We start from the raw sequence: 115343 nt of genomic DNA, 5'->3' as shown, positions 1-115343 counted from the left end.
TTGCGCTTCATTTAATCTGCAAGAAGCATTAGAACATCGCAATAAATTTTCTAGTGCATTTTTCTGATTTAATTCTCACTCCATATAAATACAAAATATTTACCTATGAAACTTATACACGTAACATTAATGCTATTGATTATTTTGTGCGCTTGCAACAGTCCACAATCCTCGACTGAAAGTGGCTTTACAAACAAAGGAATAAAACTATATAGCGACAAACTCACACCTGAACTCATATGGCAGTTAGGCAGGGTCGGTAATGTTTCCTTATCACCAGATAAAGAAGAAGTGCTATATACGGTGGCCTATACCAATATAAAAGAAAACAAATCATATACAGACATTTACAAGATCACACTTAAATCTGGCAAAACAACACAACTAACAAATTCCGCAATAAATGAAACAAGTGTGAAATTCAGTCCGGATGGAAGTAAAATTAATTTTCTTTCATCTGAATCAGGATCGGTGCAGTTATGGGAGATGGATCTGAATGCATCTCATAAGAAACAGGTGACCAATATTAAGGGAGGGATCACTAACTATCTGTACTCTCCAGACATGAAACACCTGGCTTTCACAGCATCCGTTCCACTAGATAAAGACATTCATGATTTATATCCCGACCTTCCCTTGGCAGATGCGAGAATTGAAAACGACCTAATGTACCGTCATTGGGACAGTTGGGAAGATGGAGCTTATAGCCATATATTTATCGCAGCAACAGAAGAAGGCATGATAAGTAACAATTACATTGATATCATGAAAAACGAAAGATTTGACTCCCCTTTGAATCCCTTTGGCGGAATAGAACAAATCAACTGGTCAATAGATTCTAAAAAAATTGCCTATTCATGTAAAAAACTATCCGGTAAGGACTATGCCCTTTCCACCAATGCGGATATTTATTTATATAATATTGAAGACAATTCCACTACCAATCTAACCAAAGGAATGGTTGGTTATGATTTAAACCCCACCTTTTCACCCGATGGCAAATATATGGCATGGGAAAGCATGGAAAGAGACGGATACGAAGCAGATAAAAACCGTTTATTTCTACTGGACCTCCGTTCTGGAAAGAAAAAAGATTTGACACTTGATTTCGATCAAAATGTGGGCACTCTGAGCTGGTCTGAAGAAAGTGACAAAATTTGGTTTACCAGCAATCACGAGGGACCGTTCCAGATATATCAGGTGGATCTTTCTTCGGGTCTGATAAATCAAATTACAAAAGGCCGTCAGAATTACACCTCTGTCATGCCCATGCAGCATCAGGTCATCGCCACAAAAACCACCATGAACCACCCCACCGAAATATATTCCATCAACACACAAACAGGTGAGGAGCAAGAATTATCGTTTGTCAACAAAGAGGTGCTATCGCAACTAAAAATGGGTCAGGTAGAAAGTCGATGGATCGAGACCACCGACAAAAAGCAAATGCAAACCTGGATCATCTATCCTCCAGACTTTGATGCGAATAAAAAGTACCCCACCTTGCTATATTGTCAAGGAGGACCTCAAAGTACCATTAGTCAATTTTGGAGCTTACGATGGAATTTTCAATTAATGGCAGCACAAGGATATATTGTAGTTGCCCCTAACAGACATGGACTACCTGGATTTGGACAAGAATGGAATGAACAAATAAGCGGTGATTATGGCGGACAAAACATGAAAGACTACCTTACTGCCATTGATGTTATGGCCAAAGAACCTTATGTAGATCAAGATCGATTGGGAGCCATTGGTGCCAGCTATGGAGGTTTCTCTGTTTACTGGTTGGCCGGAAATCATAACAAACGTTTTAAAGCATTTGTGGCACATTGCGGAATATTCAACTTTGAACAAATGTACTCCACCACAGAAGAGATGTTTTTTGTAAACTTCGATATGAAAGGCCCTTATTGGGAAAAAGATAACAAAATAGCCCAAAACACCTATGCCAATTCACCCCATAAGTTTGTGGCTAATTGGGATACCCCTATCCTTGTTATCCATGGACAAAAAGATTTTAGAATACCATATACCCAAGGTATGGGCGCCTATAACACAGCCAAATTAAGAGATATTCCAGCTCGTTTTCTGTATTTTCCAGAAGAAAGTCATTGGGTGCTGTCGCCACAAAACGGTATTCTTTGGCACAGGGAGTTTTTTAGATGGCTCGACACGTACCTAAAGTAAAATAAACATTTTCTTTACTTTTCGGTTCACAATACATGCTTTCCACTAAAAATTACGAAGGCAGAAATAGACACTTTACAATGAATAAGAATATGCGTTTTTTAATCTTCTTTGGAATAATATTGGGAATTCATTTTTTGGTCAACTTTTATATATACAAAAGAGGCGTTCAGGGATTAGGGGCAATGCCCCAACTCCTTCCCTATTTACGAGGAATCATGTTATTCCTCACACTAGCCTATCCCGCTGGTCGTTTCTTAGAAAAAATATGGTATTCTCCCATTTCTTCCTTTATTCATTGGAGTGGCGCCTTTTGGTTTGCCGGAATGCTCTATTTTGTCTTAATTATTTTTACCCTGGACTTATTTAGATGGAGTAATATGTTGTTTCATTTTATGCCTGACAAGCTAAGCAGTAATTATACCCACATAAAACTCATCACCACCTATGTCGCAAGTGCCTTGGTGGTGGTGACTGTTTTACTGGGACATATAAACGCATGGACACCTAAAATTGTAAAAAAAACAATTCACATACACAAAGCGGGAGGTGAGCGAAAAACACTTAAGATCGTAGCTGCATCGGACATTCACTTAGGAACCATCATTGGCCCAAGAAAAACGGCTAAATTAGTAAACACCATCAATTCATTAAAGCCCGACATTATTTTGTTTGCAGGAGATGTGGTCGATGAAGATGTCAAACCTGTTATTGAGCAAAACTTAGGTAAAAACCTATTACACCTAAAAGCTCCATTGGGTGTATATGCTTCTACCGGAAACCATGAATATATTGGTGGAGCAGAAGAAGCCGTTCAATATCTTGAAAGTCATGGTATAAACATACTTCGAGATGAAACCGTCTTTTTAGATAGCTGCTTTTACCTGGTAGGTAGAGAGGATAAAGAAAAAACCTCATTCACCAGTGTACCCCGAAAAACCGTTCGCGAATTACTATCTCCTCTTGACAAGCAAAAACCAATCATATTACTTGATCATCAACCATTCCATCTGGAGTTGGCCCAAGAAGCCGGTGTAGACTTACAAATCAGCGGCCACACACATCATGGTCAATTATGGCCCTTAGGTTATATTACGCAAAAAATATTTGAAGTTAGCCGAGGTTATAAACAAAAGGGAAATACACATTTTTATGTAAGCACAGGTTATGGTACCTGGGGGCCTCCGGTACGCATAGGAAATAGACCTGAAATATTAGCCTTTACGTTGGAGTTCGAATAAGATATCCATCAGCTACTAATTCCTTGTTCTTACTTTAAATAAAAAAATCAGATATCGGCGAAACTACATTTTTATGACACCGTGCATGAATAAATATAGCATTTCTTTTGCTCTATTAGGTACGTCTATGCTTTTATAACGTTAATTTGTCTTAAAATTATCGTCACAATCTTCTTTTGAATTTGGAAGTATTACTTTTGTGCTCTCAAATACAAAACGCAACGCTGGTGCATTTAATGTTTCACATATCTTCTGCGTAAGAAAGCCTTTCGTACAGCTTTCTTCATCCTGCTAATTTCCGTATTGTAGTCAAGCGAGCACATCACTTATTCTGATTTTACAGGTAGTAGCAGTTGATAACTTTCAATTTTGCACTATTCTATTTTATAAACCTTTATTACGTCTATAATGAACAAGACATTTAGTCCTAAGTTTTTCACGTTGATTAAAACTGGACTCAACAAAAAACAGATCACATCAGATATTATGGCCGGCATCGTTGTCGGTATAGTAGCTTTGCCTTTAGCAATTGCCTTTGCGGTAGCCTCAGGTGTTTCACCGGAAAAAGGTTTAATAACAGCTGTTGTCGCCGGGTTTATCATTGCCATGTTAGGAGGTAGTCGCGTTCAGATCGGTGGACCTACCGGCGCATTTATTGTCATCGTATTTGGCATCCTTCAACAATACGGTATAAATGGATTGATGATATCCACCATTTTTGCCGGTATCCTGTTAATTATATTCGGATTACTCAAACTAGGCACCTTACTTAAATACATCCCCCAACCACTAATTGTAGGCTTTACCAGTGGTATTGCACTGGTAATATTTTCTACTCAAATTAAAGATGCATTAGGATTAAATGTTGAGCATGTACCTTCGGACTTTATCGAAAAATGGAGTGTTTTCTTTTCCAATATGCACAGCACTAATTTTTATGCTTTAGGTATTACTGTGGTCACCATTCTACTTTCTGTTTATTCCAGAAAAATAGTTTCTAAAGTACCTGGATCATTTATAGCCATCATTGTGATGACTGTTTTAGTACAGCTATTAGATCTACCTGTGACTACTATTGAGACCTTTTTTGGAGATATACCCAATAAAATATCCTTTGCCTTACCTTCGTTTCAAGTAGACGGACTTTCACAATATATTGAGCCAGCCATCACCATAGCACTATTAGGAGGTATTGAATCCTTACTGTCTGCTGTGGTTGCAGATGGTATGATTGGAGGAAAGCACCGTTCGAATACAGAATTAATCGCACAGGGCGTAGCCAACGTATTCACACCCTTCTTTGGTGGTATTCCAGCCACGGGCGCCATTGCCAGAACCGCTACCAACATAAAAAACGGAGGAAGAACACCCATTGCAGGAATCGTTCACGCCATTACACTTTTGGTCATTATGCTTTTCTTTGGAAAATGGGCGAAACTGATTCCTATGTCATGTTTGGCTGGTATTTTGATTGTCGTAGCCTATAACATGAGTGAATGGCGTTCCTTCGCATCCATCTTAAAAGCCTCTTGGTTCGACATCATCATATTGATTACCACTTTTTTACTTACAGTACTCGTGGATTTGACCGTTGCCATTGAGGTTGGCGTGGTATTATCAGCTATTTTGTTTATGAAACGAATGTCAGACATCGCAGAAAAAAAGATTGGTCATGGAGTAGATACTGATGTGATTGAAGACTATTCCGATATTCCTGATGGAGTTACTATTTACGAAATTAGCGGTCCTCTATTTTTTGGAACAGCCAAAACCTATACTCGTGTAATAGAGAGCATTGGGTTAAAACATAAAATACTCATTATTAGAATGAGACATGTGTCATTTGTTGATCAAACAGCTATCCACAATTTCAAGAGCACCATCAAGACTTTACAAAAGTCCAATGTATTAATCATACTTTCAGGTGTAAATGAAGATGTTAGCAAAACATTTACCAAAAGTGATATTATACGTAAAATTGGGGAAAATAATATATTTGAACGCTTTGAAGATGCCGTTCTTCATGCCAAAAACAAAATATCCTAAAGTGATGATCATAAAATACCTCAGTTTAGCGAAATTTTGATACTTTTACCCATCAATTTTAAAAACAATTATGTCGCAAAAAACAGATCAACAGTTTGAGCATGTAATTAATGTCTGCAAAGATATCTTTATCAAAAAGATGAAGGATTACGGCACAGCATGGCGCATTCTCCGCCCTTCTTCCATGACCGATCAGATTTTCATCAAGGCTCAACGCATCAGGAGCATTGAAACCAAAGGAGTTACCATGGTGGATGAAGGGGTACGTTCTGAGTTTATCGGTATTATTAATTATGCCGCAATGGCTATCATCCAACTAGAAAACGGTCCCAGTGACCAACCCGAGATGGACGACAATAAAGCCTTACAGCTATATTTGGATAATATTTACCGAGCCAAAAATCTCATGTCGGACAAAAATCATGATTATGATGAGGCATGGCGACATATGCGTATCAGCTCATTCACGGATTTGATATTAATGAAACTTCACCGTACCAAGCAGATTGAAGATAACCAAGGAAAAACAATTATCTCGGAAGGTATTGATGCAAATTATTTGGATATCATCAACTACGCCATATTTGCAATGATTCAACTTGACTTTCCAGAATCACAACCGCCAAAAGAATAAATTATGACTAGATCTTTATTTGTTGTTAGTAGAATTTTAGTAGGTATCACCTTTATATTCTCTGGATTTGTAAAAGCAGTTGACCCAACCGGAAGTGCTATCAAATTTGGAGACTACTTAAGCGCATTTGGAACAGAAAGTTTAATGGGACTGGTAATGCCTGCCGCATTTGTAGTTGCAGCACTTGAATTTTTAACAGGATTGCACCTTCTATTGGGAATTAGAATCAAGACATCTTCGATATTGGCATTGATTTTTATGACAATTTTTACACCACTAACCCTTTTTATTGCCATTAAAAATCCGGTGACCGATTGTGGTTGTTTTGGTGACGCCCTCAAGTTGAGTAATTGGGAGACATTCTTCAAAAATATCATACTGCTTCTTCCTACTCTATTTATATTTGTCAAGCGTAAACAATTCAATGAAGCTATTAAAAATTTAAATAAACTTATTATTACCCTATTTTTTACCGGAGCCATACTGGGTATCACCTACTATAGTCTGCAACATCTACCCATCATTGATTTCAGACCTTATAAAATTGGGAATAATATAAACGAAGGAATGCAAATTCCCGAAGGTGCCGAGCAGCCAGAGTACGAAACTACATTTATTTTGGAAAAAGATGGAAAACAAAAATCTTTTACAGCTGAAAATTATCCTTATACAGATACTACTTGGGTATTCGTTAGCAATGACACAAAAATAATTAAGGAAGGCTATGAGCCACCCATACATGATTTTGTGTTGAACGATTTGGAAGGTGTTGATCAAGCACAAAATATACTAAACAGTGAAGCTCCTGTTTTACTGGTTATTTCTTCACAAATCAATAAAGGCCATTGGCAAAACGGAATATTAGAAAATATAATTGAATTAAAACAAAAATTATATGAACAGGGGATTCATACTCATTTTTTAACGGCTTCCAGTGATGACCAAATTACCAAATTTGAATTTGATGGAGACGCTGGTTTTGACTATTTAAATGCGGATGAAACCATGTTAAAAACAGTGATTCGTTCTAACCCGGGGTTGGTACTGCTCCAAAAAGGTAATGTAATGGGAAAATGGCATTATAACGATCTCCCCGACCCTGCCTCTTTTAAGAATCCTATTTCATACAGCTTAGGACAGTTGATTCAGCAGCAAAACCTATTGCTACTGTTATGCTATGCTTTGGGTGGCTTGATATTTTTAATCCTATTCATGCAAAAAAAATAAATAATACATATAATTTCAATAACAAACATTTTTACGATGAGACAAAACATTGTTGCAGGTAACTGGAAAATGAACAAAACCCTTCAAGAGGGTGTAAAATTAGCAACTGAATTAAACGACATTTTAGCTTCAAAGAAAGCCAATTGTGGTGTTGTGGTAGGTGTACCTGCTACTCATATCACAGAGGTGGTTAAAGCAGTGGATACCGAAAAAATTGGTGTTGCTGCTCAAAACTGTGCAGACCACGAATCAGGTGCATACACAGGAGAGATTTCTGCTTCTATGGTAAAATCTACAGGTGCTGCTTATGTAATTCTTGGTCACTCAGAAAGAAGAGAGTATTATGGAGAAACCAATGAAACATTAAAAGTAAAAACAGATTTGGCCTTGGCCAACGGTTTGGCTCCTATTTTCTGTATTGGCGAAGTATTGGAAGAAAGAGAAGCAAACAAACAAAACGAAGTGGTAAAAAGCCAAATCGAAGAAGCTTTATTTCATCTTTCAGCTGAAGATTTTGCAAAAATAGTATTGGCATACGAACCTGTTTGGGCCATCGGAACTGGTAAGGTTGCTTCTCCTGAACAAGCGCAAGAAATTCACGCATATATTCGTTCTGTTGTAGCTGACAAATTCGGTGCTGAAGTAGCTGACAATACAACCATCCTTTATGGAGGAAGCTGTAAACCAAGTAACGCAAAAGAATTATTTGCCAAGCCTGATGTTGACGGCGGTTTGATCGGTGGTGCTTCACTGAAAGCTGAAGACTTTGCTGGCATTATTGATGCTTTTTAAGTCAATATATAGCATATAAAGAAAAAGGTTATTTCCAATACTGGAGGTAACCTTTTTCTTTATTCTACAGGCTTCTATTGCAGCTTTTTCTTACAAATAATTTTAATGGTCCTCATGATAACGGGTCAGTGCCAAAAGTTGGGTATAAATGTTGTTTATAGTTGTCATGCAAATATTGAAAATTATTGAATATGGTTATGGATAAATTGTCACCCTCTATATTTTACTTGAATTTGTTTTCAAGATTAGAAATTATCGACACGTCCTTTTTATTCGGGAAGGCTTGTTTTAAAAGGCTCTCATGATCAGGCTTCGCTAGTTTGTCATTGCCATAAAAATAGACACAACAATCACCAAACTCCAAACCAGTAACACCTATCTATGCTTTTAGACACCAAAGCCATGATTCCTTTAATCCGGGCGCTTGCATGCTTCCGTATAATTTTACACGCCCATAACAATGGTTCAATACCTTGCTACAAATCCTTTAATAGCACATTACTTTGAGCTTTCAATCGGAGTGCTTTAAATTCCTGCACCACCGCTTTAACCTTAGAAAGGCTTTCTGTTTCTTCGAAATGAAGGTTATCAGTACCATAAGTTTCCAGCATATCCAATACCGTAGATACCTTTAACTTATGAATATCCAATGCAGGTTGATAAGCAGTAACCGTTCCCGAGTCATTATTTACCTCTACCAACACTTCACATTTTACCAAAGTAAATAAAATTTCATTGATCAAACGGATAGGTATTTTTAACTCCTTCGACAATTCCAATGGAATCATAGGTTTTTCACCATTTTCAAAACGTTTAATAATATTGTAAGTGAGCAACAAAGCAATGACTCTCTTGTACTCCACACTCACGTTTTTTGTATCCGCCTCAAACTCAAAGCTACTTACATTTTGAACGGCAAAGGACACCTCTGCCCCAAACATCACAATTAACCAGCTTGCTTGCATCCAAAACAAGAATAAAGGTAAAGCAGCAAAACTACCATAAATCGCGTTGTACCTCGATACTCCAACCATGAAGTTGATAAAATAAAATTGCAGTATTTGGAACAATACCCCCGCAACAACTCCCCCCACCAGTGCAGAAAGAAAATTAACTTTTGTATTGGGCATAATCAAAATAAGCATGGTAAACACAATACAAATCAGTAAATAAGGTAAGATAGAAGACACCAACTTCCCCACATAACTTAAGGCGGCGTAATCATTAAATTTGGCTGAAACAAACACAACCATACTACTGCTGGACACCAAAAATAACAAGGCCACAATCATCAGCGAGATGTAATCGGTAAACTTACGTGCAAAATTACGAGATCGCTTCACTTCCCATATATCATTAAAACTTTGTTCAATATTACCCAACATTTGCATCACAGACCAAAACAATATCACCAAACCCACGCCAATAATTAAACCACTTTTGGTGCTCTTAATATACATTTCAGCCAGCTCTAAGATGTATTGTAAAACTTCTTGTTGGCCAGCCATTCTTTTGGCCAATTCATTTTCTAAAGTTTTATCAAATCCAAAACCAAGGGCAATACCATATAGCATAGCTACCATTGGTACCACCGACATCAAAGAATAAAATGTTAAAGCAGAAGCCTTTTGCTGGCACTTATCATAGATAAAACCTTTTACGGCCAAGTACAGGATTCTTAGAATATTTACGATGATTAAATGAGGTCGAGACAACTCTACCTTCTGAATCCTCCACATATCTTCCGTGAGGTATTTTATCATCTTCGAGAAGTACTCCTTCATATTATATCATGTAGCGTTAATAGGCCTTAAGCCGGAAATAAATGAATTTAAAGAAGAAAAAAATAGCAAGTCGATAAGCCGGGTTCTGTCGCTCCCAAAAGAGCGGTCTATCATTTGTCTACGATCATGATCACTCATGACCTTCAGCAACCTACCCCTCACGACTGCCGAAACACCAGAACGGGCCGCTCCGTATCTTACGAAATCGTGATATATTTGGTCTTGCAATCCTTGAGTTGCACGGCTATCTGTGTTACCACGGATACCGGTGAGCTCTTACCTCACCTTCTCACCCTTATCAAGCAAAGCCTGACGGTTATTTTCTGCTGCATTACTATACCCTCACGGATATCTTCCTGTTAGGAAGCAAGGTGCCCTTTATTGCCCGGACTTTCCTCCTCAATTACACGAAACATCCAAAGAACGATTCGGTCATTGCGGCGATAGACTGACTTGCTATTACTGCAAAAATAGTAAAAATATAACAGCTATGGTTTATTGAGGGCTTTATTTAGTGAGAAGACTTTGGCATATCTATTCTATTTGAAAGGGTAAATACGCATCCAACTCTGTCACAAAGGCTTTAGGATACCCTTTATCTTTGATAGCCTTTAACGCTTTTTCTGCATCCTCATAAGAGTAATCCCCAACAGTATAACGATAAATACGATCTTTCAAGTAAAACTCCTTAACATGATCAATACCTTTAAAATGGCTTAAATAAACAGGAAACCTAAAGGCACTCAACTGTATGGTATATCTTTTATTCGGATCCGGTACAAAGCCACGACGTTTAGCGCTAGTCCTTAAATTATATAAAGCCGTATTAACTACAAAAGCTTGTACATACCCCAGATCTTTATAGTATAACACTTCTTTCTTAGCCTCCTCATAATTTGGATAACTACCTACTGTATATCGTACAAAACCATCTACACATTTAAATTCTCGGGCCTGCTCAATATTTTTAAAAAAACCAGGTTCACCTGCAGGCAAACGTAAGGCAATAATTTGCACCGCAAAATCATCCTTTCCAGGAATAGATGAAACACTTACGATTTTTTTTGATGTCCGTAACGCCCCTAATTTATCTTTTTTTGATTGTGCATGTACCCCAGAAAGGCCAATAATCAATAAAAAGGATAAAATATATTTAGTCATGATCTCTTTCTTTATAAATTATTTTTTAACCTTCCAAACTACCACTTCAATTCTTTTATTCTTCTGTTGTTCTTCTTCGCTACAAAGAATACCTCTTTTGCACCTATTAACTATATACCGTTCTCCATAGCCTCTTGGAATGGTAGAGTCTTCATCCACACCTTTCGCTTGTAGCAAACCTTCAACCTTTTCACCCATTTTTTGGGTTTTCATAAGGTTATCCAATTTACTACCCCGTGCATCAGAATGTGTATTTAATTTCACAACTATTTGAGGATTGCTTTGTAAGTAAGTGGCCAATCTATCTAAGGTTTTCTTACTTTCTTCCAATAATTCGTTACCATTGTAATACAAAATCATTCCACTGATATCATCCAGCACATTATCATTAAAAACAGGCGTCATAGATATACCTTTATCGTTAATATCTTTGATTTCCATAATATTAACAATCATTCGTTTTGAATTATACTCCCCTTCCTTTGAAAATACTAATTCAAACTCCTGTCCTTCTTTTTTAAATTCATCAGGAATAAGGATATTGAAATTACCATTGGCATCCGAAACAGCGCTTGCAACCTTCTTACCTGTAACGTCATCAAGGATCTCCACCTTAACTCCAGCAGCCATCTCATTATTAAAAGTAGATTTAATTTTGGTAGCCAAAGCTGATGGAAATATCGAAAGATCCACAGGCGCTTCCTTGACTTCTGGTTCCGGTTCTATTTGAGGTTCCGGTTTAATTTCTGGTTCCGGTTTCACTTCGGGTAATGCTGTTATATCAATAACATCACCCACCTGAGGTTCTGTCACCTCTTCCTTAACAATAGGAGCTTCATGTTTCGGTGTTTCTTTTCCAAGTATTTCAACATAGAATATATCATCATTGGCGCCCCTTCTGTTACTCGATAAAAAACCGCGATTAGGATTATTGGGGTTGATTGTATAGGAAAAGTCATCTTTAGAAGAGTTAAAAGGCTGTAACAGGTTTTGAGGATTCGTCCATTTACCATCCTTATATTCGGCCTTATAAATGTCTAGACCTCCATACCCCATGTGTCCATCCGAAGAAAAATAAAACTCATTATCTTTACTGAAAGAAGGAAACTGCTCATCCCCAAAAGTATTAATGGCCGGGCCAATATTTCTCATTGCTCCATATTTACCACCACGAAGACGTTCCACTCTATAAATATCTTTACCTCCCTCGCCACCTTTTTTATTAGACACAAAATACAAAAACTTATCATCGGGAGAAACTGCAGGCATGGCACAATCATACTCATCACTATTAAACGGAAGTTCAACAGACTTACCCCAATCATCACCATCATGTTTAACTTCAAATATTTTTAGTCTGGTATCATTCTTAACCCTCACCGATAAAGTAAAATACATAATACTATAGTCCGAAGTAAAAGAGATAGCTCCAATATGGTATTGAAACTGCAATTTTTCGGATAACAAATGACCGTTCTGTATTTCATCATTTACCAAATCACTATAATACAGATCCAAAAAAACCTTACCTGTTTTATCTACTTTACTACTACCATTATCCTGAGGTGCAGATGAGTACACAACACCATCCTTATAATAGACAGTACCAAAAGACTGTCCTCCCGTATACACAGCAGAAGGGATAACCCGCACATTTTGATTCACCTGGTTATGTTCCAGAGCCCATTTACAAGATTCAATTAAATCATTAATCTCTTCCACATTGACACCCACAGCCTCCGACTTTGCTCTTTCATAAACAGCCAAAGCCATTTCGTAACCACCTACCGTTTTATGTAATGTTTTCGCATAGGTTAACAAGTCCTGTCCCTTCAGTTCATCTTCCACCTCATTAAAACTTACAAAGGCATTATCAATGTCATTCAACTGAAAATAACAGTTGGCTATTTTTGTAGTTACGGCCTTACTGATATTTTCTCCTTCCTCTTTCGCTTTATTATAAGACATTAACGCAAGATAATACTCTCCTTTTTTGTATAGTTTATCTCCTTTTGAAATATTTTTTCCTTGCGCATCTAATGTCTGCATACCAACCAACAGCACAAGTGAAAAAATTATATAACGGGCAACATTCTTCATGATAAAAGATATTAGTTGAGTGATCCGGACCTGAGTCTTTCTTTCTGTCCCTGTAAAGGAACGGGTTAACAGTAATAAATCATTATAATTTTTAAACGAACAAATAAAATCATCCGCAAATTTAAAGCATCTTTAGTCTATAATCAACTAAAAATACCTAATTGATCGCATTCCGGCTCTCCGGTTAAAGGTAAAGTCGAATTGTAGACTTATCTCATGAGATCCATATTTCGCATATGTATTCAAATTATTAAGCGCATAATCGAAGGAATAGCGCACCGTAAACTGACGATTAATAATATATTCAGACAAGAAAACCATTTCTGATACAGAACGGTACGATACCCCTAACCACAAAGTTTCCGCCAAAAGAACATTTGCCGAAACATCAAATTGCAAAGGAGCACCGTACACCTCACGAAACAACAGGGTAGGTTTAATTTTCACGTCGCTCCAATCAATAACATAGCCACCATACAAGTACATGTGCATATTCTTAAAATCTAGCGTATTTTTATATACATCACCTGCTTCATCAAAATTATTAGAAAACATTCGGGGCACAGAAAAACCCGCAAAATAATCTTCACCGTATAAATAGGTACCAAAGCCTACGTTAAGACCAATTTTAGATTCCTTCCCACTAAAAAGCGGATCACCATATTGCTCTGTAATCGCTTTATTCCCGTCATAGACATATGAACTTACCCCTAATTGCAGACCAAATGAAATAAATTTACGTCTATCCATCATTAACTTATAGGAAGCAGATGCAAAAGCATCAAAGTTATTTGTAAAACCGATAGCATCATTGGTTATACTTAATCCCACCCCCAAATTCGTATCTTCGATGGGACCATGTACATTTAATGATTGGTTCATAGGAGCACCTTCAACACCAACCCACTGGCTACGATGAATCAGCAAACCACTGATGACATCACGTGTACCATTATAAGCCGGGTTCAACAAGCCCTGATTGGCTATATAATGATTATATTGAACCATGTCTTGCCCGTGGACAAAACATGTCGTTATAACAAGCACCACGCTTATAATTATTCTTTTCAATTGCATATATATCATGGTCAGTTTAATTATTCAATAGTTCGCTTCAATAATATCCACATGCGTAACAATTACCTCCTAAGTTCTATATATCCACTATATTCCTTCGTTTGTGGATCATCTTCGTCAGGCATATTCACTTTCACAGTATATACATAGAAATATGTACCATTGGGCAAATCGCTTCCTATGGAAACCATATTAGATGTAGTAGACTTCCCATCCCACCATTCTCCATCTTCACCATATATATCACTTTTTGAGCGATATACCAAAGTACCCCATCTATTGAAAACTTCAAGAGATGATTTTGTTGCACTAAAGACTCCAACTTCCTCGATACCTGAAATCCTGAAATAATCGTTAATTCCATCTCCATTTGGAGAAAAAGCATTGGGTATTAAGAATGATTTATCTTCATTGATATCTTTATTTCCTACAAAAATATACACCCAAGCAGAATCTACTCTAGGTCTACTTTCCGGGAAGTTTATATTTTCAATAGTATATTGAACAGAATCCATCCCAAAGAAATCTGGTTTCTTAGTATATATTAAAATACCCGTGTTATTATCAATGGATGCTGTACCAGTATTAAGGCTTATTTCATTGGATCCATTTGATGTGAAACTAAACCTTAAGTTACCAGAGATTGTGCCTATTACGTTTCCATCAGTATCAGTAATATCGGTAGCTAATGTATCTATTATAGGATTCCACTTATCATTAACACTATAATCTAACCCAGGAACCAATACTACTCCGGTATTCGTTCCATTGAGATTCAAATAGTCATCTACTGCCTCAAGTGGACTTTGTTCTAATATTACTGTACCATTCATTTTAACACTACATCCTTCTGCACTTGTCGCTACAACACTATAGCTACCTTCATCTGATCTGGTTCCGAAATTAAGCATATTACCAGTTCCTGCAATATCCACAGCATCTGGCGTAATTACCGTCTCGTCTAGGAGCAGACTATAAACATCGGTATTTACTGAACTTGAAAGAATTAGTTCATCAGTATCAACAAGTCCATAACATAAGGTCGTACAATCCAATCCGTCTTCTAGCTCTAAATCAAACACTTCAGGATTCTCATTTATAGTGATTGTAAACATATCTGTACTCAGTGCCTCGCATCCTGTATCGCCATTGCGAGCAATGATATAATACTCGCCCTCTGTAATTTTATTAACAAAATCAATATCGCTTCCGTCCCCTTTTATATATAGACCAAGAGAGCTATCATCAGAACGCATAATAAAATATTCGACATCACTTTCTGTATTTTTAATACCTACGGTTACACCGTCTTCTCCCTCGCAAAAAGAATCTCCTGACAAGACATAGCTTGGATCATCCGGTGCATCTTTAAACTCAATCATAACAGAACCCATCGGATTATCACAACCACCACTTTCTGACATGGCGATGACTTCATATATTTCAATACCTGTTTGATTCACTTTCCAATAAATGGAACCTCTATCAGCATCCGTTATGGTATCAAGAATAGCACCTTCTGAATCTGATTCTAACCTATAACTAACACCAGGATCAAACCCATCCAATGAGATGGTAACTTCAGTATTTTCGCAAACAGTATAAACATCCGCCAAAACATTATAATTAGAAGGCTCTAACTCTTCTTCAAGCACAATAACCTCATTATTATTGGTTTGTGCCACACAAGCATCACCCTCTCTTAACTTCCAGATCGTATAACTTCCTGCTTTCAATAAATCAGGGAAAGGTAGAACTTGTGGAACAGAGGTATCGGTATTGGTACCATGCACTTGACTCACCACATTATTACTTTCATCTCTCACCTGATAAATAACATCCAGTTCATTATTCTCCAATTGTAGTTCGATACCACCACTACCTGAACAATATTTGTTAGTAGCCAATGGAACGATGGTTTGTTCAAGCGGTTCACTCTCTTCAACAACGGTAATGCTACCATTCATATTAGAGGTACATCCCTTGTCACTGATGGCTATAAAACTATAGGTGCCTTCAGTGTTTACAACATACTTCAAAGAATCACTATCGGATCTACCAGGAATAATGGTTTCAACACTAAGCACACCACCTCCATTGTCAAATTGTAATCGATACGTAAAATCCTCTTCTGATCCTACAAGCCCTAATAAAGCACCACCTCCACTAAGATCACAAGTTATACCCGAACCGAACATAGAATAAGCGAGTGGTAATGGATTTACATTCAACTGAACACGATTAGCCATTTCCATATCACAAAGACCATTGACAGCCATCACATAATATTCTCCTTCGTCAATTACCTCAGTAAAGCTAATCGTAGAACCAGTACCTGCGATAGTTTCCAATGCAGTTGCATCACCCGCTTTCCATAATTCATAATTAACACCTAGTTCTGTATCTTCTAATCCAAAAGCAACTCCCGGGTCACCATTACATATTTCACCTGAACCTGTTACTTTTTGTTTGGCAATGGCGCCAGGCACATTTACCGCAACTTCTGAAGAAGCGTATATGCTACAACCATTCTTAATAGCCTGAATTGAGTAAATTGCACCGGTATCCACTATTCTATCGAAACCTACATCCGTTCCGTCTGTTGAAACCACGGAAGATATATCGATTGCAGGATAATAATCGGTTCCTACTTTTTTTACTAATATATATTCCACTCCAACTTCAGGTCCTTCCACATATAAGGAGTCTCCATGATCACATCCTGTACCGGCGTCTGCTAATTTAAGCGCTACATCCACTGGCAAGGGATTTTCAGTGATAACAAATGGACCATTCTTCATCACGCTACTACAACCCGTAATCCCATCGGTTCTTCTGGCCATAATGTTATATTCACCAGAAGCAGTAATAGTAAATTCTAATTTACTGTTATTCCCTTTTTGTGCAACACCTGTATTACCCAAATTGTCTTCCCACCAATATTCTACATCGGCTTCAGAGTCTAAAATATAAATACTAGTAGATTCTCCTGCGCAATAGGTATCATTATCATTATAGGCATCAAAAACACTAGGCAAAGCATCAATAACTACTTCAATTGGATTATCCATAGAAATTGAACAACCTACTTGTGGAACTCTTGCCTCCACCGTATATGTTCCTTCGGTACTCAAGGGTCCACTAAATGTTAATGGCAAGGCTGGCGTCGAAGCACCTGTTAAGGTTTCCACTTCAAGTCCATCATGTAATAAAGTATACGCTATTCCGTCTTCTTGACCATCCACACTAATATATACGCCTGATTCTCCGGCACAATAATGACCACTTGTTGGATCCAACGCATTGTCAGTAATAATAGAAAAGCTTTGTGGCAGGTCTACAATAGATACATTAGCCTGACCATCCATAGGAAACTGACAACCGGAAGAAGAAGCTACTCTTACTGTATATGTACCTTCGGCAGTTACTGTACCAAAAGAAATGGCGGCCCCATCTGCTCCTGGAACCGAAATACCAGTATCAACCCCATCTAAAAATAATATATAACTAACAGAATTATCTAAAGATCCATCCAGTTGTAATTCCACACCTGAACCTCCCATACAGTAACGGCCATCAGTGGGGTCACTTGAATCAGCTGGATCCACTACTTCCAAATTAAAAGTCACATCTGAGCCATCGCTTTTAATTTCAAAAGCTCCATTCATCAATCGCGTACATCCTGAAACATTATCTTCTGCCTCAATGGTATATAAGCCAACTACATTGTTCCCTTTAAAAGAAATGGCAGCACCTGTTCCAATCATTTGGTCCTCTTCTATGCCGTTCACCAATAATCTATATATAAAATCTAATTGCGAACCTGACAGATCAATATCGTGTCCTGCACCACCGTTACATCCTGTAGCAGGACTAGCACTAGGTGATGATAATGAAAAAGCAGTAGGCAAAGGATGACTTGTGATGGTCACTCTATTGTTCATCGCCTCTCTTTCGGCAGGAACAGATGCATAATAAGCCTCTACCCTATACTCATCTGTACCAAGTACATCATCCCATTGAACAGCTACCGGGCTGATAGAGCTATACGTAATAGCAGAACCCTCCAGGCCATCATCTGATGTTCTAACTAACTCATAGGTAATACCATCTTGCGGATCATCAACATAAACACTAGAACCACCATCCCCAGCACAATAGTCGATACGATCATCAATTACCTTAACATCTTTCTTCTCAATACCATCTAAGACAGTCACTGTTGTATTTAGAGAGGTATAACAATCAAAACTATTATAAGCATCTATGCTTACTACATCACCATCAACCAGAAGATCAGTCTGATAGACATTGTTAGTACTTCTTGCTTGCACTACGGTACCATTTACAAAAAATGTATACTCGTCACCACCTGACGCTGTAAATGTAAGCATCGTTCCACTAATCACTGTGCTAGATGGACTTACATTCAAAATAGGTACCGGTAAAGGATGAACAGTAGTAATAATTTCGGAAGTGAGACTTCCACAAGAACTAGAGCTATAACTTACAAGTGCCGAAACTTTTTCGCCATCATTCAAAGATGTTGTAACATATTGATTATTAGCATCTGGCCCCTGTACCGAAACTCCATCTACAAACCATTCAAATACATCTCCACCACTGGCAGTAAAAATCACTTCATCTCCAGCACAAATAGTATTGTCAGCATCAGAACTGCTAATAGAAACTGTTGGTATCGGATTAACAGTCAACTTAATACCCGCATGAGAAGCAGTACAACCTGTCGCATTGGTAACAGTAACGGTTACATTATCATTATCATTATCAAGTATGGTAGATAATATATAAACATCATTCACATCAGGCCCTTGAACAGATACACCATCCACAAAAAACTCATACGAAACACCTCCTGTAGCCGTGAAAGTCACCTCTTCACCTGCACAGATACTTGTTTTATCAGCAATCAGACCAGCAACAGGAATACTAATATTAATATCCACTGGAGCACTGAGCACACTACAGTTATTTCCATCGAAAACTTCAGCTTCCACTGAAAAATCAGAGCTTGCAGAATGCGTAAATGTATTGGTACCTTGAACACCCTGAGCCACACCATCAATATAAAATTGATATTGGAAAGGTCCGGTACCTCCAGCTGTAGCAGTAAAAGTGACTACCTCATTTTGACAAACAGTCGTTTTATCGGCAACTAAGTCAGACGTAGGTAATGGATTCACTTGTATCTTAGTAGCAGTAGAAGTACCAAAACAAGATCCTGCATAAGCAACAACTGTAATTTCATCCCCATCATTTAAAGTATTAATTGACAACAGATTAGATGTCCCATCTTGCAAAGTATCTGTTCCATTACGCATAAAAACATATCTACTAAATGTACCTGGTGTGGCTAAAAAGTCAACAGTTTCTCCTGAACATATTGTAGAGCCGCCTGAGCTTGTAATACTCAAAGTCGGTATAGGATTACTAATTACTGTCATCTCGATGGCACCAGAGGTGTGAGTACAGCCATTAATCACATCATTTACAACCACATAAACCTTATCACCATCCTGTAAACTAGAGGTAGTAAATACATTGGTGGAATTATTTTGTTCTGAAGAGTCACTAGCTCCTCTAACCAAATGAAAATCGTACGTATATGATCCTGAACCATCTGAACCAGAAGCATTAAAACTCACTGTATCACGAGCACAAATAGTGGTCAAGCCAGGTGATGGAGCACTTACACTAATAGCAGATGAAAGATCATTCACAATTACATCTGTGGAAGCAGAACCAACACACCCATTACCATCCGTTACTTCAACTGTAAAAGTTCCAGCATCGGATAAAGTAACCGAATTAATAACAGGATCTTTAGAAACATTACTAAAACTGTTAGGTCCAGACCAGTTATAAGATACTGTACCACTGACACTAGCAGACAAAGTCACATCCTCTCCTACACAAACGGGTCCATCATTACTTGCTGTTACAACAGGCAAAGCACTAATGGAAACAGCTAGGGTAGTTTCGTCACTACTACATCCGGCATCATCTTCCACCGTAACACCATAAGATCCTGCATCACTAACCGCAGCAGGGTCAATTGTTAAAGTAGATGAATTTTCTCCGACTATAACACTTCCATCCTTAGTCCATATATAATTTACATAATTATTAGTCCCTCCTGACGCTGTAGCAGTCAATACTAATGTTGTATTCAAACAAACCGGACTATTATAAGCTAAACTAACCGTAGGTCGTTCATTGACTGCAACCGTAGTAAAAGCTGTTGCATCACTGGAACAACCATTATCGTCAGTTACTGTTACAAAATAATCACCTGCCTGAAGCGAAGTAGCACCAGTGATGATGGCATTCTGACTACCAGCGGTGTAACTATTAGGACCCGTCCAACTGTAAGAAGAATAAGATCCTGAACCGCCACTTGCAGCAGAAGTTAATGAAATATTAGATCCCTCACAAACAGGGGTATTACTTGAGGCTATGATGGTTGGATTAGCATTTACATCTACATCCGTCGTAACACTTGCCTCACAACTATTACCGTCAGTGACTGTTAAAGTATAAGTACCAGCATCAGCCAGGGTAATATTATTGATAACCGGATTTTGATCGGCACTACTGAAACTGTTTGGGCCTGTCCAAGCATAAGAGATTCCATTGGGACCTCCCGAAAGCTGAATTGTTCCTCCTTCACAGACAGGTCCATCATTACCGGCTGTTGGCACAGGTAAGGAATGAATAGTAACTGCAACGCTCTGCTCATCACTACTACAACCTGCATCATCTTCCACTATAACCCCGTAAGAACCCGCATCACTAATTGCTGCTGGGTCAATAGTTAAAACAGAGGCGTTTTCTCCTACGATGGGGCTTCCATCTTTGGTCCATATGTAATTTACATAATTACCAGTCCCTCCTGAGGCTGTAGCCGTGAGTTCCAATGTTGTATTCAAACAAACCGGACTATTATAAGCTAAACTAACCGTAGGTCTTTCATTAACAGACACCGTAGTAAAAACAGTTGCATCACTAGAACATCCATTATCGTCAGTTACTGTAACAAAATAATCACCTGCCTGAAGCGAGGTAGCACCAGTGATGATGGCATTCTGACTACTAGCGGTATAACTATTGGGACCCGTCCAACTATACGAAGAATAAGATCCTGAACCACCACTTGCTGCAGAAGTTAATGAAATATTAGATCCCTCACAAACAGGGCTATTACTTGAGACTGTGATGGTTGGATTAGCATTTACAACTACATCAGTTGTGACACTCGCCTCACAACTATTACCGTCAGTCACCGTTAAAGTATAAGTACCAGCATCGGCCAGGGTAATATTATTTACAATCGGATTTTGATCCGTACTACTGAAACTATTAGGGCCTGACCAAGCATAAGAAATACCATTAGGCCCTCCTGTAAGATTGATCGTCCCTCCTTCACAAACAGGACCATCATTACCGGCTGTTGGCACAGGTAAAGAATGAATCGTCACTATAACAGTCTGTTCGTCACTAATACAACCAGCAGCATCCTCCACTTTAACTCCGTAAGTAGCGGCATCAGAAGCCGTTGTACTACTGATGGTGAGCGTTGCTCCTGTTTCGCCGACTATCTCAACATTATTTTTTGTCCATATATAACTTGCATAAGATCCACTGCCACCAGAAGCACTCGCTGTCAAAACAAGATTTGTACCGTTACAAACCGGTGCATTGTAGCTTACCGAAACAGTAGGTCGTTCATTTACTATGACAGAAGTAAAGGTAGTTGCATCACTAGAACATCCATTATCATCAGTTACTGTAACAAAATAATCACCTGCCTGAAGCGAGGTAGCACCTGTGATGATGGCATTCTGACTACTAGCGGTGTAACTATTGGGACCCGTCCAACTATAGGAAGAATAAGATCCTGAACCACCACTTGCAGCAGAAGTTAATGAAATATTAGATCCCTCACAAACAGGACTATTACTTGAGGCTGTGATGGTTGGGTTGGTATTTACAACTACATCTGTTGTGACACTCGCCTCACAACTATTACCGTCAGTCACTGTTAAAGTATAAGTACCAGCATCGGCCAGGGTAATATTATTTACAACCGGATTTTGAACTGTACTGCTAAAACTGTTGGGACCTGTCCAGGCATAAGAAATACCATTAGGCCCTCCTGTAAGATTGATCGTCTCTCCTTCACAAACAGGACCATCATTACCCGCTGTTGGCACAGGTAAAGAATGAATCGTCACTGTAACAGTCTGTTCGTCACTAATACAACCAGCAGCATCCTCCACTTTAACTCCGTAAGTAGCGGCATCGGAAGCCGTTGTACTACTGATCGTGAGCGTTGCTCCAGTTTCTCCGACTATCTCAACACTATTTTTTGTCCATATATAACTCGCATAAGATCCACTGCCACCAGAAGCACTCGCTGTCAAAACAAGATTTGTACCGTTACAAACCGGCGCATTGTAGCTTACCAAAACTGTAGGTCGTTCATTGACTACAACCGTAGTAAAATCTGTAGCATCACTGGAACATCCGTTATCGTCAGTTACTGTAACAAAATAATCACCTGCCTGAAGCGAGGTGGCACCAGTAATGATGGCATTCTGACTACTGGCGGTATAACTATTGGGTCCCGACCAATTGTAAGAAGAATAAGATCCAGAGCCACCACTTGCAGCAGAAGTTAATGAAATATTAGATCCCTCACAAACAGGACTATTACTTGAAGCTGTGATAGTTGGGTTGGCATTTACAACTACATCTGTTGTGACACTCGCTTCACAACTATTACCGTCAGTCACCGTTAAAGTATAAGTACCAGCATCGGCCAGGGTAATATTATTTACAACCGGATTTTGAACTGTACTGCTAAAACTGTTGGGACCTGTCCAGGCATAAGAAATACCATTGGGACCTCCTGTAAGCTGAATAGTTCCTCCTTCACAAACTGGACCATCATTGCCAGCTGTTGGCACAGGTAAGGAATGAATCGTCACTGTAACAGTCTGTTCGTCACTAATACAACCAGCAGCATCCTCCACTTTAACTCCATAAGTGCCCGCATCGGAAGCTGTTGTACTACTGATCGTGAGCGTTGCTCCAGTTTCTCCGACTATCTCAACACTATTTTTTGTCCATATATAACTCGTATAAGTTCCACTGCCACCTGAAGGACTAGCTGTCAAAACAAGATTTGTACCGTTACAAACCGGTGCATTGTAGCTTACCAAAACTGTAGGTCGTTCATTGACTACAACCGTAGTAAAATCTGTAGCATCACTGGAACATCCGTTATCGTCAGTTACTGTAACAAAATAATCACCTGCCTGAAGCGAAGTAGCACCAGTGATGATGGCGTTCTGACTACTGGCAGTATAGCTATTAGGACCCGTCCAACTATAGGAAGAATAAGATCCTGAACCACCACTGGCAGCAGAAGTTAATGAAATATTAGAACCCTCACAAACCGGACTATTACCTGAAGCTGTGATAGTTGGATTTGTGTTGACCGTAATAGTTTCTGTATTTTTAGAACTACACCCTGTATTTCTATTAGTTGCCGTTACAGTATACGTTGTAGTAGAAATTGGAGTAACGGTCCAGGTCGAACCGCTATGCGTGTTTCCCGCTCCATCATCCCATATATAATCCACATCAGGATCCATATCCGTAGTAGCACTAAGAGTAGATGAATTCCCTAAACAAATTTCAGGATCAGAACTTGAAGAAGTGATAACAGGGTTATCATTAACAGTAACAAGTATATCCCCGTTCATTTTCTTATAACACGAATTATTTAAAGAGTTTACTGCTGCTACATAATAACTTGTACTAACACTTGGACTTACAGTAAACTCTATTTCACTAGCACTTCCATTTATTAAAAAGCCGATATCATTATCATCCGAATCCTTTAATTGATAGTCTATTCCTGACTCAGAATCCTCTAACTTTAAAACGACAGATTCCCCTGGACAAATAGAAGAATCGACAGTGGTTAAATCAAACAATGTAGGTGTTTGATAAACAAAAGTATAATCAGATCCAACCACAAGCGGAGTATATCCAGAATCATAGATATAATAATCAAAATATATTCTTTTTCCGAAATACTTAGATTCCACTCTATCAGTATGAAATTGCAGGACAGTAGAGCTACCACTACCAACAACATCCCCCCAATCGGGATGATATTCAGCGCCTCCAACCACTGTACGTATTTGCCAAGTAACTATAGCAGCATTTGCTGGCAAATTGTCTGGCGTAATATCAACCTGCCCGGTTTCCGAACAGTAGCTATCAGCAATACTCGGATTCGAACCTCCAGCTCCTTTTAAGGAAGGAAATCCCTTTTCAAAAGCATCTTGATAAAAATCACCTTGAGCTTTAGAGTAAGCTTGCAATTCTTCGGTTGTTTGTCCAAAAGAAACCGACGAAACACCTAGTAAATTTAATACTAAATAAATGAATAGTGTAAGGTTTATTTTTCTCATCCTATAATGATTAATGACTCCTGGGTTCAATAATAAAATTCAATACAAATCAGGAATTAACAGAACAACAAAACGCCACCATTGTCCCCCAAAGGTAACGTATACGGCAAAATCTTTCATCTTTCACCCTAAATGTTCAATAAATATATCAAATTCCAATAAATATCTACTTTCAATAGACATTTTGTTATTTATAAAAAAACTTGCCGTTCATTTAGAACAAATCAAGTCTCTGTTTTCTATATTAATGCAACATAAAAACAACCATTTACAAAACAAAGGTAGTTTTATCATTTTCTACGAACAAACTGCTTATTAGTTTCAATACCTGGGTATTCTATATTTTTTTTTGTCAACTACGCATATTCGATATGCTATCACCAAAAATCAATGTTTAAAACCAACCATAAACAATCACCCAGTTATAATGCTTACATTCTATTTATCAGTACCTACAAACACTACACTATAATTCAGCCAATAAATACTGAAAGAAACACAGGCCAAAAATCAACAAGCAAAGCCCTATCCTATCACCTGCTTAATAAGCTTTCCCACCTTCGGATTTTCTTCCATTGCAATTCGAGCAACTTTAATGTAACTACTTATCCAATGCTGCATTACTACCGTATCCTTTTTTACTTTATGATTGAGCATTCGCACTACTCCAGTAATTTTAACGCATTCCGATGAAAGTGCATTCAGTTGTTTCAAACGGACTTTAACATCCTCAATTTCTTTACAACTCACACCGAACCCTTCCAATGTTTTTATATATTTTCGATTTACCAATAAATTATCAACAAATACACTTACCTGCGTCATCCATTTTTCATAAGTCCTTGCTCGGGCACCGGTCAATAATAGCGCCCCTTGCGCCTCCACATCATCAGAAAAAGCAATTCTTGATAACTTTAAAAATTTCATATATTTTTTATGCACCTCATTTTGAACTCTCTTCTTCTCTGCAAACATTCGTTTTTTCACGAGACTCTGCTTGGCCACCTCACTATTCAAACGTTCCAGTCCTTCCGCTAATCTCTTGCCTTCTGCCAGTTTTCTGCTGTCATATCCATATCCCCCTACTACTTTACGAATATCATCCACATTTACACTCATCGATGTAATATCCTTCAGCTTATACAAATATTCCTGCTTAGTATGTTTAGTATAATGCATATAATAAATTAATTGTATTTGACTAATTAAATTCAAAGGTCAGGAAATTTTAAATCATTGAGCAAAATAAAATTAAAAAATTCATTTTAACAAATAAATTCAATATTAAATTTTAATGTAAGAATCTAATATTTGAATGTTGAATCATTTTTATATTTAGAAACCTTCAATTAAATCTTAGAAATCGTATTTAAAAAATATAGAAGTATTAATTAAATATAAGAGATATTCATTTAACAAATAGACAAAATATATGGATATGAGATACTATAATTTAAAATCAATAATCACCACTTAGAATATACTTGTAAAATATGAGTAGATATAAAAGAAATGATTCTTAAAAGGAGATTCAATTAAATAAATCAAAAGGATTATATTTGTTGCCATTTAGCAATAGCATATTAAAACAACTTTAAAATGTATCTTTTTTACGAGCCCGATTTTTCAAGCAATGGCAATTGTCTATCCCAAGATGAATCAAAACACTGCATTCGTGTATTACGCCACCAAGTAGGAGATTTAATTTCGGTGATGGACGGTAAAGGATCTTTATATTCTGCTAAAATTATAGACGCAAATCCCAAGAAATGCCTACTTAGCATAGAAAAAACAAAACACGAAGAGCGAAGACCTTATGCTATACACATGGCCGTAGCGCCCACAAAAAACATAGATCGTTTTGAGTGGTTTTTAGAAAAGGCAACAGAAATGGGTATTGAAGAGATTACACCACTTTTATGCGATCGTTCCGAAAGGAAGGTAATAAAACCAGAAAGATTAGAAAAAGTTATAATAGCAGCCTCCAAACAATCACGGAAGGCATACACACCTAAGTTGAATACACTTACTGGATTCAGTGAATTTATAAAAAAAATACCGGCCAGCAACAGCTATATAGCACATTGTGAGGAGCTGCCCAAAGAGCTGTTAAAAATAGCATACAAAGCTCATACAGATGCTATTATATTAATAGGGCCAGAAGGGGACTTTTCTACTCGAGAAATTAACATGGCCATGGAGCATCAAATAAGAACCATTAGTCTGGGAAAAGAACGATTAAGAACCGAAACAGCTGCCACCATCGGGTGTGCTACGATAAACATAATCAATCAATAAAATCAAATATAATCGGCCAAAGTTTGACGTGCCAAGAAATCTCGAAACTCACACGCCAATGCTGCGGCCAAATCTCCCATGATACATTTATCAAACGGACATCGTTCTTTATTTCCAGGACAACCTTGAACTTCAACCGGACCTTCAATGACCTCATACAACTCCAAAAGAGTAATATCCTTAGGGTCTTTTTTCATAACAAACCCACCACTTGGTCCCCTATTAGAGGCAACAAAATGTTCCTTTGCCAATCGTTGAAATACTTTGGCCACATGATGCCTAGAACTGTCAATCACTTCAGCAATCTGATTGACATTTAACTTATGGTCAGTTTTAGCAACTAGAACCATACCATGCAAGGCAATAGAAGCAGCTTCGGATAGTGTTATAATTTTGGACATTTGAGACTATATTAATGAATGCTAAAATACCAATTGGTTGTTTACTGCTGCAAATTAAACGATTTGGATTGGTAAATAAAAGTCTTCCACAGTAAATTGAACATAAAAAAACCCGCACTTATAAAGTGCAGGTCTATTATATCACAAAAACGAGTTGCTTATTTGCTTTCTTCAATCAATGTTTTAGTAGGCAAATCACAAACTTCGGTTGGTCCAAAATATTGAATAGGACCAGGATAAACATATTTTGTATTAATTGCCCAATCTTCACGATTATCGGCTAAAGCCTTAAATGGTGCACCATCTAAAAGAACCAATGCCTTTTGAATCACAGGTTTCATTGCTCCATGTCGGCGCTCCATGTTCATCATCATAGTTACAGGTACTCCCCCAGCAATCCACTCATCAGCAGAAGCCGTTAAATTACGAACCGAAGCCATATAACCCGTTTTACCTTCAGCGATCAGAACAGAAGCGGTATATCCCAATGAATAGCAATAATCGGCATCAAAATTAGAAGGTGAAGCACAACGTCCTTCATAACCGAAGAAATGACCTTGTGCAGAGAACTTACCTGCATAAAGACCTGCCTTCTTCATTTTTTTCAGTTTTGCCTTCACCATATCGATCAATAATTTTTCTGTTTCAATCATAGAAACCTGCACATTTCCATGTGGATCACGGTCTAACATTAACTGGTTAGCGAAAGTATTCGGAAGACTTTTGAAAACCTCAGCCATTTCAGGGCTTAATTTTGTTACTACAAACTCTCTCTTCTCTTTGTTTGATTCAAAAGCATTCACTTCCTCTTCATGATGTGCCAACAAGTCGTTCAATTCTGAAATCAATTTTTTCATGGCAGGAATAAATTCCACCAATCCTTCTGGAATCAAAACGGTTCCGAAATTTTCACCATTAGCAGCACGTTTAGCAACAATATTAGCAATATATTCCACCACTTGGTCAAGCGTCATATTGTTCGCTTCAACCTCTTCAGAAATGATGGTAACATTAGGCTGTGTTTGCAGTGCACATTCCAAGGCAATATGAGAAGCAGAACGTCCCATCAATTTAATAAAGTGCCAATATTTTTTTGCTGAATTAGCATCACGTTGAATATTACCGATCAACTCACTATATACTTTACAAGCCGTATCAAAACCAAATGATGTTTCAATCATTTCGTTTTTAAGGTCACCATCAATTGTTTTTGGACAACCAATAACTTGAACCCCTGCATTTTTTTGCTTATAATATTCTGCTAAAACGCAAGCATTGGTATTTGAATCATCACCACCAATAATAACCAAAGCATTAATTCCTAGCGCCTTACAATTCTCAAGTCCTTTATCAAATTGTGCCTCTTCTTCCAATTTAGTACGACCAGAACCAATGATATCGAAACCACCAGTATTACGATAATGATCAACAATATCATCGGTCAATTCCATATATTTATTATCAACCAATCCACCAGGACCGCCCAGGAAACCATAAACTTTATTGGCCGGGTTGAGTTTTTTCAAGCCATCATAAATACCTGAAATTACATTATGCCCTCCAGGAGCCTGTCCCCCAGATAAAATTAAACCAACGTTCATTACTTCGTTGTTTGCAGAAGAATCTCCTGCTTCGAAGCTTAATACCGGCATTCCATATGTATTAGGAAAAAGCTTTTGGATATCAGACTGATCAGCGACTGACTCAGTATTTTTTCCTTCTACAATTTTTACAGATCCTTTAAGTGCCTTTGGCAACTTTGGAGAGTAACTCTCGCGTGCGATTTGAAGTGGACTTTTAATCATCTTATTCAAATTAAAATATAGTTTTTAGAAAATAATCTTACATAATAACTTTTCAATCAATTAAGTATAAACTCATTGCAACCCAACCGATTTAAACGTGTGCAAAATTGTTCATATTTTTTCAGATTAAAAAAAAATACCACTTATTATTTACGATTTAACACTTATTTAGACTCTTACACTACCAAACGAACAACACCTTTCTTATTACCTAATAATCAGACACAAAAGACTTAATCTCATAATCTTATCCAACCATTCATATAAGCCATATGAGAAATCATGTTGTATAACTATATTAATCCTCCCATCTTTCGATATTCGGCAGGAGTAGTACCTATCAGACGCTTAAAAATTCTCGTATAATACTGTTGACTATTAAATCCGGCCTCTTCACTGATCTGTTTTTGTGTTTTTGATGTAGTGATCAGTAATTCTTGCGCTCGTTCAATACGTTTGCTGTTGATATAATCATTGGGAAGCATTCCTGTAATTCTTTTAAACTGCCGAGAAAAATGATCTTTAGAACAACAAGCAATCTCGGCCAACTCTTCCAACTTAATCTCACGATATAAATGAGTAGCAATATGCTGAAACACATTGGTCAACTTATATTGCGTTTTTAGGTTCACTTTTTCGTTTAACTTACCCTCAATAAAGCGAGAAAATAATTGTTTTAATATGCCAATTGTTTCCAGTTGAACACTATTAGAAGAAGTGCTCATATTATTGGTAGTCCAGTTTCGTTGTTCATAAACATTGGGGTCTGAATATTTCAAGGCCATATCAGGATTAATTTCTAATAATCGTTCAAAGAGCAAGTAATCAATATCAAGAGCCTTTACCTCACTTTTTATAGAAATACGATCAAATATTTTTATTCCATCAGACAATTGATGAGAAAAATGCAAATAATACTGCGAAATCGAATCAACACAGTGATAGCCACAAAGAGTATAGCTTGGCACCAAATACAAATAACCAGGTTTCAACTGGTGCATTTTATTTTTAGGTGTGATTACACCCTCTCCATCCTCAATCAGATAGATACGGGAGAATGGACTAACTATGTTTGAATAATTCCACTCGGTACCCACCGTAATTTTAGAAGCATTAAAAATATGAACCCTTATATCATCAATTAATCGAGGCGCTAACATATACAATTGCATTTTTTGATCCGACATCAAATATAAACCTTATTATCGGATTAGTACAAAAAGCCATCGGATAATTAAGCCATCAAAAAACAATATCAAGGTAATTTAGCTTCATCTAATTATAACGATTAAAACATACAATATGACATCAAAAGAAAGAGTTTTAGCAACCTTAAACAGAAAAGATGTGGATTATCCAGCCTCATGGCTTGGATTGCCTGTTCCTGCTGCCATTCCTAACCTCTATCGCTATTTCAAAGTAAACAGCATTCCGGAACTTAAAAGAAATATTAACGATGATATTTGGCCCATTGAGGTTCCATACAACAATGCGCCTTTTAATGATGTTGGCTGTGCATTGCAATTTGCTGAGCTTACAGAAGGAGGCACACAAGATGAAAGAACCCTGACTGCGCCCGGATTCTTTAGAGGTAAAACCGATCCTTCAGAAATAGATAGTTTCAACTGGCCCAATCCATCCGACTATTTGGATATTGAAAAAGCAAAACAATCTGTCGAAGAGGTATCTGATGAATATTTTAAGATGGGCATTATGTGGAGCGCACATTTTCAAGACACATGCTCTGCATTTGGCATGGAAGATGCCCTCACCACAATGATGATGTATCCAGACATGTTTCAAGCTGTTATTAACAGAATCACAGACTTCTATCTGGAATTGAATGGCCTTTTTTACGAAGCCACAAAAGGTAAGCTCGATGCGGTATTAATAGGCAACGATTTTGGCAGCCAAACCGCACTTATGGTAGATCCAGACATGTTACGTAGCTACGTTTTCCCAGGAACCAAAAAACTAATAGACCAAGCCAAAAGCTACGGATTAAAAGTAGTACACCACTCTTGCGGCTCTATTTTTCCAATTATACAAGACTTATACGACATGGGTGTGGATATCGTGCATCCTATTCAAGCCTTAGCCTCTGATATGAGTGCAGAGCACTTAAGCAAAGAATTTAAAAAAGGTGCCTTTTGCGGAGCTGTAGACGCACAAGAATTATTAGTCAATGGAACACCAGAAGATATTAAAAAACGTATTTTAGAGCTTAAAAAGCTATTTCCGACTGGCCTCATAATATCTCCCAGTCACGAAGCAATATTACCCGACATAGCACCAGAAAACATTGAAGCTTTGTTTCAAGCAGTCAAACAATAAGTTTACCAAAAATTATATACTATGATATCTACAAATCCCATTTTAGGCACAGGATTACATTCCATAGGCGGAATGTCTGCCGCCAGTTGTTACATGCCATTTGAAAAGGTAAAAAACTGGTCTTGGGGCGTTTTTTGGATCATACAATCTATTTTCGCCTGGTTAATCATGCCCTTACTCATCGGATATTTAACCGTACCTGATTTATATACAGTTATAATAAGCTCTCCTCCTGCCGCCCTATGGAGTGCATTTTTACTAGGTGCTGTCTATGGCTTTGGCGGTTTGTCATTTGGTTATGCCATCCGCAACATTGGTTATTCTCTAACTTACACAATCTCAATCGGCATTTCTGCAGTATTAGGAACCATTATACCGTTAATTATAAAAGGTGAACTAGTAGAACAATTTTCGAAAAACGGAGGTGGTATTGTATTATTAGGGATGACGGTCTCCATATTAGGGGTAGCTATGTGTGGAAGGGCAGGTTTTTTGAAAGAGCAAAACATATCCCAAAGCCAAAGTACATCGGCCTTTAACATGAAAAAGGGCCTATTGCTAACCATTATTGCAGGTGCCTTATCAGCTGTATGGGGACTTTCTCTGGAGCTTGGCCAACCTATCTCAGATATAGCTGCCCAACATGGTGCTGGACATTTTGAAGGTAATGCCAAACTTATTGTTTCAAGTTTAGGATGCTTATTGACTAATTTATGTTGGTTTATTAATTCCACCATAAAAGATGGTTCCATCAAAGCCCTTTTTAACATCAAAGAAATTGGAAAAGCAAGATATTCAAAAAACTTTATACTCTCCATCATGGCAGGTTCCATGTGGTATTTTCAATTTTTCTTTTATGGTTTAGGCCACGTTAGAATGGGAAATTTTCAGTTTGCCAGTTGGGTATTACATATGTCAATGCTTATATTTTTCAGTTATATCATTGGCGTTATCATGAAAGAATGGAAAGGTGTTAACAAAAAAACCTATACCTTACTGATTATTGCCCTATGTGTACTGGTAAGTTCATTTGTAATCATGACCTATGGCAGTTACATAGGAGAACTAAATAGTCAACATTAACAAAAATGTAATAACGGCTGTTATACATTCACCTAACAGCCGTTGTTCTTCTCTTCATCTGTGTTTATTCAAACACGATCCCTTTCAAAACCAATTCAGCAGTGGCTGGATTAGTAGCTAATGGTATATTGTGCACGTCGCAAATACGCATCAACATATTGATATCTGGTTCGTGCGGATGCTTATCTAACGGATCTCTGAAAAAGAAAACCCCTTTAACGATACCTTCTACAATTTGGGCGGCAATTTGAGCGTCACCCCCCAAGGGACCTGATTGAACCCGTTCCACCTTTAATCCGGCATTTTGGGCATGCTTACCTGTTGTACCCGTTGCTACTATTTCTATATTAGCACTATCCAATACACTTAAATTTTTATTTAAAAAAGAAACCATTTCGGCTTTTTTACCATCGTGGGCTATTACTGCTATTTTCATATGATTATAATTTGTTTTTCAGTTGCCATATGGAACTCGCCGGATAATCATCCCCCTGTGTGAGAGATTACTCTCATGGCTCGTTTCATATGATTATAATTAAATTTTCAAAGGTCATAGATACCAAATAAATGGTTTGGTTAAACAAGAAAAGGATTGTTCACCGAACAATCCTTTCTTATCAATTAAGTATTCTCATTTATTTTCTCATTCTCAAATAAATTGCCATCATAGATATTTCCGTAAATAAGGAATACTATTTATGACCTCATTACTGATAAGCGAAATACTAACTCTTTAACAGCTCTACGATTTTATTTTTAATTGTTTGAGCTGCACTATTTTTGGCGTCAAAACCAAGTGCCTTATCTGCAAGACCATCAGCTTGATCGAATTCAACTTTGGCCTTCTCTTTAATAGCATCCCATTGATCACGATTTCCTTCTGTTCTGGTATTCAAAATAGATATTCCTTTGGTGAAATATTCATTGGCTTGTTTCACATAATGCTTACCAAGCTCTTTTTTCATATAACCAATGTACTTACTATTAGGAAACTCTTCAACTCCCCCTAACAAAACTTTTTCCATCTCATCCATTTTACCCATTGATTTATAGGCCATCCCTGAATAAAACGTAGCTACATCTTCTTTATAACCTAACTCCTTGGCTTTTGCATAATACTTAAGAGACTTTTCATTATCCTTAATTTTCCTAGCACAGGTTGCTGTATTATATAACATCGCAGCATCCATATCTTCCGATTCGTCCCAAACCTTTATGGCTGCTTCAAAAGAAGCCAATGCTGTTTTATAGTCCTTGGCTTTTAATGCAGCATTACCTTCGTTTTTTAATTCGGCTGCACTTTTCTCCTCTTGCGCATAAACAGCTCCTAACATGGTGAATAACAACAGTGTTACCGATAAAATGTTCTTCATAATCTTTGTCTTTTATTGTTTTATATTACGTGTTTACGATTTATGATTTGTAAAAATAACTTTTTTTTTAAAAATCTTAACAATCGTGAAACAATTCGTACAAAAAAATACAATTTTCGTGCCTACTTTAAAAGAAAGGCTTTTAATTCCTTTAAATTTGCACTCAGGCGTGAACTCTGTGGCACACCTTTCATAAATGCCTGTAAACGTTCAGGAACGACAACTGCCCTACCTATGACGGTCTCAACCACCTCTGGAAATTTAGCCGGGTGAGCGGTTTCTAAGAAAACTCCCATTTCTCCGCTCTTTAGTTTGTTTTCTAGAGCCATGAATGCAGTTGCTCCATGCGGATCCATTACATACCTACAGCTATCATCCACACGCTTAATACCCACTCTAATTTCGTCATCGGTATAGGATAACCCCTCCACCCTAGCACTAACCAAGCTATGATCTGCATCATACAAATCCATAATACGCACAAAATTACTTGGATCACCCACGTCCATCGCATTAGCAATTGTCGATTTAGATGGAGCCGGCACATATTCTCCCGTCACTAAATATTTAGGCACAATATCATTTATATTGGTCGCTGCAATAAACTTTTTCACCGGCAGCCCCATTTCTCGTGCCACTAATCCAGCTGTTAAGTTCCCAAAATTTCCACTAGGAACACAAAATACGACATCCTCTTTGATACCCGCCTTTTTTAATTGGGCATAGGCATGATGATAATACACCGATTGAGGCAAAAGACGGGCCAGATTAATTGAATTAGCAGATGTCAGCACCAACTGATCATTAAGTTCTTGATCTAAAAATGCCTCTTTCACCATTCGCTGACAGTCATCAAACGTCCCATCCACTTCTATTGAAGTAATATTTTTACCTAAAGTAGTAAACTGCTTTTCTTGCACTTGACTAACCAGGCCTTTAGGGTACAGAACAAAAACATTTATCCCTGGTACCTCGAAAAATCCGTTGGCTACAGCACTTCCCGTATCACCAGAAGTAGCTACCAGTATATTTATTTCTTTCTCTTGGTCTTGAACAAAATAAGATAATATTCGAGCCATAAATCGGGCTCCAACATCTTTAAAAGCCAAAGTTGGTCCATGAAACAACTCCAAAGAGTAAATATTCTTACTTACAGGCACTGTTGGGATAGGAAAATTTAATGCATCCTCAACGATGGCTTTAAAAGTTTCTTCAGGTATATCCGGACAAAAGAAGGGCTTCAAGACCTCAAAACCGATCTCTGGCAAGCTTTTATTTTGAATATCGCCAAAAAATGAAGCATCCAAATGCGGAATCACCTCCGGCATAAATAGTCCTTTATCTGAAGCCAGTCCCCTTAATACAGCTTCCTTTAAACTTACCTTAACATCTGGTGAATTGGTACTATAAAATTGCATGTTTTTTATATCTTATTTGAGATGTACATCTCCATGGACAAATAGTATTTTATTTTAAAAGCAATTGCATAAATTCCGGACCATAAATAGTGCCATAAGCACCTTCTTTGGCGGCATCCTCATTATACTCCATCACTGCATCCGGCGCTTGTCCCGGCTTAACAATAAAAAATGGCACCGCATCTCTGGTATGAGTTTTCAAAGCACACGGCGTTGGATGGTCTGGTAATAGGGCAATAGTAACAGGTTCTTCTATTTTCTCGACCTCCTCAACAAGGTACTTCACCACTCTTTCATCCAAGTATTCGATGGTTTTTGTTTTTAGAACATGGTCCCCTTCATGGCCTGCTTCATCACTGGCTTCAATATGTAAAAATACGTATTGATTCTCTTTCAAGGCTTTTATAGCAGCTTCAGCTTTCCCTTCATAGTTGGTATCATACAAACCCGTTGAGCCTTTCACATGAACACCTTTTAAACCAGCATAAGCCCCCAATCCGTAGATCAAATCTACGGCAGAAATCACCACTCCAGATTCAATTCCATAAAGCTCTTTCATGGTTGGCATATCCGGTGTATTACCGGCAGACCATGGCCAAATCATATCGGCAGTACACTTTCCTGTTTCCCTTCTTTTTACATTAATAGGATGATCCTTTAGGAGTTCCTTAGATTTTTGCATTAAATCCACCACAATATCTATTGTTCCTTGTGCTTCGCCCACTTTTGCTGTTGGAAAAACATCCTTGATAGGTGTTCCTAGCGCATCATGTGGAGGAACACAGTTTATTTGATCACTGCCTCCCTTAACAACCATTAAATGACGATAACTCACACCTGGATAAAAATGCACAGTTTCAGAACCTAATTTTTCCTGAAGAAATTCCATAATCTCTTTGGCCTCTTCGGTAGATATATGACCGGATGAATGATTCAATATTTTTTCATCCTCCACAGAAATCAAGTTACATCGAAAAACCAAATCATCCAAAGATGTCTTGACACCCATCGACGCAGCCTCCAACACGCCTCTTCCCCGATAATATTTGGCAGCATCATAACCCATCACCATCATATTGGCAACTTCACTCCCGGGGTGCAATGAAGGCGGAACCGTATCTAATAGACCTGATACCCCTTTGGCACACAACATATCGATATGTGGCGTTTTAGCCGCCATTAATGGCGTTTTATTACCTAATTCCTTTAGGGGTTCATCAGAAGCCCCATCTGCTAATATTATCAAATACTTCATTTTAACCATTTTAAATCAGACAACAATAACTTTTATTTATTCACCACTTTAATTATGTCGGCAAACACTCCTGCTGCAGTTACTTCTGCTCCTGCACCATAACCTTTTATTTGCATTGGATGTTCTTTGTAATGATCAGAGTTAATCAATATAATATTGTTACTTCCTTCCAGTTCGAAAAAAGGATGTTTGTGATCAACTTCTATAAAACCTACCACCGCTTTTCCTTGTTCCAGTTTAGCGCCATATCTCAGTTTCTTACCTTGCTCTACCAATGATTTTCTATGCTCTTCAAAAACGGTATCATACTTTTTTATTTCCTGCATAAATACATCCAAAGAGCCTCCATCCATATAATTTTTCGGAACAAATGGTGTCACCTCAATATCGCTCATCTCCAAAGCATAACCTGACTCTCTGGCCAAAATAAGAATTTTACGTGCCACATCGGTACCACTCAGATCGATTCTAGGATCGGGCTCACTATATCCTAAATCTTTGGCATCCTGAATAACTTTAGACAAAGGATTATTTTCATCAACGGTATTCACTATATAATTAAGCGTTCCTGATAAAACGGCCTCCAACTTCAGTATTTTATCACCACTCATCACCAGATCCCTCAATGGAGCAATTATAGGCAAGCCTGCTCCTACATTGGTTTCAAACAAGAATTTAACACCTTTGTTCAGCGCGGTTGACTTTAATTTCTGATACAAATCATATTGAGAAGAACTAGCAATTTTATTCGCAGTCACCACTGACACATTAGAATCTAACACATCCTGATAAATGGAGGCAATTGTTTCGTTGGCAGTACAGTCCACCATTACACTATTGGCCAGGTTATAATCTACGATACGATTTTTAAAATCTTGTAAATTAGCGGTCTCTCCCAGTTCCATCAAATCGTTCAATACATTTTTTACGTCCAGTCCCTGAGGATTCAACAACATTTTACGGCTATTGGTAATTCCTGCAATTCGAATATTAAGCTTATTATCATTTATTAATTTTTCTGCTTGCGCGTTAATTTTTTCAATCAACATTTTCCCCACCGTTCCGGTACCAACCAAAAACAGATTAATCCTTGAAAATTCAGACAGAAAGAAAGCTTCATGTACCGTATTCAGTCCTTTTTTAAGATCCTTTTCTTTTACTACAAAAGAAATATTTAACTCAGAAGCGCCCTGGGCAATGGCAAAAATATTGATTCCATTTTTCCCCATACTTTCAAACAAGGTACCAGAAACACCTGTAGTTCGCTTCATATTCTCACCCACAATGGCAATAATAGCCATATTCATTTCCACAGAGATATTATTGATTTGGTTCAATACTATTTCCGCAGCAAACTCATCCTTCACTAAATCAATCGCCATATCAGCGGTTTGAGAATCAATAACCACACTAATCGAATTCTCAGAAGAAGCCTGTGAAATTAGTATAACATTAATATTCTTTTGTGCAAGCGATTTAAACAAACGCATGGCAATACCTGTAACACCGATCATTCCAAGACCTTGCACAGTAAGCAAGGATACATTTTTAATAGAAGAAATACCTTTAATCTTTTTCCCTTGCATGGGTTCCTTTTGATCATTGATCAAGGTACCTTTTGCTTCTGGATTAAAAGTATTTTTAATTAAAATCGGTATATTTTTTTTATAAACAGGCAAAATGGTAGGCGGAAAAATCACCTTCGCACCAAAGTGCGAGAGTTCCATGGCTTCGGAATAACTCAAACGATCAATACAATAGGCGCGACTAATAATTCTAGGATCAGCTGTCATAAAACCATTCACATCGGTCCATATTTCCAAAATAGAGGCATCATAGGTAGCTGCAATAATCGCCGCAGTATAATCAGAACCACCTCTGCCCAATGTAGTTACTTCCTGATTCTTATTACTAGCAATAAAACCCGAAAAAACAGCCACATTCCCCAACTCTTCCTGTATATTTTTCAAACGGGTTTCGGTGGTTTCAAAATCAACAGAATCCTTACCGAACACATTATCGGTGACAATGTAATGCTGCGATTCAAATAAGGTAGCCCCCTGTATCAGTTCCGATACAATAAAAGATGAAATCCTCTCCCCAAAACTAGCAATAATGGCCTTACTTTTGGTAGAAACTTCTTTCAACAAGAACACTCCTTTAATAATGGTACTCACTTCCTCAAAAAGCTGATCCACTTTATACTTAATAGTTTGGGCCTGATCTAAGGGAAAAAGCTCACTTATTATCTTGTAATGCTTTTCTTTTACCTCACTGGATATATCAAAACACTCCTGCTCTCCTTTCTCGGCAAGGTTGGCAGCTTTAATTAACTGATCTGTTATTCCACCAACTGCAGAAACCACTACTATGATTTGTTCCTGTTGAGATTCAACAATATTTTTAACTTTTAATATACTCTCCGAAGAACCTACGGACGTTCCCCCAAATTTTAAGACCTTCATATGATTTGAATATTGATTAACCATATTAAAAGATATGGCTTTATGTTTTATACTATTATAAAAGATGATTGCGATTGCTCAATGAACTATTTCTATGTTTACATTAGCATTCTATTAAAATGCTTTTAAAACAATTCCAGGTAGTATTTATACGAATAAACCTCCTGAAGGCAGAAGAATAATAACTAGACCCCCCAAGGGGTAATGGCTGAAGTAATATTAGAGGTAATATGGGTTAATTTATAAACCATAAGCTATAAATGCATTTTGCTTTTATTTTATAATGCAAAAATAGGGATTTATTTCAATCGACAAAATTAAAACATGACTTTTGCTATGATTTTAAGCTTTGATAACAAAAATGAATCATTTACTTACTACGGGCATACCTCATTCGTTTCTCTTTGATCCGCATCAGCCAACAAGAACTTCTATTTTTTTAGCAACACGATCATCTCATCTATTAAGCATCCCAACATATCAAACCGACTATCTAACAACATATAAGGCATTTCACATCCCTAAATTTTTGTTGCCTTTTCAAAGTTATACTTCGAGATATTTCTATAATGAGATGGAGATTCTTGAACAAAGTAATACAGACCACCCCAATTATGCTTCACTTTATAAAATATCTTTTGATACTTTCCATTTTTGATAATCACACGGGTAATAACTTTCCCCTTTAATTCATGAATTTCAATGGATTTCCCCTCAGGATAAGAATCTTGCAAGGGAGGAAAATCAAAAGGTCTTTCTTCTTTAACAATTGACTTTATAGACTTGGAAGGCACTTTTGTTGAAGTCGACAGAGCAGCTCCTTTTTGTTTAATCTCAACGCTCTTCTGATAACGAATGGCACTTTCCTCTCTTTCTTTTAATAGTGCAGCCCTTGAGCTTTTAGGTTTCGCAACAATATTCTTTTTCCAAGCTTCATATTGCGTTTTGATCTGCTTCATTTTCCGTTGAATAATCAGCTGATAATCCAGATCGTAAACAAAATCGTTATCCTCTTTTGAATATTTAATTTTTGCCACAGGACGCTTAAAAAAAGCGGTATCCACCTCTGGAAAAGTAGGAAATAATTCCACCAAAATTTCATATGGAAAGATATTACTCTTATCTACTTCCTCGGGCAACTGCGTACTAAAACTTATTATTTTACTAATATATCCCGGCTTAGAAAACCGAAATTGAAAAACACCATTCCAGGTGAGATATGTCACAAAATCACCATTCACATCCACAGGGACTCGTTTCTCAGTGCCCTCCTTACTAATAGATAGGTTCACTTTTACCGCCTTACCTTCCCTCACATAAACAGTTCCTCTAACGGGGTACAATTCTTGTCCCAGAATAGTTAAACATCCAAGTTTGAAAATTAAAAATGCAACAAAAATTGTTTTTCCCATATTAGGTAACAACATTATAGGTCGCCCTAAAATAGAAAATTATGAATGAAATACCAACAATGGTGTTGTTGAATGAAAAAGCATTTTTTTGGCAATAGATGGATTTAACAATCTTGAAATAAGACTTCGTTTAAATGTGGTAAAGGCCAAAATATCTATTTGATCAGATAAAACAAAACTCTCTACTCCCACCCAAAAGTCCTCATTCTCAATCAATCTAAAATCAAGCTCCTTACCTATTTTATTATGCTCAAAATGATCCACAAGTCCATCCATTTTCACTCTATTCACCGCAACCTTATCACTACCAGTTATATGTGCACATTTCACCACCACATCAAGTGCTTTTATGATAGTGGATAACTTTTGTATAGAACCAAAGTCACTTTCTCCAAATACCGAAAGATATCCAATGCTATTAATTTTATCCAGCCCTTCATATTTAAAACACTCCGGAACAGCTAAAACAGGAACCTTGGCTCCTTCAATTATTTCTGCAGTGACACTACCTATCAAGTCCACAGCCTTTTTATCAGCCCCTCTAGTTCCCATCACAATTAAAGATGGATTATAGTGCTCGCTAAAAGCAAGAATTTCGTGCTCGGCTATACCACGTCTTATTTCAGTACTCACATTAATAGAATGAATACCCTGATTAACAATACGTTTTTCAAGCTCTTCTTTCATAAGTCGCAATCTCTTTTCAGCCATTTCTTTCATCTCAAAACTGAGGTCATCAGAATTGACATCATACACATAGGCATCACTGAAAGGGAGTCCAGTATTCATAGGTGAGTAGTAGGCATTAAACAAGACGAGTTCTCCCCTACTTTTCGCCACCCAATCAAACGCAATATCTACTGCATTCTGAGAATACTCCGAAAAATCAACCGGAACCAATACTTTAATTCCTTCTGTGGCTTCAACCTTAACTTTATTGGTATCAAATTCAGACGCATGAATGGCGTCAAAAATAACAAGCGCTTTTTGAAAATCAACTTCTTTAATATTAACCTTTACACCCGTAGACACGGCTCCCTGAACCAAATTAATATTCTCCAGAAAGCATTCTACATCCACGTTGCCCAATAAGGTTTTAATAAGTTGTGCTTTTTCAAATGACAATGTCGCTAAGGTAATTATTTTATCTTCCATCGCTTGTTTTGTTTAGATTGTTCCCTGCGTGTTAAAGTAATAAATATTCTAAAAAATGACAACACATTTGATCACTTTTAATTCTAACCTGATCTATTCATAATTGGTCGTGATAGGCATCAAAAAAGCAATAAAAAAAATCCAAAGTAGCGGTATTTAAGTTTGCAGAAATAGCAAACTATAATGAAACAAGAAACGGACCATGCGAAATATTTATCACACGTTAGTATACTTAACTTCGGCGAGTTTTATATGTTTAAAAATTAGCGAAACCATACTAAGCCATGCTGAATTCAATCATCGCTGAAAGTCCAATTATTTGGGTTGTCCATGTCGGTTTCATAAGACAATAAATAGGTCGCGTACCATAATACAACCCAATTATTCCGGCCGCTTGTATTTATTCCAGAAACCTTCATTTTTATCGTCTCCATTATAATATTGTCGTCCAGTAATACGATTATCATAGGCTTCCACCTCCACAACTTTCAAATAAACAGCCGTTTCCTGTCCATTGCTTTCCTCCTGTAGATATTGCACCGAGTTTAAGGCCAGCTTACCATCCTTCCTTTTATAATGCGTTTCGACCTTATATTTCAATGGTGTTGCATTTTCCTTACTAACATAAAAACTATTTCCATGACGAGATGCACCTATCCGCGTTGCTTCAAAGCTATTTTTTAATACCTTATTATTTTCTTGCGTCACCCATATTTTCCCTTTATACGTTGTTAATTGTGGATCTCCAGCATTTTGAACATCTGGCTTTTGGCAATCATACGAAAGCACCCACACAGAATCACCATCCAGCGCCGTTTCTCCCTCCACATTTACCTCAAAATCGTTCATTGATTCCACCGATAGTATGTTACCAGGATTACGCACGATATCCCAGCTTATCAAATCATCCATAAAAGTAAGGCCCTCCTTTAATAAAGCTACTTTTCTATGTGGATTATTTTGTACGATACGGTAATGGATATTTTGGTAGGCCTCAGCAAATGACCGTTCACCATATCCTTTACTATCTGTCAACAATACGATGGCTTCATCCATGAATGATTTACCATTCATATTTGTTACGGTACGCATATAGCACCGATAAGTATATGGTTGTACGATATAATTATCAGTAATCAGATGGGCCGCAGTACGGATAATCCCGTACCCAATCTTAGACTTCGCCGCTACATTTATCTCCGATATACCATAATTTACCGGTGCCAACTGTATCATTAATCCATCCTTTTTCGACCATTCTCTAACCTGATATACTTTTGATTTATAGCCAACTGCAGAAATACTGATTTGTTTTTCCAGCAAAGCTTCCGATAATTTAATCTCAAAATTTCCATCCATATCTGAGGCTGTTCCCAAATAAGTACCCTCAATACCAATATTTGCAAATTCAACAGCAGCTCCCGTTTCTGCATTAATAACCGTACCTGTAACGGTAAAATTTTGCGCAGTTAAAACCTTACCAATAATAAACAATAAAATAAAAGACAGACTGTATTTCATTACATTTCTATTCATCACATATAATTTTAATGCTTAAAAGTAAGAATAATACCGATTTGTTGATGATGATGTCTTTAAATTTATGAAGGAAATGATTAAAAACTTTGCTATTTTTGGAATCATAAAAAAACAGGATACTTATGAGAACTGTATTATTACTTACTGTAAGCACCATACTATTAAACAGTTGTGTAGTTTCTAAAAAGAAATACGAAGCATGCTTAGCTGAAAAATCAAAGCTAAACGAAGAGTTAAGTGCGAGCCTTAGCGAGAATAAGACCTTACAATCCAGAATAAAAACCAACGTATCGGATTTTGAATTGATGAAAAGCGAGTTACACTTAAGTAATGCAGTGAAGTCGGACGAAATTAGTGACTTATTGGTTAAGGTAACACAACTCACTGACAGCAATAAAGCACTTGAAAATAAACTAGAGGAGACTGTTAAACTATATCAGTCGCAGAAGCAATCCACCCAAACCACAGTAGAAGAACTCAAGAGTTTACGTTCCGACAACATCAAACTCAAAAGAGATACTGCCAGCATTAAATATGCATTAAAACTATCCAAAGAGAGATTTTCCAAACTCGAATACGAACTTACCCTTCAAAAAGAAAAGTACAATGCAGTAAGCAGTAGCAACCGTCAATTAACCAAAGAGATGGAAGTAAACAAGCAAAAACTACTCTCTTTTGAACAGCAATTGGTTAAAAACAAGCAAAAGATGGAGATCATCTCCTCCTCTTTAATAGAACTAAGAAAGGAGATGTTATCAGCCAAATCAAATAATAAAATCATAGATCCCAACAAGAACAAGCACATTGACAAAATGGCCAAAGAACTAGGTCACTATTAAAATTATTATTAACATATAATACAACAAGACACAGGTTGGCAAGGACGGGCATTGAGTCAAACATAGGCAAACTATACATCATTAAAATAGCAAAATGGTTTATGCTGACCATGCCTATTTTGATGCTGTTTTATAAGGATATGGGATTCTCTGACAGAGAATCATTTCAACTAAAGGCTTTTTACTCCATAGCCATCGTTATTTTTGAAATTCCATCAGGATATGTAGCAGATGTTATCGGTCGAAGAAAGACCTTGATATTCGGATCGATACTGGGAACGCTAGGTTTTTTGGTTTATGCCACAACATCGGGATATTACTGGTTTCTCTTGGCTGAAGTGACCCTGGGTATAGGACAAAGTTTTGTTTCCGGAGCTGATTCAGCTATTATGTACGATTCCCTTAAAAGTGTAGGGCGAGAAAAAGAGTATGTAAAATACGAAGGACGGAACTTTACGGTAGGTAATTACTCAGAGGCCCTGGCAGGTATCATAGGTGGTTCTTTGGCAGCAATACATATACGATATCCCTTTATTTTTCAAACAGGCATTGCATTTATGGCCGTTCCTGCGTCCATCATGTTGATTGAACCCATCAGGAGTGGCATTAGAAAGAAGCCCGGAATAAAAGATATATGGAGCATCGTATGGTATGCCACAATAAAAAATGCCAAACTAAGGTATAATCTACTTTATTCAAGCATCCTAGGTACAGCAACGCTAACCATGGCTTGGATGTATCAATTATACCTCAACGACATCGGTTTTTCTGAATATGCCATCGGAGCCACCCACACTGTTCTCAACTTAATTGTAGGAACAACAACACTCTTTGCCTATAAAATTGAGGCAAGACTTAAACCCCAAATGACCATCTGGCTAACATCCATCATTATTACAGGTAGTTATATTCTTTCTGGATTTATGGAGTCAGCCTGGATCTTGATTATTCTGGGTATATTTTATTTTAGTAGAGGAATAGCCACGCCCGTTTTGAAAGATTATATCAATCGAATTACTGCTGACGATATGCGGGCTACCGTATTATCTATTCGAAGTCTGATCATCAGAGCTTTTTTTGCAATTATTGCGCCAGTGGTAGGCTTTTTATCCGACACCTATGACCGTTCTTTCTCATTAAAGGTCATCGGTATCGTATTTACAATATTAGTCGGATCCTCCATTTTTTTGTTTCTCCGATCGTTAGAATCAGAAAAACCAACCTAAATTTCCAATACTAAATTGTCATATGCCAGCTGTATTCCCGGGGGTAATAAGGGGTTTTCTTCTGCATATAGGCCCAATTGATGCGACATATGTGTCACCAAGCCCATTTCTGGCTTGGCCTTCTGCAACACCTCTACAGCTTCGCTTAAACAATAATGAGAAATATGAGGTTCCTTCCTAACCGCATTCAAGGCAATCACCTTTGAACCCTTAACTTTATTGAGTGATTCATCAGAAATATAATTAAAATCTGTCAAATAAGAAAAGTCACCAATACGAAAACCTAGCACAGGTAAATTCATATGCATACCCCGAATGGGAATAACATGAACACCATTTATTTGAAAGGGTTTTTCGTCAATGACATTCAAGTTAATCTTAGGAACACCAGGATAAGGTTTAGGATCAAAAGCATAAGAAAACTCAACTTTTAATGCAGACAATACTCTTTTTTCGGCAAAAACATTCACCGGACTTTGCGTCACCCAGTTAAAAGCTCTTACATCATCCAATCCTGCCGTATGGTCTTTATGCTCATGAGTAAACAGAATACCATCCAATTTACGAACATCATTCACCAACATCTGCTGCCTGAAGTCAGGACCCGAATCAATAACAATATGAGTTCCATTTACTTCAATCAAAACAGATGATCGCAGTCGTTTATCATGCAAATCTAATGATTTACAGACTGCACATTGACAAGCTATCACAGGCACCCCCTGCGAAGTTCCGGTACCAAGAAAAGTTATTTTCAAAACAATTGCATTAATTTACAGGATAAAAAACACAAGAACTGCCTTTTACCAATGGAGATAATTTATGAATTCAAAGATAGTAATTGACCGCCTCATTTTAAACATAAAACAGGTTAAAACATCCAAACAATAACACAATATCTCAGAAGTGAATGATAAATAAAACAGTAACAGCGACCAAGGAAAAAAAAGACATACATAAAATGTAATAAATATTAGCAAATATTTTCTTGACCATTTTGGGAGAGCATCCTCCAACAACAATAATATTTTGTAGAGGAAAAATTACTCAATAAATTTGTACAAAAGAATGCTTACTTTGCCACGGGCAGCAACTTTTTTTTTTTATGAAAGGGAAAAATAATATAGGTAATAAAAATAAATCACTATTCTGGTTCTCATTAGACAATGCGGCAAAGATATTTCCCGCCATTCGCACGCAAGAGCACACAACGGTTTTACGGTGCACTGCCGTTTTACACCACAGAATAGCTATCCGGTACCTACTGGAAGCTGTTTCACTGGCAGAGAAAAGATTTCCCTATTACCAAGTAAGTTTACACCATGGCATCTTTTGGTATTACCTTGAAGAAACAAAAAGGCCTTTCACCCTAGCTCCAGACACCGGACTTCCCTGTCAAGCATTTAATAAGCATGATACCAACGCTCATTTACTCCGAATCCTTGTTTACAAGAACCGGTTAAGTATAGAATGTTCACATATACTCACCGATGGATATGGTGCTTCTCAATTTTTGATTTGGATTCTTGACACTTATCACTCCTTAAAGCATTCAGATACCATAGATAAAACGAAACTAGGCCTCGATAAACAATTACTGGAAGCAGAAACAGAAGATGCCTATTCAAGATACTTTAAGGATAATATTCCTTTTGCCGCACGGCTGTCAAAATCATTTCACCTGCCCTACAAATTAAATAAGAAACCTAGGTTTGATGTATTGGTGGCGATACTCAATATGCAAGAAATAAAACACAAATCTGCACAAAAAGGAGTCAGCATCACCGAATATCTCATTGCTGTTCAACTGTTTGCTCTACAACAGATAGCCACCCATAAAAACACATCAAAGAAAAGAGTCATTCGAATTCAAGTACCAATCAATCTTCGGAATATATACCCTTCGAAGACGATGCGTAATTTTTCACTATTTGTAATGCCTGAAATTGACACTCGTTTGGGAATATATTCATTTGATGAAATCTTAAAGATAGTATATCACAAGATGAGATTAGAGACCGATGAAAAATTAATCAGTAAAATAATTTCACGCAATGTTGGAGGTGAAAAAAAAATGCTTGTCCGTGGTATCCCGCTGATATTAAAAAATTTGTTTCTACGTTATAAATATTATACCGAAGGTGCATATCAATATTGCAGCGTTATCAGTAACTTAGGTAAAATAAAGGTTCCGGACAAGCTAAAGGATAAAATTGACTATTTTGTTATCACGCCTCCTCCCCCCAACAAAAAACTAAAAATCAATTGCGGAGTAGCAGGTTTTCACGACAAATTGGTTCTTAGCTTTGGTAATATCACACGCTCTAAAGAACTAGAGCGATATTTTCTAAGTTTCCTGACTAAAGAAGGTATGCACGTTCAGATCAAAAAACTAAGTGATTTATGAAATATTGTACAAATTGCGGAGTAGAATTAGACCCAAGCATGGACAGTTGTCCTTTATGCCATGATCTAAGTAATAAAAAAAGCTCCTTGGCAGAATCCCAAGAAACCAATACATCATTCACCTCCTCTCATGGAAAAAAAGAAAAAGAGAACCAAGTAAAAACAACACCAGAAAAACAGCTAAATAGAAAGCTTTTTTGGGAATTAACGGTCATTGTTTTACTATCAGCTACCATTATCACATTTTTAATTGATTTATTAACCAGCCAACATATTTCATGGTCTAAGTATACTGCAATAATATGTTTTGTTTTGTTTATAAACAGCAGTTTATTAAGCTTTTTCCGACATCAATCCTTAACGCTAACCCTGGGTAGTTTTGCTTCCCTATCGTTCTTAATATTGGCCATAGATTATCTGGGAAATGCAACCGGGTGGAGCTTTAAAGCAGGTATTCCACTTCTTTTGTTACTATACCTGTTTTTTCTTTGCTCCATTTTATTCATCAAAAAACTCAAAGAAAAAGGAATCAATATTATTGCTCTTATACTATCTTTGGCCAGTATCATATGCATGGCAGTTGAAATTCTTTTGGATTATTATTCTGGCCAAAAAATCACCATGGGCTGGAGCATATACGTGATCTCTTCAGGCATTCCCATTTCTGGCATTTTATTGTTTGTACATTATCGCATGAAAAAAGGACGAGAACTCAAACGCTTGTTTCACCTATAGAATTAGAATGATAAAAACAGAAGTCAAAAACGATCACAACAATGCCGTATTGAATGCACACACAAACAAGAAAAGCAGAAACAATAGGCAACAAAATAAGACTTAATGATCCAATTGCTTTTGTCTAAATTCAGATGGCGTAAGATCGGTATGCTTGCGAAAATACTTAACAAAATTTGTAGGTTCATCATACCCCAATGCAAAGGTAATTTCTTTGATAGACTGATGACTGTGTACCAACAATCGTTTAGCTTCTAATATAACCCGCTCATCAATGATTTGCTTAGGCGTCTTATCCAACAAAGTTGTAGTAGCTTTATGTAACTGTTTATCAGAAATATTTAATGCCGCGGCATAATTTTTAACAGACCTGTCTTTTTTAAAATTTTGTTCCAGCAAGTCCTTAAAAAGAACAACACAATCCAGGTGAAAACTAGGTTTCTGCTCCTTAAATCCTTGCTTTCGCATTTCCCGCTCTGCCTGTAACAAAAACACGTACAACATATTATGCAGAATATAATATTGGGCAGCATCAGCACTGCGTTTGAATTCCTTCTCCATAAAATCAATACAAAGGTGCAACTCCGAAGGGTTCGAATTTAACTTAATGGTTACAATATCATACCAATCGCTAAACAAAATACTACTATGCAAAAACAACATATCATGGTTATTTTTACTAAAAAAACTATCCGTAAAAATAATTACTTTTCCTTGATAAGCACCTTTTTTATCAAACAGGTTCACACAATTATTCGGCACAAAAATAATCATATTATCCTCCAAGTCCACGGGCTTAAAATCTACATAATGAGTACCCTTTCCTTTTTCAATCCAAAGAATATGATAAAACTGAGCCCTATGCGGTACAGTCATCAATTCATTTTTAACACTCAGGATACTTGATAAATCCAAGATTTCAAATTCATGGTTCAAACCATCTTTAAACGGATATTTTTTTATGGCATCACTCATTTATCTAATATACATTTAATTGTCATATAAAACTCACCGTCATTATAACTATTGGTCAAGTGTTCACTTCGTCGATCTCACGATACATATGACATATTTTACCTAAGGCCCACAAAAGTATAAAATATAGGATCTCCCGAATCACAGCAGAAGAATATTTCAAATTTTTCTTTCCCATCAATACCCACCATCCTCTTCATTTTGTATACTTTTGCCAGAAACATAAAAACTCAAGATGGAATATACCAAAGTAAAATTTAAGATATCGCCTATTTCGGAGCTTGCCCAAGAAATACTCATGGCTGAGTTGGCACAATTTGCCTTTGACAGTTTTGAAGAAACAGAATACGGTTTAAATGCATATATCCCCACCCATCAATACCATCTAGAAGAAGTAAAGAGCATTCAATTATTGAACAACAAGGAATATAGCATCAGCTTTGATGCAGAAAACATACCCGATCAGAACTGGAATGAGACCTGGGAGAAAAATTATTTCAACCCCATTGTTATTGACAAGCGATGTGTGGTTAAAAGTCCTTTTCACACGAATGTACCTACATCTGAATATGAGATATTAATCGAACCTAAAATGGCCTTTGGCACAGGCCATCACGAAACTACTGGTTTAATGATAAAGCATATTTTAGAGATGGATATTGCGGGCAAATCTATTTTGGATATGGGATGCGGAACTGGGATACTCGGCATATTAGCAGCTCAGAAAAAAGCCAAAAAAGTTCTTGGTATTGACATCGAAGAATGGGCCTATAACAATGTAAGGGACAATATCAAAATGAACCATATTGATCAAATGGAAGTACAATGCGGCAACGCCTCATTATTAGACAAAGAAACATTTGATATCATAATGGCTAATATCAACCGCAACATACTATTAAACGATATCAGTAAATACGTAAAAGTATTGAACAAAGGTGGCATATTACTATTAAGCGGATTTTACCAAAGTGATATAGAAATCATAGAAAAAGAATGTAATGTTCATAACTTGGTAAAAAAATCAGTAAAGGAAGATAACCAATGGGTAGCCCTTGCGTATATAAAGGCTGATTAATCTTTTTTTAAGAAGATTTTGGAACATGGAATATCTATATTCCAACATACAAGACTTAAGCGATGAGAAGCACATTTACCTTATTTATTTGCATATTAATTACCCACATAGCTTTTAGCCAAAGCTCATCACAGACATTTAGTGATAACACAGAAGAGTTCGTCCCTAAAATGGAGGAACTCTTTAAAACCGTTTCCGACAAAAAGTATGCAAAGGCGTACTTGGAAGAATTATCCGTTTTCTGGGATTCACCCGAAACCGATGAAGAGCAGAAGAAATTGATCATTAACAACTGTAATGCATTGGCGAAAAAGAAAGCACGTCCTATACCCGATTACGAAGCATACCTAAATGCGGTTCGTGTGTATTTGAAAGCTGACATTTCTCAAAGTTCTTTTACAGCATGGAACAATGCAGTGGTTGATCTCATAAAAAAACCGCGCTTACACCTTCGCACCATCAATACATATTTAAAAACTACTTCTCAATTAGTAACAGACAGCATTATCTTCTCGACCCCTTCCAACAAATGGAAAACCGACAATACTAACTGGACGCTCTCATATACCAACAAAGAACTAATTGCTCGTTTTCCAGCTCTTAACCTAACTTGCCACTCCAAAAACGATAGCATACGAATATGGGATACCAAAGGAACATTTAACTACAGTACAAAAATTTGGAATGGAGACAAAGGCAAGGTAACTTGGGAACGATCAGGATTTAAAGCCGAACAAGTAAGTGCCACTTTTGGCTCCTACTCATTTCCATTTAAACAATCCTATTTCGATATAGACTCAGTACAATTTTACAATACCATCTATTTTGATCATCCATTAATAGGTAGCTTACGTCACAAGGTAATGGATATTAAATCAACGGCTAACTCTACCTATCCACAATTCACATCCGTTGAACAGCGATTTAAACTGGATAATATTCATCCAGACATTAATTATGAAGGTGGATTCTCGCAATTCGGATCTAAGTTTTTAGGATCAGGCACACATGACAACCCTGCCACAATTACCATATACCGTAATGACACTGTTTTTTTAACGGCTAAGTCTCTTTATTTTGCTTTGCGCAAAGACCAGATACTCAGCAGTGATACAGAAGTTAAAATTAGCCTACAAACAGATTATATCTATCACCCAGGGCTGATTTTTAAACTGATGGTAGATAAAAACGAATTACACCTGATTAGAAATGGAGAAGGACTTGCATTGAGTCCATATTTCAATACCTTCCATAACGTTAGTATGGACATCGAGTTACTAACATGGAAAATAGGTAGTGAAACCATGGATCTAAAGATGGTATCTGGTGCAGCTGAAAACCACGGTGAGTTTGAGTCCTTAAGTTATTTTAGAGAAGGTTTCTATAACAGCTTGCAAGGTATGGATGCCATACACCCCTTACAAGGTCTAAAGAACTGCTCTAAGATGCACCATGGTAGACCTTTCACCGCATCTGAATATGCACAGATGATGCACCTACCGGAAAATCAAATCCGCCAGCAGATCATACAATTATCCTTCTATGGTTTTATCGGCTACAATGTAAACACCGATATGATAGAACTACGCCAACGACTATATGATTATTTACAATTTCGATTAGGCAATAAAGATTACGATGTCATTCGGTTTGTTTCCCATACACCTGGTAATATAGCCAATGCACAAATAGATTTACTCAACTACGACATCAATGTCAACGGCGTTAAATCCATATCCATATCCGATAATCAAAATGTAATATTCTTCCCCAAGAATGAACATATCCTCTTAAAAAGAAATCGAAACTTTGTTTTTGATGGAGCCATTAATGCAGGCATGTTAAATTTATACGGTGATGGCTTTAAATTTGACTATGACGATTTTCAAATAGAAATGAAAAATCTGGATTCCGTAAGGATGAAAGTTGAAACAGGAGAACTGGATTATTTTGGACAACCGCAAATGACCTATGTTAAAAATGCCATCGAAAACTTATCCGGTAATCTAAAGATTGACGAACCCAATAACAAATCAGGAAAAGATTTTCATAGCGAATATCCCATTCTGAATAGTGCAACCGAATCATATGTATACTACGATAAACCTGAAATTCAGGACGGACAATATGACAGAGAGAAATTTTATTTTAAGCTTGATACTTTTACTTTAGATAGTATTAGTAAGTTGAGTGCAAAAAACTTTGACTTTACAGGAACTTTTGTTTCTAATATATTTCCCACATTCAAAGAACAATTGACCGTGAGAAATGACTACTCTCTGGGTTTTAAACGTAAAACTCCGGCCGACGGTTATGCAGTTTATGACGGCAAAGCGACCTTTATTGCAGACATTGACATGAGCAACAAGGGACTTAAAGGAAAAGGAACACTTCAATATTTAAGTGCTACCGCCCAATCCGAAAATTTAGTATTTCTACCCGAAAATGCCACAGGACAAGCCTATGATTTCACGGTTAAAAAAAGCGAAGAAGGCGTTGAATATCCCGATGTACATGGAAAATATAACCATATTAATTTCTTGCCCTATCAAGACCAATTAATATCAAAATCGCAAGAAGAATCTTTCACCATGTATAACAACGAGGCCTCACTGGATGGAGAGCTAACCGTTGCACCCGAAGGATCCACAGGTAAAGGAACCTTTTACATGGACAAAGCCAATATCGTATCCAAAGACATGACCTTTGGTGGTTATTCGATGATGGCAGATTCCTCTGACTTTAATCTGGCAAGCAACTCCGATATTGACGAAGCAGTATCATTTAACACCACCAACCTTATATCCAATATAGATTTTCAAAAAAGGCAAGGTAAGTTCAAATCAATATCAGGAGGCAATCCTGTTAATTTTACCGACAATAGATACATATCCTATATCAATGAATTTTCATGGGATATGGAAAACAATGACATTTATTTAGGAGCCAGCGGCTCAAAAGGAAACCGTTTTGTTTCCACCCACAAAAAACAAGATTCTCTAGACTTTATGGTACCACTGGCTAGATACGATGTGGAAAATAAAATTATATATGCCGAGGAAGTAAAAAACATTCAGGTAGCAGATGCCAATATAATACTCAACGACGGATTATTAACGATACGCGAAAATGCCGATATGGCTCCCATTGACAGTGCTTCCATTGTCTTAGCAAATGACACAAACTTCACACACACCATATATAACTCTCACCTCAAAGTAGGAGGTAAGTTTAATTATTCAGGTTACGGAGAATACGATTATTATAACGGAGATGGTAAGAAGTTCACGCTACAATTCAGTAATATTGAATTAAATGATGATTTAAAGACTACAGCAGAAGGTAACATACCAGAAGAAGACATATTTACCTTTGATAAGAATTTCACCTTTAAAGGTAAAACAAAACTAACATCAACCTCACCACACCTTAATTTCGATGGTGGTGTTCAGATGTTACATCAATGTGCCGGTGGCCCACAAACCTATACTTATTTTAAAGCGACCATTGATCCAGACAGTATCGTAATTCCAATAGGAGAAGAACCCGTTGATTTTGAAAGAAAAAAGATATATCGTGACTTTTACATCACCAAAGATTCCTCTCATATTTACGCTACTTTTCTAGCGAAGAGGAAAGATTACAGTGACATACCCATTATTACGGCGGGTGATTACCTATACTTTAATGAGCAGCAAAACGCTTTTGAGATTGCTCATTTAGATAAAATACAAAACCCGGACACCACTGGTGTTTTATTTAGATACTCTAACTCAAGTTGTCAATTATTGGCAGAAGGTCCTTTGAATATGGGGGTTGATCTAGATCAGGTGTCTCTAAGAAGTGCAGGTACCATTATTGACAATCCAAAAAATGATAAGATATCTCTTACTACCCTACTGGGTATAGATTTCTTTTTTAACGAAACGGCCACCCAACAGATGGTGACCCGGATAATGGCATCAACGGCACCGGAAAGCAAACAGTCGGACAGCGGATTTAAAAAACGCCTGGCCGAATTAGTTGGTAGTAAAGAGGCCGCGGAAATCACAAAGCTAAAAAAAGAAGGAAAACCAATCGCATCTTTAAACGAAGTAGTCAACAACATGTTTCTATTTGGAAACATAGACTTTGTATTTGATGGTGTATCACATGCTTATATTGCAGATGGCACGGCAGATTTAACAATGATTAAAAACAATGTTATTAACAAAAAAGTAAATGTAAAAGCTGAAATAGTAAAGAAAAGAAGCGGCAATTCCATCGATCTGTTTTTAAGTTTTGATAAAGACACGTGGTACTATTTTGCCTACAAAGCAAAAATGATGTATACACTTTCTTCTGATGAAGCATTTAACACAACAATAAGCACCCTAAAAAGTGATGAACGAAAAGCGAAGTCTGGTGGTTTTACATTTATCCAGTCACCAGCGAGCAGATTAAACCGTTTTATTAAGAAATTTGGTCTTAGTCCTATTAAAACAAGCGCTGCTGCTTCAGGTCAAAGTATCAGTATTGATGAAGGAGCAGCAGAAGAAAGGTCGAAAGAATAGCACTTTTGATTGTTAGCAAATAAGATAATATTTTCCCATACCTATCTTTTTAGCTACTTTTACGCCATTTATAACATGAAGAAAATGCGAAGAATAAAAACCATATTAATTGCCATACTGACATCATGGATATCCCTATCATCACAAGATAGATCAGCAAGCGATTTTACTTCATATTCGTTGGAGGTATTTCCATTACACAATATAACACAACTGGATGTTAGGGCAAAACATGCACAGGTTGATCTGGTCAACTGGGACAAAGACTCCATCAGTGTAGAGGCGAGTATTGAAATTTATTCAGACAAACCCAATCTAGCCAAAGAAATGATGAATGAAATCAAACTAAAAACCGTTGGATACAGCAATACTTTGCTTGTAAAGACCAGCTTGGTTAAAGATTTCAATCGAACAATCCCATATAAAATTAAATACACCATATTTTTTCCTAAAAAATTAGGACTTAGAATTGAAAACATGCATGGCCGGGTTAATCTGGAAGGAGTGCATGGAGGCGTATTTGCAAATATCTCATACTGTGATATTCAGTTTGGAAAAATATCAGCCGACACAAGTAAAAGTGTTAATCACATTAATTTACTGCACTGTAATGGTATCATTAAAAGTTTAGGTTCATCCGATATAGAAATTAATAATTCCACCATAGAAATCCAGGAAGCTGATCATATCAATGCCATCACTAAATACAGTTTATTAAAAATTGGTCGTATTAAAGATTATCAAGGAAGTTCTCAGGTAGATAATATAAAAATTAAAGCTGGTGATTTTGTGACTATCAACAGCAACAACAGTATTATAAACGTTCAGAATTTTACCCAGAAAGCTTTATTCGAAGGACATAAAGGTTCCTTAATGGTATCCCATTCCGGTGGAAGTTTTCGGGAGTTAACCATTAACAACGAGGAAACACCCACCACCGTAAAAATAGATAGTAACACAAGCTATCTTTTAAATGGAGAGGTGTTCAATGGAAAATTTACACATACACATAAAGACCAACTTAAGGTCGTTACCGATCTCAACAAGATAGGTTTTAGTGGTGTGGTGGGTAAAGATCCGAATACACAAAGAAAAGTCATCATTTTCAACAAAAATCAAAAAGTAGAGTTTAATTAATCAAAAACTGTGTGACATGTCAACAACTGCCGAAAAAATATTTCTTCTTCGAACTAAAATGCTTCATTTAGGTATTGATGCCTTTATAATTCCAGGTAGCGATCCACATATGAGCGAGTATACTGCTGCCCATTGGAAAAAAAGAGAGTTTATATCTGGTTTTACAGGCTCAGCAGGCACCGTAGTGGTTTTGGTTGAAGAAGCAGGCTTATGGACCGATAGCAGATATTATTTACAGGCCGAAGAAGAGCTAGCGGGCAGTGGCATCACTTTATTCAAAGCCTCAGAGCCGGATACTCCCGACTATGTAGATTGGATTGGAGAACGCCTGAACCCCGGAAGCAAGATTGCTTTTGAGGCAGAAGTATTCTCCATTGATGCAGCACGTAAACTCTCCAAAAAATATAAACATTATGGTATAACCTTAGATCCCAACCAAACACTATTGGATGATATATGGGAAGGAAGACCTCCCCTTCCTGAAAATACCATATTTGTCCATGAAACAAAATATGCCGGTTTAAGCCGAAAGGAAAAAGTGGAGAACATCCGAAAAAAAATGCGTCAACAAGATGCATCCCACTATATTATAACAGCCTTGGATGAGATTGCCTGGACACTAAATTTAAGAGGGAACGATGTACCTTATAATCCGGTCTTTCATGCCTACTTAATCATCTCACTGGATGCCGTATATTTATTTATTGACACCCACAAAATATCGGCTTCCATTGGCAAAGTGTTGGCAGAAGATGACATCACTGTACATCTATACACTGATATCTTTAAATGGATAAAGGATATGCCGGTGGAATCAGGTCTGTTATTTGACCCTAGAACAACCAATACAAAAATATACTCACTGGTACCCAAAGAAGTGATTAAAATTGAGAAAGCCAGTATTGTTCAGGATCTAAAAGGTGTTAAAAATCAAACAGAACAGGAAGGCTTCAGAAAGGCCATGATAAAAGATGGAGTAGCCATGGTGAAATTTTTGCATTGGCTTCAAAACAATGTTGCTAAAAAAACAGTCACTGAACTTTCTGCCGCCCATCAATTAAAAAAATTCAGGGCCGAAAATGAAAACTTTGTGGGGGAATCATTTGGTGCAATATCAGGCTTTGCTGCCCATGGAGCCATTGTTCATTACAGTGTTTCTCCAGAAACCGATGCCACACTGACTCCCGATAACTTTTACCTCATTGATTCCGGTGGTCAATATCACGAGGGCACAACAGATATTACCAGAACCATTCATTTGGGGACGCCAAGTGCGCAACAAAAATCAGATTATACCATGGTTTTAAAAGGCAATATAGCCTTGGACACCACCTCTTTCCCTCAAGGAACCAGGGGTGTACACCTAGATATATTAGCACGCAAACCACTATGGTCTAAAGGGTTAAATTATGGACATGGAACAGGACATGGGGTAGGCTGTTTTTTAAATGTACACGAAGGGCCTCAAAGTATTCGCCCCAATGACAATGGTGTCGCCTTTGAAAAAGGGATGGTTACGTCCAATGAACCCGGACTATACAGAACTGGTCAATACGGCATCCGCATTGAAAACCTCCTTTTAACCATAGAATCAAACCAATCAGAATTTGGAGAGTTTTTAAAATTCGAAACCTTAACCCTTTGTCCTATTGATCTAAAACCCATTGAACCTAGTTTGCTTACCCATGAAGAAAAAGAATGGTTAAATAACTATCACCAAAAAGTATACGATACCTTATCACCTTTTTTAAATGATGAACTAAAACAATGGCTTCAGGAACACACAAAAGAAATAAATTAGTTTGAGATCTATTTTTTATGTTATCAGTTTGTATTCCGGTATATAACTATGATGTCTGCCCATTGGTGCACCATTTAGTTCAACAAACAATAAATACGAACCATTTGGTGGAGATTATTGTTATGGACGATGCTTCTATACCGGAGTATATCAACATAAATACTAAAATAGAAAAATACAATAATGTTAGTTTTATTAAACTGCGCGACAATATTGGAAGATCTTGCATTAGAAATTTATTGGCTAGTAAAGCTACATACAACTATATTCTTTTTTTAGATGGAGATTCCTCCATAAAACCTGACTTTCTGGATCGTTACATAAAAGCCATTGAAACAGATACCTATGTAATCTGTGGTGGCACTATTTATACCGACACATGTCCTGATCCCCATAAAATGCTTCACTGGAAAGCAGGTAAATTCAGAGAAAGTCATTCTGTTGAACAAAGGATAAAAAACACATATCAAAATTTGACTTCCAATAATTTTGTTATCAAGAGAGATATATTTGAACATATATCTTTCGATGAAAAAATCAAAAAATACGGTCATGAAGATACCTTATTTGGTATAGACTTAGAACTAAAAAACATTCATATCAAACACATTGACAACCCCGTAATACACTTGGGTATAGATTTAAATAAAGATTACTTAAAAAAAACAGAACAGGCCATCGAAAATCTGGTACAACTATTGAGAGAACCAAAGTATAAAATAGTCTTGTCACAAAGAATCAAGCTTCTTAGATATTTTAATTGGATATATAAAACAAAAACCGATGGATTGATAATCTTTTTTTTTACTTTACTAAAGTCCGCTATAACTCGCAATTTACTGAGCGCAAAGCCGAGCTTGAAACTTTTTGATTTTTTTAAGATAGGCTACTTAGTAACTACTTATAAATGCACAGAAATTATTCAAAGAACAGAACTTTAAACAATATATTCATGAACACACGATCCATAACACACGTTTTTTTTATCTTGATACTATGTTGTTACACTTCCTTCAGTAAAGCTCAAGGATACAAAATTGATGTTTCTGTAAAAGGATGGCAAGATACCACACTGATACTAGGACATTATTTCAACAAAAAGATGTTGGTTAATGATACCATTTATATTGATAATAACGGGGCGGGCACGTTTACAGGAGAAGAAAAACTACCTGGTGGTGTTTATATCATATATATGCCCGATCAAACATATTTCGATATCATCGTAGATGATGAACAGCACTTTTCTATTACCGCAAACAAAGAAAACCCGGTTCAATCATTAGTGATACATGGTAATAAACAAGAAAAGGCATTTAATGACTACCAGAAATTTATATTTTCAAAACAAGAAAAGGCAAAGGAGATACAAGAAAAACTAAAAGACAAAGACCAATATACAAAAGAGCAGCAAGATACTTTCAAAAAGCAATTGTCGGAACTATCTACTGATGTTCAGTCATATTGGGACAAGATATTACATCTACACGAAGGAACTTTCTTGGCCTCATTTATCAAGGCCATGCGTGAAATTGAGGTTCCTGACTTCAAAGCACTTAACCAACCAGACTCTGTGATACAGGTGAAGAGATATCAATATTACAAACAACATTATTTTGACAATATCGATATGAATGACGATCGTTTGTTACGTACACCTTTTTTTACGGGCAAGCTGGAGAACTTCTTCTCTAAAACGATTCTACAATTGCCTGACAGTATCGTAAAAGAAGCAGTGAGAGTCATTGACATGGCCAAAGGAAACAAGGATATGGAAAAATATCTCATTCAGTTCACCTTTAACTATGCCAACGAAAGCAAACTAATGGGAATGGATGCCGCTATGGTTCAGTTGGGCGAAAAGTATTACCTTTCAGGGATAGCCGATTGGGTAGACCAAGAATTTATTGACAAACTGGAAGATAGAATTACAAAACTTAAACCCAACCTGATTGGCAATACAGCACCCGACTTAAAAATGGTATCTCCCAACAATCAATATTACCGTCTCAGCGAAGTGTACGCACCCATCACTATATTGATATTTTGGGAACCGGACTGTGGACACTGTAAAAAAGAAATTCCTAAACTAAAAGAGTTAGTCTGGGATAAATATCAAGATGTGGGTGTGAAAATATTTGCCGTATTCACGCAGCATGAAAAAGAAAAATGGACAGATTTCATTGCTGATCATCAACTGGAAGAATGGATAAATGTTTATGACCCATATCATCAAAGTAATTTCCGTAACTTATATGATATTTATAGCACACCAGCTATTTATATCTTAGATGAAAATAAAAAGATCATTGGAAAAAGAATTGGTGCTGAACAGGTTCCTGATTTCATTGACCATCAGCTAAAACTAAACAAACAAGCTGCCGCTAGTCTATAGAATTTATCCCAAACTTCAATGTTCAACACAAAAGCTTATTGCTTAGTACGTACACAGTCGTTACAGCATACAAAGCAATCTGTTCACCAATAAATTACACACAGAATCATTATATAAGAATGAGCAAAACATATATATATTACTTTACATCGGTGGCGTTTCTCATGGGATTGATGGCTTGTGAGAACAATACCAAAGAGATACCTAATTCTGAAATTTATATCAATATGCCTGAAGATGGTTATGAGGTGAAAGTTAATGATACCATTGATATATCACCCAAAATCACCTATGACATTAACACTACGTATTCTTGGGTACTCGATGGTAGTCTTATTAGTACAGAAAAAGATCTTCGCCTGATTCCAACAGAATTGAATAAATATGCTTATCTGTTTTCCATCAACAATAGCCGTGGAATTGCCAGCATAAACATTAGCGTTCAGTCTATGTACAAAACAGACTTTGAAGAAATAGTGCTTGAAGAAGACACCTTCTGGACCAATACCGAAAATTACACTTCATTTATATCCGATCAAATTCAATTTGAATCAACGGGAAACTACGAATCAGACGAATGGACTGGTTTTACTTACTCTAATCTTACTGGTAGCAATTCGGATAATGACTACGAAAAATACAGCAGTTACGACGATCCAGACGAATATGATTCTGACATTTTTGGAGTAATGTTACTGGATGCCTACCAGCATCCCATCACATTGACCACTAAAGATGGTGAAGATCATTTATTTAAAAGTATCTCCATTAATAACGCCTACTATGTAGTGGATGCTATCAGTAACGGCAACAATGGCTCCAAAAAATTCGGTGGCGAAACGGGTACTGATACAGATTGGTTAAAACTTACTATTACTGGAATTAACAAGAATGGAACCACCCGTGGAAACGTTGAGATTATGCTTGCGGACTATACTTCGGGTAGTAATCGCTACAATACCATTTTAAAAGAATGGACTGCCTACGATCTTCAGAATATAGGTAAGGTATCGCGACTGGAGTTTGTGCTCAGCTCTTCAGACAGCGAAGGCGGAAAAATAAATACCCCGCCTTTTGTCTGCTTTGATGAAGTTAAGATCATTGAATAAAATAAAGACCTTATTCAACAAGTATTTTTTTATTGAGCCACGCATCTTCCAATTGTATTTTTAGTATATAAACCCCTGCAGGTATATCATTTAAGGTCACTTCAATTTCTTCACCACTTTTATTAATAGGCTGGGTAAATAATACCCGGCCACCCATATCAATCACTTGAACATGATCAACAAATTGTTGATTACTATTTAAATAAATAGCATCTTTTACTCCAGGTAGGTGATATAGCACCAACTCTTTCTCTTCTGATAAAACCACCTGAGTATCACCGTAGACTACCGATTCTGCCAACACATCTAACCAAAGCGAATAATGCATGCTATTATCGTATACATCAGCGGCCTTTTCCCATCCGGTGCTACTATGATAAACCCACATTGTATTGTTTACTTTGCTATCAGCAACAGAAACATACAGTGCAAAAGAATCTATTGGTGAGCCTTCATAATTGATTTCATAACCTACAAAAAAGCTACCTGTCACCTCTACTGGATCATCTAACTCCAGATAAACTTCTTTATTTTTGGTGAGCGATCCGATACTAATATCCTCCTTTTTAGACAACAAGGTCTGTGGAGATTCACTACCTTGCCATACCATCACATCAACAGTTTGTCCAGAACCATATTTATAGTCACACGGCATCATATAAATTCCTTTTATAATGGCCGATTTAATGCCTGTAAATTTTTCAGCAAACATAGTGGCTTGCATTACATTATGTCCGGCCAGATAGCCATCAACTGTGACATCTGAGTCGATGGCATCATCTCCTGTTTCTACATTACTTATACGCACAAAAGGATTATCCGCATAAGGATCGAGCCCTTCCAAGCTTTGGGCACCTAAATTTTGGGGATCGAGCCACGACTTAAAATGTGCGTTCTCCTCTGTATTCTTATCCCAAGCCTTATAAAACTGGGTAAAATAATCATTTATTGGATTACCACAATAGGCCTGACCTCCGGACAGTGTTCCAACTAATAGGTTGTTGGCATCAAATATGGGGCAACCCGAAGACCCTCTCTCTGTGGCTCCGGTGGTCCATTCGCTCACTCTCCAGTGAAAATTATCCACCTGAGCATATGGGCTATTTGACAAAAAATTATAGGTTGATGCTTCCAACTCACCACTAAAGGTTGAAATTTTTTTAACATCACCTTGCGGATGATGAATAGAAACAAAAGGTGCCGAAGGCGACGAACTCAAAGTCCAGCCTGCATAATAAGGTCTATAATAAGCCGGTGGCCTCTCCTCCATTTTTAACAATGCAATATCCAAACTATCCACTAGCACTTTCGTCTCTCCTCCAGTAATACTCTGTGAGCTAGTGCCCAAAGTTTGCAAATTGGAACCATCGATAACAGCACAGTGAGGCGATTCATAATTAAAAAAGAGTAAGGTAGTACTTCCCGCAGCATCCTCTTTCATGCAATGAGCTGCTGTAATCATATAAGGTGTTCCATCATTATTGGTATTATTAATCATCGTTCCAGTACAATAATCAACACCTCCAACCAGCATACGAACCACAGAACGACGAATATCCAACTGATTATCTGCATCATAACAAGAAATATCTTCGTTGCAGCTGCCCGATTCACCGAAAATTCCATATTTTAAAGAGCCGAGATCATAGAAACCTAAAAAATCATGGTTAACTGCACCAATCAATAATTCTCCATGAAAAGGAACATCTTTTGGTTCCTGGTATTCCACTACAACTTCATCACCGCGCACCGGTGCAGTTGGTAAAACACCCGAGGTCATATTATTTTCAGACGTAAAAGCCCCAATCATGTCGGAATAGTCTGTATTATAAATAAACAATTTCCCTCCTTCTGGTAATCTATATCTATCAAATATTAGATTAATAGTAAATGCACCGGGGGAGCTAATCAATAAACGCCACACTTTGGTACCATCTTCCAAGGTAGTCCAGGTTCCTGAATTATCAGGCGTATAGTTTACAGTATACTGATGTGCAAAAGTCAAGGCTTGTCCTTTACTATATTGTTCCAGAGACTTAAGCTGTTGTTGACTGGCCGCAAAGTGAAGTTCTTTAGCACAAGATTCAAGATCCGGGCTAAGTTCATATTTATAAATAGGACTACCACCATAACTAACCTGCCCCTGGAGATCAAAAGCCAAGTTGAACAACAGAAACAACCATAGTCCCCATTTTATATTTCCTTTCTGATCCATAAAATTATTCTCTATTGCTTTTATATTTAACGATTAGCGTTAACATCTTCCTTATTATAAACATCAACATCTTGGCTATGACCATTCATCTGAAGTGTTGATTTAACCTTTGCAACACGTCTTAAACGTCCTGTTTTACCCAACTTATAATGAACCAAAGCCCATGCCATCAAAATACTAGTGCCCAAAATTATAAATAATAATAATCCTGTTTCAAAATCATTGATTAAAAAATCATCCGGTATAGCAAAATAAAGCAACACTGAAATCAATCCTCGGGGAGCAATAAACACTTGTGGCAAAAAATCTTTTTTAACGATGAATTTAAAAAGCAGCCATCTTGTTAAAAACATGATAGCTAAGAACGCCAGAGCCCCCACAACAACTTTTGTTTTAAATATACCAGCAACAGTAATGCTCAAACCAAAGACAAAAAAGAAAAAAGTACGCACCACAAATGCACTTTCTGCTGTCAATAATTTAAAATCGGCCAACACCTGCTTCACTTTATTCTCTCTCAAAAATTTTTTCATCACACCCGAAAAAAAGATATGCCTATTTTCAAGTATCAGACCAAAAACCAGAATAATCAATAGCGAAGACATATGAAACACTTTACCCACTGCATATAGTAAAAGTAATACGGAAATAAACAGAAATAGTTTAATTTGCGTATTTATTCTTTGGAAAAAGATAATCATCACATAAGATAATACAACCGAAAGAATAAATGATCCACCAATATTCGATATCACATTAAGCCCTATTTTAGTAACTTGATCGGTATATACATTATTGATGACAGTATAAAAGAGTATCAACCCAAAAATATCAGAGAGGGTACTTTCGTAAATCAAAAACTCTTTCTTTTCTTCCTCCAACTGACTTACACTGGGTATCACAATGGCACTGCTAATAATAGAGAGTGGGATGGCATAAATAAAGGCCGTCAGAAAATCCAGATTAGTAATAAGAAATTGTAAACCATAGGCAAAGGCAAAAACATTCACAAACAGCGACACCAAAGCGATAAGACCTGATTTCCATATCATTGGCCACCTTTCTTTGGAGAGTTTCAAATCCAATGCCCCTTCAAGTACGATAAGCATAAGCCCCACAATACCCAATATTTCAAGAGGAAAAATCCAATCCACATCATCCACACCGATATTAAAAAAACGCTTTGTAAAAAAACCCAATAATATCAATAATATCACACTAGGAATGGCAGTTTTCTCAGACAATAAGGTAAAAAAATAGGACAAAATAATGATTAAGGCAGCCCCAATAATTAAAAAATACGCAATGTTGTTTGTGTTAATTAAATGCTGTAATGCTAATATATTCATATTTTTATGTCGTAAAATTTAAACGCATTAAAAAAAAAGTTGCCAATGATAAACACAATGACAACTACTTTAAAACGTTATTTGTTATTATATTGTTTCAGTCTATTGGTAAACTTTACAATCTATCTGGTTTCGCAGTACCATTAAGGCGTTCTGCATCAAAGCAGTCATTTCATCTTCACCGGGATAAACTGCCACGGGAGCAATAAAGTCAACCATATCTCTAATATACTGAACAACAAACTTATCGTGCGCAATACCTCCTGTTAAAATAATACCATTAACCTTCCCTTTTAATACAGCAGCACAGCCACCAATGGCTTTGGCAATTTGGTAACTCATGGCACTTAAAACTAATTTAGCATTCTCATTACCAGCTTCAATCATTCTTTCCACCTCTGTAACCTGATTGGTACCAAGGTGGGCCACTAATCCTCCTTTACCATTAATCTTTTTTTTCATTTCTTCAAAAGAATAGGCACCACTAAAGCATTCTTTCACCAATGCACCAGCAGGCAAAGTTCCGGCTCTTTCAGGAGAAAAGGGGCCATATCCATCGATGGCATTATTCACATCAATTACTTTTCCCTGGCGATGTGTTCCGATAGACACTCCTCCTCCCATGTGCGCGACAATAAGATTCAACTCTTCATACACAAAGCCACGGGTATGTGCAAACAATCGTCCAACAGCCTTTTGGTTAAGCGCATGAAATATGGAATGACGAGGCATGTCCGGACAGCCAGTGATACGCGCCACGTCTTCCAACTCGTCCACAACCACAGGATCGGCAATATAAGCTTTAGCGCCAGGTAAGGATTTTGCAATATCATCGGCAATGAGTCCACCTAAATTACTAGCATGTTCTCCGAGCACTCCAATTCTCAAATCACGCTTCAGGTCTTCATTGACCACATAAACACCTGATTGTATAGGTTTGACCAACCCTCCGCGCCCCATTACACAATTGATTCGATCTATGTCAATATCAGCCTGTATCAATTCATTTAAAATCACCTCTTTCCTAAACTCGTATTGATCAGCAATGGTATCGAACACAGCCAAATCGTCATTTGAATGTTTAATGTTCTTTAAAAAAACAGATTTCTCATTATCGTAAACCGCAATTTTTGTAGATGTAGATCCCGGATTGATCACTAAGATTCTAAAGATTTCCATAGATTATTTTTCAATGATTAAGAATTATTTTCAGCCATCAGACAGGCCAAAGCTAAACAATAGTATTTAGATCTAAAACTATCACTTCGTGACATAACAACCACAGGGTGGGTTGTACCCTGAATGAGTCCGGCCAGTTCACCTCCTCCAAACAACATAATACTTTTATAAAAAGGATTGGAGGCTTCCAGCGACGGAAACAATAATATATCGGCCTCTCCCCCAATAGGTGTATCAACGCCTTTGGTTTTTACACTACCGGGATCACATGCCAGGTATACATCCAAAGGACCATCCATGATACAATCCTTTATCACACCATTTTCGGCCATTTTACACATTCTTTCATATTCCAATGAATTTGGAAAGTGAGAAGATACTTTCTCCGAAGCACCAATCAAGGCCACTTTGGGCTTTTTTATACCTAACTTATGGGCCATATCTATGGCATAATTGGCCATAGATACTTTTTGCTGCATTGTTGGAAACGGCAAAACAGCTGGGTCTGTAAGAAATAACAACTTATTGTAAGCGGGTAATTCGATGGCACAAACATAACTCAATACGCTATCTGGCCGCAACAATCCGTTCTCCTTATTTAACACGGCCTTTAAAAACAAGTCGGTATTGATCAGTCCTTTCATCACAATATCGGCCTCCCCCCTATTCACCATGGATACCGCCAGTTCTGAAGCTTTCTGATGACTATCACAATCTATTATATCATATACTTCTGCCTGTTTCAGAAATTCATGGGGTAATAATGGTAATATTTTGCTACGATTACCCATTAAAACAGGATGTATAAAGCCATCTTTAGTGGCTTGAATAACAGCATCGATGGTGCTCGTATCCTCTGCAATAACAACGGCCACTTTAAACTTACGTCGAAGCCCCATTACATATTGAGGAATTTGATCCAATTTATTTATTCGTTTTTCCATATGTTTAAATTTAATTTGTCATTGCTCACATGGATTTCGCCATCATCATCCTTTCCCTGTGTATATGAAATAATACCCATGGCTCGTTTCATAAGTCTAGCCTAACACAGCCAGTAGTATACTATTATATTTCGATTCTTCCGAATCGCTTCTGGAGGTTAATACAATGGGGGCTTCGGCACCCAAAATAACCGATGCTACTTTGGCTTTAGCAAAGAACACCAAAGTTTTATAAAGTACATTTCCTACCTCAATATCGGGCATTAACAACAAATCGGTATCACCGGCCACTGAGCTGTTGATATTCTTTTCTTTGGCACTTTCAAAACTCACTGCATTGTCAAAAGCCAAAGGGCCATCAATAATACAGTTTTTGATTTGGTCGCGCTGATTCATCTTGGACAACAAAGCTGCATCCATGGTGGCCTGCATACTTTCATTAACCATTTCAATGGCCCCCAGAACAGCTACCTTGGGTTTAACAATCCCCATTTTATTTAAATAAGCTACCGAATTATTTATAATAGCAATCTTATCCTTCAGGTTAGGAGCAATATTCATGGCCACATCCGTAATAGCCATTAATTTATGATAAGTATCCACTTCGAATAAGGCAAAATGAGAAAGCAAGGTACCTGTACGCAATCCCCATTCTTTATTAAGCACAGCCTTCAACAAGATAGGAGTGGCCACTTTCCCCTTCATTAAAATATCGGCTTTTTTTTCGTGCACCATCCTAACTGCTAATTCTACACACTTCTCATAGTCCGGTTCATCAACAAATGTTACACCATCAAAGCAATATCCTTTTTCGGCAATTATCTCACGTGTTAAAGCCTGGTCTCCTATCAATATTGGAACAATGATTCCTTCCTTAAAAGCTTTATAAACGGCATTAAGCGAATGTGCATCTTGCGAAACAGCCAGTACTAAAGTTTTAGTCACTTTATTTTTTTTAATGAGATGTTCCAGATCCGACAACTTTTTAAACATATCCTACCTTTTAAATAAATTTTTACCTTATAATATCTCGATTTGCTGATCCTAAAAATACGGTTGATAAAGCACTATAAAAATGACTTTTATAAGCAATAAAGGTGCAAATACCATTTCCAGTTGAAGCAGTACTGCACCTTTATTTACTTTTATTGCGAAATTTGAATCTATCTATTAGCTAATTCCTCAACAATTTGCCTTGTATCCTTAGCAATTACGAGTTCTTCATCGGTAGGCACTACCATGATTTTCACCTTGCTACTGTCTTTACTCACAACCGCTTCTTCGCCAAGGACTGTTTCATTTACTTTATCATCCATCTCAACGCCCATATATTCTAGTTCTGAACATATTTCCTGGCGAAGGTAAGTGGCATTTTCACCAATTCCACCTGTAAATAATATAACATCAACTCCCCCCATGGCGGCAGCATAAGCACCTACATACTTTTTAACCCTATAAGCGTACATGTCCATACCCAATATAGCCATTTTATCACCTTTAGCAGCTGCAGCCCTAATCTCACGCATATCAGAAGAAATACCTGTTACCCCCATCAGACCACTTTGCTTATTAAAGAGCACACTGGCGGATCTTGTACCTATCATTTCTTTATCCATGATATAGGTAGCTGCGCCGATATCCAGATCCCCGGCGCGCGTACCCATCATTAACCCTTCAATAGGAGTAAAACCCATGGAAGTATCCACAGACTCTCCATTTTTAACGGCCGAGATAGAAGCACCATTACCCAGGTGACATGAAATGACTTTGGCTTTAGCATAGTCTATACCTAATATCTCACATGCCCGCGCCGACACATACTTATGACTGGTTCCGTGGAAGCCATAACGTCTGATACCATATTTTTGATACAAAGAATAAGGTATAGCATACATATAGGCATGTTTAGGCATTGTTTGGTGAAATGCGGTATCAAAAACACCTACCTGAGGAACACTCGGTAACAAATGTTCGATAGCCGATATTCCACTTAGATTAGGTGGATTATGAAGCGGTGCCAAATCGATGCACTCATTCATTTTATCCACTACCTCGTTGGTGATAAACACACTTGAATTAAAGGTTTCCCCCCCATGTACCACACGGTGTCCTACTGCATCAATCTCTTCCAGATTTTTAATACAACCATGTTTTTCACTGGACAACAGACCCAAAATATAATCTATACCTGTTTGGTGATCCAAAATCTCACCTTCCAGTAGTACCTTTTCACCATTTTCTTTTTCATGTTTTAAAAAAGAACCTTTGAGTCCAATTTTCTCTACAGCTCCCTTGCCCAACACATGATGACTATTGTCATCCATGTTGAATAACTGATACTTAATGGAGGAACTACCACAATTTAAAACTAATATATTCATTGGTTATTTTCTTACTATTTAATAAACTGGCTTACTTATTCCAAAATAATATCACCATTTTCATTGTACTTATAAAAACCTTCTCCGGTTTGTTTTCCTAAACGTTTGGCACGTACCAATCTCTTAATCATTGGACTCGGCTTATACTTTGAATTTCCGAACTCTTCATATAAGTTATCCATCCATTTAGAAATTTTATTTAAACCAATGATATCAGCGGTTCTAAAAGGACCGAATCTCATACCTAGGCCCACATTCATTGTTTTATCAATATCAGGCAGACTAGCAATTCCCTCCATCAATACCTGACAAGCTTCATTTAACAAGGTAACATACAAGCGAACACTCACTAGACCGGCAGATTCCTCCACGGGAATAACATCTCGGTTAATTAACTTAACAAAAGTATATACTTTGTTATACACTTCTTCTGAAGTATATAAACCTTTGACCACCTCAATAATTTTAGCCTCAGGAGAAGCTACAAAAAAGTGTAAGCTAATACATCTGTCGGGCTTTTTCATTTCAGAAGCCAACTCTGTGATAATAATAGTGGTAGAATTAGTAGCTATGATCGTATCTTCACGCACGATCTCTTCCACCTTTCTAAAAACCTCTTTACGCTCCTCAATACTTCTGAAACTTATATTTGATTCAGAACGAATCGCTTCAATCACAAAATCACAGTCGGCCAAATCTTTATAATCCAAGGTGCCGTTAATACGACTCATAATAGCTTTTTTCTCACCAGCCGTCAGTCCCCAGTTCTCGATTCGGTTATCCAATTCTTTACCAATATTGGAAATAGCACGTTCAATATTTTCCTCAGACAGCTCTAGAAACACCACCTCCATACCGTGCCAACCAGCAATACGGGCAATACTTTGCCCTTCCTTACCACATCCAATAACACCAATTTTAGAAAAAAGTGTAGTCCCTTTTTTCTTATCTTTGCTTAACGCATAACCTTCAATAGGTTCTACTAAAATTTCAGCCATTTATATTGTTTTTGTTTTTACAGTTAAAATATGGACCGATTTGAGAATCCATTCACATACTACTTTTCAGATCAAACGTTACCTGCTGCTTGATTTGCAGTAATAGCCACCAAGTTAACAATATCACTTACAGAACATCCCCTGGACAAATCATTGATAGGAGCAGCCATTCCTTGCAATACAGGTCCTATAGCCTCTGCATGTGCCATTCGTTGCACCAATTTATAGCAAATATTACCCGTTTCCAAGTTAGGAAACACCAAGACATTGGCTTTTCCTGCGATCTCACTGTCTGGAGCTTTTTTAGCACCAATTGCCTCCACAATGGCTGCATCAGCTTGCAGTTCTCCATCTATCTTCAAATGAGGATCCATCTCTTTGGCCAGACGAGTAGCCTCAACCACTTTGTCAACCATCTCATGCTTTGCGCTTCCTTTGGTAGAAAAACTCAACATGGCCACACGCGGTTCCATACCCACAATAGACTTTGTTGTTCTTCCGGTAACCACGGCAATTTCAGCCAACTCACTGGCTGTTGGATTGGGATGCACGGCACCGTCAGCAAATACTAACATACCATTGTCGCCAAACTCATTATCTGGTAGAATCATAATAAAAGCACCAGAAACAACTTTGATACCAGGTAAGGTTTTTACAATCTGAAATGCAGGACGAAGTACATCTCCTGTTGAATTTTCTGCTCCTGCAACTTCTCCATCAGCATCTCCACTCTTAATCATCAAAGTAGATAGATACAAAGGATTTAACACCAATTTCTCAGCTTGCTCTTGGGTTAGACCTTTGCTTTTACGTAAATCCATCAATAATTGAGTATACTGCTCCTTCTTATCATGATTTTGAGGATCTATTATTTTAGCCTGCTGAATATGACTCAAATTAAATTTATCAGCTTCTTTAGCAATAGCATCCGGATTACCAATCAAAATAATATCAGCAAAACCTTCTTTAATAATTGTGTCAGCTGCTTTCAGCGTTCTTTCTTCTAGTCCCTCAGGTAGGACAATTCTTTTTTTGTTTTCTTTGGCCTTGGCCTTCAGTTTGTTAATGAACTCCATTTCAGGTATATTATATGATAAATTTATTAATTAAAATCATTTTTTAATTCGTACTCAATCACTTCATTAATTGGCACATACTATTATAGAATAACAATCAATGCGATATGACAACATCCGCAAAAAAAGGATGTTCACTTATTTACTTGAAATTCAGCTATAAATTTCTTAACTTATTATAAAAAATTTTAAAGATGGACCTGCAAGCTGTATTTTCAAGACTATTTGCCGATTATATATCGTTAAATCCTTCGGTCGGTAATATTCATTCACTGTTAAAAAGTGAAAATGAAGAAATTCGAAATGACCATATTGCATTCAGAACGTACAATTTACCAAAAATCAATATTGATGTGCTTGCCAAAGCTTTTGAAGTTAGAGGATACAAAGAAAAGGGAAATTATCGATTTAAAGAAAAAAAATTAACAGCAAAACACTATGAAAATGATAAAATTCCTCATGCACCCAAAATCTTTATCAGCCAATTGGAATGCAAAGCACTCAGCCAGACGGCGCAAAAACTCATTAACAAACACTATTTAAACCTATTACACCACCTATCCTTGAATGATGAACTCATATTTGCACACAACCCTGTGCCAAATCTTAGCTACAGAAATTTTGAACAATTACGGGCAGAATCAGAATACGCCGCCTGGTTATACGTGCACGGCTTTAGAGCCAATCACTTTACCGTATTGGTTAACCCTCTAAAAAGTTTCTCATCCCTGGAAATGTTGAATGATTTCTTAACAAAAAACGCCATTGAGCTAAACAGTGCAGGCGGAATTATTAAGGGCAGTAAAGAACAGTTTCTAAAACAATCAAGCACTTTAGCCGATAAAGTAATGATCGACTTTATTGAAGGTCGTTACGAAATACCGGCCTGTTATTACGAATTTGCCGAACGCTTCACGCTTCCAGATGGCCAACTGTTTCAAGGATTTATCACCGGCTCTGCTGACAAAATATTTGAAAGCACCCATTATCGAAAGTAAGTCAAATATACAAAAAAGAAAAACCAATTTAATTTTACAAATAAAATAAAAACCCTATCTTTGCGGCCGATTATATTAATCTGCATGTAATCTCTTATTGAACAGGTGGTTCACGTAATATTGCATGTATTTGTTAAATGCAATCATATTTTAAAAAAATGGATTTAATTAAAATTGCCGAAGACGCATTTAAAACTGAAACAAAAGAAAGACCTTCTTTTGGAGCAGGCGACACCATCTCTATATCTTATAAGATTAAAGAGGGAAATAAGGAACGTATCCAGATTTTCAAAGGTGTAGTTATTCAGATTAAAGGTGCAGGGTCAGCTAAAATGATGACTGTAAGAAAAATGTCAGGAAACCAAGGGGTTGAAAGAATTTTTCCTTTAAATTCACCTTTCATCGAGTCAATTGAAGTAAACCGTTATGGTAAAGTTCGCAGAAAACGTATTTACTACTTGCGTGGACTTACGGGTAAAAAAGCCAGAATTAAAGAAAGAAGAATGTAAGAAACTCTTCATAAATAAAAATCCCTCTTCAAAAATTGAAGAGGGATTTTTTATTTCTAAGAATAGGATAATTCTGTGTCGATAAAATCGATGCCACATCATAAAACATTAACCCTTATAGCTTCTCCTTCAAAAGAACAACCTGTTCATTCCGAAGACACTAAACACAGATGCCCTACTTCAAGAGGTTCTTATACATCTGATACTTCAGTGGATTTTCCATCTGCTTAAACACATCGGAAGGAATACATGCATTTTTTTGTACTGATTTCAGAACCTTATTTGTTTGAGTACCTGAGCCCTTAATTAAAGAAATCGCAAAAGAAGTAAGCACTTCTTCACTATCCCCTAATTCGTATTCATAATTATCATTCATTTCATAATCAGGAATCAACCCTACACTATAATCGATTGAATTATCCACATTTTCCGCTCTCATAACTATAGGCTGCATGGCCCAGCTATGCTTTTTTTCTTCATCATAAATAGTTATAGAACCATAATATTTTCCGTGTGATTGCTCCCCTATTTGAACAACATTCATATATGGAGACAAGCTATAAATAACCATTTCGCTGGCAGAAGCTGTTCCGCTGGTTGTTAAAACATACAAATTACTCAAATCTAAATTATTGCCATTGCTTTCGAAATAATCTTCAAACTGCTCGGTATAAGTATCGGGGTACATATTTTTTATAGCTTCATCTAAGGCCTCATTATAAGCTGTTCTTAAAAATAACTTACCCACGCAAGAGGCCGGACAAATCATACTAGCCATCAGTTTAGCTGATTCAACAGATCCACCCCCATTATATCGCAAATCTAAAATTAACTCAGAGACACCCGCATTCTTAAAATCAGAAAAAACAGCTTCTAAATGATCATCAAATTTACTAATAAAACTTGTATAAGCTAAATATCCAATCTTTACCCCATCCACATCAAACACCTCTGTTTGCAGCACCGGATTAATATTCAACTCTTCAGCTACCAAATTAACAGTAGGGTTTAAATCATAAACAATGCCATTCTCAATAGTTCCCAAACCAACATTTAGTTGTTCATCATAGAATAAATCCGCGTAATTATCTTCAGTAATCCACCCACCATTTATCGCCACTATCAAATCACCTCGTTTCAGACCAGCCTTATCAGCCGGCCCATCCGGTTCAACATATTCAACAAAAGCGACTACACGATCACTTCCCTCTTCCAAGTAATATCCTTGCAAAGAATACCCCATTTCCACCCTAACACCATCAAAATAATTATTTAATTCGTCTACATCATCAGTGATAAATGACCATTTATCAATTTTTTCATATAACAACTTATTAAAAAAGTCTTCACTATCACTTTGTGTATTAGGATCCAAAATAGGCATTTTAGTATTCCACAAGTAATAGTTATTCATATTGTCATATATAAAATTATTCACCAATAACAATTCCGGATCAATATCCGTATCGTTATCAGTATCTTCACAAGCCATCAGTAACAAGGAACCGAACACAAAAAAAGCGATAAGCCTCAAAAAATTAAAAATCCTCATAATATCAATAAATAATGAATTAAACTATATACAGAAAAGATCACAGATCATTTATAATAATCCGTATTTACACACTAACTCAGCAAGAGCACAAAAAAAGCCATCTCAAAAAAGACAGCCCTATATACAATGGTCAAAAAACCCACCTAATTTATTCATGAGATATTGCCGCGAACATCTAAAAGACAAAACGGCATTTTTTAGTTTTTAAAATAATTTACTATTAAAAAAAAGAAAAGTAGCATTACCTCATATCAAAACTGTTTCGGTTTGTAATAAATAATAAAGAGGGGGCTGACTAGTTAGTTAAAATGATATAAAAATACTATTTCCCCTTCAAAAGCAGGCTTTTTACTTCCTTCTATTTCCATAACCACGCCTATATTGGCCTTGGTAGTTCCTCTCAGATTTTTAACATCCACCACTTTAGCCACCAATCTCACTTTTGAGTCCACCAAAACAGCCTGATTAAACTTAAGACTTTCAATTCCATAGTTTACTTGCAATTTAATATTCTGCACCTCAACAATTTGCTCCCACAAAAAAGCCAATAGCGAAACCGTTAAATACCCATGTGCAATTGTATTGCCAAATGGAGATTCTTTCTTTGCTTTCTCTGGATCAGTATGAATCCATTGATGATCCATGGTTGCTTCTGCAAACAAGTTTATCTGCTCCTGTGTGATTATATGATAATCTGATTTTCCTATTTCTTGTCCTTTTAAAGCTTCCAGTTCTTCAAAGCTTTTAATAATCATTTGCGCCATATACAATTTATAATTTATTCTACAATTTCAGCCAAAGATAATCTTTTTATTAAAATAGCCACCCATACAAAAAAAGCATAATCAGCACAGACGAAGATCTGCCTTGATTATGCCTAGCACATACATTGATTTTTCAAATACCCATTTAATCACAACAAACACAGTGACAAAACAGGTAGCTACAAAATACTATTAACTCGAAGCCATTTGAACCAATTTAGAACTTACTTGGATTTTCTTTTGTTTGGCCAATTCCTGATTCAACTGAAAAGTTAATTTGCTATTAACTACCTTAAAATTTACCATGGCAAATTTAGGCATATAGTTTTGCTCTTCCGTGATTGTCATAACAGAATTGGCACCCAGCGCCTCCAACTCCTTTTTGGCTTTAAACAACTTTTCTCGCGAAACGAACACAATATGACAATCCTTCATCTCTTCTGCTGATTGCACCTCTACAACCGCTATGGTAGCCATACCAACATTTTTACCATTAATTGTTATGTTAAGTTCATCATATATGGCTTGGTTTGTCCCGAAAACACCTACTTTCATTGTTTTTATAGACTCCTGTCCAGGCCATTTTATATACCTCATAAAGTTAGCTATAAAAGAAGCCTCCACCTTTTGAATTCGCACCTGTGCGTCAACAAAATTAAAGACAAAGACAAAAGCCAGTAGTACCGATAAATTTTTAACCTTCATTTTTATAATCTATTTAAATTCTATTCATTTCAAAGATGAACCATTTCATCAGATAAGATTGATCGCTATTTTTTTAATATTACGAAGCTGAGACCAAATAGTTTACCATTTAACAAATTTTAATTTACGCTACCCTACAAGACCATATTACAAAACCATATTACAAAATAATAGTGAACCATTTCACACCATCATTAAATACCATAACTCATCAATTTTAGAAACACAGCTCACTCATAATACAAACATAAACAACTAGTAACAAAGACCACCTCACAACAATCAGTCCTGTCACATAAGACAAATAGCTCCACAAAAATGTTAAAAAACTAAACTAGTAGGGACTGGTAGGTATTATATGGTTTTTTTTTGTTATTATTGCAACAACATAAATAAAAATTAACAATTTCTACATCCCATTAACACATGTAGAATACGATAACGATGATAAAAACATTTTAAATTTTTAATAACACATTGAAATTATGGCACAAATAAGTTCATTAATCGAAAAAATAAACGGAGGAAACAATCCTTTTTTCAAAGAATTATATGGAACAGACGCTACTGTTCTTAAGGAGCAAAGCGAGCGTTATATCCAATACATGAATGAATTTAAAAGCATCTATGGCTCGGACGATGTAACCTTACTAAGTTCACCTGGACGAACTGAAGTAGGTGGAAATCACACCGACCATCAATTAGGTCGCGTTTTAGCAGGTGCAGTAAATCTTGACAACATAGCTATTGTTGCACCCAACGGCACAAATAAAGTACGTATAACTTCCATTGGCTTTGATCCTTTTGAAGTTGATTTAGATGAATTAGAGATTACAGAATTTCAAATCACACCAGCAAACCTTGTGAGAGCTATTGCAGCAGGCATCAAAGAACTTGGTTTAAAAATTGGAGGATTTGATGCAGTGATTCATGGATGTGTTCCCGAAGGTTCAGGCCTAAGCTCATCAGCATCCATTGAAGTATTGATTGGTGCAATTTTCAGTAACCTATTTAACGACGGTAAACTTGATCCTGTTGACAATGCCAAAATTGGACAAAAAGCAGAACATGCCTGTAAGAAATTTTGTGGTTTAATGGATCAGACTGCCTGTGCAGTAGGGGGATTTATCACAATTGATTTTAAAGACAAAGCAGATCCCAAAGTAAAAGCTTTAAATTTCGATTTTGCTAAGACAGGTTACTCATTGGTAATCACAAACACAGGAGGAAGTCATGGTGGTCTTGACGAAGAGTACAACGCGCTCCCAGGAGAAATGAAATCCGTTGCCAAGGAATTAGGCCAGGAAGTCCTTCGTCCATTAAGCATGGAAGATATTGTAAAAGGTATACCTACCATTAGAGAAAAAGTTGGAGACCGAGCTTTACTTCGCTCTATACACTTTCAGGGAGATAATGCCCGCGTAGTAGATCAGGTAAAAGCCCTTGAAGATGGTAAATTTGATGAATTTTTAGCCTTGGTAATTGAGTCTGGTTATAGCTCTTACATGTACAACCAAAATATTTTTGTGGGTGGCGAATCCAAATACCAAAATGTTGCATTAGCACTAGCTCTCAGCGACTTGGTGTTAAAAGGTAAAGGTGCGTGGCGCGTTCATGGAGGAGGCTTTGCCGGAACCATACAAGCCTTTGTTCCAAACGATTTATTAGACAATTACATTTCTACTTTAGAATCAGTATTCGGAAAAGGAAATTGCCACAAGTTATTTATCCGTTCCAAAGGTGCGGTAGCCGTAGAATTATAGTACAAACAAACAGAAAGCAGCTGAGAATATCACTCAGCTGCTTTTACATATATGTTAAACTAAAATAATTTAATTATCATGGGGAGTTCAAAAACGAATTATACAGTTCCATTTATTATCATGTCATTTTTACTATTCCTATTGGGATTTGTGACATGGATGAATGGTATTTTAGTTCCTTTTTTACAAAAACTATACGATCTAAAACCAGCAGTTGCTCAGTTAGTAAATGCGGCATTTTTTAGTGCCTATATAATATCCATTCCAGTTGGAGGGGTCGTAAAAAAATTAGGCTACAAAAAGAGTGTGATCATAGGTGCATTAATTACAGGTATTGGTAGCCTTTTATTTATTCCTGCGGTTACTACTGGTTTCGGCATGTTCTTATTTGCTCTTTTCGTAAGTGCCATTGGCATTGTTGTTCTACAGGTAGCAGCCAATCCATATGTGATTGCATTAGGTAGTCCTGAAACGTCATCGGCTCGTTTAACATTGGCCATGGCCGTTAATTCAGCGGCAGCCGTTCTTGCTCCTTTTGTTGGAACAGCACTGATCATGAGTAAGGTAAGTGGTGATCCTGTTGCCGATGCATTATTGGCCAGACCACCTTATTACGTTTTAGGAGGAATTGCCGTATTAACAGCAGTGCTTCTTATCTTCATGAAACTACCTGCCATTTCTGATGATGATGCACAAGAAGGTGGTGGCGAAGAAAGATCTGCATGGAGTTATACACACTTGGTACTGGGTTTTGTAGCAATAGGCATGTACATGGGATTGGAAGTAGGTGTAAATTCGTTTTTATATAGATATATGGAAACAAAGATAGGTCTGAGTGCCGAGGATATTAAATTTTGGATGATGGCCTATCCCTTTGGATTTGTTATTGGTCGTTTAGCCGGAGCCGCCATATTAAAGAAAAACTCACCCAACAAGGTACTGGCTATTTCATCAGCCTTAGGTGCTTTGATGATACTAATCACTGTTAGTACGGAAGGTTATGTTGCCTTAGGTTCAATTCTAGCCACTGGACTATTCCATTCTATCATGTGGTCTGTCATCTTCGACCTTTCATTAAAAGATGTAGTTCCAAGTGCTGCCAAATTAGGATCTGGCATCCTATGTACAGGCGTTGTTTTTGTAGGGCTATGGACGTATGTAATGGGAAGCATCGAAGCCATCTCAAATATATCAACCGCTTATATGGTACTTTGGGTTTTCTATGCGTTTATCATATACTTTGCCTTGGCAGGATCAAAAATCAGAAAAAAAGTAGCTTAATTTTTTCAGAGAGCCTATCTTTGGATAGGTTTTAAATTAAAAACAAAAAGATATGACAAAAGCTTCTGACGTTTTTACGCTAAAAAACGCTAATAATATTGAAGTTACCTTTATTGGAAGAGGTGGACAAGTGATTGGAATTAAAGTTCCTGATGCAAAAGGGCAAATAGCCGATGTGGTTATAGGCTACGAAAATGTGGATGCGGCCTTAGCAGGAGATGGTTATTTTGGTGCACTTTGTGGTCGATATGCGAACCGTATAGTGGAAGGTAAGTTTGAACTGGATGGAACCAAATACCAGTTGGATATTAATAACGAGCCTAACCATTTACACGGAGGTAACGATGGCTTTAACAATCGTGTGTGGGATGTGAAACCATATGCCGACAGCAAATATGCACAAGCATACAAATTATCTATTGTAAGTCCTGATGGTGATCAAAAATATCCTGGAGAATTAACAGTTAGTGTTATCTATGGTTTAACAGACGACAACGAATTCGTTATTGATTACACTGCAGAAACAACAAAGCCTACCATTATAAATCTTACCAGCCATGCTTACTTTAACTTAAAAGGAGCAGGAACAGGTACCATAGAGAACCATGTTCTTGAGTTAAATGCCGACAAATACACCCCTATTTCGGCTGAGTTGGGTACAGTAACTGGTGAGATTGCCGAGGTAAAAGGTACAGCCATGGACTTTGTAGATGCCAAGAAAATTGGTGAGGCTTGCAAAAGCGATGACCCACAAGTGAAGCTAGTGGATGGTATTGACCATAACTTTGTAATCAATAGTTACGACGGCCGTTTAAAACTTGCCGCCCGATTAACTGATTCGGAAAGCGGACGCGAAATGGAGGTATTCACAGATCAACCGGGCGTACAAATTTACACCGGAAGTCATTTCGATGGAACAGAAACAGGAAAGCTTGGCACTCCTATTGTAAAATGGGCAGGCGTGGCATTAGAAACACAAATCTTCCCTGATTCCCCCAACAAGGATCATTTTCCAAACGCTGTATTAAGACCAGGTGAAACATATAAACACACCTGCGTTTACAAATTCTCATAGAATATCCAGCTATATTTTACATACGAAAGGTCATCCTGTAAGTCAGGATGACCTTTTTTATTATAAAAAAAATTGAAAACACGCACTATCCTTGTTTATTTGAATTTTTTTTAACTTTTTTATCTCACTTTATAGAAAATTAGCATTTATCACTTGCATAATTTTCCTCTAGAATTAAATAAACTACTTAAAACTACAAAATGAACACTACTAAAAAAAGCAATCTTTTACCAATTGTAATGATGATATTACTATTTGGTATGATTTCATTTGTCACCAATTTGGCAGCTCCCATGGGAGTTGTTGTAAAGTCGCAGTTCGGTGCTTCCAATTTTCTGGGAATGTTAGGTAACTTCGCAAACTTCCTGGCCTATGCTTTTATGGGAATACCAGGAGGTAAACTGTTGGAAAAAGTCGGGTATAAAAAAACAGCCCTATTAGCTATTATCATTGGCTTTGTTGGCGTGGGCATCCAATTTTTCTCAGGAGTAGCTGAAAGTTTCTTTGTGTACCTATTGGGAGCTTTCGTGGCAGGTTTCTCCATGTGTTTATTAAACATTGTGGTAAATCCAATGCTTAACACTTTAGGTGGTGCTGGAAAAAAAGGCAATCAATTGATTCAAGTAGGTGCTACCTTCAACTCGCTTACCGGGACCCTTACCCCTATTCTTATTGGTATGTTGGTAGGTGTAGCAACAAAAGACACCGCCATTAAGGATGTTAACCCAGTATTGTTTATTGCAATGGGCGTATTTGCCTTGGTGGGTTTAGTTCTTTACTTTGTAAACATACCAGAACCTCACATTATTAAAGATGGAGAAGTCAAAGAAAAATCGGCTTACAGTGCATGGTCTTTCCGTCATTTTGTTCTGGGAGCTATTGGTATTGGGGTATATGTAGGTATAGAAGTTGGTGTTCCTGCCACCTTAAACTTATTTTTAGCAGATGCAAAAGCTGGTGGTTTGGATGCAACAACAGCCGGCTTTGTTACAGGAACCTACTGGTTACTAATGTTAGTTGGCCGTTTTATTGGCGCATCTATCGGAGGTAAGGTATCCAGCAAAAGCATGCTAATTGTAGCCTCTTCTGTAGGTATGATACTAGCTTTTATGGCCATTATCTCACCCACATCTACTACCGTCTCTATTCCATTATTCCAAAGCGGAACCAGTGGTATTTCTTTTGGCTTAGCGAATGTGCCCATTAATGCCATGTTTCTTGTATTAATAGGACTATGCACATCGGTTATGTGGGGTGGTATATTTAACCTTGCAGTGGAAGGCTTAGGTAGATTTACAGCCGCTGCTTCAGGAATTTTTATGACGATGGTAGTTGGTGGTGGAATTTTACCTTTAATTCAAAATGCAGTAGCTGATAATATGGGCTATATGGTATCTTACTGGGTACCATTTATTGGTTTAGCCTACATGCTCTATTATTCTTTGATAGGAAGCAAAAACGTGAACCAGGATATTCCCGTGGAATAAACATAGAAATTTATTATACTAAAAAGGCCATCCAAAGAATTTTGAGATGGCCTTTTTAGTGTTGTTTAAGCCAAATAACACCATAGATTTTCTGGTAGATTACTCGGTTCATGCATATTTTTTATGCTAATGTTATATTTTCGTTAATTCGCCCGAATCCACAAAACCACTCTCATTAATTATTATTTTTACCACATTATCAATTCTATAATATTTTGTTAAATACATCACCTCTATCGAGCGAAAACTTCAACATACAATGAAAAAGAAAGATGTCATTATAAACGGTGCTACGGAACTATTTGTTGCCAAGGGGTTTTCTGCTTCTACCAATGAACTAATTAGCCGCGTAGGCATTGCCAAAGGAACTCTTTATCATCACTTTAAAAGTAAAGATCAGTTAATCGTTGAGATATACAAAACCCTGATGTTTGAAATTGAGACCGAATGTGTTTCAGAAATGCTTGAAGAAGAAGATCCTTTAGCCTATACAAAGGATGTATTTGCAAAGATAGTAAGATGGTTTATCAAGAACCCAAGTAAATTCCACTACATCAACAGTTTCGAAGCCAGTCCTTACAGTTCAATACACGCCCTTTCACTGAGGGAAACATTGAATGGTCCTCAAAAAAACATTATGCAAAAAGTAAATATGGGCGTCATGAAAAACTATAGTACTGAGCTTATTACATTCTTTGATTTTGCATTTACGCGGTCCACCGCCAATTATTTCTTGTCACAACCGAATCCCATGGGAAAATTTCGTCAGGAATTTGATGAGGCCTTTGACTTATACTGGAACGGAGCTTCCAGATAACATTCTTAATACACCCCCCTCAAAACAATAGGGTGATATTTTTTTTAATAAAAAAAAACACTCCACCCCCATTTATACCCATCAACCAAACTGTCAATTTTACTGCATTTTTCCATTTTTACTTTTTTTAAGTTTTTTTTCATTTAATAATTAAATGCTGTATCCCCGTGATAACATTACGATAACGCATTCTTAATGATTATTAAACCGACTTGTCAGTCGGTTTTTATGATATTTGCGCCAGAATATTCATATATTTGAATAACATTAGCTAGTTTTTATTACAACCTAAATTCAATCATTTTCATCATGAAACACTTAATCGCGAAACTTTATGTGGTTGGTATACTACTAACCCTTCCATTATCAGCAATGGCACAGATGACCACATCTGGTATCAAGGGACGGATTTTCAGCAATGAAGAAAGCCTTCCTGGAGCAACTGTATTGATAACCCACGAACCAACAGGTGCCCAATACGCTACTATTACAAACGAGTTAGGTCTGTACCACCTCCCTAATCTTGCACCCGGAGGCCCGTACACCCTCACATCTTCTTTTATTGGCTACCATACCTTTGTAAAAAAAGAAATCTACTTAACATTAGGTCAGACTATGCAATTGCAGATTCCTCTGACTGCCTCTACCACCAGTCTTGATGAAGTTCAAGTAATAGCGGTAACAAGCGGCGTATTTGATGGCAATACAACAGGTTCCAAAACCACCGTATCTCAAGAACGTCTTAACACCATGCCCACCATCAGTCGTGGAGTAAGCGATTTTGCCCGCTTAACACCTCAAGCAAAAATCAACGAGAATGGTGGAATTGAAGTAGCAGGTCAAAGTAGTAAGTATAATTCATTTACGATTGATGGAGCCTTACAAAATGACGCCTTTGGATTAGCCAGTAGTGGCACCAATGGTGGACAGATAGGTATCAACCCAATGAGTATGGACATCATTGATCAGATGACCATATCCTTATCGCCCTATGATGTAACGCAAAGTGGTTTTGCAGGCGCAGGCATCAATGCCGTAACAAAAAGTGGTACAAACCGCTTTAAAGGTTCAGGCTACGGCTACTACCGCAATGAAAATTTGGCAGGAAAAACACCAACTGATAATTCTGAAATTGAACGGAAAAAATTAGATGAATTTACATCCAAAACCTACGGTGTGACTTTAGGTGGACCCATTATTAAAAACAAATTATTTTTCTTTGCCAACGCAGAGTTCCAACGTGACGAAACACCCAAACCATTTGACTTTAGTGATTATGCTAGTAACGCAAGCACTCCTGCTTCAAAAGCAGATGTGGATGCCTTAAGAAACAAAGTTAGCAATGACTATGGATACGATGCAGGAAGCTATGAAAACACCACAGAAACCCTGGATGCTGAAAAACTATTCTTTAAACTGGATTGGAATATCAATAATAATCATAAATTTTCCATTCGCCACCAATACTCTAATGGGGCTAGTATTTCTCCTTCAACATCCAGCTCAAATGCCATTAGATTTTCTAATTCCGGTATAGATTTTATCTCCACTACAAACTCAACCACCGCAGAATTAAACAGTGTATTCGGAAGTAAGTTTGCCAACCAAATGCGAGTAGTTTATACCAATGTTGATGACAACCGCGATCCTATGGGATCTAAATTTCCATACATCTATATACAGGATGAAAATATTTCCTTGGGTAGTGAGCAATATTCTACGGCTAACCGTCTAACGCAAAAGACTTTTACCTTTACCGACAACTTTAATATTTATGCAGGCCAGCATAATATTACCCTTGGTATGCACCACGAATACTATGATATGTTCAACGTTTTTATCCGTCAGAACTATGGATATTACCGCTATGACGACCTGAATACATTTATGACCGACCCTAACAATTACAACCGATACGACAGAAGTTTTTCGTTACTGGATAATGTAACAGGCGACGACACCGATGCTGCAGCAGAATTTAAAGTATTACAACTTGGTTTTTATGTACAAGACGATTGGCAAGTAAACGACCGATTTAAATTAACAGCAGGTATCAGAATGGATTTACCCTTGTATTTGGATGATCCCAATACGAATGATGATTTCAATAATAATGTCATTCCTTTTTTAGAAAATAATTACGATGTGGATTTTGAAGGAGCAAAAACCGGACAAATGCCAGATGCCACTCCTCTTATTTCACCCAGAGTAGGTTTTAACTGGGATATTCATGGTGACAAATCCATGCAACTGCGCGGTGGTGCCGGTCTATTTACTAGTCGCATTCCTTACGTATGGCCTGGTGGTGCCTATAACAACAACGGAACAACTGTTGGAGGTATGAGAGTATACGGAGGATATGATTTTGAATCTCAATGGGACAATCAGCATTCTTTGCCCATCGATGCTCCATCCGGTCAGATTGATATCTTTGCCAAAGACTTTAAAATGCCTCAGGTTTTCAGAGCCAATCTGGCCTATGACATTAAACTTCCTTATGGCATCAACGGTACCTTTGATTTCACCTATACCCAAAATGTGAACAATGTAACTTACCAGAACCTTTTGGTACAGGACAGTGGTGAAGAATTAACAGGAACGGGAGATAAGCGTATCATCTGGGAAGATATTTCTAATGAATTAGATAACGAAGCCAGTATTGCTGGTGACTATTCGGGAATCTACTTAGGCACCAACACCAGTGAGGGACATAGTTTAAACCTATCTACCATGTTCGATAAAAGTTGGCAAAATGGTCTTTTTACCAGCGTTGGATATAACTATGGTGTTGCAAAATCAATGAATGATGGACAATCATCACAAAACTCATCCCAATGGCGTGTACCCAATCAAAATGGACGTAACAACCTTGATTTAGGTTATTCGACTTATGACCTGGGGCATCGCATCATGGCCAATGTATCTTACAAATGGGAGTATAGCAATTTTGCCAATTCTACCATTTCATTGTTCTATAATGGACAATCAGGCGGCCGTTATTCTTATGGTTACAATAATGGTGTTGCTTCGTATGCAGGAGTTACAGGAGATAACACGGACGGATATGAATTAACCTTATTGTATGTTCCGAAAAACCAATCTGACATCAACTTGGTAGATGTAGAGATAACAGAGAATGAAGTTAAAAAAACCTATACTGCGGCTCAACAATGGGCTGATCTGAATGCCTTCATTAATAATGATGATTACCTAAGCGATCATAGAGGAGAAGTTGTAGAACGCAATGCTCAACGCATGCCTTTTGAGCATACGCTAGACCTTAAATTTATGCAAGAATTTAAATTCAAAGTTTCTGAAGATCGTGAAAACAAGCTTCAATTGACGCTTGACATCTTCAACTTTACAAATATGTTGAATAAAGATTGGGGAAGAATGCACTACGCTGTTGGAGACTATGGAACCTATCAACTATTAGAATTCCAAGGCTACGAAACAGGAACTAATAATCCTACTTATTCCTACATAAACAAAAGTGGTGACAAAACCTATGGTATTGATGATAGCGGATTACAAAGCTCGCGTTGGCAGGCACAAATTGGTATCCGATATATTTTTTAAGAATATCATGCTTTTATAGAATTAGATATCATATTTAACAAAGAGGACTCCCTTCATAGGGAGTCCTCTTATTGCATTAAAAACATTTATTACTCAATTTTATCACCTTACCGAGGTTTTCTACAACATTCATTATAATCAATTTCTCCCCCATGAAAAGTTATAAAACAGCGTTTATTTTAATTTGCTACTTACTCATATACTGGCCCATTCAATCGCAACAAAAGGATTCACATCAAGCACAGCCTTACGTCGTTGTGTTATCACTGGATGGTTTTCGTTGGGATTACACACAAGACATCGAAACACCAAACTTCGACCGAATGGCTCAAATAGGCACCAAGGCCATTTCTTTACAACCCTCTTTTCCCAGCAAAACCTTTCCTAACCATTACACCATAGCCACCGGATTATACCCAGGACATCACGGATTGGTCAACAATTCATTTTATGACAAAAAAATAGATATTACCTACAAAATATCCGACCGGAGCACAGTAGAAAATAAAGCTTTTTATGGCGGAGAACCCATATGGAATACCGCCGAAAAACAAGGAGTAAAGGCGGCCTGTTTTTATTGGGTAGGTTCAGAAGCACCCATTCAAGATATGCATCCATCTATTTGGAAAAAATATGACCATCACTTTCCTTGGGAAGCCAGAATAGACAGTGTTATTTCTTGGTTATCGCTACCAGCTCCACAACGCCCCATTTATTAATGTGGTACCTGCCAGAGCCTGACGGTGTGGGACACCAATACGGTCCCCAAAGCCAGGAGCTACATGATATGGTACAAAAATTAGATCATTTTTTAGGCACTTTCCTTGATCGACTAGAAAAGCTACCCCACTATCCCAATATTCATTTAATAGTAACTTCCGACCATGGCATGGGAGCAACCAGTTCTGACAGGTATGTGGATTTAAAACCATATATAAAGAAAAAGAATTTGGAATATATGATACCTGGCAATCCCGTTGTTTTCATACAACCTAAAAAAAACAAAGTCAACAAAATCTATAACAAACTAAAAGATATCGCACACATTCAGGTAACGAAGAACTTGGAAAGGCCCGAGCACTGGCATTACAATAACGTAGAAAGAGCAGCTGACCTGGTAGTTGTAGCCGATTCATCGTGGAGTATTGGGTGGGATACATTACCTACAGCCTGGCACGGAGGTACCCACGGTTATGATCCAATCAATTCAGATATGCATGCCATTTTTTATGCCATGGGACCTGCATTAAAAAAAGCCTATGTTCACCCCACCTTTGAAAATGTAGACATTTACAATTTGATTGCTCACTTGTTAAACATAAAACCGGCACCCAATGACGGCAACTTTGAAAGAGTAAAAGGAATGCTCCGGGAATAAGACAACGAACGCGGTACCTGGCCAAGCGAACAAGCTACCTAAAAGCAAATAATATCAAAGAAGAAACAAGGTCAATTTCACGAATTAAATATCTTTGCCCAAAAATTGATAAGAAAGATGGAATATATTGAGTTAGATATAAAACAATTGATTTATGAATTATTAAATGGCAAGATAGTACCCTATAGTGTAGAGCTAAACTGTGAATTACTGGATTCAGATTTACACAACCTATATGGAACCTATATATATCATAGCGACGAAGCAGATGGTACGGTGAATGTTGTGGCAGATTTTCATTGCAAATTAATAGAACACAACAAGCATCATTCAAAAAGTGACATTTATTCCAAAGGCAGATTCAAAGGTCGGTTTAACTTGGAGCACAAATGTTTCTTTGAAGGAGCATATGAAGTAAGCATCTAAAAACACCTTCGCGCCAGCAATAATAAGCTTGCTCCAAGGAAAACATACAAACACCCTAAAGTTTTGCTTCTTCCATAGTCTGCCAGGCTAAAGAAACTTTTTTTTGACAAATTCATCAAAGACTTCTTTATATTGCTTGCTTATGGGAATGCGTTCTTTACCAAAGATAATTCGATAACGTTCAATGGTGGTAATTTTTTCAAGATTCACAATAAAAGAGCGATGAACACGCATAAAGCGATCAGAAGGCAAGCGTTGTTCCACCGATTTCATTGTTGCATAAAACACAATGGGTGTTTGTTCCGTTTCGGTATAAAGTTTTACATAATCTTTCAATCCCTCCAGATAAAGAATATCTCCGTAATTTATTCGTTTTAACTGCGCATTGGCTTTCACAAATAAATAATCCTCATCGGACCTTAGCTGTTTGTCGGGCTGTTGCATGGCCAGATCTATCCAATTAAAATGCTTCTGTGCATGCTGGGTAGCATCCAAAAAAACCTCATAACTCACCGGTTTCAATAGATACCCTAATGCGTGAAGCCGAAAGCCCTCTACCGCATATTTTTCATATGCGGTGGTAAATATCACCTTACAATTTTCATCCAAAGTACGTGCAAAATCAACACCTGTAAAATCTGGCATCTGAATATCCAAATAGATTAACTGAACCGGATTGCTCTGCAAATATTCCATAGCATCTATAGGGTTATCAAACTGGCCTTTAAGTTCTAAAAAAGGTGTTCTATTAATATGCGACACAATCAACCCCAGGGCCAACGGCTCATCATCGATGGCAATACAGCTAATTTTTTTCATATACTCTAATTAATTACAAATTTTTAAGCCACTATTTCAGTGGAGCTATTAATATTTTTCTCTCTCGGGTCAAGACATATGTAATCTTGACTGTAAGGCGTTTTATTTTTTACAACGCTATAAATTGTTCTCAACATTTTATTTGACACATTATTCATAATTAAATAATGAGGTTTGCCCTCTAACTTTTTCTTTTCGTAATACAGCCTATATTCTTTATTGTGCTTGACAGCAGACTTAGCACCCATATAAAGGAGAGCCTTTAGTTTTCGATCTCCAAACGGGCTTATTTTTGCTTTGCCGACCATCTTTCCTGACGCATTGGGGAAAGGGCAAATCCCCACATATGAAGATGCCTTTCGAGCGGTGTCAATCACAAGAAAGTTCCCTGTTTTAATAATCAAATCCGTGGCTATAACAGGCCCTATTCCTTTTACGCTGACAACTAGTTCATAATTGTCGTTCAGTTCATTGTTTGCCGTTATTATAGCTTCTATTTCACTTTCTACTTCTTCTATCTCTTTGTTTAAATTGAATATAGCTTTATCTGCATATTTATGTGCACTTACGCTTTGTATGGGCACATTGGAACGACCGTGCTCTCCTGTTCTTAAAACCTTTCTTGCCTTCACTAATTGAGAACGCAGTGTATACAAACTTTTCAATTCAACTATCTCTTCTGAATCGTACTGCTTGTATTTTAACTTATCAAAGAATCGCTCTCCATATTCTCGTATTCTAGCGGCATCTATATCATCAGACTTTCCCTTTATCATACCTAGGCTATGCTTTATGGTATAACCCGGTATCAAGGCTATATCTATTCCTAACTGGTTGCATAAATAAACCAATAAGTCTCCATAGGAACCTGTATGCTCAACACACAATACGGCATCTTCTGATACGTTCTCTAAGAACTTTGATATGGCACTTAGTCTGTTCTTCACTTGTTTCTTCTTTTCTTTTCCATTCTTGTCAATAAAGTTTACATCAAACTTTTCCATTGATAAATCAATTCCATATACTTGCATAAACATTTTGTTTTATGCTCCGTATTGAGTGGCTAACATCGTGATAGTGGGTTCTGCCCTAAATACTCTCTGGCTTTTACTCAATAATCTGCTGTTCTTAATATGAAACTTAGATTCAATCTATCTGTTTAATAAAGTTAACGCAGCAGATGGAGCTTTTTAACCAATATAAGGGTATTATTTCTTATTCATTTCTAATAATATTTTACGTACCACAAACTAACGATATGTTTATAATTTGTTTCTCAGTTGTCATATGGAACTCGCCAACATTCATCATCCTTCAGTGCAAGAACAGCGCTTTCATGCTACTTTATCATGAGTAAAAACAGTCATATTCTCAAATAATTTCTTAACAAGCTTCCAATGGAACTATTAAACAAACGCTAAATACATTCTCATCCTCATCCATTTTTAAAACAGCCCTATCCCCATAAATCAAATGCAAACGTTTTTTTATATTAACAATACCCAGTCCACCACTCTTACTATCATCTACATTCTTTTTCGTAGGCACACTGTTATTACAAGTAAAAATAATCTGTTTATTCTCTTCCTTTAAACCTATTTCAATAAAAGACTTCTCACGATAACTTACACCATGCTTAAAGGCATTTTCAATAAATGGAATAAACAATAAGGGAGGAATATGCGTCTGCGGATGCTTATGCGTAATATTCACATCCAGTTGTACTTTTGAGCTTAAACGTTGCCTCATCAGATCGATATAGTTTTGAATAAACGCAAACTCTTTACTCAATGCAATGGTTTTAATATCCGATTCATATATTAGATAACGCATTAAAGCAGACAGTTTTTCAACAGAACGCTGAGCTTTATCTCCATCAATAGCTATAAGCGCATAAATATTATTCAAAGCATTGAAAAAAAAATGGGGACTTATTTGATTCTTCAAGAATGCCAGTTCCGTATCTTTATGTGCCTTTTCTTTTTCATGCTGCATTTTTTCGCTATGATTAAGCTGTTTAATAATGGCTATTCCGGTACTTGCGCTAAGCACCAAAACAAGTAAATAAAAATTATCAATAAGCTTGGGATGTATAGTGAAATTGGCCACTTTTCGAGCAGACTCCATTCTTTTTAAAGCCAGACGCTCTCTCACCCCCTCAAAATCCAGTATTTCATACCCCATTTGCACCAATATGATAGTAGCTATGGCAAATAAAAAAATAGTGACAAAAAAATACCACTTTCTCTTTAAAAAGTATAGTCGGGGCACTATTAAGAGGTAATTGGTATAAAAGGCCGCCATCATAAATATCATTTGATAATAATAGCCATATTTCCAAAAGACAAGGCGATTATCTGATTGGTCAAACACAAACAAAGGTATGGTCATGACAAACAAAATACCAAGTATATGCGGTAACCATGATCTGAATTTTGATATATGAATTTGCATGCGATAAAGATAAAATAATTTTAATTACTCATGACGCAAGGCCACTATTGGATCCAAAGCCGAAGCTTTACGCGCAGGATACCATCCAAAAAACACACCAATAAAGGAACATACCAAAAAAGATAATACCACCGAGTCAGAAGTAACCAATACGGGCCAATTCAAAATACTTTCTACTGCGTTGGAAGCCACATATCCCAGTATTACACCAATAATCCCCCCCAACACACTCAATAAGATAGCTTCCAATAAGAATTGCATCAATATATCCTTTCCTTTACCTCCTATGGCCAAACGCAAGCCTATTTCCCGAGTACGCTCTGTAACCGACACATACATAATATTCATAATCCCAATTCCTCCCACCACTAATGAGATAGCTGATATAGAGCCCAATAGAACCAACATCATTTCAGAAATAGAACCAAAATTACTAATCAATTCATCTTGCGTACGAATTTCAAAATCATTATCCTCTGCATCTTTCAGCTTATGCGATTCACGCAATAAGGTTTCTATCTCAGAACTTGCTTCATCAATTTGATTTTCATCCTTAGCCGATATCACAATATCACGCAAGTGGGTTTCACGGGTAATTCTTTTCATGATCGTCGAATAAGGAGCCAAAATCATATCGTCCTGATCCTGGCCGAATGTATTATTTCCTTTCTCCTTAAAAGTTCCAATTACTTTAAAGGGAATATTATCAAACCGAATACTCTCTCCAATGGGATCCACCCCCACACCAAAAACATTCTCCACCACCGTTTGCCCTAACACACATACCTTAGCAGCTGTCTTTATTTCCTGACTGTTATAAAACCGTCCTGTGCTAATCTCATATTTTTTTATCTGGGCATATTCTTCATTGCCACCACTTATCTCCGTTGGCCAATTATTTGATCCATATACTACCTGACCAGAACCTTTCATTCCTGGAGACACAGCCTCCAGGAGAGTACTATTTTTCTTCAAATAAGCCACATCCTTCTCTTTCAAGGTTTGTGACGATGTTCGTCCTTGCTGCACTCCACCTTTGTTTCTACTGGCCGGCATCACATTTATCAGGTTGGTTCCCATGGAAGCAATACTTGATTTAATACTTTCATTGGACCCTTGACCAATAGCCAACATGGTAATCACGGCTCCTACCCCAATGACAATACCCAACATAGTCAGAAAAGATCTCATTTTATTTCTCTTAATAGCTGCAATGGCTATTTTAAAAAGATTTACAAATTTCATCCGCTTAATTTTATTATTTAATGACCCAAACCATACCAACACATTAATTCTTCTAGTATATCAGAAGTTTTCTCAAGACTCATTCTCTCTCTTGACTTTCATACCAATACATTCAATAAAGTGAAACTCAAGAACAATCCCCATCTACTCTTGCCCACCAAGGACTATTCACTCCTACACTTGGTTCAATATATAATCATCATTTTTCAAGGCCTCAATGGCCTTTTGAGCACTCAGTGGATTCTCTGTTCTAAAATCCTTTATAAGACGCCCATCTCTAAACAATATATTCCTTTTTGTAAAAGCAGCAATATCCGGCTCATGTGTTACAAAGCCAATGGTGATACCCTTTTGATTCAACTCTTGAAACAAAGCCATAATTTCAAATGACGTACGAGTATCCAAGTTACCTGTAGCCTCATCGGCCAATATAATCACAGGGTCATTCACGATCGATCGTGCGATAGCCACCCGTTGTTGTTGGCCACCAGACATCTGATTAGACAAATGTTTCATTCTATCTTTCAGACCTACAGCCTCCAAGGCAGCCTCTGCCTTTTCCCTTCTTAACTTGCTATTAATTTGAGGGTTATACAACAGCGGCAGCTCCACATTTTCCAAAGCGGTTGTTCGGGGCAATAAGTTATAAGATTGAAAAACAAAGCCCAGCTTGGTACTCCTTATCTCTGCCAGTTGATTTCTTTTTAGGGTTTTTACATTGATCCCATCGAGCCAATAATCACCCTGTGAAGCCTTGTCGAGACACCCCAATATATTAAGCAAGGTAGATTTTCCCGATCCACTGGTTCCCATTATGGCCACAAACTCACCTTTGGTAATCAATAAGTCCACCCCTCTAAGCGCCTTAACAGTCTCATCTCCCACTTGATAATTCTTATGGAGATCTTTTATTTCTATGATTTTATTATCGCTCATGATTTACCTTTTTATGCGTTCGCAAAACTTAGTGTAAACTATCCTCTTAATTACAGTCCAGGAGAATGAGTATTTACAAACCGATTCTCCTTTCATACATTTCATACTACCTTGGAGGACGCCCACCTTTGCCCTGACGTGATGGTAGAAAAGGACTCGACGATTGCCCTTCACTACTATCCGCTTGAGCATTCTCTTGGGTTTCCTCTTCAACGCCTTCACGCATGGCAACAACAACCTTATCTCCCTCATTAAGGCCGGAGACAATCTCCACAGTGTTGCCATCATTAATACCTGTTTCTATATGAATGGGTTTAATCATATTACCATCTTTCACCCACACTGTTTTTTTCGAATCATCCTCTTGTTGCCCCATCCTAGAACCAGAATCTAACGTTTCCTTACCAGCTCTATTTCCTTGGCTCCCATTGGGTCTTTGACCACGACGTGCAGGACGCTGATCCTCAGGAAGTGACTTAAAGTAGGCCATCATCATTTCCCTCTCCGGTGTAAAACGCAATGCCTTACCGGTTACCAACAACACATCGTTGGCCTCTTCCACATAAGCCGTTATACTAGCCGTCATACCCGGCTTCAATTTTTTATCAGGGTTAGCCACAATAACGATCACTGTATAAGTTATTACATTGGATGATTCATTAGGTTGTAATCTGATTTCCGATATCTTTCCGGTAAAAGTGTCATCCGGAAAAGCATCCACAGTAAAATCAACATGTTGTCCTACCTTCACCATACCTATATCTGCCTCATCTACATCAGCCTCCACCTGCATTTCACTTAGGTCATTGGTAATCGTATATAACTCTGGCGTACTCATACTGGCAGCCACAGTTTGTCCTTCCTCCACAGCACGGTTTAACACCACACCATCTATAGGCGCATAAATATTAGCATAACCCAAATTACGTTTGGCTTTTTCTACGTTGGCTTTGGAGGAGCTTAAATTCGCCTCACTGGTTTTATAGTTATATACTGCCAAATCATAATCACTGTCCGACAACACACCCTTATCATACAAGATTTTCATTCTCTCTAGGTTACTTTTCTGATACTCATATTCAGCCTGTGACCTATTAAAATCTGCCACCGCATTCTCTAAGGACGACTTTAAGGTTGATTTATCCAGTTCTGCAATTAATTGTCCTTTTGTTACAATGGAGTTAAAATCTACATATAACTTTTCAATCACGCCTGACACTTGCGTCCCGACCACCACGGTGTTGGTTGCTTCCAAGGTTCCCGTAGCCGTAATCGAATTATTAATTGAACCACGCTCCACTGTAGCGGTCTCAAAAGCATAACCCGATTTGCCTTTTCCTACGAAGGAATAAATCAGCACGGCCGCTATCGCTATACAGGAGACCAATGCATAAATCATTATTTTTTTCCGTTTCATCTTCAATATATTTTAGTACCCTAATTAATCCAGTATTCTTATTTATTAAAACACATTCAATGCGCTAAAGATCACTTTGAATCAAAAGCTTCCTCTTATTACGCCAACTCCTGCAAACAACACAATATCACGCTTCAGGAAAGCACTCATTTTTTAATAATCCAGTTGTTCACTAGGAAGATATGGTAGATAGGCATTGTTAAAAAGCAATGGCCTTACCCATATAATATTCTATAATTTCTTTTTGCAAAACCATTTCGTACTTTGCCTTTGTTAGGTTATTTTCGGCTTCTATTAAATTATTTTTTGAAGTCAAATAATCCACAGAACTTAACATTCCCTGAGAAAACATCTCTTCGGCCAATTTAAAAGATTCTTGCTCAGCTAGATATTGTTCTTTATAGGACAAGTAAGCACTATTGGCAGTTTGTGCATCAGTACAAGCCTGTTCTATGGATTTACGCAAATCATTTTTTGTGTCCACCAGGTTAAAGCGATAATTATCTCGCGAAATAAAAGCTTGCTTTACTTTATTTTTCACTTCTTTACGTTGATATATAGGTATAGACAAAGACAATCCAATAGTAGGTGTCAACTGATTAGATAGTTGTTCATTGAAACCAAGATCAGATCCACTATAATAATTACTTTGCACACCCCCATTTAAAGATAGATAAGGAAGCGCATCTACCTTTGCCAGTTGAATATCCATTTCTGCGCTCTCCAAATCCAGCTCAGCTGTTTTAATACCCGGCTGTATTCCTAAAGCCACATTATACACAACAGCAGGATCTGTTTCCATACTCATTTTCACAAAGGATTGTTCATTGGGCACCATAATGTCAAATGAAGAACTCACTGGCATGTTCATTGTTTGCATTAAGGTAACCAACGCAATTCGTAATGTACTCTGTGAAGATACCAAAGCGGCCTTATCTGCAGAATGCTGCGATTTAATATTTAGATAATCCGCTGGTGACATAACCCCAGCCTCCCGTCTAATGGTAGCCTCTTCTAATTCCTTTGCTGTAGACTCCAACTGTGACTGGGTATTCTTCATCTGTTCCTTGGCTTGCAAAACAGTGATGTAGTTAGCTAGGATGTCCAGACTCAACAACTCCTTTTCGGTCTTCACTTCCGTTTCCGCTGCCGAAACATTCATCTTTCCCTGAAGTATCGCATTTCGTATTTTCGCTCCATTATATAATACAATATTAGAACTTAAAGAAACATTCATATTATTATTGGTTTCCCTGTTCCAGCCAGCAGTGCTACTGTCATAGGTATTATTGGAACTTACTGATTCATTGGCCGACAAGATCAAATTAGGACCACGTTCTGCCTTTCTTTGCTCCAATTGAGAATATTGACTGAGCACGTCATTTTCGGCCCTCCCAATCATGGTATTGTTTTCAAGTGCATAACTGATACAATCGTCCAGCGAAAATAGTTGTTCCTGCCCATGAACTGGTACCATAAATACTACAAATAAGATGGGCACGAATAATTTAAATATGTTATTCATTGTTGAAGCTTTAATGATTGATTTACACCACAAATCTTCAACAATTCTATACTTCAATCAATATAATTAGACCGTTGCATACATCTTTTAGAAGTTTGAATACTTTTACCCGACGAATGAAACATAGCATCATAGACAAAAGGTGACCTTTGATATTATAAAACCAGTACAATTACCCGCTTCATTCTTCATTTGAATATATATCTTTGTCCTATCAACAGACATGAAACACACCTGTAAATTTCATCATCCGATTATACACTTACGAATGGTGGCATATTGCATGAGGTCTCATGGTTCCATTGAAAACAAATTTAGACAGAGAATGAGGGAAATTGAATTATTGGCACCCGGTGGAGATGTAGATAGTATTAAAGCAGCGATTATTGCTGGAGCAGATGCTATTTATTGCGGTTTAGATAAATTTAACGCTCGCAACAGAGCTGCCAACATTAATTTTGATGAATTAAATGGTGTTATCAGGTTGGCACATTCACATCAATGCCAAATATTTTTAACACTTAACATCCTTATTCTGGAAAATGAAATTCCAGCCTTAGTACAACTACTCAATAAACTCTCTCATACAAATATAGATGGAATTATCGTTCAAGATTTGGGCTTACTCTATATCCTCTCCTCCTACTTCAAAACACTACGCATTCATGCATCCACGCAAATGACCACCCATAATGCAGGTCAACTTCAATTTTTGGCTCATATGGATGTAGAAAGGGCTAATTTATGCAGAGAGTTGAACCTGGCTGAAATTAAATATCTAAGCACCCAGGCAAAAAAACACAACATGCAAAGTGAAGTTTTCATACACGGTTCACAATGCGTTTCATTTTCAGGCATCTGTTATATGAGTTCAGTTATGAGCGGTCATTCAGGTAACAGAGGCAGATGCAGTCAACCTTGCAGAGACCGGTACGCAAGCACACAAACAGCAAGACAATATCCTTTAAACTTAAAGGACAATGCTGGCTATCATCAAATAGGTGCACTTTACAATGCCGGCGTAGACTCCCTCAAAATAGAAGGGCGAATGAAAAAGTACGATTATATTTATACTGTGGTCAAAACCTATAAAAAACAAATAGAGAATTGGCAAAAACACCAAGAACTACTTCATGAAAAAGAGATGCTGTACAAGGTTTTTAACCGCGATTTGTCCAACGGCTACCTCACAAATAAAATATCAAAAGAGATGTTCATTGATAATCCCAGAGACTATTCTATCCTACGCCTAAAGGATCAAACTGCCTTTAACAGCACGTTAACAAGGCAGCAAAATGAACTATATGATGAAAAAGAAAATATAAAGCAGCTTGTTAAAAACAAGATTCAAGCATATAGTATAGAAAAACAACCGGTGCGACTCCAAATATCCGGTGAAAGTGGATTACCCTTAAGAATATCCGTACAAACAACTGATCACTCCTTTGAAATACACTCAACTATTTTGCTTCACCATCAAGGTAACGAGCCACTAAACGAGCACATGCTTCTCAAACGTTTAAAAGCCATCAACAACAGTCTGTATTATATCTCAGAAATTAATTTGGATAAGCTTAAAGGAAGACTATATCTACCCTTTAAAGAATTAACTTCTCTCAAGGACCAAATTCTTTATTTACTCGGTGTCACAAAGAAAAATACAACATCAGTTCAGTTAGCACCCATCGATAGCATAAACCAAATTACAGCGCCATCTCTATCAGTTATCATATCTTCCCAGCAAGATGTTTCTCTTATTTCAGAGACCGACAGCCCACTTTATTTTAAGCTTCCCAGCATGCTAAGGCACCAACTACAAGCGTATATCGACATCTTTAAAGAAAAAAGCAATCTTATCCCTTGGTTTCCTACGGTATTAATGGAAGATGAATATACCACCGCCATTGAATTCATAAGAAAGGTACAGCCCAAAGTCATGGTCACTGACAACAGTGGCATAGCCTTTTTTGCCTATAGAAATGGCATCAAATGGATTGCAGGACCAGCCATGAATATTGTAAATTCCTATAGTCTGCAATGTGTAAAAGAAAAATTCAATGCCTCAGGTGCCTTCATCTCAAACGAATTAAGCCGTGTACAAATCAAAGGCATTCACAAACCAACTGATTTTAAACTCTACTACAGTATTTACCATCCCAATTTATTAATGACATCCCGACAATGTTTTACACAACAGACCATAGGATGTCCTAAAAAATTTGTAGATAGCTATTGCATTGATCAATGCGAAAAATATTCTACCATCACCCATTCCACCGGAGATACTTTTTTCATTGAAAAAACCAAAGGAAACTATCACCGTATCTATAGCCATCAACACTATCTGAACACAGAAATAGTGGATGATAAGCATCAAAAATTTGATTCATTTTTCATTGATTTAAGTAAGGTCAAAACAGATACAAAAATAAAATGCAGCAATATTGAGCTCATACAACACTTTACGCAAATTCTAAAGGGAGACAGTGAGGCGAAAAAATTATGTCATCATGATATTCACCCCACAACAAATAAACAATTTAAAAAAGGAATTTAATTACTATCATTTTCGTATATTATGATCCTACTTCGACATGTGTCAAATAACCATAAGAAAACACAAATAAAGAGAACCTATCAGTTGTTGGATCTAAAAAGAAAATGAAGATGAAAACCAAGCACAGTTCAACAAACATATATAATAAAAAGGGGCATCTAACTAAGAAATTTTATTTCAAGGAATTAGAAAAAGTTCAACTAGAATTGGTCAAACTTCAGGAATGGATAAAATTCAAGGGTCTTAAAGTTGTTATTATTTTTGAAGGCAGAGACGCAGCTGGCAAAGGAGGAACCATTAAGCGAATAACTCAACGTCTGAATCCTCGCATTTGCAAAGTGGTAGCATTACCAATGCCCACGGAGCGTGAAAAAACCCAATGGTACTTTCAACGCTATGTACAACATCTGCCTGCAGCTGGAGAAATGATTTTATTTGACAGAAGCTGGTATAACCGTGCCGGAGTAGAAAAGGTCATGAAATTTTGCAGCCATGAAGAATATGACGAATTTCTCAGGTCATGTCCCGAATTTGAACGTATGCTCATACGCTCTGGAATTATACTCATTAAATATTGGTTTTCGGTGAGTGATGAAGAACAAGAAAGCCGTTTTAAGGAACGTATTAATAAACCTTTAAAAAGGTGGAAGATAAGCCCCATGGACATGGCCTCACGTACCCATTGGGTTGATTATTCCATCGCAAAAGATAAAATGTTTCAATACACCGACACCAAACAAGCTCCCTGGTTCGTTGTGGAAGGAGACGACAAAAGAAAGGCCCGTTTAAACTGCATCTCCCACCTTTTATCATCAATACCGTATGAAAGTATTTCCTATAAAAAACTAGAACTACCACCCCTGCAAGATAAGGTTGGATATATGCGCCCACCCAAAGACGAACAAAGCTATGTTCCGGAATTTTATGACCATTCAGTAAAAAAGAAGTAATCCAATATGCCTGCATTATTTTTTCAAAAGCAGGCATAAGGATAGATACAGAAAGGTATATACCTCTCCATGAACCACATCTATTTATTTTGAATGCAATTCTCTAACTAAACGGACATAATTATAAAAGCGCTCCCCCCCTTCACCTGCCGGACCATTCTCATGTTTGGTATCAAATCTCACAGCACCTGCTCCATGAAAATCTAAACCATTTTTATTTACAGCACGCCCAAAGGAAACATACCAAGCATAATAATATGGTTTTCCCTTTTGAAACCTAGCTGAAGTACTTGACCAAAAATAAGGATAATCTTTATCTCCATTCTCATTGATAATTTCAGAGCAATGGAATACAGGATTAATGGCAGGTCTATCCAGCTTGGGATCTTTTGCTCCTGGCGCATAGTTATACTCCACTATTCCTTGCAATTCTTTTATGTTAGGTAATCGCCAATCCCTATAGCCCGCAAGATCTGAATTTTCGGCATAAGCTAAAGCATCTGGCCAGTTTAACCCCATTTCACTATCATTTTTTGACCACATTAATCCACTTGAAATATCCGTAATTGTACTATCTCCATTATCAACAAAGTTATTGAGTCCATAGACATCTCCACGAACTGCCCGTACATGTTTTAACATTGGATTTCCCTGAGGTCTTCCATTGGCAACCGGTGGTGGAGGTGTTCCATTGCGAGGTCCTTGCTCATTGGATGAAGATGTTCCTTTAAGACGCCCTGTCTCATTTGCTGGAGGAGGCGGAGTTCCTCCCGGCCGGTGTTTACCTTGTCTTCTATTACTGGGTGCAGCGGCTGGATATGCTTTAATGTGCCCGGTAGCAAAATTAACACCAAAAGCAGCATTAAATCCGCCTTCTTCTGTATGTCCTACGTATTTATTACTCGACCAATATTGCTCGCTTTTGTCAATATGAACATTATCAACCAATGAAAAATAATTCAAATCAATATAGGGCCAACCTGCATTAAAATCTGTAATTGAAAATAACTCTTTAGCGCTAGGCAATCTCCAGTCATCATAGCCACCAAGCTTCAAGTTTTCACAATAATCTTTGGCTCCTTGCCAATCAAACCCTTCCTCAGTAGGAATTTCTTGCCACATAAGATTGGAATTTAAATCAGAAACCGTTCCATCCCCATTTTTTCTATAAGACATTACTTGTCCCTTTAAATAATAGCCATCCTGCCCAAACAGAGCATCACCAGCTTTCACTCCATTCATTAATTCTCCATCAACTCCATAAGAAGATAACTGTCCTGTAGCTATTTGCACATAATTCGCAGCCTCTTTGTTTGTTATTATATCTTTCTTTTCTTTATGCTTCAAAAAGCTACATGCTGTCACAAAAAAAACACCTAAAAATAATAAGCCTATTTTCCCAAGTCTATCCATTGTCTTTATTTTCATCATAGTTTAATTTTATATAATGAAACAATGTAATCACTACTTTCACAACGGTAAAAAAAGATCTGCTGTTTGAATAATTTTAACTACAGGAGAAATAATTTCACCTACTAACAATACATATACACCAAAGATTTTGGAAATATTTAGTTATAAAACCGAAACTTCAAGCTGCAATCATTTTCACAATGCATTTATGGAGTTAAACGTACTTACGTGCCCATACGTACAAAATATTACCGATGAAAGTACAACAAAACATAGCCGTTCCGATAGGAATCAGATTATCAGTTCTGAAAAGAGCCATAATACTTCCAATGATAAAACTTAAGACAAATCTAGTAATACCTATGGTGGCATTGGCAGAGCCACTTACGTGAGGATTAATATTTAGTATCGCAGCTGTTCCGTTTCCAAATATTAAGCCCAGGCTTCCAACAAAAACAACGATACAGGCAAAGACCCATTCAAATGAAGGAGCAGACTGTCTCACCACAATAAACAAAGTTACTCCTGCCATCAGCTGGAGCAACATACCAATCCCTAACAAAAATCCAGGTTTCTTCTTTTTCAAGAGCATCGTATTCACCAAAGACAGCAAAATGTTCAGAACCACATTAGCTCCAAATAAGAATGGAAATGAAGCCGTTTCGACTCCGAAAAACTCTATATAAATAAAAGAAGCACCAGTAAGAAAAATGTACAAGCCAGCCATTGAAAAACTGATGGCAAATAACATGATGACAGATTGTTTATCAGAAAAAAATATTTTATATTTCTCAAACAACTGTTTCACTGAAACCTTCTTGGTTATCAAAGCTTTTTCACGAGACTCAGGGATGAGGATAAAGAAACTAATCCATAACAAAACAGAAAAAGCAAACATAAAATAAAAAACACCTTGCCAACCTTGATGCTCTATTAAAAAAGCACCGATAACAGGAGCAAACAAAGGAGCTAACATCATCATCATGCTAATGATAGTAACAAAACGGGCCACTTCTTTTCCAGTAAACCAGTCGCGGATAAACACATTGGAGGTCACAGTAGCAAAACCTCCCCCAAAAGCCTGCGTGAAACGCAAGATTAAGATCAATTCTATGTGGTCACAAAGAGGGATCAACAACGCAGAAATACCATAAATAGCCACCCCTAAAACGGCTATAGGTTTACGCCCAAAGGAGTCAGACAAGGGGCCTCCCAAAAAGTTACCTAGGGCAAACCCCAGAAAATATAAGGTAATGGTTAGTTCAATTACACTACCATGAACACCAAAGAATGTAGCCATCATAGGCATTGCTGCAAGATAGGAATCAATGGCAAAAGGAGATAGTGTGACCAAAGCAGCCAACATGACCGTTAACAACAATGGTTTTCTTTTATGAATATTCAGCATGTAAAAATAATGGTTATATATCTATATTAATTCTTGAAGGTGCAAAAATAACACTCTTTTTATTTTTGCTCTCCATTTACCTGTTTATAATGGAATTCGATATGATTGGAGGGATAAAAAAAGAACAAAGTAAATAAGTTTAAAAGATCGCGCAATATGTGATTTACAAGACGGCTAAAATAACCTCTAAATCCGGATTTACGCATGGAAAAAAGAACTGCAAAAGCCGTCAGTAAACCATAAAGTAATAAAGGCCATACACTTTTTAAACAGACTATTACTATCAACATAAACAGAAGCACAATCCATGTTGGATCGCTGGTCAGCACTCTTTTTAAAACATATATATTACACCAATGATCGCGATATAATATAGCACGCGGAAAAACATACGATCCATCTTTAAAAGACCGCCACATTCGTTTTTTATCTTTATAATCCACTGTATGATGATAAGCCATCAACTCTTTTTTCCGTAACAAAGGAATCCCCTTCTTTGCCAGTCGATATCCCAAATCTAGGTCCTGACCTTTTTTGTATTTATTTTTCATACCACCCACGGCCATCCAATGCATTCGTTTGATCGCAAACAAACCTCCGGTGGTAAATTGAATGGTATCCTTTTCTACATAGATCTTTCGATAGAAATCCTTTCTCAGAAATTCACCTTGATCATTATAATAATAATTCATAAAATTACCCGAAACAAACGCATACTTCAAGTGACCACATGCATCCAAAATAAGACTTAAGAAATGAGTACTAACTTCCATATCTCCATCTAAAAAGATAAGACTCTCGCCTTTAGACTCTTTAACTCCAATATTACGTGCAATTGCTGCATTGTAGTGATCGGTAATAACAAATGCTTTTACCGAAGGAAATTGCTGAACTATTTCTATACTATTATCAGTAGAGTTCGAATCCACATAAATAATCTCAGCATTCAACTGGCATTCTTTTATTGCTTTGAGTGTACTCTTTAAACATAGTTCCAAACGCCAACCTTCATTACGTCCAATGATAATAAAAGAAACCAGCGTGGCTAAAGTTTCGGAATCAGCTATACAATCTGTTTTCATAAATTTGCTATTAGTCGAGAAGGAATGATCACCATTTATGTGCTTAACCCGAAAAATTCATTATAAAATCTATTACAACTTAAATTACTGCCAATAAAGTCACTTGTTAATTCATATGAAAATATGAATTCTCATTGGTCATATGGAACTCATCACCTTCATCATTTACTTGTATGAGCATGACAAGTATCAAAATATTATATACTATTCACCTATATTTTATGAAGTATATTACGTTTTTTATAAAAAGCATAAACGGTTCTCAATAACTGCATAATAAAACCAATTAAAAACACTCGTTGAGGTGCATGCGACTTATAATACCTATACCACATTTTTAAACTCGTTTGCGAATATGGGTTAAAAAAAGATTTTAAAAAAGTAAAAACAGATTGCTTTACAAAGCTTTTACCACCACCTGTTTCTTCGATATACGAATGAACCACCACATCGTAACTAATAAAACACGGATAACCAGCCTTTTGAATCCTTAAGGCCAAATCATAATCAGAAGCATACTGCGGATATTGTTCGTTATATCCATTCACCTCATTAAAAATAGAAACCGGTATCAAGGTTCCCCTTCCGTTTAAACATTTGGTAGGGTGTAAGCCTGTCATATTTTCATGCAAAGGAGAAAAAGCCTTATGGTATTTTAGCTCCTTGGCTTTCCACCAGATAATATCTTTAATACCCGAAAAGAAAATATATGTTTGCTCTTTCTTTATCAAATTAAGCGATCCAATAACAGCTTTAGGATTTTGGTGATGCAATCTAACCAGCTTTTCGATGAGCAAAGCATTAAAATAAGTATCGTTGTTTAAAGTTATCAATAAATCGGCTCCATGTTCTATGGCAGCCTTACATCCTTGGTTCATGGATTTAGTCCACCACCAGTCTCCCGTTCCTTTAACGACCACTACTTCAGGAAAAAAGCGTTTCACTTCGTCCGAGGTACCATCCGATGAGCCATCATCCACTAGTACGACTCCTATATTTTGACAAGTTTGTTCCTGCAAGAGCTTCAAACATTGAAGCGTATAGGCCTTGCGATTAAAAACGGCTATTACAACAAATATCTTCATTTAATTATCAGGTATTATGGACTTCTTCATCCTTACAGTACAATACAGGTATTAAAGTCATCGCAATAAAAAAAACTTTGGTGAAATAAATTTGCGAAAAACCGATCAACAATATAATTATCAAGGCAAAAAAAGCCATCCGTCTATTCACATCGTAAACCCTGCACATACGATAGAAACCTAAGTAGATTAGGTAAAAATAAATCAAAAAGGCTATTGCCCCATACATAACCAGATGATTGGTTACACCATTATTACGGTGTATTGCACGGGCCTCTGTCTCACCATGAAAACGGGTTGACTGTGATCTACCCATACCTAGCACCGGATGCTGCATAAAGTCATTGATATCGATTTGGGCACTTTTAAAGCGAGTATTATAAGTGGCATCGCTATAACTCATTTTTCGCACCACTTTACTACCCAAAAAATCCACACTAAAAAATGCAATTATTCCAGTTATTACAACGATGGGTACCAAAACATAACGCCGTAATAGGTCACGATTCAAAACCAGATAAAAAGATATAAGGACCACCAGCACCAACAATCCAGAGGTTGAGAAAGTACTCAATACCCCTAGCATTAAAATTCTATTCTTTTTGTTATTCAGCTGTCCCGAAATAATAATATTGAACAATAAGGCTACCATTAAAAAACCAGAAAAAGCCCCAGGTTCCCAAAAAGGACCGGAATTTCTTTTAAGCCACTCCAATCCTTCCCCCTGCGCATTAAAGGTATAAAGAATTACACTGGGCCAGATTTTATAGTTTGTTTCTTTAATCAGCGGGTTACTAAACAATGGAGCTATGCTATTTTCAAAAAAATGTTCAATGGATCCCACATACGATAGTACATAAAAGAAAAGACTGGTCCAAACCGAGAAAACAAGTATATCTACATAATAGGTCATCATTTTTTTTCCTACAGCTTTAATGCTCAAATAAGCAAACAGCACCCGCACATGAAGACCCAAATAAGTTTGTATAGGAAACTCATAGAACTTAAGCATTTGTCCCACCTGGATACATAGGACAAAAACCACGTAATAAATAAAAAAACGATCCACATTTCTTTTTCTTCTAACAAATATAAAAGCAGGCAAAGCCAGCGAAACAATCAACATGGCAATATGAGCCTTATAAAAAAAAGGCACGCCCGAGAATGCAACCAGCAGGTAAACCAGCAAGTAATCTGTTATTTTTGTTACATTAAGCATATTTCATTTAAGCTAATCTTCAATGAATTTGAACTGCAGCTCCATATTAATTTCAATTAAATCAAAGGCATAAGCTTATCATCTGTTTAAAATAGATTCATACAATTGCGCATATTTTTTTGCAATATCATGAATGGAAAAATGATCCATGATATATTTTCGTGCATTGCTCGACAAATGACTATTTGTAGTAGTCTCAGCACAATATTTAATTCCTTCAGACAAATCCACCACATCCCTATACGCAGCCAAATAACCATTTGTTCGATGCTGTATCATATCGCTGTTACCACCCACTTGAAAAGCGACAACCGGAGTTGCACAAGCCATGCTTTCCATAATTAAATTAGACAAATTTTCCTGCAAAGAAGGTACTACCGTCACATCAACAGCCGACATATATTCAATCATACATTGGTCATCATTGATTTCTCCCAAAAAACGGGCCTTGAGTCCACCTATCCTATCATAACTACATTTTTCTCCTATCACCACCAACTCGTATTCATCGGCATTCAATAATGCCAGTGCTTCACTTATATAAGCATAGCCCTTTCTGGATTCAGACAGAACATCAACAGCTGCAAATAAAATAAGCTTTTTATCAAGTGGTAAATTTAATTTTTCTCTACAAAGCTGTTTATCTAAAGGAGTAAAATGATCCACATCAATTCCATTGGGCAATTGCACTGTTTGAGCTTTTCTACCTATCAAACTTTGTGCTGCGCAATCTCTCATCCAGCCACTTAGTCCCACTAAAGTAACATTTGGTATACTATACAAGACCTCCTGTTTTTGACATAAATGACGAAAACTCAAACCAAATTCCCCATCGTTATTTAATAACGGACAATTTCCACAACCTACAGTATACCTACCACACATGACATCATAGTGACAACCGCCGGTAAACCACCACATATCATGTAAAGAGATCACAATAGGAATTTTTATATTTTTCAGATGCAACAAATCCATATAGCCCCGATTGATCCAATGCAGATGAATAATATCTGGTTTTTCTTTTTTGATTCGTCGACGTATGGAGTGTGCAGGATGTCCTAATGAAAACATCTCTTTGTACCCACCCGCACTACTTTTGATGGCAATTTTTTCAAGATTAACATAAACCTTTGTCAACTTTTTCTTCCACTTTTCCCTATGAATATCAGTAACCGTTTCATCCAGTGTTCGTTTAGCACCCACCCACATTTTACTTTCAATACCACATTGTAGCAAACCTTTATGCAGGCGATAAGCTGCACGGCCGGCGCCAAAGAAGTCTTTTCCACACAGTTGAAGTACTTTCATGCGTTCAATTCTATTAATATTTCATATGATTATAATTTGTTTTTCAGTTGCCATATGGAACTCACCGTGATAATCATTCTCCTGTGTGAGAGATCACTCTCATGGCTCGTTTCATATGTTTATAATTTGTTTCTTAATGGTCATATGGAACTCGCCGTGATAATCATTCACCTGTGTGAGAGATCACTCTCATGGCTTGTTTCATCCGTTAAAAAAAGCGAAACCTCACTAACCGGTGCAAACTTTTATCATTCTCCTATGTGTCCAATTATTTACTTTGGTCATGCCAGGCTCATATAATCAATCAACTTATCCACATTATGTGCTAAATTAAATTGCATATTAAAATACGCGCTCCCCTTAAGCACCTGCTGACTCACATCCATACCAGCCATAATAGCCAACAAACATTCCTCCATCCTTACAAGATCCCCCTGAAAACAAAATCCCATATGCTCTCTACTAAAAACATGATCAGGATCCACATTCAGGCTCAATATCAAGGTACTAAAGAACCAGCTTTGAATAAAAGTATTAGGCATTCCTTCGTTCAAGCTCGTATTCACATACACACGAGCCCTGGCAAACCATTGATTCGCTTCTTGATAGCTTACGGATCCCAGCACACTTAAGTTATGAGGTGTATCCTCAGTTAAGAAGCTATCACAGGCCGATCCGAGCATCACAAAATTCCAATCACGATATATTTCAAATTTCTTTGCCAACTCCACAAACAAATGTGCTTGTTTTACCAGTGTATTATTACCTACCCATAAAATTACTTTTTCCTTGCTTTCATTTACCTCCTTCAATAAAGAAAAAGAATTTGGTATAATGATTCCCTTCCTATTAAAATCTGATTCATAGGCTTGCAGTTGAAATTGATTTTGACAAACCACCTTATCTACTCTTTTCTTAGCCCACTCTATCAACCTATCCAACAAAAAAAAGTCTGCTTTACGTATCCATTTTTTCAAGAAATTGGTATAGCTGTACTGCTTAAAATACATACTATACTTATTACGTTGTGCATCAGAATCACCTGCTAAGGCAAAAATCATATTTTTCCCTTTTTTCCTTGTATACCAATAAGTAGATGCTGTAAGAGCAAAATCTGTTCGCTGATAATAATAGAAAGAATTTGTTTTTTTCAATACCTTTAATACATCCCAAAACTCACATATACGTATACTCCTTTTCCTATAGTAATGATATTGAATTTTACGATTAAAAAATGAAGACTGCCTAATTTCTTTCTCATGTCCCAGTCCGGCACAAACTACTTCCACCGTCCATCCCCTATCTAAAAAAGCCTGCGTAAGGTAATGCACCTGTATTTCAGCTCCTCCAGTACTAAAAGTCACAAAGTTAGGAATCACAAAACAAATACGATTATTATCAAGACACATAGACCACTACTTTTAAAAAAAACAATTAAGCGTTATTGTATTTATTGTAGTAATCATACTTATATTTTTTCCCTTCAAGTTTACTACCATTTAGTACCAGTCCTATATTCTGAATTCCCTTTTGTCTGGTCTCCTGTAAAACAGAAACCAATACTTTCTCGCTAGTATATTTTTCTCTGACCACGAATATATTCACATCAGCATATTTCATCAACATAAAACCATCACTAAGTACTCCAATGGGGGGAGTATCAATAATGATATAGTCATAATTAGCCTTTAACACCTGGAACAAGTTAGCTGTCAATTCATTACCAATTAACTCCAAGGGATTAGGAGGAATCACCCCTGGTGCAATAAAATCAAGGTGAGGAATTTCGGTACCAATAATAATTTCATCGATTTCTTTATTTTTTAGATAATAAGAGGTAAGACCGCCTTTTTTATCATGAATAAAATCACTGAACTGTCCTGATTTTCGCAAGTCATAACCAACGATAACAGTTCTTTTACCCAAATTAGCGAGGGAAATACCGAGGTTATTGGCCACAAAACTCTTACCCTCACCGGCGATACACGAAGAAACCAAAATTGTTTTATGAGCTGCACCTTCCTTAAAAAAGGATAAGTTAGTTCGTATGGTTCGAAATGTTTCTGTAACAACAGATGTGGGATCATTATGCACAACCAGCTTACTACCTTTGACCTCACTCTTTAAAATAGACCCTAAAAATGGCAAATCCGAAAATTTATCCGTAAAAGCCTGTTCATTTTTTATTCTATCATCAATAACATCCATCAACACCAATACCATTGCGGGTAATACGAGTCCCAGAAAAAAGGCCAGGGCAAAATGAATTTTAGGATTGGGAAAAACCTTTTGGAGCATGCGTGCCGGCTCAACAATTAAATGTTCTGGCAAGTTTCCGGCCTTCGCTATTTGAGCCTCTGCCCGTTTTTGAAGCAAAAAGGTATATATGGCATCATTAATATTAAACTTACGCTGCATACCCACTAACTTTCGTTCAGTTTTAGGCAATGCTTTTACCTGCACTTCCAATTGATTAATCTGATCCTGGAATTTCGCCACCTCCCTTTTCAAAGACTCTTTGGAAAAAATAATATTATCCACAATACTATTTCGCAGGTTTTCAATTTTTATTTCCAGATTCTTAAAAAAAGGTCCCTTTTGTTGTTTCCTGGCTATCAAGTCATTTCTCTGATTTGACAATATCAGCAGGTCCCTGATAAATTCATTTAAAGTCACATTGGTCACTCCCATGGAAGATGGCACAACAATATTACTATAATCATCATCCTGCTGAAAATAGTCATCCAAATATTCATAATAATTATAAGCTCTTTCTGTTGTACTTTTTTGAATCTCCAATTGCTGCAATCGTTCCATCACACGCGTTGCTTTGGTAGTAATATCCATCACTTGATTAGAAGCTCTGAATTCTTCCAGGTTATTTTCGGCGAAACTCAAAGAATCAGAAATTTCCTCCAGCTGACTATTAATAAAAGCGATGGTGTTATAGGCCAAGTGATTTTTTCGTTCCAGATTTTTATTCAAATATATTTCGGTCAGGGTATGAATAAAATCAACCCCTTTAGCTGGCGAAGCGGATTTCAGAGCCAGCTGAACAACACTCACTTCAGGATTTACCGGATTCACTTTTAACTCATTTTGATAGCTACGCACCAGGTTTTCCACATCAAACAACTTAAAAGCATATACTTTGCCAGTAATGTGCTTTAAGTTCACATGTTCATTTAAATAAATTCTAAATTTATAATCCTCTCCTTCAATTACTTCCGATTGAAAAAACTCTTCTTTTACATCAATACTTTTTTCGGTCTCATATCCCACCCCAGAAGAATAATTTATAACACGGTAATTGTCTTTATTCGCAGACAAAATAAATTGACCGTCCTCTTTAAAAACCACCTCGAACTGGGTATCTATAATTTGTTGATGTGAGGAATCCACCATAACCACAAAGGGCGATTCCTTATAAATCTCTTTTTGCAAGAGATGATCATTTACGTAATAAGCCGTTTTTAAATTTAATTGCTTTATCGTTTGACGTATGATAGGAGATGATTTTAAAATTAACATCTCATTTTGATAGTTCTTTTTTTGATCAAACAAATTAAAGCTCTGGATAAACTCCATGGCCTTTTGACCTTCGAGTCCCACGTCCTCTTTGATATAAATACTGGAGGACACTAAATACTTAGGCGGCAACACCTTAATAGAAACAAAGGCTAACACAAAGCAAAACACCAATGAAACAGCAAACCAATACCAATTTCTCAGTAAATGCTTCAACACCTTATTCATATCAACATATGAATTATTATCAGTATTATTTTTTATACTCATTGTTTCACATAGTTAGCAACCAAAATAACGGTTGTAATTGAACTTAACACTACAGCCCAAGGGAAAGCAGCAAAACCCCAATGTCTTCTTTTTAGTGGTTCCACATAGATAACATCATCAGGTTGAACATATAAATCAGCTTCTCCTAACAAAGCTATGTCCGTTAAATTAAGTTTTTTTCGAATTACTTGATGGTTTGAATCTCTAACAATCACCACTTCCTTTCGGTTACCATATTCGGATATATCACCTGCGAGTCCCAAAGCTTGAAATATACTCAAATACTCGGCGGCATAAAAGTACCGTCCGGGTCGGTTAACACTGCCCAATACCGTAATACTTTTATTTACAAAGGTAATTTTAACAGAAGGGGTATTCAGATAATCACCCAGCTCTTTACGAATTTTTTCAGATGCTTCATCTACTGTTAAGCCTTCAACTTTCGTTTGCCCCACGATGGGTAACTTCACAGCTCCATCTTTATTCACCGTATAAGATACCATGGCCAAATCAAGTTCAGAACGTCCTCCTCCGTAACGATTGGGATCATTGTTCATAAAATTGATATTACCATCATCAAAACTCGAAACCTGAATATAGATTTGATCGAATACTTTTATCGTATTCTCTGATTTTACATTATCAAATGTTTTTTCAGCATTACTTATATCAATATCCTGCAAATAAATGACATCTTTCTGCGGAACACATCCGAAAAAAAATACGGTGATAAAAGAAAACAAAAGAAATTTTCGCATAAGTTAGTTTTTCATAAAAATGATTCCCTAAAATATTCAATCCATCTCAATATCTACCTGTTTTTTTTACAAAAAACCTATTTTTTATTACCAAAGGAAGAAAACGACTTCATAAGATAAATATATATCAAAAAAAGGGTATCTAAATAAATAGTTACCCTTTATAATTAATGCGGTATTATAGTACGATATTATGCCGTCTTAATTCTATAGCTAACATCAACTTTTCCTTTGGCGATGGCAGTCAATTTACTTTTTAACAATCTTTTTTTAAGAGAAGAAAGGTGGTCAACAAATAGTACTCCTTCCACATGGTCATATTCATGTTGAACTACTCTAGCTGCAAACCCGTCTAATTCTTCTTCCACCAATTCAAAGTTTTCGTTTTCGTATTCAATCTTAATTGAAGTAGGGCGTTTTACTTCTTCGCGTATACCTGGCAAGCTGAGGCACCCCTCAGATTCATTGCATTGATCATCTCCCGATTCTAAAATAATAGGATTGATCAAAACACGCTTAAACCCCTCCAACTCAGGAAAATCTTCTGCCATAGGAGTCGCATCAATGACGATTAATCGTATGCTTTTTCCTATCTGAGGTGCCGCCAAACCTATTCCATCTGTATGATACATGGTATCCCACATGTTATCAATCAGTTTCTCCAAACCTTCATAGTCTTCATCAATCTCATCAGCCACCTTTCTCAATACTGGGTGCCCGTAAACAGTTACTGGTAATATCATAAATTCAAATTTCCTTTTTGTTCCAAATACGATTGCAAAATAATAGTAGCACTTACCTTGTCCACCAAATTTTTATTTTGTCTTGCTTTTTTTTTCAGTCCTCCATCAATCATAGCCTGAAAAGCAATTTTTGAGGTATAACGTTCGTCCACCCACTCAACAGGTATATGGGGGAATTTGTTCTTTAAACGATTAAAAAAAGGTTTTATATACCGCATTGATTCGGAATCTTCACCCGAAGCCTGTCTGGGATATCCCAATACGATTTGCTCCACATCTTCTTTCTCAAAATATTTTTCCAAATATTCGATTAAAGTATGTGACGGAACGGTATCTAAACCATTGGCAATAATCTGAAATGGATCTGTTACCGCAAGTCCTGTTTTCTTTTTTCCGTAGTCAATAGCTATTATCCTACCCACATTGATTGCTTTAGAAAGCAAAAGTAGTTGTTTTTGGCAATACAACAAATTATCCAAATATCAATTATTTACGAAAGCACTGAATATCCTTTTTTTGTTGCACAATAAAGGAATTTCCTGGGAAGAAATAGATAGGCACCTTATCAATAACTTACGCAAAGATCTGATTAGAATTTATCAATAAAGCTTGGTTTAGATCAGGTATAATACTTCATACAAGACAACAAATCGGACACCTCCACCATGGCAATTCCAGAGGAGGTATCTGACATGGCATAAGGAAGGACTAGCTTATTATGATGGATCAAACCACCACAAGAATACATCACATTAGGCACATAACCTTCACGTTCGCTCTCTGTTGGTTTTAGCAGAGGTTCTTCCAGTCGTGCGATCACTTTGGTAGGATCATCCAAGTCGAGCAGTATGGCTCCAATAGAATATTGTCTAACTGGCCCCACTCCATGTGTAATCACCAGCCAGCCTTCTGACGTTTCCAAAGGGGAGCCACAATTTCCAACTTGAATAAACTCCCAAGGTTCAGCAGGTTCCTGTATAAGGCTATACTCATGCCAAAAATGCAAATGATCAGAAAACATAATATAATTATTCTCCCCATCCTGACGAGAAAGCATGGCATATTTCCCATTTATTTTACGTGGAAAAAGAGCCATACCTTTATTCTGAACGCCGCGTCCATTTAAGGTAATCATATTAAACTGTCGAAAATCCTTTGTTTCAATCAATTGAGAAAGAATAGAGTAGCGATCATAAGCTGTATAGGTTGCATAATAGGTCGATTCGCCATTGTCATCAAAAAATTTAACAAAGCGGGCATCTTCTATACCTCCACTTTCATTTTCCGACACAGGGAAGATCACCCTTTCCGACACCTTACTATTCTTACTAAAGCACAAGGTGTAATTGGAGTTAGCCAACCAATATAACATATTTATAGAATGGTCATTCACCTCAAAACCCGGATCCATAGAAATTACACCAATACTTACTTTAAGCTCCTGATAAGTAAATGAGTTAGGTATTAGTTCCAGAACCTTTTGGCTTGTGGCATCCCAAGCCTTCAATTCTTTCAATTTTAAAGCAAACAATCCTGCATCATAAACAGGATCATGCAAAATACTATGCGTTTCCACGAATTCACTAACCGGGTCAAACAATACGGAATCATTTTCGATGGTTCCGGTTCTGAAAACGATAGATGATATATGCCCCTCTCCAGTGGCTCTAAAACTAGTAATAAATCTGAGGTGCCCCTTAGGCATACCTTTCTGATTAGGATGCGGAATCATGGAAGGATTGAAAAGGGCGGCTGACTCGATGGAATATTCCATTGTAAAATAGGCCCCAATAATCTTCTTTTGGGTGATACTCAACTTAGAAACATCGGCCATATAATCAGCTACACGATCAAAATTCTCATAGAACTGGGCATCAATATTTTTATGCCGGTCAGAAAACTGAGCATGTATCTGTGACAAAAGTTCCGAAGCTCTGACCTCGTCAAGAGCCATCACTCTTTTTATAATATTATCGATACGCTGCACCTCTCCGGGAATGTGAGGTCGAGTAATCACACGTGAATCGTCTCTCACAATTCTGATTTTTTTTCTCTTGACAATTTCGTCAATCTTTTTATTTTGTTTCATGATTGTTAATAATGTACGGATTGCTCCGTTACAAATACAAAAAATTTATTTTATTGCAATATTTTATGATATACATCTATATAACCTTCCACCATCTTTGCTTGACTAAATTTTGCTTTAGCCCACTGATGGCAGTAGGCTCGATCTATTGATTTCACTGCATTCAGTGAATCCACTGCCTCCTGTATATCATTGACCAAAAAACCAGTTTTTCCCGATTGAATAAGTTCTGGCATAGACCCTCTATTAAACGCAACTACCGGTGTTCCACACATCATTGATTCAGCTACACTTAAACCAAAAGGCTCATCAAAATGAATGGGGTGTAACAAAGCATAAGCTTCTCCTATTAGGGTATCTCGACTATCTGGTCCTGAATTGCCCACATACACAACATCTTGATCGTTTATATAAGGTTTTATTTTCTCATCGAAATAAGCCTGATCTTGAATTAGGCCTGACAAAATAAGTTTTCGCTTGGCCATTTTCGAGATCATAATCGC

81 protein-coding genes, 1 other RNA gene and 1 pseudogene (1 of these 83 running past the window's edge) are annotated in these 115343 nt (G+C 37.1%); 32 read left to right on the top strand and 51 right to left on the bottom strand.

What is annotated here, in order from left to right; translation table 11 throughout:
- The first annotated feature begins 105 nt into the window (after positions 1–105).
- The 6 genes from CYTFE_RS0104930 (at position 106) to tpiA (ending at position 8130) form a co-directional block, all read left to right on the top strand.
- Positions 106–2190 (top strand): S9 family peptidase, encoded by a 2085-nt coding sequence (locus tag CYTFE_RS0104930; protein WP_027470912.1) that lies wholly within the window; start codon positions 106–108, stop codon positions 2188–2190.
- Between the two features lie 80 nt (positions 2191–2270).
- The gene (locus CYTFE_RS0104925; RefSeq protein ID WP_052343000.1) at positions 2271–3431 is read left to right on the top strand and encodes a metallophosphoesterase; all 1161 of its coding nucleotides are present in this window, start codon (positions 2271–2273) and stop codon (positions 3429–3431) included.
- Positions 3432–3839: 408 nt separating this feature from the next.
- Positions 3840–5477, top strand: coding sequence for a SulP family inorganic anion transporter (locus CYTFE_RS0104920; RefSeq protein WP_044262582.1), 1638 nt, complete (start codon positions 3840–3842; stop codon positions 5475–5477).
- Positions 5478–5547: 70 nt separating this feature from the next.
- Positions 5548–6111, top strand: a complete 564-nt coding sequence (locus tag CYTFE_RS0104915) for a DUF1599 domain-containing protein (protein WP_027470909.1) — start codon at positions 5548–5550, stop codon at positions 6109–6111.
- 3 nt (positions 6112–6114) lie between these two features.
- Positions 6115–7338, top strand: a complete 1224-nt coding sequence (locus tag CYTFE_RS30660) for a BT_3928 family protein (protein WP_027470908.1) — start codon at positions 6115–6117, stop codon at positions 7336–7338.
- A 36-nt stretch (positions 7339–7374) separates the two neighbouring features.
- Positions 7375–8130, top strand: coding sequence for a triose-phosphate isomerase (tpiA, locus tag CYTFE_RS30655; RefSeq protein WP_027470907.1), 756 nt, complete (start codon positions 7375–7377; stop codon positions 8128–8130).
- Positions 8131–8606: 476 nt separating this feature from the next.
- On the opposite strand, the gene CYTFE_RS0104900 is transcribed toward tpiA, so the two are convergent.
- The 7 genes from CYTFE_RS0104900 to CYTFE_RS0104870 form a co-directional block, all read right to left on the bottom strand.
- The gene (locus tag CYTFE_RS0104900) at positions 8607–9914 is read right to left on the bottom strand and encodes a YihY/virulence factor BrkB family protein (RefSeq protein WP_027470906.1); all 1308 of its coding nucleotides are present in this window, start codon (positions 9912–9914) and stop codon (positions 8607–8609) included.
- A 58-nt stretch (positions 9915–9972) separates the two neighbouring features.
- An RNA gene (gene rnpB / locus CYTFE_RS29205) (RNase P RNA component class A) lies at positions 9973–10374 on the bottom strand.
- A 74-nt stretch (positions 10375–10448) separates the two neighbouring features.
- On the bottom strand, positions 10449–11075 hold the full coding sequence (locus tag CYTFE_RS0104895; RefSeq protein ID WP_052342998.1) for an SPOR domain-containing protein: 627 nt from the start codon (positions 11073–11075) through the stop codon (positions 10449–10451).
- Between the two features lie 18 nt (positions 11076–11093).
- Entirely contained in the window at positions 11094–13175 is a 2082-nt protein-coding gene (locus tag CYTFE_RS0104890; RefSeq protein ID WP_027470904.1) for an OmpA family protein, read from the bottom strand.
- A 147-nt stretch (positions 13176–13322) separates the two neighbouring features.
- On the bottom strand, positions 13323–14252 hold the full coding sequence (locus tag CYTFE_RS0104885; RefSeq protein WP_044213839.1) for a PorP/SprF family type IX secretion system membrane protein: 930 nt from the start codon (positions 14250–14252) through the stop codon (positions 13323–13325).
- Between the two features lie 62 nt (positions 14253–14314).
- Entirely contained in the window at positions 14315–24760 is a 10446-nt protein-coding gene (locus tag CYTFE_RS25025) for a gliding motility-associated C-terminal domain-containing protein (RefSeq protein WP_044262580.1), read from the bottom strand.
- A 525-nt stretch (positions 24761–25285) separates the two neighbouring features.
- Positions 25286–25939, bottom strand: a complete 654-nt coding sequence (locus tag CYTFE_RS0104870; RefSeq protein WP_027470902.1) for a hypothetical protein — start codon at positions 25937–25939, stop codon at positions 25286–25288.
- A 420-nt stretch (positions 25940–26359) separates the two neighbouring features.
- Here CYTFE_RS0104870 and CYTFE_RS0104865 point away from each other — a divergent pair, with 420 nt between their 5' ends.
- Positions 26360–27058 (top strand): 16S rRNA (uracil(1498)-N(3))-methyltransferase, encoded by a 699-nt coding sequence (locus tag CYTFE_RS0104865; RefSeq protein WP_027470901.1) that lies wholly within the window; start codon positions 26360–26362, stop codon positions 27056–27058.
- A gap of 2 nt (positions 27059–27060) precedes the next feature.
- Here the strand turns inward: CYTFE_RS0104865 and CYTFE_RS0104860 are convergent, their stop codons facing one another.
- The 3 genes from CYTFE_RS0104860 to CYTFE_RS25020 form a co-directional block, all read right to left on the bottom strand.
- Positions 27061–27459, bottom strand: a complete 399-nt coding sequence (locus tag CYTFE_RS0104860) for an RrF2 family transcriptional regulator (protein ID WP_027470900.1) — start codon at positions 27457–27459, stop codon at positions 27061–27063.
- Positions 27460–27617: 158 nt separating this feature from the next.
- The gene (locus CYTFE_RS0104855) at positions 27618–29264 is read right to left on the bottom strand and encodes a diphosphate--fructose-6-phosphate 1-phosphotransferase (protein WP_027470899.1); all 1647 of its coding nucleotides are present in this window, start codon (positions 29262–29264) and stop codon (positions 27618–27620) included.
- Between the two features lie 293 nt (positions 29265–29557).
- A complete protein-coding gene (locus tag CYTFE_RS25020; protein ID WP_052342997.1) occupies positions 29558–30451 on the bottom strand; it encodes a helix-turn-helix transcriptional regulator in 894 nt (297 codons plus the stop codon).
- Positions 30452–30566: 115 nt separating this feature from the next.
- On the opposite strand from CYTFE_RS25020, the gene CYTFE_RS0104845 reads away from it, so the two are divergent.
- Both CYTFE_RS0104845 and CYTFE_RS0104840 read left to right on the top strand, forming a co-directional pair.
- Positions 30567–31598 carry a uroporphyrinogen decarboxylase family protein gene (locus tag CYTFE_RS0104845; RefSeq protein WP_027470898.1) on the top strand — a complete coding sequence of 344 codons (1032 nt, stop codon included), beginning with the start codon at positions 30567–30569 and terminating at the stop codon, positions 31596–31598.
- A gap of 21 nt (positions 31599–31619) precedes the next feature.
- A complete protein-coding gene (locus CYTFE_RS0104840; RefSeq protein WP_044213052.1) occupies positions 31620–32681 on the top strand; it encodes an L-rhamnose/proton symporter RhaT in 1062 nt (353 codons plus the stop codon).
- Between the two features lie 64 nt (positions 32682–32745).
- Here CYTFE_RS0104840 and CYTFE_RS0104835 read toward each other — a convergent pair whose 3' ends face one another.
- From CYTFE_RS0104835 to CYTFE_RS0104800, 8 genes are all read right to left on the bottom strand, one after another.
- Positions 32746–33117: a methylglyoxal synthase gene (locus CYTFE_RS0104835; protein WP_027470896.1), complete on the bottom strand. Its 372-nt coding sequence runs from the start codon at positions 33115–33117 to the stop codon at positions 32746–32748.
- A gap of 289 nt (positions 33118–33406) precedes the next feature.
- Positions 33407–34054, bottom strand: a complete 648-nt coding sequence (locus CYTFE_RS0104830) for a tetratricopeptide repeat protein (protein ID WP_027470895.1) — start codon at positions 34052–34054, stop codon at positions 33407–33409.
- 122 nt (positions 34055–34176) lie between these two features.
- Positions 34177–35472, bottom strand: a complete 1296-nt coding sequence (thrC, locus tag CYTFE_RS0104825; RefSeq protein ID WP_027470894.1) for a threonine synthase — start codon at positions 35470–35472, stop codon at positions 34177–34179.
- Between the two features lie 49 nt (positions 35473–35521).
- Positions 35522–36727 (bottom strand): cofactor-independent phosphoglycerate mutase, encoded by a 1206-nt coding sequence (locus tag CYTFE_RS0104820; RefSeq protein ID WP_027470893.1) that lies wholly within the window; start codon positions 36725–36727, stop codon positions 35522–35524.
- A gap of 32 nt (positions 36728–36759) precedes the next feature.
- A complete protein-coding gene (thrA, locus tag CYTFE_RS0104815; protein ID WP_027470892.1) occupies positions 36760–39192 on the bottom strand; it encodes a bifunctional aspartate kinase/homoserine dehydrogenase I in 2433 nt (810 codons plus the stop codon).
- Between the two features lie 521 nt (positions 39193–39713).
- Complete coding sequence (locus CYTFE_RS0104810) at positions 39714–40604, bottom strand: hypothetical protein (RefSeq protein WP_152541757.1); 891 nt, start codon at positions 40602–40604, stop codon at positions 39714–39716.
- 39 nt (positions 40605–40643) lie between these two features.
- Positions 40644–41759 carry a universal stress protein gene (locus CYTFE_RS0104805; RefSeq protein WP_027470890.1) on the bottom strand — a complete coding sequence of 372 codons (1116 nt, stop codon included), beginning with the start codon at positions 41757–41759 and terminating at the stop codon, positions 40644–40646.
- Positions 41760–42140: 381 nt separating this feature from the next.
- Positions 42141–43295, bottom strand: coding sequence for a carboxypeptidase-like regulatory domain-containing protein (locus CYTFE_RS0104800; RefSeq protein ID WP_027470889.1), 1155 nt, complete (start codon positions 43293–43295; stop codon positions 42141–42143).
- Between the two features lie 125 nt (positions 43296–43420).
- Here CYTFE_RS0104800 and CYTFE_RS0104795 point away from each other — a divergent pair, with 125 nt between their 5' ends.
- Positions 43421–44137, top strand: a complete 717-nt coding sequence (locus tag CYTFE_RS0104795) for a hypothetical protein (protein ID WP_027470888.1) — start codon at positions 43421–43423, stop codon at positions 44135–44137.
- A 35-nt stretch (positions 44138–44172) separates the two neighbouring features.
- A complete protein-coding gene (locus tag CYTFE_RS0104790; RefSeq protein ID WP_235208165.1) occupies positions 44173–45363 on the top strand; it encodes an MFS transporter in 1191 nt (396 codons plus the stop codon).
- Here CYTFE_RS0104790 and CYTFE_RS0104785 read toward each other — a convergent pair.
- Entirely contained in the window at positions 45360–46121 is a 762-nt protein-coding gene (locus CYTFE_RS0104785) for an MBL fold metallo-hydrolase (protein ID WP_027470886.1), read from the bottom strand. The two genes, CYTFE_RS0104790 and CYTFE_RS0104785, sit on opposite strands and share 4 nt — an antisense overlap.
- A gap of 347 nt (positions 46122–46468) precedes the next feature.
- Between CYTFE_RS0104785 and CYTFE_RS0104780 the strand changes: the two genes are divergently transcribed.
- A complete protein-coding gene (locus CYTFE_RS0104780; RefSeq protein WP_044262578.1) occupies positions 46469–47770 on the top strand; it encodes a hypothetical protein in 1302 nt (433 codons plus the stop codon).
- On the top strand, positions 47767–48504 hold the full coding sequence (locus tag CYTFE_RS0104775; RefSeq protein ID WP_044262576.1) for a DUF6320 domain-containing protein: 738 nt from the start codon (positions 47767–47769) through the stop codon (positions 48502–48504). The genes CYTFE_RS0104780 and CYTFE_RS0104775 overlap by 4 nt, the downstream gene beginning before the upstream one ends.
- Positions 48505–48606: 102 nt before the next feature.
- Here the strand turns inward: CYTFE_RS0104775 and CYTFE_RS0104770 are convergent, their stop codons facing one another.
- The gene (locus CYTFE_RS0104770; RefSeq protein ID WP_027470883.1) at positions 48607–49479 is read right to left on the bottom strand and encodes an AraC family transcriptional regulator; all 873 of its coding nucleotides are present in this window, start codon (positions 49477–49479) and stop codon (positions 48607–48609) included.
- 235 nt (positions 49480–49714) lie between these two features.
- Here CYTFE_RS0104770 and prmA point away from each other — a divergent pair, with 235 nt between their 5' ends.
- The 7 genes from prmA to CYTFE_RS0104730 all read left to right on the top strand — a co-directional run bounded on the left by prmA (position 49715) and on the right by CYTFE_RS0104730 (position 61552).
- Complete coding sequence (gene prmA / locus CYTFE_RS0104760) at positions 49715–50557, top strand: 50S ribosomal protein L11 methyltransferase (RefSeq protein ID WP_027470882.1); 843 nt, start codon at positions 49715–49717, stop codon at positions 50555–50557.
- 62 nt (positions 50558–50619) lie between these two features.
- Positions 50620–55110, top strand: a complete 4491-nt coding sequence (locus CYTFE_RS25015) for a hypothetical protein (protein WP_152541756.1) — start codon at positions 50620–50622, stop codon at positions 55108–55110.
- A gap of 84 nt (positions 55111–55194) precedes the next feature.
- A complete protein-coding gene (locus CYTFE_RS0104750; protein ID WP_152541755.1) occupies positions 55195–56247 on the top strand; it encodes a hypothetical protein in 1053 nt (350 codons plus the stop codon).
- A gap of 16 nt (positions 56248–56263) precedes the next feature.
- A complete protein-coding gene (locus CYTFE_RS0104745) occupies positions 56264–58048 on the top strand; it encodes an aminopeptidase P family protein (protein WP_027470880.1) in 1785 nt (594 codons plus the stop codon).
- 17 nt (positions 58049–58065) lie between these two features.
- A complete protein-coding gene (locus CYTFE_RS25010) occupies positions 58066–58989 on the top strand; it encodes a glycosyltransferase family 2 protein (protein ID WP_044213047.1) in 924 nt (307 codons plus the stop codon).
- A gap of 11 nt (positions 58990–59000) precedes the next feature.
- Complete coding sequence (locus CYTFE_RS25005; protein WP_052342995.1) at positions 59001–60443, top strand: TlpA family protein disulfide reductase; 1443 nt, start codon at positions 59001–59003, stop codon at positions 60441–60443.
- Positions 60444–60562: 119 nt separating this feature from the next.
- Positions 60563–61552: a DUF4465 domain-containing protein gene (locus tag CYTFE_RS0104730; RefSeq protein ID WP_027470879.1), complete on the top strand. Its 990-nt coding sequence runs from the start codon at positions 60563–60565 to the stop codon at positions 61550–61552.
- A 10-nt stretch (positions 61553–61562) separates the two neighbouring features.
- On the opposite strand, the gene CYTFE_RS28380 is transcribed toward CYTFE_RS0104730, so the two are convergent.
- The 8 genes from CYTFE_RS28380 to pta all read right to left on the bottom strand — a co-directional run bounded on the left by CYTFE_RS28380 (position 61563) and on the right by pta (position 71694).
- Positions 61563–63767 carry a trypsin-like peptidase domain-containing protein gene (locus CYTFE_RS28380; protein ID WP_052342994.1) on the bottom strand — a complete coding sequence of 735 codons (2205 nt, stop codon included), beginning with the start codon at positions 63765–63767 and terminating at the stop codon, positions 61563–61565.
- Positions 63768–63793: 26 nt separating this feature from the next.
- Positions 63794–65116, bottom strand: coding sequence for a cation:proton antiporter domain-containing protein (locus CYTFE_RS24995; protein ID WP_044213044.1), 1323 nt, complete (start codon positions 65114–65116; stop codon positions 63794–63796).
- 102 nt (positions 65117–65218) lie between these two features.
- A complete protein-coding gene (gene buk / locus CYTFE_RS0104715) occupies positions 65219–66295 on the bottom strand; it encodes a butyrate kinase (RefSeq protein WP_027470878.1) in 1077 nt (358 codons plus the stop codon).
- A gap of 17 nt (positions 66296–66312) precedes the next feature.
- Positions 66313–67239 (bottom strand): phosphate acyltransferase, encoded by a 927-nt coding sequence (locus tag CYTFE_RS0104710; RefSeq protein ID WP_027470877.1) that lies wholly within the window; start codon positions 67237–67239, stop codon positions 66313–66315.
- Between the two features lie 96 nt (positions 67240–67335).
- On the bottom strand, positions 67336–68232 hold the full coding sequence (locus CYTFE_RS0104700; RefSeq protein WP_027470876.1) for a bifunctional enoyl-CoA hydratase/phosphate acetyltransferase: 897 nt from the start codon (positions 68230–68232) through the stop codon (positions 67336–67338).
- A gap of 170 nt (positions 68233–68402) precedes the next feature.
- Positions 68403–69620: an acetate/propionate family kinase gene (locus tag CYTFE_RS0104695; RefSeq protein ID WP_027470875.1), complete on the bottom strand. Its 1218-nt coding sequence runs from the start codon at positions 69618–69620 to the stop codon at positions 68403–68405.
- 35 nt (positions 69621–69655) lie between these two features.
- The gene (locus CYTFE_RS0104690) at positions 69656–70618 is read right to left on the bottom strand and encodes a 3-hydroxyacyl-CoA dehydrogenase family protein (protein WP_027470874.1); all 963 of its coding nucleotides are present in this window, start codon (positions 70616–70618) and stop codon (positions 69656–69658) included.
- 71 nt (positions 70619–70689) lie between these two features.
- On the bottom strand, positions 70690–71694 hold the full coding sequence (gene pta / locus CYTFE_RS0104685; RefSeq protein WP_027470873.1) for a phosphate acetyltransferase: 1005 nt from the start codon (positions 71692–71694) through the stop codon (positions 70690–70692).
- 194 nt (positions 71695–71888) lie between these two features.
- On the opposite strand from pta, the gene CYTFE_RS0104680 reads away from it, so the two are divergent.
- On the top strand, positions 71889–72692 hold the full coding sequence (locus tag CYTFE_RS0104680) for a DUF1338 domain-containing protein (protein ID WP_027470872.1): 804 nt from the start codon (positions 71889–71891) through the stop codon (positions 72690–72692).
- 158 nt (positions 72693–72850) lie between these two features.
- Positions 72851–73201 carry a 50S ribosomal protein L19 gene (rplS, locus tag CYTFE_RS0104675; protein ID WP_027470871.1) on the top strand — a complete coding sequence of 117 codons (351 nt, stop codon included), beginning with the start codon at positions 72851–72853 and terminating at the stop codon, positions 73199–73201.
- 175 nt (positions 73202–73376) lie between these two features.
- On the opposite strand, the gene CYTFE_RS0104670 is transcribed toward rplS, so the two are convergent.
- The 3 genes from CYTFE_RS0104670 to CYTFE_RS0104660 all read right to left on the bottom strand — a co-directional run bounded on the left by CYTFE_RS0104670 (position 73377) and on the right by CYTFE_RS0104660 (position 76225).
- Complete coding sequence (locus tag CYTFE_RS0104670; RefSeq protein ID WP_027470870.1) at positions 73377–74753, bottom strand: S41 family peptidase; 1377 nt, start codon at positions 74751–74753, stop codon at positions 73377–73379.
- 302 nt (positions 74754–75055) lie between these two features.
- Positions 75056–75520 carry a MaoC family dehydratase gene (locus CYTFE_RS0104665; RefSeq protein ID WP_027470869.1) on the bottom strand — a complete coding sequence of 155 codons (465 nt, stop codon included), beginning with the start codon at positions 75518–75520 and terminating at the stop codon, positions 75056–75058.
- A gap of 192 nt (positions 75521–75712) precedes the next feature.
- Entirely contained in the window at positions 75713–76225 is a 513-nt protein-coding gene (locus CYTFE_RS0104660; protein ID WP_027470868.1) for a YfiR family protein, read from the bottom strand.
- Between the two features lie 485 nt (positions 76226–76710).
- On the opposite strand from CYTFE_RS0104660, the gene CYTFE_RS0104655 reads away from it, so the two are divergent.
- From CYTFE_RS0104655 to CYTFE_RS0104610, 8 genes and pseudogenes are all read left to right on the top strand, one after another.
- A complete protein-coding gene (locus CYTFE_RS0104655) occupies positions 76711–77988 on the top strand; it encodes a galactokinase (RefSeq protein WP_027470867.1) in 1278 nt (425 codons plus the stop codon).
- Positions 77989–78066: 78 nt separating this feature from the next.
- Positions 78067–79269 (top strand): glucose/galactose MFS transporter, encoded by a 1203-nt coding sequence (gene gluP / locus CYTFE_RS0104650; protein ID WP_044213040.1) that lies wholly within the window; start codon positions 78067–78069, stop codon positions 79267–79269.
- Positions 79270–79321: 52 nt separating this feature from the next.
- Positions 79322–80344, top strand: coding sequence for an aldose epimerase family protein (locus tag CYTFE_RS24990; RefSeq protein ID WP_052342993.1), 1023 nt, complete (start codon positions 79322–79324; stop codon positions 80342–80344).
- A gap of 200 nt (positions 80345–80544) precedes the next feature.
- Complete coding sequence (locus CYTFE_RS0104640) at positions 80545–81831, top strand: MFS transporter (protein WP_027470865.1); 1287 nt, start codon at positions 80545–80547, stop codon at positions 81829–81831.
- A gap of 259 nt (positions 81832–82090) precedes the next feature.
- Positions 82091–82648 (top strand): TetR/AcrR family transcriptional regulator, encoded by a 558-nt coding sequence (locus CYTFE_RS0104630; RefSeq protein WP_044213037.1) that lies wholly within the window; start codon positions 82091–82093, stop codon positions 82646–82648.
- 309 nt (positions 82649–82957) lie between these two features.
- Positions 82958–86227, top strand: coding sequence for a TonB-dependent receptor (locus tag CYTFE_RS0104620; protein ID WP_044213034.1), 3270 nt, complete (start codon positions 82958–82960; stop codon positions 86225–86227).
- A 152-nt stretch (positions 86228–86379) separates the two neighbouring features.
- A pseudogene (locus tag CYTFE_RS31025) lies at positions 86380–87605 on the top strand (alkaline phosphatase family protein).
- Positions 87606–87722: 117 nt separating this feature from the next.
- A complete protein-coding gene (locus tag CYTFE_RS0104610) occupies positions 87723–88031 on the top strand; it encodes a hypothetical protein (RefSeq protein WP_027470862.1) in 309 nt (102 codons plus the stop codon).
- 87 nt (positions 88032–88118) lie between these two features.
- On the opposite strand, the gene CYTFE_RS0104605 is transcribed toward CYTFE_RS0104610, so the two are convergent.
- From CYTFE_RS0104605 to CYTFE_RS0104575, 7 genes are all read right to left on the bottom strand, one after another.
- On the bottom strand, positions 88119–88850 hold the full coding sequence (locus CYTFE_RS0104605; protein ID WP_027470861.1) for a LytR/AlgR family response regulator transcription factor: 732 nt from the start codon (positions 88848–88850) through the stop codon (positions 88119–88121).
- A 23-nt stretch (positions 88851–88873) separates the two neighbouring features.
- Positions 88874–89881, bottom strand: coding sequence for an IS110 family RNA-guided transposase (locus tag CYTFE_RS0104600; protein ID WP_044262557.1), 1008 nt, complete (start codon positions 89879–89881; stop codon positions 88874–88876).
- A 352-nt stretch (positions 89882–90233) separates the two neighbouring features.
- Complete coding sequence (locus CYTFE_RS28365) at positions 90234–91304, bottom strand: sensor histidine kinase (RefSeq protein ID WP_052342990.1); 1071 nt, start codon at positions 91302–91304, stop codon at positions 90234–90236.
- Between the two features lie 24 nt (positions 91305–91328).
- Positions 91329–92549, bottom strand: a complete 1221-nt coding sequence (locus tag CYTFE_RS0104590) for an ABC transporter permease (protein ID WP_027470860.1) — start codon at positions 92547–92549, stop codon at positions 91329–91331.
- Positions 92550–92723: 174 nt separating this feature from the next.
- Positions 92724–93485: an ABC transporter ATP-binding protein gene (locus CYTFE_RS0104585; protein WP_027470859.1), complete on the bottom strand. Its 762-nt coding sequence runs from the start codon at positions 93483–93485 to the stop codon at positions 92724–92726.
- Positions 93486–93591: 106 nt separating this feature from the next.
- Positions 93592–94902 (bottom strand): efflux RND transporter periplasmic adaptor subunit, encoded by a 1311-nt coding sequence (locus CYTFE_RS0104580; protein ID WP_052342989.1) that lies wholly within the window; start codon positions 94900–94902, stop codon positions 93592–93594.
- Positions 94903–95101: 199 nt separating this feature from the next.
- A complete protein-coding gene (locus CYTFE_RS0104575; protein WP_027470857.1) occupies positions 95102–96427 on the bottom strand; it encodes a TolC family protein in 1326 nt (441 codons plus the stop codon).
- A 325-nt stretch (positions 96428–96752) separates the two neighbouring features.
- Between CYTFE_RS0104575 and CYTFE_RS0104570 the strand changes: the two genes are divergently transcribed.
- A complete protein-coding gene (locus tag CYTFE_RS0104570) occupies positions 96753–98984 on the top strand; it encodes a peptidase U32 family protein (protein ID WP_044213205.1) in 2232 nt (743 codons plus the stop codon).
- Positions 98985–99094: 110 nt separating this feature from the next.
- Positions 99095–99934 (top strand): polyphosphate kinase 2, encoded by an 840-nt coding sequence (gene ppk2 / locus CYTFE_RS0104565; RefSeq protein ID WP_044213228.1) that lies wholly within the window; start codon positions 99095–99097, stop codon positions 99932–99934.
- Positions 99935–100018: 84 nt separating this feature from the next.
- On the opposite strand, the gene CYTFE_RS0104560 is transcribed toward ppk2, so the two are convergent.
- The 13 genes from CYTFE_RS0104560 to CYTFE_RS0104500 form a co-directional block, all read right to left on the bottom strand.
- The gene (locus CYTFE_RS0104560; protein ID WP_027470854.1) at positions 100019–101365 is read right to left on the bottom strand and encodes an Lcl C-terminal domain-containing protein; all 1347 of its coding nucleotides are present in this window, start codon (positions 101363–101365) and stop codon (positions 100019–100021) included.
- A gap of 196 nt (positions 101366–101561) precedes the next feature.
- Positions 101562–102755: a multidrug effflux MFS transporter gene (locus tag CYTFE_RS0104555; RefSeq protein WP_027470853.1), complete on the bottom strand. Its 1194-nt coding sequence runs from the start codon at positions 102753–102755 to the stop codon at positions 101562–101564.
- Between the two features lie 59 nt (positions 102756–102814).
- On the bottom strand, positions 102815–103837 hold the full coding sequence (locus tag CYTFE_RS28360) for a glycosyltransferase family 2 protein (protein WP_027470852.1): 1023 nt from the start codon (positions 103835–103837) through the stop codon (positions 102815–102817).
- Positions 103838–104049: 212 nt separating this feature from the next.
- Positions 104050–104922, bottom strand: a complete 873-nt coding sequence (locus CYTFE_RS0104545; RefSeq protein WP_027470851.1) for a glycosyltransferase family 2 protein — start codon at positions 104920–104922, stop codon at positions 104050–104052.
- A gap of 7 nt (positions 104923–104929) precedes the next feature.
- The gene (locus CYTFE_RS0104540) at positions 104930–106141 is read right to left on the bottom strand and encodes an O-antigen ligase family protein (protein WP_027470850.1); all 1212 of its coding nucleotides are present in this window, start codon (positions 106139–106141) and stop codon (positions 104930–104932) included.
- A 78-nt stretch (positions 106142–106219) separates the two neighbouring features.
- A complete protein-coding gene (locus tag CYTFE_RS0104535; protein WP_027470849.1) occupies positions 106220–107452 on the bottom strand; it encodes a glycosyltransferase in 1233 nt (410 codons plus the stop codon).
- 281 nt (positions 107453–107733) lie between these two features.
- Entirely contained in the window at positions 107734–108861 is a 1128-nt protein-coding gene (locus tag CYTFE_RS0104530; RefSeq protein WP_027470848.1) for a glycosyltransferase family 4 protein, read from the bottom strand.
- A gap of 25 nt (positions 108862–108886) precedes the next feature.
- Positions 108887–111250 carry a GumC family protein gene (locus tag CYTFE_RS0104525; RefSeq protein ID WP_027470847.1) on the bottom strand — a complete coding sequence of 788 codons (2364 nt, stop codon included), beginning with the start codon at positions 111248–111250 and terminating at the stop codon, positions 108887–108889.
- Complete coding sequence (locus CYTFE_RS0104520) at positions 111247–112008, bottom strand: polysaccharide biosynthesis/export family protein (RefSeq protein ID WP_027470846.1); 762 nt, start codon at positions 112006–112008, stop codon at positions 111247–111249. Before CYTFE_RS0104520 ends, CYTFE_RS0104525 begins: the two co-directional genes overlap by 4 nt.
- A 191-nt stretch (positions 112009–112199) precedes the next feature.
- Entirely contained in the window at positions 112200–112751 is a 552-nt protein-coding gene (gene def / locus CYTFE_RS0104515) for a peptide deformylase (protein ID WP_027470845.1), read from the bottom strand.
- Complete coding sequence (ruvX, locus tag CYTFE_RS0104510) at positions 112748–113173, bottom strand: Holliday junction resolvase RuvX (RefSeq protein WP_027470844.1); 426 nt, start codon at positions 113171–113173, stop codon at positions 112748–112750. The genes def and ruvX overlap by 4 nt, the downstream gene beginning before the upstream one ends.
- A 197-nt stretch (positions 113174–113370) precedes the next feature.
- A complete protein-coding gene (locus CYTFE_RS0104505; RefSeq protein ID WP_027470843.1) occupies positions 113371–114840 on the bottom strand; it encodes a glycoside hydrolase family 130 protein in 1470 nt (489 codons plus the stop codon).
- Positions 114841–114890: 50 nt separating this feature from the next.
- Positions 114891–115343 carry the end of a glycosyltransferase family 4 protein gene (locus CYTFE_RS0104500; RefSeq protein WP_027470842.1) on the bottom strand. Its footprint extends 555 nt past the window's final position, so the window shows 453 of its 1008 coding nt (coding positions 556–1008); its start codon lies beyond the right edge, outside the window; its stop codon occupies positions 114891–114893.

This window comes from Saccharicrinis fermentans DSM 9555 = JCM 21142 (assembly GCF_000517085.1).
Classification (GTDB): Bacteria; Bacteroidota; Bacteroidia; order Bacteroidales; family Marinilabiliaceae; genus Saccharicrinis; species Saccharicrinis fermentans.
This window is presented reverse-complemented; position numbering and strand designations above follow the sequence as displayed.

Excerpts from the sequence above, each read along its gene's own strand:
- CYTFE_RS0104930 (WP_027470912.1), top strand. The coding sequence starts at position 106 with ATGAAACTTATACACGTAACATTAATGCTATTGATTATTTTGTGCGCT.
- CYTFE_RS0104925 (WP_052343000.1), top strand. The coding sequence starts at position 2,271 with ATGAATAAGAATATGCGTTTTTTAATCTTCTTTGGAATAATATTGGGA.
- CYTFE_RS0104920 (WP_044262582.1), top strand. The coding sequence starts at position 3,840 with ATGAACAAGACATTTAGTCCTAAGTTTTTCACGTTGATTAAAACTGGA.
- CYTFE_RS0104915 (WP_027470909.1), top strand. The coding sequence starts at position 5,548 with ATGTCGCAAAAAACAGATCAACAGTTTGAGCATGTAATTAATGTCTGC.
- CYTFE_RS30660 (WP_027470908.1), top strand. The coding sequence starts at position 6,115 with ATGACTAGATCTTTATTTGTTGTTAGTAGAATTTTAGTAGGTATCACC.
- tpiA (WP_027470907.1), top strand. The coding sequence starts at position 7,375 with ATGAGACAAAACATTGTTGCAGGTAACTGGAAAATGAACAAAACCCTT.
- CYTFE_RS0104900 (WP_027470906.1), bottom strand. The coding sequence starts at position 9,914 with ATGAAGGAGTACTTCTCGAAGATGATAAAATACCTCACGGAAGATATG.
- CYTFE_RS0104895 (WP_052342998.1), bottom strand. The coding sequence starts at position 11,075 with ATGACTAAATATATTTTATCCTTTTTATTGATTATTGGCCTTTCTGGG.
- CYTFE_RS0104890 (WP_027470904.1), bottom strand. The coding sequence starts at position 13,175 with ATGAAGAATGTTGCCCGTTATATAATTTTTTCACTTGTGCTGTTGGTT.
- CYTFE_RS0104885 (WP_044213839.1), bottom strand. The coding sequence starts at position 14,252 with ATGCAATTGAAAAGAATAATTATAAGCGTGGTGCTTGTTATAACGACA.
- CYTFE_RS25025 (WP_044262580.1), bottom strand. The coding sequence starts at position 24,760 with ATGAGAAAAATAAACCTTACACTATTCATTTATTTAGTATTAAATTTA.
- CYTFE_RS0104870 (WP_027470902.1), bottom strand. The coding sequence starts at position 25,939 with ATGCATTATACTAAACATACTAAGCAGGAATATTTGTATAAGCTGAAG.
- CYTFE_RS0104865 (WP_027470901.1), top strand. The coding sequence starts at position 26,360 with ATGTATCTTTTTTACGAGCCCGATTTTTCAAGCAATGGCAATTGTCTA.
- CYTFE_RS0104860 (WP_027470900.1), bottom strand. The coding sequence starts at position 27,459 with ATGTCCAAAATTATAACACTATCCGAAGCTGCTTCTATTGCCTTGCAT.
- CYTFE_RS0104855 (WP_027470899.1), bottom strand. The coding sequence starts at position 29,264 with ATGATTAAAAGTCCACTTCAAATCGCACGCGAGAGTTACTCTCCAAAG.
- CYTFE_RS25020 (WP_052342997.1), bottom strand. The coding sequence starts at position 30,451 with ATGTCGGATCAAAAAATGCAATTGTATATGTTAGCGCCTCGATTAATT.
- CYTFE_RS0104845 (WP_027470898.1), top strand. The coding sequence starts at position 30,567 with ATGACATCAAAAGAAAGAGTTTTAGCAACCTTAAACAGAAAAGATGTG.
- CYTFE_RS0104840 (WP_044213052.1), top strand. The coding sequence starts at position 31,620 with ATGATATCTACAAATCCCATTTTAGGCACAGGATTACATTCCATAGGC.
- CYTFE_RS0104835 (WP_027470896.1), bottom strand. The coding sequence starts at position 33,117 with ATGAAAATAGCAGTAATAGCCCACGATGGTAAAAAAGCCGAAATGGTT.
- CYTFE_RS0104830 (WP_027470895.1), bottom strand. The coding sequence starts at position 34,054 with ATGAAGAACATTTTATCGGTAACACTGTTGTTATTCACCATGTTAGGA.
- thrC (WP_027470894.1), bottom strand. The coding sequence starts at position 35,472 with ATGCAATTTTATAGTACCAATTCACCAGATGTTAAGGTAAGTTTAAAG.
- CYTFE_RS0104820 (WP_027470893.1), bottom strand. The coding sequence starts at position 36,727 with ATGAAGTATTTGATAATATTAGCAGATGGGGCTTCTGATGAACCCCTA.
- thrA (WP_027470892.1), bottom strand. The coding sequence starts at position 39,192 with ATGAAGGTCTTAAAATTTGGGGGAACGTCCGTAGGTTCTTCGGAGAGT.
- CYTFE_RS0104810 (WP_152541757.1), bottom strand. The coding sequence starts at position 40,604 with ATGGGAAAAACAATTTTTGTTGCATTTTTAATTTTCAAACTTGGATGT.
- CYTFE_RS0104805 (WP_027470890.1), bottom strand. The coding sequence starts at position 41,759 with ATGGAAGATAAAATAATTACCTTAGCGACATTGTCATTTGAAAAAGCA.
- CYTFE_RS0104800 (WP_027470889.1), bottom strand. The coding sequence starts at position 43,295 with ATGAATAGAAATGTAATGAAATACAGTCTGTCTTTTATTTTATTGTTT.
- CYTFE_RS0104795 (WP_027470888.1), top strand. The coding sequence starts at position 43,421 with ATGAGAACTGTATTATTACTTACTGTAAGCACCATACTATTAAACAGT.
- CYTFE_RS0104780 (WP_044262578.1), top strand. The coding sequence starts at position 46,469 with ATGAAAGGGAAAAATAATATAGGTAATAAAAATAAATCACTATTCTGG.
- CYTFE_RS0104775 (WP_044262576.1), top strand. The coding sequence starts at position 47,767 with ATGAAATATTGTACAAATTGCGGAGTAGAATTAGACCCAAGCATGGAC.
- CYTFE_RS0104770 (WP_027470883.1), bottom strand. The coding sequence starts at position 49,479 with ATGAGTGATGCCATAAAAAAATATCCGTTTAAAGATGGTTTGAACCAT.
- prmA (WP_027470882.1), top strand. The coding sequence starts at position 49,715 with ATGGAATATACCAAAGTAAAATTTAAGATATCGCCTATTTCGGAGCTT.
- CYTFE_RS25015 (WP_152541756.1), top strand. The coding sequence starts at position 50,620 with ATGAGAAGCACATTTACCTTATTTATTTGCATATTAATTACCCACATA.
- CYTFE_RS0104750 (WP_152541755.1), top strand. The coding sequence starts at position 55,195 with ATGCGAAGAATAAAAACCATATTAATTGCCATACTGACATCATGGATA.
- CYTFE_RS0104745 (WP_027470880.1), top strand. The coding sequence starts at position 56,264 with ATGTCAACAACTGCCGAAAAAATATTTCTTCTTCGAACTAAAATGCTT.
- CYTFE_RS25010 (WP_044213047.1), top strand. The coding sequence starts at position 58,066 with ATGTTATCAGTTTGTATTCCGGTATATAACTATGATGTCTGCCCATTG.
- CYTFE_RS25005 (WP_052342995.1), top strand. The coding sequence starts at position 59,001 with ATGAACACACGATCCATAACACACGTTTTTTTTATCTTGATACTATGT.
- CYTFE_RS0104730 (WP_027470879.1), top strand. The coding sequence starts at position 60,563 with ATGAGCAAAACATATATATATTACTTTACATCGGTGGCGTTTCTCATG.
- CYTFE_RS28380 (WP_052342994.1), bottom strand. The coding sequence starts at position 63,767 with ATGGATCAGAAAGGAAATATAAAATGGGGACTATGGTTGTTTCTGTTG.
- CYTFE_RS24995 (WP_044213044.1), bottom strand. The coding sequence starts at position 65,116 with ATGAATATATTAGCATTACAGCATTTAATTAACACAAACAACATTGCG.
- buk (WP_027470878.1), bottom strand. The coding sequence starts at position 66,295 with ATGGAAATCTTTAGAATCTTAGTGATCAATCCGGGATCTACATCTACA.
- CYTFE_RS0104710 (WP_027470877.1), bottom strand. The coding sequence starts at position 67,239 with ATGGAAAAACGAATAAATAAATTGGATCAAATTCCTCAATATGTAATG.
- CYTFE_RS0104700 (WP_027470876.1), bottom strand. The coding sequence starts at position 68,232 with ATGTTTAAAAAGTTGTCGGATCTGGAACATCTCATTAAAAAAAATAAA.
- CYTFE_RS0104695 (WP_027470875.1), bottom strand. The coding sequence starts at position 69,620 with ATGAATATATTAGTTTTAAATTGTGGTAGTTCCTCCATTAAGTATCAG.
- CYTFE_RS0104690 (WP_027470874.1), bottom strand. The coding sequence starts at position 70,618 with ATGGCTGAAATTTTAGTAGAACCTATTGAAGGTTATGCGTTAAGCAAA.
- pta (WP_027470873.1), bottom strand. The coding sequence starts at position 71,694 with ATGGAGTTCATTAACAAACTGAAGGCCAAGGCCAAAGAAAACAAAAAA.
- CYTFE_RS0104680 (WP_027470872.1), top strand. The coding sequence starts at position 71,889 with ATGGACCTGCAAGCTGTATTTTCAAGACTATTTGCCGATTATATATCG.
- rplS (WP_027470871.1), top strand. The coding sequence starts at position 72,851 with ATGGATTTAATTAAAATTGCCGAAGACGCATTTAAAACTGAAACAAAA.
- CYTFE_RS0104670 (WP_027470870.1), bottom strand. The coding sequence starts at position 74,753 with ATGAGGATTTTTAATTTTTTGAGGCTTATCGCTTTTTTTGTGTTCGGT.
- CYTFE_RS0104665 (WP_027470869.1), bottom strand. The coding sequence starts at position 75,520 with ATGGCGCAAATGATTATTAAAAGCTTTGAAGAACTGGAAGCTTTAAAA.
- CYTFE_RS0104660 (WP_027470868.1), bottom strand. The coding sequence starts at position 76,225 with ATGAAGGTTAAAAATTTATCGGTACTACTGGCTTTTGTCTTTGTCTTT.
- CYTFE_RS0104655 (WP_027470867.1), top strand. The coding sequence starts at position 76,711 with ATGGCACAAATAAGTTCATTAATCGAAAAAATAAACGGAGGAAACAAT.
- gluP (WP_044213040.1), top strand. The coding sequence starts at position 78,067 with ATGGGGAGTTCAAAAACGAATTATACAGTTCCATTTATTATCATGTCA.
- CYTFE_RS24990 (WP_052342993.1), top strand. The coding sequence starts at position 79,322 with ATGACAAAAGCTTCTGACGTTTTTACGCTAAAAAACGCTAATAATATT.
- CYTFE_RS0104640 (WP_027470865.1), top strand. The coding sequence starts at position 80,545 with ATGAACACTACTAAAAAAAGCAATCTTTTACCAATTGTAATGATGATA.
- CYTFE_RS0104630 (WP_044213037.1), top strand. The coding sequence starts at position 82,091 with ATGAAAAAGAAAGATGTCATTATAAACGGTGCTACGGAACTATTTGTT.
- CYTFE_RS0104620 (WP_044213034.1), top strand. The coding sequence starts at position 82,958 with ATGAAACACTTAATCGCGAAACTTTATGTGGTTGGTATACTACTAACC.
- CYTFE_RS0104610 (WP_027470862.1), top strand. The coding sequence starts at position 87,723 with ATGGAATATATTGAGTTAGATATAAAACAATTGATTTATGAATTATTA.
- CYTFE_RS0104605 (WP_027470861.1), bottom strand. The coding sequence starts at position 88,850 with ATGAAAAAAATTAGCTGTATTGCCATCGATGATGAGCCGTTGGCCCTG.
- CYTFE_RS0104600 (WP_044262557.1), bottom strand. The coding sequence starts at position 89,881 with ATGCAAGTATATGGAATTGATTTATCAATGGAAAAGTTTGATGTAAAC.
- CYTFE_RS28365 (WP_052342990.1), bottom strand. The coding sequence starts at position 91,304 with ATGCAAATTCATATATCAAAATTCAGATCATGGTTACCGCATATACTT.
- CYTFE_RS0104590 (WP_027470860.1), bottom strand. The coding sequence starts at position 92,549 with ATGAAATTTGTAAATCTTTTTAAAATAGCCATTGCAGCTATTAAGAGA.
- CYTFE_RS0104585 (WP_027470859.1), bottom strand. The coding sequence starts at position 93,485 with ATGAGCGATAATAAAATCATAGAAATAAAAGATCTCCATAAGAATTAT.
- CYTFE_RS0104580 (WP_052342989.1), bottom strand. The coding sequence starts at position 94,902 with ATGAAACGGAAAAAAATAATGATTTATGCATTGGTCTCCTGTATAGCG.
- CYTFE_RS0104575 (WP_027470857.1), bottom strand. The coding sequence starts at position 96,427 with ATGAATAACATATTTAAATTATTCGTGCCCATCTTATTTGTAGTATTT.
- CYTFE_RS0104570 (WP_044213205.1), top strand. The coding sequence starts at position 96,753 with ATGAGGGAAATTGAATTATTGGCACCCGGTGGAGATGTAGATAGTATT.
- ppk2 (WP_044213228.1), top strand. The coding sequence starts at position 99,095 with ATGAAAACCAAGCACAGTTCAACAAACATATATAATAAAAAGGGGCAT.
- CYTFE_RS0104560 (WP_027470854.1), bottom strand. The coding sequence starts at position 101,365 with ATGATGAAAATAAAGACAATGGATAGACTTGGGAAAATAGGCTTATTA.
- CYTFE_RS0104555 (WP_027470853.1), bottom strand. The coding sequence starts at position 102,755 with ATGCTGAATATTCATAAAAGAAAACCATTGTTGTTAACGGTCATGTTG.
- CYTFE_RS28360 (WP_027470852.1), bottom strand. The coding sequence starts at position 103,837 with ATGAAAACAGATTGTATAGCTGATTCCGAAACTTTAGCCACGCTGGTT.
- CYTFE_RS0104545 (WP_027470851.1), bottom strand. The coding sequence starts at position 104,922 with ATGAAGATATTTGTTGTAATAGCCGTTTTTAATCGCAAGGCCTATACG.
- CYTFE_RS0104540 (WP_027470850.1), bottom strand. The coding sequence starts at position 106,141 with ATGCTTAATGTAACAAAAATAACAGATTACTTGCTGGTTTACCTGCTG.
- CYTFE_RS0104535 (WP_027470849.1), bottom strand. The coding sequence starts at position 107,452 with ATGAAAGTACTTCAACTGTGTGGAAAAGACTTCTTTGGCGCCGGCCGT.
- CYTFE_RS0104530 (WP_027470848.1), bottom strand. The coding sequence starts at position 108,861 with ATGTGTCTTGATAATAATCGTATTTGTTTTGTGATTCCTAACTTTGTG.
- CYTFE_RS0104525 (WP_027470847.1), bottom strand. The coding sequence starts at position 111,250 with ATGAGTATAAAAAATAATACTGATAATAATTCATATGTTGATATGAAT.
- CYTFE_RS0104520 (WP_027470846.1), bottom strand. The coding sequence starts at position 112,008 with ATGCGAAAATTTCTTTTGTTTTCTTTTATCACCGTATTTTTTTTCGGA.
- def (WP_027470845.1), bottom strand. The coding sequence starts at position 112,751 with ATGATATTACCAGTAACTGTTTACGGGCACCCAGTATTGAGAAAGGTG.
- CYTFE_RS0104505 (WP_027470843.1), bottom strand. The coding sequence starts at position 114,840 with ATGAAACAAAATAAAAAGATTGACGAAATTGTCAAGAGAAAAAAAATC.